At 59.6% G+C, this 114081-nt stretch carries 109 protein-coding genes and 6 pseudogenes (1 of these 115 running past the window's edge); 64 read left to right on the plus strand and 51 right to left on the minus strand.

What is annotated here, in order from left to right; genetic code table 11:
- The first annotated feature begins 228 nt into the window (after nt 1–228).
- Entirely contained in the window at nt 229–423 is a 195-nt protein-coding gene (locus WDM24_RS04965) for a hypothetical protein (protein WP_414645684.1), read from the plus strand.
- A gap of 69 nt (nt 424–492) precedes the next feature.
- Here WDM24_RS04965 and WDM24_RS04970 read toward each other — a convergent pair whose 3' ends face one another.
- Nucleotides 493–756, minus strand: a complete 264-nt coding sequence (locus tag WDM24_RS04970) for a hypothetical protein (RefSeq protein ID WP_414645810.1) — start codon at nt 754–756, stop codon at nt 493–495.
- 353 nt (nt 757–1109) lie between these two features.
- On the opposite strand from WDM24_RS04970, the gene WDM24_RS04975 reads away from it, so the two are divergent.
- Nucleotides 1110–1340, plus strand: a complete 231-nt coding sequence (locus WDM24_RS04975; protein ID WP_338695766.1) for a hypothetical protein — start codon at nt 1110–1112, stop codon at nt 1338–1340.
- Nucleotides 1337–2350, plus strand: a complete 1014-nt coding sequence (locus tag WDM24_RS04980) for a L,D-transpeptidase family protein (RefSeq protein WP_414645685.1) — start codon at nt 1337–1339, stop codon at nt 2348–2350. The genes WDM24_RS04975 and WDM24_RS04980 overlap by 4 nt, the downstream gene beginning before the upstream one ends.
- Nucleotides 2351–2679: 329 nt before the next feature.
- Here WDM24_RS04980 and WDM24_RS04985 read toward each other — a convergent pair whose 3' ends face one another.
- The 5 genes from WDM24_RS04985 to WDM24_RS05005 form a co-directional block, all read right to left on the minus strand.
- A complete protein-coding gene (locus tag WDM24_RS04985; protein WP_338695768.1) occupies nt 2680–3780 on the minus strand; it encodes a DNA topoisomerase IB in 1101 nt (366 codons plus the stop codon).
- A gap of 89 nt (nt 3781–3869) precedes the next feature.
- Nucleotides 3870–4817: a non-homologous end-joining DNA ligase gene (gene ligD / locus WDM24_RS04990; RefSeq protein WP_338830625.1), complete on the minus strand. Its 948-nt coding sequence runs from the start codon at nt 4815–4817 to the stop codon at nt 3870–3872.
- A complete protein-coding gene (locus WDM24_RS04995) occupies nt 4814–5146 on the minus strand; it encodes a hypothetical protein (protein WP_338830626.1) in 333 nt (110 codons plus the stop codon). The genes ligD (WDM24_RS04990) and WDM24_RS04995 overlap by 4 nt, the downstream gene beginning before the upstream one ends.
- A 1161-nt stretch (nt 5147–6307) precedes the next feature.
- Nucleotides 6308–6667: a PRC-barrel domain-containing protein gene (locus WDM24_RS05000; RefSeq protein WP_029083811.1), complete on the minus strand. Its 360-nt coding sequence runs from the start codon at nt 6665–6667 to the stop codon at nt 6308–6310.
- A gap of 361 nt (nt 6668–7028) precedes the next feature.
- Nucleotides 7029–7919: an SDR family oxidoreductase gene (locus tag WDM24_RS05005; RefSeq protein ID WP_338830627.1), complete on the minus strand. Its 891-nt coding sequence runs from the start codon at nt 7917–7919 to the stop codon at nt 7029–7031.
- A 385-nt stretch (nt 7920–8304) separates the two neighbouring features.
- Here WDM24_RS05005 and WDM24_RS05010 point away from each other — a divergent pair, with 385 nt between their 5' ends.
- The 7 genes and pseudogenes from WDM24_RS05010 (at nt 8305) to WDM24_RS05040 (ending at nt 12642) form a co-directional block, all read left to right on the plus strand.
- On the plus strand, nt 8305–9153 hold the full coding sequence (locus WDM24_RS05010; protein WP_338830628.1) for a hypothetical protein: 849 nt from the start codon (nt 8305–8307) through the stop codon (nt 9151–9153).
- A 34-nt stretch (nt 9154–9187) separates the two neighbouring features.
- Nucleotides 9188–9409: a hypothetical protein gene (locus WDM24_RS05015; RefSeq protein ID WP_338832584.1), complete on the plus strand. Its 222-nt coding sequence runs from the start codon at nt 9188–9190 to the stop codon at nt 9407–9409.
- 7 nt (nt 9410–9416) lie between these two features.
- The gene (locus WDM24_RS05020; RefSeq protein ID WP_414645811.1) at nt 9417–9857 is read left to right on the plus strand and encodes a hypothetical protein; all 441 of its coding nucleotides are present in this window, start codon (nt 9417–9419) and stop codon (nt 9855–9857) included.
- Nucleotides 9858–9963: 106 nt separating this feature from the next.
- Nucleotides 9964–10782 carry a mechanosensitive ion channel family protein gene (locus WDM24_RS05025; protein WP_338830630.1) on the plus strand — a complete coding sequence of 273 codons (819 nt, stop codon included), beginning with the start codon at nt 9964–9966 and terminating at the stop codon, nt 10780–10782.
- 55 nt (nt 10783–10837) lie between these two features.
- Nucleotides 10838–11338 (plus strand): hypothetical protein, encoded by a 501-nt coding sequence (locus WDM24_RS05030; protein ID WP_338695776.1) that lies wholly within the window; start codon nt 10838–10840, stop codon nt 11336–11338.
- Between the two features lie 2 nt (nt 11339–11340).
- Nucleotides 11341–12419, plus strand: a pseudogene (locus tag WDM24_RS05035) (YihY/virulence factor BrkB family protein).
- Nucleotides 12420–12429: 10 nt separating this feature from the next.
- A complete protein-coding gene (locus WDM24_RS05040; RefSeq protein ID WP_338830631.1) occupies nt 12430–12642 on the plus strand; it encodes a hypothetical protein in 213 nt (70 codons plus the stop codon).
- 138 nt (nt 12643–12780) lie between these two features.
- Here the strand turns inward: WDM24_RS05040 and WDM24_RS05045 are convergent.
- Together WDM24_RS05045 and WDM24_RS05050 are read right to left on the minus strand one after the other, a co-directional pair.
- Nucleotides 12781–13359 (minus strand): annotated as a pseudogene (locus WDM24_RS05045) (molybdopterin cofactor-binding domain-containing protein); the annotation flags it as partial.
- A 101-nt stretch (nt 13360–13460) separates the two neighbouring features.
- The gene (locus WDM24_RS05050; protein WP_338830632.1) at nt 13461–14135 is read right to left on the minus strand and encodes a Crp/Fnr family transcriptional regulator; all 675 of its coding nucleotides are present in this window, start codon (nt 14133–14135) and stop codon (nt 13461–13463) included.
- Between the two features lie 120 nt (nt 14136–14255).
- Between WDM24_RS05050 and WDM24_RS05055 the strand changes: the two genes are divergently transcribed.
- The gene (locus tag WDM24_RS05055; RefSeq protein ID WP_338695783.1) at nt 14256–14498 is read left to right on the plus strand and encodes a DUF6894 family protein; all 243 of its coding nucleotides are present in this window, start codon (nt 14256–14258) and stop codon (nt 14496–14498) included.
- A gap of 1399 nt (nt 14499–15897) precedes the next feature.
- On the plus strand, nt 15898–15990 hold the full coding sequence (locus tag WDM24_RS05060) for a hypothetical protein (protein WP_338695785.1): 93 nt from the start codon (nt 15898–15900) through the stop codon (nt 15988–15990).
- A 19-nt stretch (nt 15991–16009) separates the two neighbouring features.
- On the opposite strand, the gene WDM24_RS05065 is transcribed toward WDM24_RS05060, so the two are convergent.
- Together WDM24_RS05065 and WDM24_RS05070 are read right to left on the minus strand one after the other, a co-directional pair.
- A complete protein-coding gene (locus tag WDM24_RS05065; RefSeq protein WP_338695787.1) occupies nt 16010–17716 on the minus strand; it encodes an alpha-amylase family protein in 1707 nt (568 codons plus the stop codon).
- 331 nt (nt 17717–18047) lie between these two features.
- Entirely contained in the window at nt 18048–18218 is a 171-nt protein-coding gene (locus WDM24_RS05070) for a DUF3606 domain-containing protein (protein WP_338695789.1), read from the minus strand.
- A 494-nt stretch (nt 18219–18712) separates the two neighbouring features.
- Here WDM24_RS05070 and WDM24_RS05075 point away from each other — a divergent pair, with 494 nt between their 5' ends.
- Nucleotides 18713–19564, plus strand: coding sequence for an aminoglycoside phosphotransferase family protein (locus tag WDM24_RS05075; RefSeq protein WP_338830633.1), 852 nt, complete (start codon nt 18713–18715; stop codon nt 19562–19564).
- 246 nt (nt 19565–19810) lie between these two features.
- Nucleotides 19811–20656: a class I SAM-dependent methyltransferase gene (locus WDM24_RS05080; RefSeq protein WP_338695793.1), complete on the plus strand. Its 846-nt coding sequence runs from the start codon at nt 19811–19813 to the stop codon at nt 20654–20656.
- 597 nt (nt 20657–21253) lie between these two features.
- On the opposite strand, the gene WDM24_RS05085 is transcribed toward WDM24_RS05080, so the two are convergent.
- The 3 genes from WDM24_RS05085 to WDM24_RS05095 form a co-directional block, all read right to left on the minus strand.
- Entirely contained in the window at nt 21254–21466 is a 213-nt protein-coding gene (locus WDM24_RS05085) for a hypothetical protein (protein WP_165127726.1), read from the minus strand.
- Nucleotides 21467–21949: 483 nt separating this feature from the next.
- Entirely contained in the window at nt 21950–22234 is a 285-nt protein-coding gene (locus WDM24_RS05090) for a hypothetical protein (protein WP_338695796.1), read from the minus strand.
- A 421-nt stretch (nt 22235–22655) separates the two neighbouring features.
- Nucleotides 22656–22994, minus strand: a complete 339-nt coding sequence (locus WDM24_RS05095) for a DUF1236 domain-containing protein (RefSeq protein ID WP_338830634.1) — start codon at nt 22992–22994, stop codon at nt 22656–22658.
- 766 nt (nt 22995–23760) lie between these two features.
- Between WDM24_RS05095 and WDM24_RS44315 the strand changes: the two genes are divergently transcribed.
- A complete protein-coding gene (locus tag WDM24_RS44315; protein WP_414645812.1) occupies nt 23761–23907 on the plus strand; it encodes a hypothetical protein in 147 nt (48 codons plus the stop codon).
- A gap of 1418 nt (nt 23908–25325) precedes the next feature.
- Here the strand turns inward: WDM24_RS44315 and WDM24_RS05100 are convergent.
- The 3 genes and pseudogenes from WDM24_RS05100 to WDM24_RS05110 all read right to left on the minus strand — a co-directional run.
- On the minus strand, nt 25326–25541 hold the full coding sequence (locus WDM24_RS05100; protein ID WP_165127730.1) for a hypothetical protein: 216 nt from the start codon (nt 25539–25541) through the stop codon (nt 25326–25328).
- Between the two features lie 62 nt (nt 25542–25603).
- Nucleotides 25604–25813 (minus strand): hypothetical protein, encoded by a 210-nt coding sequence (locus WDM24_RS05105; protein WP_338832589.1) that lies wholly within the window; start codon nt 25811–25813, stop codon nt 25604–25606.
- A gap of 3 nt (nt 25814–25816) precedes the next feature.
- Nucleotides 25817–26239 (minus strand): annotated as a pseudogene (locus tag WDM24_RS05110) (hypothetical protein); the annotation flags it as partial.
- 1336 nt (nt 26240–27575) lie between these two features.
- On the opposite strand from WDM24_RS05110, the gene WDM24_RS05115 reads away from it, so the two are divergent.
- On the plus strand, nt 27576–28001 hold the full coding sequence (locus WDM24_RS05115) for a hypothetical protein (RefSeq protein WP_338830635.1): 426 nt from the start codon (nt 27576–27578) through the stop codon (nt 27999–28001).
- Nucleotides 28002–28062: 61 nt separating this feature from the next.
- On the opposite strand, the gene WDM24_RS05120 is transcribed toward WDM24_RS05115, so the two are convergent.
- Nucleotides 28063–28389, minus strand: a complete 327-nt coding sequence (locus WDM24_RS05120; RefSeq protein ID WP_338830636.1) for a hypothetical protein — start codon at nt 28387–28389, stop codon at nt 28063–28065.
- Nucleotides 28390–29753: 1364 nt separating this feature from the next.
- On the opposite strand from WDM24_RS05120, the gene WDM24_RS05125 reads away from it, so the two are divergent.
- Entirely contained in the window at nt 29754–30188 is a 435-nt protein-coding gene (locus WDM24_RS05125; RefSeq protein ID WP_166299023.1) for a hypothetical protein, read from the plus strand.
- A gap of 183 nt (nt 30189–30371) precedes the next feature.
- Here WDM24_RS05125 and WDM24_RS05130 read toward each other — a convergent pair whose 3' ends face one another.
- Nucleotides 30372–31352, minus strand: coding sequence for a helix-turn-helix transcriptional regulator (locus WDM24_RS05130; protein WP_166299022.1), 981 nt, complete (start codon nt 31350–31352; stop codon nt 30372–30374).
- A gap of 518 nt (nt 31353–31870) precedes the next feature.
- Nucleotides 31871–32587, minus strand: a complete 717-nt coding sequence (locus WDM24_RS05135) for a Crp/Fnr family transcriptional regulator (protein ID WP_166299021.1) — start codon at nt 32585–32587, stop codon at nt 31871–31873.
- 184 nt (nt 32588–32771) lie between these two features.
- Between WDM24_RS05135 and WDM24_RS05140 the strand changes: the two genes are divergently transcribed.
- From WDM24_RS05140 to WDM24_RS05170, 7 genes are all read left to right on the plus strand, one after another.
- A complete protein-coding gene (locus WDM24_RS05140; protein ID WP_338830637.1) occupies nt 32772–32906 on the plus strand; it encodes a DUF6894 family protein in 135 nt (44 codons plus the stop codon).
- Nucleotides 32907–33210: 304 nt separating this feature from the next.
- The gene (locus WDM24_RS05145) at nt 33211–33339 is read left to right on the plus strand and encodes a hypothetical protein (RefSeq protein WP_338830638.1); all 129 of its coding nucleotides are present in this window, start codon (nt 33211–33213) and stop codon (nt 33337–33339) included.
- A 232-nt stretch (nt 33340–33571) separates the two neighbouring features.
- Complete coding sequence (locus WDM24_RS05150; RefSeq protein WP_338830639.1) at nt 33572–33793, plus strand: hypothetical protein; 222 nt, start codon at nt 33572–33574, stop codon at nt 33791–33793.
- A gap of 494 nt (nt 33794–34287) precedes the next feature.
- Entirely contained in the window at nt 34288–34491 is a 204-nt protein-coding gene (locus tag WDM24_RS05155; protein WP_338695714.1) for a hypothetical protein, read from the plus strand.
- Nucleotides 34492–34758: 267 nt separating this feature from the next.
- Nucleotides 34759–35004, plus strand: coding sequence for a DUF6894 family protein (locus WDM24_RS05160; protein WP_165124165.1), 246 nt, complete (start codon nt 34759–34761; stop codon nt 35002–35004).
- A gap of 613 nt (nt 35005–35617) precedes the next feature.
- On the plus strand, nt 35618–35908 hold the full coding sequence (locus WDM24_RS05165; RefSeq protein ID WP_338695808.1) for a DUF2934 domain-containing protein: 291 nt from the start codon (nt 35618–35620) through the stop codon (nt 35906–35908).
- A gap of 226 nt (nt 35909–36134) precedes the next feature.
- On the plus strand, nt 36135–36299 hold the full coding sequence (locus WDM24_RS05170; protein ID WP_166299019.1) for a hypothetical protein: 165 nt from the start codon (nt 36135–36137) through the stop codon (nt 36297–36299).
- Between the two features lie 578 nt (nt 36300–36877).
- Here the strand turns inward: WDM24_RS05170 and WDM24_RS05175 are convergent.
- The 5 genes from WDM24_RS05175 to WDM24_RS05195 form a co-directional block, all read right to left on the minus strand.
- The gene (locus tag WDM24_RS05175) at nt 36878–37225 is read right to left on the minus strand and encodes a hypothetical protein (RefSeq protein WP_166299018.1); all 348 of its coding nucleotides are present in this window, start codon (nt 37223–37225) and stop codon (nt 36878–36880) included.
- Nucleotides 37226–37247: 22 nt separating this feature from the next.
- Nucleotides 37248–37436, minus strand: a complete 189-nt coding sequence (locus tag WDM24_RS05180) for a hypothetical protein (RefSeq protein ID WP_166299017.1) — start codon at nt 37434–37436, stop codon at nt 37248–37250.
- Nucleotides 37437–37721: 285 nt separating this feature from the next.
- Nucleotides 37722–38009, minus strand: a complete 288-nt coding sequence (locus WDM24_RS05185) for a hypothetical protein (protein WP_166299016.1) — start codon at nt 38007–38009, stop codon at nt 37722–37724.
- 15 nt (nt 38010–38024) lie between these two features.
- The gene (locus tag WDM24_RS05190) at nt 38025–38345 is read right to left on the minus strand and encodes a hypothetical protein (protein ID WP_338695812.1); all 321 of its coding nucleotides are present in this window, start codon (nt 38343–38345) and stop codon (nt 38025–38027) included.
- Between the two features lie 93 nt (nt 38346–38438).
- Nucleotides 38439–38666: a hypothetical protein gene (locus WDM24_RS05195; RefSeq protein WP_338695814.1), complete on the minus strand. Its 228-nt coding sequence runs from the start codon at nt 38664–38666 to the stop codon at nt 38439–38441.
- A 115-nt stretch (nt 38667–38781) separates the two neighbouring features.
- On the opposite strand from WDM24_RS05195, the gene WDM24_RS05200 reads away from it, so the two are divergent.
- A complete protein-coding gene (locus WDM24_RS05200) occupies nt 38782–38934 on the plus strand; it encodes a hypothetical protein (protein ID WP_338695816.1) in 153 nt (50 codons plus the stop codon).
- A gap of 1091 nt (nt 38935–40025) precedes the next feature.
- Nucleotides 40026–40946 (plus strand): hypothetical protein, encoded by a 921-nt coding sequence (locus WDM24_RS05205; protein ID WP_338830640.1) that lies wholly within the window; start codon nt 40026–40028, stop codon nt 40944–40946.
- Nucleotides 40947–41100: 154 nt separating this feature from the next.
- On the opposite strand, the gene WDM24_RS05210 is transcribed toward WDM24_RS05205, so the two are convergent.
- A protein-coding gene (locus WDM24_RS05210; protein ID WP_166081867.1) for an IS630 family transposase occupies nt 41101–42047 on the minus strand; the annotation gives its coding sequence in 2 pieces (ribosomal slippage) (nt 41101–41708 and nt 41708–42047; 948 coding nt in all).
- A gap of 832 nt (nt 42048–42879) precedes the next feature.
- Nucleotides 42880–43092: a hypothetical protein gene (locus WDM24_RS05215; protein WP_338830642.1), complete on the minus strand. Its 213-nt coding sequence runs from the start codon at nt 43090–43092 to the stop codon at nt 42880–42882.
- Between the two features lie 572 nt (nt 43093–43664).
- On the opposite strand from WDM24_RS05215, the gene WDM24_RS05220 reads away from it, so the two are divergent.
- The 3 genes and pseudogenes from WDM24_RS05220 to tenA all read left to right on the plus strand — a co-directional run bounded on the left by WDM24_RS05220 (nt 43665) and on the right by tenA (nt 46403).
- Nucleotides 43665–44180, plus strand: coding sequence for a hypothetical protein (locus tag WDM24_RS05220; protein WP_338830643.1), 516 nt, complete (start codon nt 43665–43667; stop codon nt 44178–44180).
- An 839-nt stretch (nt 44181–45019) separates the two neighbouring features.
- Nucleotides 45020–45319, plus strand: a pseudogene (locus WDM24_RS05225) (MFS transporter); the annotation flags it as partial.
- 409 nt (nt 45320–45728) lie between these two features.
- Complete coding sequence (tenA, locus tag WDM24_RS05230) at nt 45729–46403, plus strand: thiaminase II (protein WP_338695824.1); 675 nt, start codon at nt 45729–45731, stop codon at nt 46401–46403.
- 462 nt (nt 46404–46865) lie between these two features.
- On the opposite strand, the gene WDM24_RS05235 is transcribed toward tenA, so the two are convergent.
- From WDM24_RS05235 to WDM24_RS05255, 5 genes are all read right to left on the minus strand, one after another.
- Nucleotides 46866–47477, minus strand: coding sequence for a TetR/AcrR family transcriptional regulator (locus WDM24_RS05235; RefSeq protein WP_338695828.1), 612 nt, complete (start codon nt 47475–47477; stop codon nt 46866–46868).
- A gap of 43 nt (nt 47478–47520) precedes the next feature.
- Nucleotides 47521–49047, minus strand: coding sequence for a class I adenylate-forming enzyme family protein (locus WDM24_RS05240; protein ID WP_338695830.1), 1527 nt, complete (start codon nt 49045–49047; stop codon nt 47521–47523).
- Nucleotides 49044–49478 carry an OB-fold domain-containing protein gene (locus tag WDM24_RS05245; RefSeq protein WP_338695832.1) on the minus strand — a complete coding sequence of 145 codons (435 nt, stop codon included), beginning with the start codon at nt 49476–49478 and terminating at the stop codon, nt 49044–49046. Before WDM24_RS05245 ends, WDM24_RS05240 begins: the two co-directional genes overlap by 4 nt.
- Nucleotide 49479: 1 nt before the next feature.
- The gene (locus tag WDM24_RS05250) at nt 49480–50637 is read right to left on the minus strand and encodes a thiolase family protein (RefSeq protein WP_338830644.1); all 1158 of its coding nucleotides are present in this window, start codon (nt 50635–50637) and stop codon (nt 49480–49482) included.
- A gap of 223 nt (nt 50638–50860) precedes the next feature.
- Complete coding sequence (locus WDM24_RS05255) at nt 50861–51757, minus strand: dihydrodipicolinate synthase family protein (RefSeq protein WP_338830645.1); 897 nt, start codon at nt 51755–51757, stop codon at nt 50861–50863.
- A 140-nt stretch (nt 51758–51897) separates the two neighbouring features.
- On the opposite strand from WDM24_RS05255, the gene WDM24_RS05260 reads away from it, so the two are divergent.
- Both WDM24_RS05260 and WDM24_RS05265 read left to right on the plus strand, forming a co-directional pair.
- A complete protein-coding gene (locus WDM24_RS05260; RefSeq protein ID WP_338830646.1) occupies nt 51898–52338 on the plus strand; it encodes a carbon monoxide dehydrogenase subunit G in 441 nt (146 codons plus the stop codon).
- 331 nt (nt 52339–52669) lie between these two features.
- The gene (locus WDM24_RS05265) at nt 52670–53140 is read left to right on the plus strand and encodes a cupin domain-containing protein (RefSeq protein ID WP_338830647.1); all 471 of its coding nucleotides are present in this window, start codon (nt 52670–52672) and stop codon (nt 53138–53140) included.
- A gap of 67 nt (nt 53141–53207) precedes the next feature.
- Here WDM24_RS05265 and WDM24_RS05270 read toward each other — a convergent pair whose 3' ends face one another.
- The gene (locus WDM24_RS05270; RefSeq protein ID WP_338830648.1) at nt 53208–53984 is read right to left on the minus strand and encodes an aspartate dehydrogenase; all 777 of its coding nucleotides are present in this window, start codon (nt 53982–53984) and stop codon (nt 53208–53210) included.
- Nucleotides 53985–54148: 164 nt separating this feature from the next.
- Between WDM24_RS05270 and WDM24_RS05275 the strand changes: the two genes are divergently transcribed.
- Entirely contained in the window at nt 54149–55585 is a 1437-nt protein-coding gene (locus WDM24_RS05275) for an aldehyde dehydrogenase family protein (RefSeq protein WP_338830649.1), read from the plus strand.
- Between the two features lie 86 nt (nt 55586–55671).
- Here WDM24_RS05275 and WDM24_RS05280 read toward each other — a convergent pair whose 3' ends face one another.
- Together WDM24_RS05280 and WDM24_RS05285 are read right to left on the minus strand one after the other, a co-directional pair.
- Complete coding sequence (locus WDM24_RS05280; RefSeq protein WP_338830650.1) at nt 55672–56619, minus strand: alpha/beta hydrolase; 948 nt, start codon at nt 56617–56619, stop codon at nt 55672–55674.
- A 24-nt stretch (nt 56620–56643) separates the two neighbouring features.
- Nucleotides 56644–57597, minus strand: coding sequence for an amidohydrolase family protein (locus WDM24_RS05285; protein ID WP_338830651.1), 954 nt, complete (start codon nt 57595–57597; stop codon nt 56644–56646).
- A gap of 249 nt (nt 57598–57846) precedes the next feature.
- Between WDM24_RS05285 and WDM24_RS05290 the strand changes: the two genes are divergently transcribed.
- The 7 genes from WDM24_RS05290 to WDM24_RS05320 all read left to right on the plus strand — a co-directional run bounded on the left by WDM24_RS05290 (nt 57847) and on the right by WDM24_RS05320 (nt 65604).
- Nucleotides 57847–58704: a xanthine dehydrogenase family protein subunit M gene (locus tag WDM24_RS05290; protein ID WP_338830653.1), complete on the plus strand. Its 858-nt coding sequence runs from the start codon at nt 57847–57849 to the stop codon at nt 58702–58704.
- Between the two features lie 9 nt (nt 58705–58713).
- Nucleotides 58714–59187 carry a (2Fe-2S)-binding protein gene (locus WDM24_RS05295; RefSeq protein ID WP_338830654.1) on the plus strand — a complete coding sequence of 158 codons (474 nt, stop codon included), beginning with the start codon at nt 58714–58716 and terminating at the stop codon, nt 59185–59187.
- Nucleotides 59187–61478, plus strand: coding sequence for a xanthine dehydrogenase family protein molybdopterin-binding subunit (locus WDM24_RS05300; protein WP_338830655.1), 2292 nt, complete (start codon nt 59187–59189; stop codon nt 61476–61478). Before WDM24_RS05295 ends, WDM24_RS05300 begins: the two co-directional genes overlap by 1 nt.
- A 195-nt stretch (nt 61479–61673) precedes the next feature.
- Nucleotides 61674–62312 (plus strand): TetR/AcrR family transcriptional regulator, encoded by a 639-nt coding sequence (locus tag WDM24_RS05305; RefSeq protein WP_338830656.1) that lies wholly within the window; start codon nt 61674–61676, stop codon nt 62310–62312.
- Between the two features lie 530 nt (nt 62313–62842).
- Nucleotides 62843–63694, plus strand: a complete 852-nt coding sequence (locus WDM24_RS05310) for an ABC transporter ATP-binding protein (protein WP_338830657.1) — start codon at nt 62843–62845, stop codon at nt 63692–63694.
- 8 nt (nt 63695–63702) lie between these two features.
- Nucleotides 63703–64482, plus strand: coding sequence for an ABC transporter permease (locus tag WDM24_RS05315; RefSeq protein ID WP_338830658.1), 780 nt, complete (start codon nt 63703–63705; stop codon nt 64480–64482).
- 18 nt (nt 64483–64500) lie between these two features.
- Nucleotides 64501–65604, plus strand: coding sequence for an ABC transporter substrate-binding protein (locus WDM24_RS05320; protein WP_338830659.1), 1104 nt, complete (start codon nt 64501–64503; stop codon nt 65602–65604).
- Between the two features lie 6 nt (nt 65605–65610).
- On the opposite strand, the gene WDM24_RS05325 is transcribed toward WDM24_RS05320, so the two are convergent.
- Nucleotides 65611–65736 (minus strand): hypothetical protein, encoded by a 126-nt coding sequence (locus WDM24_RS05325; RefSeq protein WP_338830660.1) that lies wholly within the window; start codon nt 65734–65736, stop codon nt 65611–65613.
- Between the two features lie 929 nt (nt 65737–66665).
- Nucleotides 66666–67289 carry an Lrp/AsnC family transcriptional regulator gene (locus WDM24_RS05330; RefSeq protein WP_338830661.1) on the minus strand — a complete coding sequence of 208 codons (624 nt, stop codon included), beginning with the start codon at nt 67287–67289 and terminating at the stop codon, nt 66666–66668.
- 349 nt (nt 67290–67638) lie between these two features.
- On the opposite strand from WDM24_RS05330, the gene WDM24_RS05335 reads away from it, so the two are divergent.
- The 12 genes from WDM24_RS05335 to WDM24_RS05390 all read left to right on the plus strand — a co-directional run bounded on the left by WDM24_RS05335 (nt 67639) and on the right by WDM24_RS05390 (nt 78862).
- On the plus strand, nt 67639–68403 hold the full coding sequence (locus tag WDM24_RS05335; RefSeq protein WP_338830662.1) for an enoyl-CoA hydratase/isomerase family protein: 765 nt from the start codon (nt 67639–67641) through the stop codon (nt 68401–68403).
- Nucleotides 68404–69171, plus strand: a complete 768-nt coding sequence (locus WDM24_RS05340) for a creatininase family protein (protein WP_338830663.1) — start codon at nt 68404–68406, stop codon at nt 69169–69171. It begins immediately after the preceding gene.
- Between the two features lie 260 nt (nt 69172–69431).
- Complete coding sequence (locus WDM24_RS05345) at nt 69432–70586, plus strand: LLM class flavin-dependent oxidoreductase (protein ID WP_338830664.1); 1155 nt, start codon at nt 69432–69434, stop codon at nt 70584–70586.
- Nucleotides 70587–70598: 12 nt separating this feature from the next.
- Nucleotides 70599–71378 carry an enoyl-CoA hydratase/isomerase family protein gene (locus WDM24_RS05350; protein WP_338830665.1) on the plus strand — a complete coding sequence of 260 codons (780 nt, stop codon included), beginning with the start codon at nt 70599–70601 and terminating at the stop codon, nt 71376–71378.
- A 2-nt stretch (nt 71379–71380) separates the two neighbouring features.
- Nucleotides 71381–73249, plus strand: coding sequence for an AMP-dependent synthetase/ligase (locus WDM24_RS05355; protein WP_338830666.1), 1869 nt, complete (start codon nt 71381–71383; stop codon nt 73247–73249).
- A 26-nt stretch (nt 73250–73275) separates the two neighbouring features.
- Nucleotides 73276–73635, plus strand: a complete 360-nt coding sequence (locus tag WDM24_RS05360; protein WP_338830667.1) for a VOC family protein — start codon at nt 73276–73278, stop codon at nt 73633–73635.
- 58 nt (nt 73636–73693) lie between these two features.
- On the plus strand, nt 73694–74248 hold the full coding sequence (locus WDM24_RS05365; RefSeq protein WP_338830668.1) for a flavin reductase family protein: 555 nt from the start codon (nt 73694–73696) through the stop codon (nt 74246–74248).
- Nucleotides 74249–74308: 60 nt separating this feature from the next.
- On the plus strand, nt 74309–75538 hold the full coding sequence (locus WDM24_RS05370; RefSeq protein ID WP_338830669.1) for an ABC transporter substrate-binding protein: 1230 nt from the start codon (nt 74309–74311) through the stop codon (nt 75536–75538).
- On the plus strand, nt 75535–76407 hold the full coding sequence (locus WDM24_RS05375; RefSeq protein ID WP_338830670.1) for a branched-chain amino acid ABC transporter permease: 873 nt from the start codon (nt 75535–75537) through the stop codon (nt 76405–76407). Before WDM24_RS05370 ends, WDM24_RS05375 begins: the two co-directional genes overlap by 4 nt.
- Entirely contained in the window at nt 76391–77428 is a 1038-nt protein-coding gene (locus tag WDM24_RS05380) for a branched-chain amino acid ABC transporter permease (RefSeq protein ID WP_338830671.1), read from the plus strand. The genes WDM24_RS05375 and WDM24_RS05380 overlap by 17 nt, the downstream gene beginning before the upstream one ends.
- Nucleotides 77425–78150: an ABC transporter ATP-binding protein gene (locus tag WDM24_RS05385; protein WP_338830672.1), complete on the plus strand. Its 726-nt coding sequence runs from the start codon at nt 77425–77427 to the stop codon at nt 78148–78150. The genes WDM24_RS05380 and WDM24_RS05385 overlap by 4 nt, the downstream gene beginning before the upstream one ends.
- 7 nt (nt 78151–78157) lie before the next feature.
- On the plus strand, nt 78158–78862 hold the full coding sequence (locus WDM24_RS05390; protein WP_414645686.1) for an ABC transporter ATP-binding protein: 705 nt from the start codon (nt 78158–78160) through the stop codon (nt 78860–78862).
- On the opposite strand, the gene WDM24_RS05395 is transcribed toward WDM24_RS05390, so the two are convergent.
- Together WDM24_RS05395 and WDM24_RS05400 are read right to left on the minus strand one after the other, a co-directional pair.
- On the minus strand, nt 78859–79719 hold the full coding sequence (locus WDM24_RS05395) for a helix-turn-helix transcriptional regulator (protein WP_338830674.1): 861 nt from the start codon (nt 79717–79719) through the stop codon (nt 78859–78861). The two genes, WDM24_RS05390 and WDM24_RS05395, sit on opposite strands and share 4 nt — an antisense overlap.
- A 282-nt stretch (nt 79720–80001) precedes the next feature.
- Nucleotides 80002–80862, minus strand: coding sequence for a helix-turn-helix transcriptional regulator (locus WDM24_RS05400; RefSeq protein WP_338830675.1), 861 nt, complete (start codon nt 80860–80862; stop codon nt 80002–80004).
- A 106-nt stretch (nt 80863–80968) separates the two neighbouring features.
- Here WDM24_RS05400 and WDM24_RS05405 point away from each other — a divergent pair, with 106 nt between their 5' ends.
- Nucleotides 80969–82159: an MFS transporter gene (locus tag WDM24_RS05405; RefSeq protein WP_338830676.1), complete on the plus strand. Its 1191-nt coding sequence runs from the start codon at nt 80969–80971 to the stop codon at nt 82157–82159.
- 302 nt (nt 82160–82461) lie between these two features.
- On the opposite strand, the gene WDM24_RS05410 is transcribed toward WDM24_RS05405, so the two are convergent.
- Nucleotides 82462–85869, minus strand: a complete 3408-nt coding sequence (locus WDM24_RS05410) for a molybdopterin-dependent oxidoreductase (RefSeq protein ID WP_338830677.1) — start codon at nt 85867–85869, stop codon at nt 82462–82464.
- Nucleotides 85870–86128: 259 nt separating this feature from the next.
- Here WDM24_RS05410 and WDM24_RS05415 point away from each other — a divergent pair, with 259 nt between their 5' ends.
- Both WDM24_RS05415 and WDM24_RS05420 read left to right on the plus strand, forming a co-directional pair.
- Complete coding sequence (locus WDM24_RS05415; protein ID WP_338830678.1) at nt 86129–87220, plus strand: ABC transporter substrate-binding protein; 1092 nt, start codon at nt 86129–86131, stop codon at nt 87218–87220.
- 51 nt (nt 87221–87271) lie between these two features.
- Entirely contained in the window at nt 87272–87523 is a 252-nt protein-coding gene (locus tag WDM24_RS05420) for a hypothetical protein (RefSeq protein WP_338830679.1), read from the plus strand.
- 288 nt (nt 87524–87811) lie between these two features.
- Here the strand turns inward: WDM24_RS05420 and WDM24_RS05425 are convergent, their stop codons facing one another.
- Nucleotides 87812–89707: a reverse transcriptase domain-containing protein gene (locus WDM24_RS05425; RefSeq protein ID WP_338830680.1), complete on the minus strand. Its 1896-nt coding sequence runs from the start codon at nt 89705–89707 to the stop codon at nt 87812–87814.
- A gap of 1190 nt (nt 89708–90897) precedes the next feature.
- Between WDM24_RS05425 and WDM24_RS05430 the strand changes: the two genes are divergently transcribed.
- A complete protein-coding gene (locus WDM24_RS05430) occupies nt 90898–91260 on the plus strand; it encodes a hypothetical protein (RefSeq protein WP_338830681.1) in 363 nt (120 codons plus the stop codon).
- A 17-nt stretch (nt 91261–91277) separates the two neighbouring features.
- Here WDM24_RS05430 and WDM24_RS05435 read toward each other — a convergent pair whose 3' ends face one another.
- From WDM24_RS05435 to WDM24_RS05455, 5 genes and pseudogenes are all read right to left on the minus strand, one after another.
- Nucleotides 91278–91835: an MOSC domain-containing protein gene (locus tag WDM24_RS05435; protein ID WP_166299010.1), complete on the minus strand. Its 558-nt coding sequence runs from the start codon at nt 91833–91835 to the stop codon at nt 91278–91280.
- Nucleotides 91832–93514, minus strand: a complete 1683-nt coding sequence (locus tag WDM24_RS05440; protein ID WP_414645813.1) for a helix-hairpin-helix domain-containing protein — start codon at nt 93512–93514, stop codon at nt 91832–91834. Before WDM24_RS05440 ends, WDM24_RS05435 begins: the two co-directional genes overlap by 4 nt.
- Nucleotides 93515–93527: 13 nt before the next feature.
- Nucleotides 93528–94043 carry an inorganic diphosphatase gene (locus WDM24_RS05445; RefSeq protein WP_338830683.1) on the minus strand — a complete coding sequence of 172 codons (516 nt, stop codon included), beginning with the start codon at nt 94041–94043 and terminating at the stop codon, nt 93528–93530.
- Between the two features lies 1 nt (nt 94044).
- Nucleotides 94045–95187 (minus strand): YihY/virulence factor BrkB family protein, encoded by a 1143-nt coding sequence (locus WDM24_RS05450; protein WP_338832585.1) that lies wholly within the window; start codon nt 95185–95187, stop codon nt 94045–94047.
- A 544-nt stretch (nt 95188–95731) separates the two neighbouring features.
- Nucleotides 95732–97025: pseudogene (locus WDM24_RS05455) on the minus strand (DUF763 domain-containing protein).
- Between the two features lie 68 nt (nt 97026–97093).
- Here WDM24_RS05455 and WDM24_RS05460 point away from each other — a divergent pair.
- Nucleotides 97094–99613 carry an excinuclease ABC subunit UvrA gene (locus tag WDM24_RS05460; protein ID WP_338830684.1) on the plus strand — a complete coding sequence of 840 codons (2520 nt, stop codon included), beginning with the start codon at nt 97094–97096 and terminating at the stop codon, nt 99611–99613.
- Nucleotides 99614–99845: 232 nt separating this feature from the next.
- Nucleotides 99846–100538: an HAD family hydrolase gene (locus WDM24_RS05465; RefSeq protein WP_338830685.1), complete on the plus strand. Its 693-nt coding sequence runs from the start codon at nt 99846–99848 to the stop codon at nt 100536–100538.
- 105 nt (nt 100539–100643) lie between these two features.
- Here WDM24_RS05465 and WDM24_RS05470 read toward each other — a convergent pair whose 3' ends face one another.
- Nucleotides 100644–101147: a ferritin-like domain-containing protein gene (locus WDM24_RS05470; protein WP_338830686.1), complete on the minus strand. Its 504-nt coding sequence runs from the start codon at nt 101145–101147 to the stop codon at nt 100644–100646.
- Between the two features lie 255 nt (nt 101148–101402).
- Between WDM24_RS05470 and WDM24_RS05475 the strand changes: the two genes are divergently transcribed.
- The 3 genes from WDM24_RS05475 to WDM24_RS05485 all read left to right on the plus strand — a co-directional run bounded on the left by WDM24_RS05475 (nt 101403) and on the right by WDM24_RS05485 (nt 103955).
- Nucleotides 101403–101699 (plus strand): hypothetical protein, encoded by a 297-nt coding sequence (locus WDM24_RS05475; protein WP_338830688.1) that lies wholly within the window; start codon nt 101403–101405, stop codon nt 101697–101699.
- A gap of 10 nt (nt 101700–101709) precedes the next feature.
- Entirely contained in the window at nt 101710–102567 is an 858-nt protein-coding gene (locus tag WDM24_RS05480; RefSeq protein WP_338830689.1) for a glucose 1-dehydrogenase, read from the plus strand.
- 563 nt (nt 102568–103130) lie between these two features.
- Nucleotides 103131–103955 (plus strand): ribonuclease HII, encoded by an 825-nt coding sequence (locus WDM24_RS05485; protein ID WP_166299002.1) that lies wholly within the window; start codon nt 103131–103133, stop codon nt 103953–103955.
- 35 nt (nt 103956–103990) lie between these two features.
- Here the strand turns inward: WDM24_RS05485 and ligD (WDM24_RS05490) are convergent.
- Nucleotides 103991–104930: pseudogene (ligD, locus tag WDM24_RS05490) on the minus strand (non-homologous end-joining DNA ligase); the annotation flags it as partial.
- Nucleotides 104931–105760: 830 nt separating this feature from the next.
- Here ligD (WDM24_RS05490) and WDM24_RS05495 point away from each other — a divergent pair.
- Together WDM24_RS05495 and WDM24_RS05500 are read left to right on the plus strand one after the other, a co-directional pair.
- The gene (locus tag WDM24_RS05495) at nt 105761–106795 is read left to right on the plus strand and encodes an AI-2E family transporter (RefSeq protein WP_338830690.1); all 1035 of its coding nucleotides are present in this window, start codon (nt 105761–105763) and stop codon (nt 106793–106795) included.
- 13 nt (nt 106796–106808) lie between these two features.
- Nucleotides 106809–107126 carry a hypothetical protein gene (locus WDM24_RS05500; protein WP_414645687.1) on the plus strand — a complete coding sequence of 106 codons (318 nt, stop codon included), beginning with the start codon at nt 106809–106811 and terminating at the stop codon, nt 107124–107126.
- A 1045-nt stretch (nt 107127–108171) separates the two neighbouring features.
- Here the strand turns inward: WDM24_RS05500 and WDM24_RS05505 are convergent.
- Nucleotides 108172–108414: a hypothetical protein gene (locus WDM24_RS05505; RefSeq protein ID WP_338823001.1), complete on the minus strand. Its 243-nt coding sequence runs from the start codon at nt 108412–108414 to the stop codon at nt 108172–108174.
- 617 nt (nt 108415–109031) lie between these two features.
- Between WDM24_RS05505 and WDM24_RS05510 the strand changes: the two genes are divergently transcribed.
- A complete protein-coding gene (locus WDM24_RS05510; RefSeq protein ID WP_057848204.1) occupies nt 109032–109232 on the plus strand; it encodes a hypothetical protein in 201 nt (66 codons plus the stop codon).
- A 702-nt stretch (nt 109233–109934) separates the two neighbouring features.
- On the opposite strand, the gene WDM24_RS05515 is transcribed toward WDM24_RS05510, so the two are convergent.
- Nucleotides 109935–110330: a hypothetical protein gene (locus WDM24_RS05515; RefSeq protein ID WP_338823006.1), complete on the minus strand. Its 396-nt coding sequence runs from the start codon at nt 110328–110330 to the stop codon at nt 109935–109937.
- Entirely contained in the window at nt 110327–111049 is a 723-nt protein-coding gene (locus WDM24_RS05520) for a hypothetical protein (protein ID WP_338830691.1), read from the minus strand. Before WDM24_RS05520 ends, WDM24_RS05515 begins: the two co-directional genes overlap by 4 nt.
- A gap of 341 nt (nt 111050–111390) precedes the next feature.
- Here WDM24_RS05520 and WDM24_RS05525 point away from each other — a divergent pair, with 341 nt between their 5' ends.
- A complete protein-coding gene (locus tag WDM24_RS05525) occupies nt 111391–113013 on the plus strand; it encodes a tyrosine-type recombinase/integrase (RefSeq protein WP_338830692.1) in 1623 nt (540 codons plus the stop codon).
- A gap of 82 nt (nt 113014–113095) precedes the next feature.
- On the opposite strand, the gene WDM24_RS05530 is transcribed toward WDM24_RS05525, so the two are convergent.
- On the minus strand, nt 113096–114081 hold the 3' portion of the coding sequence (locus WDM24_RS05530) for a hypothetical protein (protein ID WP_338830693.1). 976 nt of this gene lie beyond the right edge of the window; the window shows 986 of its 1962 coding nt (coding positions 977–1962); the start codon falls outside the window, past its right edge; the stop codon is at nt 113096–113098.

The raw sequence follows: 114081 nt of genomic DNA on the forward strand, positions 1-114081 counted from the left end.
GCCGCCGCGAGGAACCCCTGTGAGGCCAACGCTTTGTTTCCCATTGACAGGAGCGAACATGAGTTAGGAAACACCCAAGGACGATCCCCGGCAGCGGTCCGACAAGGCCTCACACAAACAGACGGACAAGCCATGGGAGGGCAATCCGGAAAAGGAGCAACGTAACGAGTCCGATATCGACCTCGAAAAATGGCATCGGACCAATACCCATTAGGGAGCGCCCGGACGGTGCTGACTCCGCCATTTTCGGCGGCGCAAGCGGTGGAGCATTACGAGATCTTCCGCTGCGGAACCCGCCAGCTTGGCCGCATGGATGCGGTCAAGCTGATCGACCCGACGCTGGCTGACGAGAAGAAGACGGACGAAACATCTCAGCAAGATCGCCGTCACCGCGGTGAACGCCCAGGCGGCCTAGAAGCGTAGTGAGCCTCAAAGCCGCCCCGGTCGATTGTCGGGGCGGCCATGGCTTTTGGAGCAGCAACATCCCAGCCGTTAGCGCTTTGCAGGCGGCCCGCTCTTGTTGCCGGGCAAGCCTTTTACGTTCGAGGGATCCTGCTGCCGTACGTGCTCGTTCTGAGGATTCGACCCTACCGTGCTTCGGCCCGGCGCGGGCCCGTTCTTGTTTCCCGGCGAGCCGGATATGCCGGTGCCGGAATTTTGCGCGCTAGGTGCGTTGCTGACTCCGGCCGGATTGCTCGCTGTGCCCGGACGTCCCGGAGGTGTTGCGGCTGCTCCAGGACCATTCTGGTCTCCCACGTACCCGGACTCACCGGAATTACGCGTCTTCACGCCCTTGTCGGCCTCACTCTGCTGGTTCTGGGCGATGGCCCGTTCAGCCGTCATCGGACCGGCTGCCGCAATGCCCGCGACGAGCAACGCAATGGTACATGTTCTCATGAGCTTCCTCCTGAAGATTGCCCCATCTCTACAACTCTCTCGGGCGTGATCATTTCCTACAGATGAAGTAACCGTTCGCGTTAGTCACTCGGAAGCCGTGTTCGTCCTCCTCCAGTTGCGCAGCCCGAACGAATAGGACCGACCTTGCGTGTTGGAACGGAGTGCATCCAGATCTGTTGGATTCTTGCATCTTTTACGATCGGAGACCGAACATGAAATGGATTTTGGCATCGGCATGCGTAGCCGCGATTTCTTTTACTCTAGGCCCCCCTGCCGACGCCAAGGGATGCATCAAGGGTGCCATCGTCGGCGGGGTTGCCGGACACATGGCAGGAGGACACGGTAAGCTCGGCGCTGCAGCCGGCTGCGTCGTCGGTCATCACGAAGCGAATAGGGCGGACTCCAACAAGGCAAACGTCCAGGCGCCTGCGGATCAAAAGTGACCGGCTTTCGCCTTCGCCCGGCAGGCCGGCGCGCGGCTCTTGGAGGCATTTTCATTTGGTTCGCGCTGGCGACGAGTTCCGCGCTCGGTGCGGAAATCAAGGCTGCGGCGATCGACATCGCCCAACCATCGAAGAAGAACCTCTCCAACGAGAAGCCGACCCCGACGGGGGTCAGGCTACAGGTCTTGCTCGACCGAGCGCACTTCTCACCCGGCGAGATCGACGGCAGATTTGGAGAAAATGCGAAGAAGGCGCTACGTGCCTACGAGGAGGCGCAGCAATTGTCACCCTTGGACGACATCAATCCCGACGTTTGGGCAAAGCTGGCGGCTGACAGTCGTCCGGTGACGATGAACTACACAATTGCGGAGGAGGACGTCACAGGACCGTTCCTCAAGAAGTTCCCGGCGAAGATGGAAGACATGAAGAACACCCCGAAGCTGTCCTATACTAGTCCGCGCGAAGGTTTGGCTGAGAAGTTTCATATGAGCGAGGACCTGCTGTCCGCCTTGAACCCGGGTCGGCACTTCGACCGCGCCGGCGAAGCCATCGTCGTGATCGATGTCGCAGCCGAGAAGAGTTCGGAGAAGGCGGCGAAGGTGGAAGTCGACAAGAGCCGCCAAACGGTGAAGCTTTTCGACAAGTCGAATTCGCTGATCGGATTCTACCCCGCGACAATCGGTAGCGAAGAGAAGCCGTCTCCTTCCGGCACATTAAAGGTCACGGAAATCGATCGGAATCCGACATACCGATACAACCCGGAGTACCACTTCAAAGGCGTCCATTCGCACAAGCCGTTCACCATCAAGCCGGGCCCGAACAATCCGGTCGGCTCAATGTGGATCAATCTTTCCGCGGATGGCTACGGAATCCACGGTACGCCGTTTCCGGGAAAGGTCTCCAAGTCGGAGTCGCACGGCTGCGTCCGTCTCACGAACTGGGACGCCGAGCGGGTCGCGGAACGGCTTTCCAAAGGCACGCCGGTAGAATTCGTCAACCGTGTCCAGTGACGTTGCGGCGCCTTCGCTTCAGGGCGCGAGCCGAGTCGAGGGCCGCGTCTTAATTCGGCAATCGTATAAAGGCAAGATGGAAGCGATGGTGCGCGTGCTCGGCACCTAGGGCTGGCATTACGACTCTTGGCGAGGACCGTTTTATCCAAGGGGTCTACCGCTCCGACGCCGAAAATTGGGGCTCACTGAAGGGTGGACGAGGCGAAACGAGGCCTGGGCGAACGCGGGCCGGTCTGTTGGGACGACGGTACCACGAACGCCTTCAAAACACCCGTACGCTGGGTGGTACGCCAAGGCTAAGCGATGCGGCCGATCCGCGGCGGACGCGACTAGGCCTCGGACTTGAGGGCCCAAAGCCGTTTGTGGAGGAAGGCGAGAACCATGATCTCGTCCGAGGTCAGCTTCGCGTACTGTCGTTTGAACTTCTGCGCGATCTTGGCGTCGATCATCTTGATGAGGTCGCCGGACATATAGGCGGTCAGGATCTCTGGATGGACGTAGCTCTTGCGGCAGATGGCAGGTGTATTGCCGAGTTGCTTGGCCACCTTTTCGATGGCCGCGACGACGTTACGCTTGGCTTCGGCCTGGCTGTCGTACTTCTTGAACTCCGAGAGCGCGAGGGCCGCAAGCACCGTGCCGGCCCAGGTACGAAAGTCCTTGGCGCTGAAATCCTGTCCCGTGATATCTTTGATGTAGCCGTTGACCTCGCCGGAATCGACCGTTCGGGATGCCCCATCGTCATCGAGATACTTGAAGAGTTCGTGCCCTGGAATCTCCGCGCAGCGCTTCACGATGGCCGTGATTCGCCTGTCCTCGACCTGGAGCTTCCATTGTTTGCCGGACTTGCCGGTAAAGTCGAAGCGCAGCACGCCTCGGCCGATCGCCACGTGCTTACGCCGCATCGTGGTGAGCCCGTACGATTTGTTCTTCTCGGCGTATTCGGCGTTGCCGACGCGGATGAGCGTCTTTTCAAGCAAGCCGACGATCGTCGCAAGCACCTTCTCGCGGGGGAGACCGCCCAGCTTCATGTCCGAAGCGACGCGTGCACGCAAAGCCGGCAAGGCCGCCGCGAATTGCATGATATGCTCGTACTTGTTTTGCTCCCGAAGCTCTCGCCACTTCGGGTGATAGCGGTACTGCTTGCGCCCGCGCGCATCGAGGCCCGTCGCCTGGATGTGCCCGTTGGGAGACGGACAGATCCAGACGAACTCGTACGCCGGAGGGATGCCGATCGATTTGATACGGCGGACCACGGCGGCATCGGTGATGCGCTTGCCGTCTTTGTCGTGGTAGGTGAACGAGGTGCCTTTCCGTCTTCGCCGGTAGCCCGGCGTCGCGTCGCTCACGTATCGCAGGCCTTCTTCTGCGATGGCGGCGGCGACATCGGCCGTGCGGTCAACTAGCCCCTCGTCCTTACCTTCTCGCAGCATTGTTCGTCCTTGCCGTCAGCCGAGGACCCGAGGCCCCCAGTAGGAAAAGTCGAATCCATCGTTGGTTCCGACACTGCGAGGGAGGCGCGCTATCGCCGAGCCTTTGGCCGTTCGCGCACCACGTTCTTCGCCTTTTTGTCGGACCGCAGACCTAGATAGACGGGCTGGCGAAGCTCGCCGTTCTTCGTCCATTCCGCGAACTTCACTTCAGCGACCAGAGACGGCCGGACCCAGGTGGTGGCGTGCTCGTCTTTTACCTTGTCGGGGAAGGGCGACTTCGTAACCTTCAACCTAGTGAGCTTGCCGTGGAGCTCTTCGAGGGTCTGATGGCTGAAGCCGGTACCGACGTGCCCGATATACCGCCACGCGCGGTCTTCTCGCACCGCAAGTACGAGGGCGCCGAAGAACGGCCGGGTTCGTCGTGGCGCGGTGTAGCCCGCGATCACGACTTCCTGCCGCTGCGCAGTCTTCACCTTCAGCCAATCGGCGGTCCGGCCGCCGGATGCATACGGACTGTCGGCGCGCTTTGCCATGATACCTTCGAGGCGCTTGCGTTCAGCCTCTGCGAAGAACATCTTTCCGCTGCCTTTGCGGTGGTTGCTGAACGCAATCAGCTTATTGCGCGGAAGGATTGCCTTTAGCCGCTTCCTGCGTTCGAGCAGCGGCAACTTGCGTAAGTCCTCGCCATCCAAAAACATCAGATCGAACGCACAATACAGGAGCTTAGCTTCGTGACGTAATGCGTTCTGCAGAAGTTGGAATTGCGAAACGCCGTCCTCGCCGATAGCTACCAGCTCGCCGTCGATGACCGCGTCGCTCTTCACGTCTTCGAGCGCCTTCGCTACCTCGATGTATGAATGGCTGATGATCTTGCCGTTGCGGCTGTAGAGCGCTACCTTGCCGCCGCGGATCTCCGAGATCATGCGGAAGCCGTCGTACTTGTCCTCAAACACCCAATCTGGGTCGTCGAACGGGGCGTCGGTCAGCGTCGCCAGCATTGGCTGCAGGCGTTTCGGCAGTGTGGACCTGCGATTCATCTCCGCGCGGACTTGGGGGCAAGGACCGGCTTGACGGCCGGAGCGCGCTTCCATGAGGATGATGCAATCGGCTTTCGATCACTGGGAAGGCCGATCGCAGTTTTGAGGATCCGCCATGCGCGCGTTCGGACGGCAACGTACCCGTCCCAGAGCTTGGCGAACCAGGGAATCGTCAGAAGCTTAGGCTTCACGATCACGAAAAGCTGCTCGACGACCAGGAGACTGAACGCATAGCAGGCGACAATCATCGCCGCGCCGGCGATCCAGTGGCCTTTTCCGGCTACAGCTACCGCAGCGAGCTTCAGCGGCTCGACGGCGGCGATCGGCACCGCCAGCAGGAGCGTTTCGCGCCGCGGTCCATCGGTCCTCCAATGACTGATCGCGGACGGCCGGTTTTGCTGTGCAGATTATGTTTGGCGCAGCAGTTTCAGTACTTTTGATTTTGACTGTTGGCATCCTCGTCGCTCACGCGATCGATGCGTTCAGATCGTGACATCAGGCAGCGATCTGCACTTTCGCGCCCAATAGATAGCGCTGGCGTCATTGGGGAAAAGTAGCAATTTTTCACCGCGATTCACACACGTGATTTCCGGAACCTCAATCCGCCCCGATCATCCGAAACTTGGGCAGACTGTTTCATTTCGTATTTTTACAGGCCCAGCACGGCCGTTGAATTTCGCGGCAATCGGCGGTCGGCGACAGCATAGGAAGTAGGGCCCCAGCGTTGGTACCCAACGCTGAGGCTGCTTTCGTTGCACGCGGAGCTTGATCAACTGGGAGCAGGAACGAAGCGTATCCGGTGATGGTTGTAGTATATCCGGTGTTAGGTAACGCCGGGGATGACCACAGTGTAAACTTGGCCCTCGGCGTGTTCCCCCTCGCCGGGGCCGCTTCTTCGGGCAAGTCGGATGGAGAGCCGTCCATGCATGATGATTACGAAATCTTTTGCGATGCGGAGCTTTGGTTAGCCGCTGGGGTGAGCTGCGCCCCGGCGTTTCTAATCGCGGCGGTGATGATAGCATCGCTCATTCAGCCGCAATTCCCGGGCTGAATAACAAGCGCGGTCGGGTCTATAACCCCAGGGCAACCACGATGGCGGGTTCATGGTTGAGATCCCTGTTCGTCCGCAATGCCATCTGGCTGCGCTTGAAGGGGACGAGCTGGCGTGAGCATTCCTTGCACCGCATGTAGCGCTTAATCAGTTCATCTGAGCCGAAGTGGCGATTAACCGGAGGAGTGCCTGCTGCTCTGGTCCACCTTTGGCGTGAGCGGGAGGTCCGAAATCTCTATTCGGTTAAAGGCGCCGCCCGAAGCAAGATTGGCCTCATGCAAGACGAAAGCGCGTCCGTCTTCTTCGCTGCAAAGCGTCCAGCGATCTCCATTCGAGCTTTGGTAAAGTTCACGTTGACCGGGCATAATGATGCCACCAAAGGATTTGTTTTCGGCAGACGGCGCGCACGTCGTTTGAGCGCGCCGCTGAGTTAATTCGATCAGATCGGCACGCCGTAGTAGTCGTTCACCGAGCGACCGATCGCCGGATCACTCCAATTCCAGCCGGCCTCATCGCGATACTTGGGCGCGCCCTGGAGTTGGCTTTCGGTAATGCCGGTGACATAGCCGCCGAGGTTAGTGTCGTACTTCAACGATTGCCACGGGAGAGGATAGTGGTCATCCCCAATGCCAAGGAAGCCCCCAAAGCCGAGAACGGCGTATGAAACCTTGCCGCTCACCTTGTCGATCATCAGCCGTTCGATGCTGCCGATCTTGTTGCTGTCAGCTCCGTAAACGGCCGTACCTTCGACTTTGTCGCTTCCAATCAGATTACCAGTTTCTTTGCTATCCAACGCCATGGTGCTCCTCCAATACGATTAGTTTAGAAAACCAATCATGATGATCGTTGATGGTTCCTACGGCGGCGGAGTCGCAAAGAGCAAAGGCTTGCGCATTTGTCCCCGATGATCGTGTTGCGCCGACATACAGCCAAAGAAGTGGCCCCAGAGCGATGTGCACGCGCTCGGGCCGGTGGGGCAACCCAACCGCCAATCGGCGCGTTTCTATTTCCTGATTCCGCGAAACCCGAGCGCCCGACGTTTTCATAGCCACCGAGGCAAAACCGGCTCGTTTTCGTCACCGGGGACGTGTGCTGTCCCGTTGATCATTAAGTTGCTTCCGCTCAAAGTCTGCAGGTTACGGCAGCGGCTCATACGGCTGTTATGGCTGCCCAGCTCCTCCCGACGAGCCGTAAACCTGACCCGTTGCGAAGCTTGCATCCGCGGCCGCCAATTGGACGTAAATCGAGCCCAGTTCTGCCGGTTGGCCAGGCCTGCCAAGTGGGGTATGGCCGCCAAATTTCTCGAGCTTCTCCATAGACGCTCCGCCGGAGACTTGCAGTGGGGTCCAGATCGGGCCAGGCGCCACACCATTCACTCGAATTCCTTTCGGGCCGAGCTGTTTAGCCAACGACTTCACGTAGTTCATCGTCGCGGCCTTGGTTTGGGCGTAGTCATAAAGTTCAGGCGAGGGGTCGTAAGCTTGCTCCGAGGTCGTCCCGATAATGCATGCGCCGGGCTGGAGATGGGGTAGCGCCGCTTTGATGATCCAGAACGGCGCGTAGATATTGGTCTTCATAGTCGCGTCGAAATCGTCCGACGAGATGTCTACAATAGAATCGTGCGACTGCTGTCGGGCGGCGTTACTGACGACAATATCGAGACCACCCAGCCCATCGACGGCACGAGTGACTAGTTCCTGGCAGAATGCCTCGTTTCTGATGTCCCCAGGGATCGCGAGCCCGTGGCGTCCTGCTGCTTTGATCAGCGCGATCACGTCCCGCGCGTCCGCCTCCTCCGTAGGGAAGTAGTTGATCGCGACATCGGCACCTTCGCGTGCGAAGGCGATTGCCGCAGCCCGGCCCATGCCGGAATCGCCGCCGGTGATCAATGCCTTCCGGCCTACCAGCCGCGCGGATCCTTTATAGCTTGTTTCGCCATGGTCGGGACGGGGCTCCATCTCGCCCGCAAGTCCGGGCCACGGTTGCGACTGCTTCTTGAACGGCGGTTTCGGGTAGAGATCGGTCGGATCGGTCAAGATTTGCTGTTTCATTTGTCGTTTCCCTGGGCGGTCGCGGAGACACACGAGGCAACAGCGATACATCCGCCGGGCCCATGATGTACCGGGTAGGCACCGCTGATCTCCGTGCGAATAGGCAACATACGAAGATTGACTTCGTTGCAAGTTTGCGTGCATCGCGTGCGCCCCCACAGCCGATACGGTCGCTCAAACAGGCGCCATCGAAGTTTGAAGAAAGCTCAACAGAACCTCGCGGCCACTCACATCAGCGAATGCCCTAGCTTAGGAACTTTGCCTTCTCGGCCAGATTGTCAAGCTAGAGCGGAGGAAGCGTGCATGAACCAGTTGATCTATCTGGTGGGGCTAATTGTGGTTATTCTTGCGGTGCTATCGTTCTTTGGATTGCGGTAGGTGCATCATGGACACCGGGCGAAGTGCTGCTGACGTCCTCGACGATAAGGGCGGCTTGCGACTGCAATGGAGTCCGATTTTCGCGGGCGCGCTCACCGCTTCGGCCTTGTCGCTGATCTTGATCAGCTTCGGAGCAGCAGTTGGATTGGGTGTGAGTTCGAGCTCGCCCTCATGGCGTGATGCATCCGCCGCGCTCGCGCTGCTATCCGGGCTGTTTCTGATCCTTCAAGCCCTTGTGAGCTTTGGCGTCGGCGGCTACATCGCCGGCCGAACGCAACGTGTGATTGGCGCGATACCGGCCGACGTGGTCGATAGCAACGACGGACTTCACGGGCTGACCGCCTGGGCGCTAGCCGTTATCGTGGGCGGGACAATCATCGCGCTGGTCGGCTTGTCGACCGCTCGCCCGGTGGTCCAGAGCCGGCCTGCTGCGACGGCTGCGGAGCAGTTGCTGAGCGCTGAGCTCGATCACCTGTATCGGTCGGTGCGGCGTCCGGCCAATCTCGACATCGGTTATGAGCGGGCCGAGGCGGGCCGCATCCTGCTGACTAACTCCGGCCACAGCGGCGTTAGCAGCGAAGATCGCAGCTATCTTGTCCAGCAGGTCGCGGCCGCGACAGGTTTGCCTGCTGCCGAGGCCGAGAAGCGCGTCGACAGTGTCATCGGTGATGCCAAAACCGCCATTCAGCGATCGCGGCGTGGCTCGGTGATCCTCGCATTTTCGGCGGCGGCGGCGCTGTTGTTCGGCGCGGTCGCAGCCTGGGCCGCAGCCTGTGCCGGCGGCCGGCATCGCGACGGCGCGACGCTGCCAGAGTGGATGGGCGGCAGGCCAACGACCCCTGTGCCGGTGGTCTGATGCAAGGGCGAACGTGCTACGATGGGAGACGATGATGGCAACGATCTTGGTCATGGACCACACCGGTGACACAAGGCAATCTTTCGATCCCGAGGACAGCGAACAACTGGCCTGGGCGAATGCACGCTTCGCGGAGCTGACATCGGACGGCTACACCGCCGCAGTGCGAAGATCTTCCGGCGAAGCGGCGCTCGTCCGCGCGCTCGATCCAACCGCCCAGGAAACATTGTTCTATCCCAGGCTGGTGGGCGGCTGACGCCATGATGGCCCGTCTGCGCGCCGTGTCTCTGCCGTCCGCGCTTCAGCACGCCGCCGGCACGCTGCGTGCGACGCTGGTCGCGATCCGGGAGCGCTGGCAGGCTTATGAACGAAAGGAGGCGCGCGGGCTGGCGCTGCTGTCCGCATGGCTCTCGCCGGAGCAGCGATCGCAATTTGAAAAGCACAACCGCTTCGACGTCATCGGCTCGGAGTCCGGCAAGCGTTATCGGATTTGCTACGGCACGTCGACCAATGTCTATGAGATGGACGGCCGCGACCGCGTTGTCCTCGGCTGGTGCTTCCGGCCTGTCGGTTCGCTGGTGGCGGGCGACGTGATGCTTGCCCAGAAGATCGCATTGGAAACCGATGAGCGCGCGACGCTCATGGTGGCGCGGCCATTCCCGAGTTCCTCTCCGCCACGCGCGACGCTCCCTCCAGCCCGGTAAGCCCTCGGTCCGCTCGCCGTGCCCGCTATCGGGAACGCGACTTTCCCCTGGCGCGTTTGCCTTGCAGCCGGCGGCCATGTTGGCCGCCTTCGCCGTAGGGGGACCCATGGCGCTCAATTTTGAAACCCTCAAGGCGACGCTGGTCCTCTATGGACTCAATGCGATCTTTGCCGTTCTGCTGCTGGTTCTTGGATGGTACGCTTCAGCCATCGCTCAGCGATTTGTCCTGCGCGTGCTCACGGCCACGCACCGTGTCGACGCCCTGGTCACGGTGTTCCTCTCCAGCCTTGCGCGCTATGCGGTGCTCGCCGTGGTCGGCATCGCCGTGCTGCAGCTTTTCGGCATTCAGACGGCGAGCCTGGTTGCGGTGCTCGGCGCCACGTCGCTGGCCATCGGGCTGGCCTTGCAGGGAACGTTGTCCAACCTAGCCGCTGGCGTGATGCTTCTGTTGTTTAGGCCGTTTCGGATCAACGACGACGTCGAGGTTGCCGGCAAGGCCGGTAAGGTGCAAACCTTGTCGCTGTTCATGACCGAACTCATCACGTCCGACAACACCCAGATCCTGCTGCCCAATGGTTCGGTATGGGGTAGCGCCATCATCAATCACAGCACCTATCCCGGCACCGGTGATGTGAAGGTGTCCTTCCCGGTCCGCGCGGTCAGGCCGATCGGGCACATCGGCGAGCAGATTTTGAAGCATTTGCGCGAGGACTCGCGAATCGAGGCGCGACCCGCGCCCGAAGTGCACGTCTCGAAAGTGGTGGACATCTCCGATGCCGCGCATCCGATCGTCGAACTGACGGTCAGTGCAAAGGCGAAGCCTGCCGATGCGGAAGCGTTGAAGCATCGGCTCCTGGACCTCGTCACCGCAATGCTCAGCGACGCAGGCGCCACGCTGCCGGAGCGGTCACGCGTGGCGGGGTAGGGAACGGCGATCACCCTGCCGGGTTGTCCGATGCCGACTAGCAGTGGACACCGCCATGCGCGCCAACGCTCGACCGTCACTCAGCCTGATCGCCCGATCTTACCTCGCGGACTTACGACAATGGATCGAGCGTCTGGTGACCGGCTACGCGCTGGCATGCGGCTTCATGCTCGTCGGCGCGGTGTCGCTTCTGGTGGCAATCGGGATCGGGGGGGCCGCGGCCTTCCATGCTCTCGAGCTGCGTTACGGCATCTTGATCGCCTATGCCGCGACCGGGAGCGCCTTTCTCTTCCTCGGGTTGCTGGGGCTGGGGACGGGCCGCGGGCTGCTCGCGCGTCCAGCGCCGGCGGCCCCGCGGCCAGGCCGGCAAGCCGACATGCTCAAGCGAGCGGTCGCAGTGCCCGTGGCGGCGCGCCTGATCGCCACCTCCCGATCGGGAGCAGGGGTAAACGCCGATCCCACGACCCAGGTATTGGCCGCCGGGGCTGCCGTGATGCTTATCGGCTGGTTTGCCGTTTCGCGTTTCAAGCGTCCGCGCGACGTTATTCAGGACTAGCGATGGCTCCGCGCTCGAATTGGCCGAATGACCTGCTGCTCGCTGGCGCAGCCGCGCTGGCGACCTTGGCGATCTATCGCCACGTGTCACGATCGGAGACGCCGTGCGTCCCAGGGCGGCGTGCGGAGCCCGTGCTCGCCGAAGCGCAAGAGCGTGGACGGCTGGCTCACACGCCGCTTCAGATTCCGGCCGCCGGCTGGAAGGACATTCTGCTGCGTACCTCAGCAGATCGACGAGGACCGGCTGCTGGCGACCGCCGCCGGCGTCGTGTTCTACGGGCTGCTCGCGATCTTTCCGGCCATCACGGCGCTGGTCTCGAGTTACGGCCTGTTCGCCGATCCGTCCACGATCTCATCCAATCTGCAAAGCCTGGCGCTGATGCTGCCGGAAGGTTCATTTGCCATCGTCCAGGACCAGATCGCCCGCGTGCTCGCGAAGGGGTCTTCGACGCTCGGCCTTACCTTTGCCTTCGGTCTGCTGATCGCGATCTGGAGCGCCAACGCTGGAATGAAGGCGGTCTTCGATGCGCTCAACGTTGTCTATGAGGAGAAGGAAAAGCGCGGCTTCGTCAAACTCAACCTGATGTCCCTCTCTTTCACAATCGCAGCCCTCATTTCGGTCATGTTGATGGTAGGGGCCGTGGTGGTCGTGCCGCTTCTGCTCCAGCAGGTCGGACTGGGCACACGGGCCGAACTCATCATCCGGCTCGGGCGGTGGCCCGTCCTGGTCCTCCTGCTCCTCGTCGCGCTGGCGGTGCTCTATCGCTACGGCCCCAGCCGGAGCACGCCGCGCTGGCAATGGCTGAGCGTTGGTGCCGTTGCCGCGGCTGTGGCTGATCGGTTCGGCGCTGCTGTCTTGGTACCTTGCGAATTTCGGCGATTACAACGCGACCTACGGCTCGCTTGGCGCGGCCATTGGCCTGATGACCTGGATGTGGATGTCTGCCATCATCGTGCTGTGTGGAGCGGAACTGAACTCCGAGATCGAGCGTCAGACCACAATCGATTCGACCGTGGGCCGCGGGAAGCCGCTCGGGGTGCGCGGCGCAAGGATGGCGGATACGGTCGGCAAGGCTTCGTAAGGAGGAGACAATGGGATTGGCTCAATACGCTGTGATTGCAACCGGCGAGGAATGGGGCGTACTGCACGACGGCAATCTGAACAGCGGGTACGCAACCAAGGAAGCTGCATTCGAATCTGCGGCGGCGGCCGCGTCGCTCGCGATTAGGATGGGGCACGAAGTCCATATCAGCGTGCCCGGCCGCGAGGAAGGGGAGGCCGCCCCGACCAAGCGGTCAAACTGAGACCATCGAAGAAATCTTGTAGCGCCGGCTGGAGATGAAGCCAGCGTTCTGAGCGGACCGGATGGCGCCAGTACGGTTCCAGAAGCGCAAGCCGTTGCGATGCGATCCGCAACCGTGCCGACTTGATTGGAACGCAAGTCAGACGTCCAAGTCCTCCAACTTCGCGGGCAGCTTCCGCAGGCGCTGGCCGGTGGCATGGAAGATGGCATTACACACTGCCGCGTTGGTGCCGACGTTGCCCAGCTCGCCGATGCCCTTGACGCCAGCGGGATTGATATTGTCGTCCTGCTCCGACAGCATGACAACCTCCACGCTAGGCACGTCGGCGTTCACGGGCAGAAGATAGTCCGCCAGATTGTCGTTGACGTAGCGCGCGTAGCGCTCGTCGAGCTCGGTTGCTTCATGAAGCGCCGACGACATGCCCCAGATCAGGCCCCCCATCAGTTGGCTTCGGGCTGTCCGGGGGTTCATGATGCGGCCAGCTGCGAACGCTCCGAGCAGCCGCTGCACGCGTATCTCGTGGGTCCATCGGTTGATGCGCAGTTCGACGAATTCGGCGCCGAACGCGTAGGCAATCTTCTCCTTCATCTCGGGGCCGCCGACCATCCGCACTTGGCCCTTGTTCATGGCCCGGAACGCGTCCATCGGCGCGCCATCCGGCTTCCACTCGCCGTATTCCTCGATAACGCTAACGCCGAGAGCGTCGAATGCGCGCTCGAAGTCGATCGCCCGGTTGCCCTTGGCAGCCAGGGCTGACCCGAGACGTCATGGTGAAGAACCTGCAGAACGAGCGTTTCCGGCATCGCCAGAACCGCGTATTATGCAGTGCTTGTATCGTCCTCGAGGCTATCAAACCCACCAAGTTCAAGGACCTTTTCGAAGTCACGAAGCGTGACGACCCGGTTCCTTAAATCAAGGATGCCCTTCGTTCGAAACGCCTGAAGCACCCGGTTGACATGCACAACGCTCAACCCAAGCGCGTCGGCCAGCTTCGATTGGGTAATCGGAAAGTCAAACTGCTCGTTGGCAACCAATCCCATCGCGGCAAGCCGCCCCCGCAACTCCGCAAGTAAATAGGCCATGCGGCCAGATGCCGATCGCGTGCCCAAGTTGACGATCCACTGCCTGAACAGCGCCGAGTCGGTAAGCGTCTCGCGCCAAAGTGCTTGTGCCAAGGCTGGCCGAGTGCTGAGGGTCCGTTCGAGCAACTCATGTTTTATAAAACCAACCTTGGCTTCCGAGAGAGTCGTCAGATCATGATCCATCCGCTTTACTGGCAGGCCTTGGAGATCAGGCATGTCACCGGCGACGTGGAACGACAGGATTTGCCGCTTGCCAGTTTCGGAGACTTTGGACCGATAGACGAAGCCGCTCATGATTACGCAGCATTGGGTGCTGAGCTCCCCCTCGCGAACGATGGGCGAATCCTCCGTCAGCGATGCTTGAATCCTAATTGTTTGTGGAAGAGCGACATTGGTCGACGTAATGCCCATACCCTCAAAAGTGAGCCGGGGCCAAAAGTGAGCTGGGGCAAATTTGCACGTTGCGACTATTGGTCGCTATATCTCGTTGGATACAACAGGAACGACTCTTTGTGCGCGGAGTTTCGGCTCATGAGCAAATACTTCTTTCATATATCTAACGGCCACCCCTTCGACGATGCGGATGGCGAAGAACTCCCAGACGACAAATCCGCCTGGGACCAGGCCGTCATGACCGTTCGAGACATCGAGTCAAATCTTGACCTCGATAGATCCAACCGCTGGTCGATTTCGGTCAAGCGAGAAGACACGCCAATCGTCCAGATCAGTGTAACCGCCAAGCGTATTGGCCCGGCCCACCGAACGGGAAGGTAGGTAACGACTGAGCACAGTCAGAGCGGCATCACGCCGCCTGCTGTCGACAAGAGCTCTTCCATCTGCAAGGCGCGATCGGCCTCGTATGCTTTCCTGAGAAATCGATCACGCTCCTCACCTGGTGGCAGGCTAGCCGCTCTCGTCCTTGCTGCTTGTGCGAGCTGGATAAGCCGATAGCTCAGTGACGTCGTCTGCTTGAACCGGTTGCGCCTTTTCATCGTTGTTGCCTTCGTACGTTCGCGATAGGGCACCATCGCAAGACCGATCCGAAAATTCAGTAACTTGCGATATAAAGCGGCGGACCAAATTTTATTCTCTGATCAGAAACCAGTCGGGTTCTCGGAGTTGGAGGCGTGACTCCGACGACGAGGTGCCGGTGGGTGTTCCTCGCGAGGAACGGATACCGATATTCGCGCGTTCAGACCATGAAAGGATTCGATCATGACGAGAACATTTGACCCGGCGCCCGTGGACAAACACGCCGAGGACCCAAAGCAGGCCAAAGGCCGAGCCAAAGCGAAAGACGATGAACTCACAAGGAGACTGGAGGAAACATTCCCTGCGTCAGATCCGGTGAGTAGTACGCAGGCGTCAAAAGCGACGCCCGACGGCTAATTTGAAACAAAGGATGAGATTGGCATCGTTTGTGGCAGCGATGGCCGGCCAAAGGCGTCAATGTTCCCATGTCATATCGCGCACTAACGCGTTTGAGCCTTCCGCTCTTGGTTATTCTGAGTGGTTGCGAACAGCAGCAGATTGAGTGCGACTCGATCGAAACACGAAAAGCAGTGCTTCAAACCATTTCGGACAACCATCGGAATCCTTTAGTGGGTTATGCCGCTAAAGAATCGACAGCGAAGCCAACTCCCGAAAATTTGCAGCCGCAATACCTTCTCAGCGAGAGGATGGTAACGACCTCGAGGAGCAAAGATGGGAGAACCGTCCAGTGTAGCGGCGGAATTTCTGTTGCAGTCGGTGACACGAAGGCGTCAAAAGAGGTCGAGTTTACGGCACAGCAATCGGCCGACGGGAAAATATCCGTGTCAGTTGTTCCGTTTCAATTTTGAAATGGCCCGTTGCGCAATCAGACTCCAGCTGGGCAGACAAATACCGGCTCTGCTGCTTTCATCGCACTCGCGCTCGAGGCCATTCTGCTGACCTCTCGCGTTCGTATGCGGCAGAACGCGATCGACGGGATCGCCCGCCATCTGCGGGATCGCGAAGAGGCGAATGAGGGGACATGCGGTTCCCGCTGAGATGACGGCGGACGTCGGACAAGAGGACGTGCGTAGCCCCTGGACGCTTTGGCAGCGGCCCATGCGCATCAATTCCCGGACGCCCTTCCGCCGGTTTCCTTGCGACGTCCTGGATTGTCGGCGCTGGAATTACCGGCGCGCTCGTGGCCGAGCGGCTCACCCGGGAAGGCCGTCAGGTCGTTCTGATCGAGCGCGAAGATGCCAGTCACGGCAGCACGGCCGCCAGCAATCGATGAAGCCATACTCCGATCACGGCTAAGGTAGGACCGGACCGGCCGAGTTGCGCGCCGTGTTTTCGTCAATATCACTCCGCTTCAACAGATAATCCAGCCCGCCGACCCGGTACCAGCGGTACCCGTACGGCTCCAGAACGATGCGATGCTGGCCGCGTTTGTCGGCGTGGCTGTGGTCTTCCGCGAGAAGGTTGATCAGGTGCTCGCCGGCATCGCCCGGCAGCCCCGTCGCGAATGCGATCTCACACGGCTTTTCGTCAAGATTGTGCACGAACAGCACAGAATTGTTGCGCCAGTCATAGCGCATGATGAAGACGGCGGGATCGCGTGTCGCGATCACCGCAAAATCGCCCCAGCCGATCTCGGGCACTTCCTTGCGCATGCGGACGATGCGCTCGGTCCAGTTCAGCATGGAGTTCGGATCGCGCCGCTGTTTTGCGACGTTGACATGCTCGTAGCCGTAAGGCCCCTTGTCGATCACGGGGCTCACAGGCTTGCTGCTCTTGGTGAACCCGCCATGCGGCTCGGTCGACCATTGCATCGGCGTGCGCGCGCAGTTGCGTTCGGGCAGCGAGAGATCGTCGCCCATCGCGATTTCGTCGCCATAGCGGATGACAGGCGTTCCCGGCAGCGTGCACATCAGGCTGTAGGCGAGCTCGAGCCGCCGACGATCGCCTCCGAGCATCGGCGCGAGCCGGCGCCTTATGCCACGATTGTAGAGCTGCATATCCTTGTCGGGGCCAAATGATTTGAACACGATATCGCGTTGTGCCTTGGTCAGTCGTCCGAGGTCCAGCTCGTCATGATTGCGAAGGAACAGGCCCCATTGCGCCGTGGCTGGCCGCGGTTTTGTTGCTTTCAGTGCCTTGGCCAACGGACCTGAGTCGCTCGACGCCAGCGCATAGAACAGATGCTGGTTGACGTGAAAGTTGAACATCATATGCATGCGGTCGTCGTCCTTGCCGAAATACTCCATGTCCGTTTCCGGCAGCACATTGGCCTCGGCCAAGATGATGGCGTCACCCTCGCGCCATTGCAGGAATTCGCGGAACGCGCGCAGCATGTCGTATTGCTCGACCGGCTTCGTCACCTTGGCGCCCTTGGTCGCGATCACGAAGGGAACCGCGTCCATGCGAAAGCCGGAGACGCCGAGCTGAATCCAGAAGCCCATAATCTTCAGGATCTCCGCCTGGACATGCGGATTCGACGTGTTGAGATCGGGCTGGAAATCGTAGAAGCGGTGAAAGTACCAGGCGCCGGCGGCCCTGTCGCGTGTCCAGGTCGATTTCTGCACGCCGGGAAACACCATGCCCTTGTTGGCGTTGGCCGGTTTCTTGTCCGACCAGACATACCAGTCGCGATAAGGCGAATTCTTGTCGCGCCGCGCCTCCTTGAACCAATGATGCTGGTCGGAGGTGTGGTTGACGACGAGATCGATGATGACGCGCATGCCGCGCTGCTTGCAGCCATGGGTGAATTCGACGAAATCGCCGAGCGTGCCGTAGCGGGAATCGACACTGTAATAGTCGGCGATGTCGTAACCGTCGTCGCGGCCGGGCGAGGTCTGGAAGGGCATCAACCAGATTGTGGTGATGCCGAGGCCGTGCAGATAATCGAGCCGGCGCAACAACCCCTTGAAATCACCGACCCCGTCGCCGTTGGCATCCATGAAGGTGCCGACGGACAGGCAATAGATGATGGCGTTCTTGTACCAGAGATCGTCGATCATGCCACGGGCTCGATGTATCCGCCGGGCCGGCGGCTGCGTGATAAGTGCTTGAGGACGGGGAGGTTCCGTGTCGCTGGTGCTGCACGGAATTCGATACTGACAGAATAAGGATCTCCCGACGGGCTTAACAGCAACGATAAGCGGGACATCGAACGAACTTGGCAGCTTTTCCTGATCGGGCGCGTTGCGGAGGCCTTGGAGGGCGTGGCGTCCTGACGAGGTATCGGATCGGCCGGGCTCGGCCCGGTCATGATGACATGGGAATTCCAAAACTACGCCGCCGGGCTCGAAACACGATGTCCCGGCGCGATATGATCGGCTATTAGGCCGATCAGATTACCTTTGCTTCCTTTGTGATGGCGGAAATCGAGGAACCTGACTTTCGCGCGATTGAAGCAAACTGTTGATTGGAGACCTTCAAGCGCTTCCTCAATATTTTGACTTGGACCTTGTCTCGCAGATCCAGCGAACTGCGAAAATAGCTTTGCCTACGCTTGTTCATGGTGGCTCGCAAAGAAAGATTGCACGCGACGTTGCGGCATTGCCGTCGACATCGATTGGTCGACGATCGGGACCGGGTTGTTGCTCCCGCGTGAGCGCCGTCTCCATCTACGCAACGCCGAGCCTAGGACGACGTTCCGTCCCTCCGAAAGAGAAGATGGATTGCCGCTGTGCCCGTGGACCTTTGACGACGACAAAAACTCCAATCGCGCATGCTTGATAACGAGCGGAGTTGATTCGGCTATGATGCTGGAAGCCGTCGTGCCGCTGATGGGTCTGGGCGCTTACTCCTTACTGGTTATTGCCTTCTGGGGGCTTACGTCGCGCTAGGTCCAAAAGACGCCGGTCTCACAAATAGACGTTGGCGATGCCTAAGTGAATGTCCGCTAAGGGCCACAACCGGACTTGGCACCATTTAGCGGAGTGGACGAAGGTCTCTGGAGGTTGAAAGGCGATCATAGGGGCCGGCGGCCCCGCGACGGGAGGGGTTCCTTTTTGCTCGCCGCCAGTGTTTCCTCTGCACGGCGGAGAACGGGCATGCAGAGATTGCTGGGAGAGAAGATCGGCGAAGGCGTCTTCGCTGATGTCCACGCCTGGGCGCGTGGTCAGATCGTCAAGTTGTCCAAGCCAGGTATCCCGCAGTGGGTCGTCCAGCACGAGACGCAAATGACCCGCGCGGTCTTCGCCGCCGGCGGCCCAGCGCCGGAGGTGCTCGGCGAAGTCACCCTGGACGGCCGCTTTGGCATCGTGCTGCCGCGGTTCGATGGGCCGACCCTGACGCAGGCTACGCGCACCGGCGCCATCACGCGTGAACAAGCGGGCGCAATCCTTGCGACGCTCTGCCTTGCCGTTCACAAGACGCGACCGCCGCCGCACGCACTCTCGCTGCGCGAGGCGATGCACGCCAGATTGCGGTTCGGCGGCAGCGTGCTTCCGGAGCGCATCACCACCGGCGTCCTCGCGCTGATCGAGCACCTCGCGCCCGATGACGTGCTGTGCCATTCCGATCTTCACCCCGGCAACGTGATTATGACGGCGCAGGGTCCGAGACTGATCGACTGGCTTGGCGCGGCTCGTGCGCCCGCCGCCTACGAGATTGCACAGTGCCATGTCCTGCTTGCCGAGATTGGCCCGGAACACGCCGACGATCCGGAGCGGGCCACGGTCAATTCGGTTCTGCAGGCGGAGTATGCGCGGCTGGCCGGCATAGCCTCTGCGGCGCTGACGGCGGCGATGCAGCCCTATTTGCCGATCGTCCGCGTCTTCCTCCTGCTCGGCGGGGCCATGCCTGACATGCGGGAGCGGCTGATCCAGCGCGTCGAGGCGGCCCTGCGCTCGGAAGGCTGAATTGTTTTGGTCGCGCGCGAGCCGGAGTGGCCTGTCGAAGCGAGCCCTCAGTGTCTTCTTTGGGGCAAACTCGGAAGTCGGAGCGTGCAACCGTCACGTCGGCTTCACCCCCGATATCAGGCTTTCGATAGCCAGCGCGGCACTTCCGAAAAGGGCCAGAAACGGAACCGCGTCAAACGGCCACGCTCTGGCGCTCGTCCTCAATGGACGTCCCCGTAGTACGATGTTCCGATCTCTGGTTGAGCTTTGCTCCAAAGCGTCGGAGATTTCCGTGACAGATGCAACGAAGTTTCAGTACACAAGCTCTTCGGTTCCGAAAGCTTACGACACGTTCTTCGTGCCGAGGATATTCGAGCCGCGGGCAAAACTCTTGCTCACGAAGCCAATCTTCAAAAGGGCGAGGCCGTCCTTGACATCGCCACTGGCCCCGGGACCGTGGCACGGCTAGCCGCAGCACAGCTTGGGCCCAAGGGCCGCGTCGTTGCGGTCGATATCGCCCAGCCAATGTTGGACATTGCTAGATCCAAACCTCCGCTTGCAGACGCAGCCTCGATTGAATATGTGCAATCCGCGGCCACACCGTTGTCTGCCGCAACCGGCGCCTTCGATGCCGTCCTATGCCAACAGGGCTTGCAGTTCTTTCCTGACAAGCCGGGCGCACTCAGAGAGATGTATCGGGTATTGAAGCCCAATGGACGTGCGGCGATTGCCGTGTGGGCCGAGATCGAACGCAATTCGATATTTGTTGCGTACCATGCAGCCCTGCGCGCTACGGTGCCCTCCGAGCTCGCCGAATTGGCGACAGCACCGTTCAGTTTCCCAAGCGGCACGGTGCTAATGGCTGCAATTGAACACGCAGGTTTTCGCGAAGTCCGCCTATTGACGCCAACGCTGCCCATGGTGTTTGAGGCGGGATTGGACCAAGCAATACAATCCTTCGCTGCTACGCCTGTTGCGCCAAGTGTTGCCGCACTACCCCAGGATGTTCAGGAAGCCTTCGCCGCCCGCGTGAGGCACGAAATGACGCCGTTGCTGAGGGACGGCAAGGTCATCGGCGAGATGAATTCGAACATCGTTGTAGCGTATCGTTAGTCCGCATTTCCGAGGTTGAGCAGTTTCTCAGTTCATTGCGGCGCAACGACGGCTCCGCGTTCTGCGCGAATATGGTCGATCGCCAGTTCGCAGCGTGCCTGTCAGGCCGAGCCACTAGCGGGACCGCTATTGGTCGATCCATGATCCCTCGATCAAGGCAATCTGCGCGCAAATGCGTTGCGCTGAAAACGAAGCCCATCAACAGCTGCCGGCAGAATACAGGAAGCGAGGCTAGCGGCTTCTCGCCGCGGACGAGGAACTGATGTGCATATCGGCATGTTGCGCATACGAGAAGATGGAGGTTTCAGTGCGAGCCCGATTAGCATCGATATGCCTTGTGCTGTCTTGTGGATTAGCGACGGCGCAACCTGCCACAAAAGGGGACGTCAATGCGCCAACTGGGCGTTCAGCGCCCGAAGACAAAGGTCAATTGCAACCCCAAGGCTGGACTGGGCCAATCAACACCGGCTCAGGCGGCGCTCCGCCGGAAAGCCCCCAGGGACAAAGCCCGCCAGGAATGCAGCCGGCGCCGGACGGATCGACAAAAACGATGGTCGCGCCTCCTAAATAGAAGGGTTTGCTTTTCTGGTGCCCACGCTACTGTTGGCTGCTTGCACGCCGACGGAAGCTGTCGATCGCGCGGTTCGATAGCACAAGTCTCCGTCTTTCGCCCTTCAGCATCTGGGACTTGATGTTCCCGAGGAGAAATTCGGCGGTTTGCTGAGCATCGTCGATCTCGTCCAGACCGCCGAGAAAGTCCCAAGCGATCTGAAGCGAGCTTTCGATAAGCGGTGGAAGTGGTTCGGTCATCCGTTAGGAGCACCCGCCCACCTCGCACTGATCCTGAAAATTGATAGCGGAAGCTGCAAACGACCAAAGCCCGCCCGTGTCAACGCTCCGGACAGTGAAGGGCACGGCCGGTCCGCTCGCCGAGCTTCTTCGCTTTCTTTGCCATCACGGCCGGTCAGTTTCAATGAGGCCAAACGCAACTACATTTCGTGGGTTTCTTGGCAAGTGACTGCTCGAGGAACCAATCGGACGGCGCTCGCTTGAATGGAGTTGTTTATGTGTCCAGCCGCGATCGAACTGTCCAACGAGGCAGATTAGCCAGCCGGCCGCAGGCGGCCCGCCTGTGATCGTTCCGGGCGAACCGCCCATGCATTTAACTGTGATGAGAACAGAGGTGCGTCGGGCAATCGTGCTCATTCTTCACGATACAAACAAGCCACCGACAACGCCGCATCACGAGTGAACCCCAAAGGGGCTTTACAAGAGCTGATGCGCGCTTTGCGGTCAAGGCCGAGATCGCCGCGGATGCCGCCGCATCGCGATCGTCATGCGCGTGGCGGGCCTCACCGGCGTCAGCTTCTCGCCATTTGCCGCCGGCGCTATTTCGCCGGCGGCCTCGCCGTGCTCACCGGTGGCGCTGCGATCGCCGGCGCCACGCATCTCTACAACGCCGGCTTTAGCTCGGCCGATGCCAAATGCGAGGCAGCGCAGGTCGCCGAGCAGAACGCTCAATTGGAGGCGCGCCTCCAGGAAAGGGATCGCCAGCTCGTTTTCGCCAACGCCCTGCAACCGCGACGCCAAGCGAGCCGCGGAGGCCGAGAGACATCGCCGACATGAGCCGACCTTCCAGGCCGTGCAGAACGTCCGCGAGCAAGCAGCCGGCGTGCACAACGTGAGCCGCTGGCTCTATTGGATCGCCGTTCCATTAAGCGGCGGGGTTGGCTGGATAGTGACAAACCTCATCAACAGCCCATTTCAAGCGCTGACGTGGCTAATCAGCTGCACCTGCCGTTATGAGGCTTCGGTGGAGGTCGCGCTCGGTGTTTAGGTGGCTCCAATCGCGGCGAGTGCTATAAAGATTACATAAATCGCCGCGATGCTCAGCCCAACGATCCGGGCCTCTTTGCGTGAGTCCATCGTCCGTTACCTCAAATTTCCAGCTGCGTGTTTGGCGGGCCGTGCTGTGTCGGACGGCCCGCCATTAGTGGTGTCAGTCGACTTCCTGAACGACCGTGCGAGTGGCTGGATCGACCAGCATTACGCGCTCGCCTGAATAGATATAGCGATACTTCGTTACAGACGGTCCCCACTCGGTCGGAACTGCCTCCAGTTCAACATCACGCGGAACCGTTGTTCCCACCACGATCTTCTCTCGGGTTTCAATCGGACGGATCTTGTGCTCGGTGACATAGCCGCGAATCCGTGTGCGGTACTCTGGTTCGATCTGCACGGCCGCCGTGTGGCCGGCGCCTGTCGTTGTAACGGTGGTCTGAGCAAACGCGCCCGCCGATGACAGCAAGATCGCAGACGTGAGCAATAGCTTCTTCATTAAGATTCTCCTCGGCCGCTCGATGCGGCTCGTCGTGAACCGACATGAAGCTCTAAGGTTCCTTGCAACCAGCTACGCGTCGGGAATAAATGGCAATTCAGTTTGAGATAGTCGTCTTGTGATATTGACGGAGACCGTTTCCCAGAAGATCGGCCCCATTGGGCGGGTAAAATTTCATTAAGGAAAACCTTTAAACCCAGTACGCGGTAGGTTTTTCAGCATAGGACAGAGGACGGCCTCAGCGCTCGCGGCACTGAGGCCGTTCTTGTTTTCAACAGTTGGGCCCGCGGCGGCCCGCTTTCTTGCGGACATAGGAACTGCCGAGCACCTGGGCTCTTCACATTGTCGGGAAAAAATGGCAATCGATTCCAAGCGTGATATTAGCCATTAACTCACACACCGCAGGCATGTGGCCTCAACGGTGAGGAAACGGTGATATTCCAGACATATCGTGTCTACGTAATAGGTGAGGATGATCGAATTCAGTCGCGGATCGATCTCATTTGCGAGAGTGAAGATGAGGCTATGAATCGAGCGCGTCTCCTCTGCAAGGAGTTTGCTTAGAACTCTGGAAAGACACTTCTCTAGTTCGCAGATTTGAGCCTTGGCAATAGGCTCGGTCCTTTCTTCAAAGGGCATGGACTCTCTCACCGCCGGTTCGTCGCTGCCGAAGCGGAATTATCCTGGTCATCAGTAAGAAGGGCGCCGCATCTTGGCGAGCTTTTCCGACGAAACTCCCATTTCCGCGATTGAGTTGCCATCGCGCATGCGAAACGCGCTTATCAAGGCCGGTCTGATGACTGCGGGGGACGTAAGGAAGGCATCTGATACCAAGCTTCGGAGCCTTCCCAACATTGGCCCGACGTTCTTTTCCCAAATCCGCAAGATATTTAATCGCGCGCGAACACGTTGATCCATGGAGGGGCGCAGTCCGAATTGTCATCAGAGGTTGGATATGGGGTGGTCTCGAAGAGCGTCGATAACCGTCCCATGGTCGGATGGGCTCGGTTCTCAACCTTGATCCAATGTGGACACCGGCCGCCAAGATAGGGACGATCCGATCGCTTCGACACCAGGTCCTCAAAACCGAACTCGCAGGCCTTCCGGAAGAGGTCCGGGCCAATCTCCCCTTGCTTATAGTCTGATAGGAATATGCCCTCAGGCCGGCGCGTAAGAAGCCGTTGCAGGTTCGTCTTGCGCATCGACAACGGCAGGTCTCTCAGTCGTCGCCGTCCATGGCGAGGATGTCGAAGGCCAGCATCTCGCGGAGTAACCGTCCACTCCGCGCACGATCCATCAATCACGAACTGCTTCTGACGGTTCTGCAGCGCGGACTCGACAATCAGGGAGAAGCGCTTGGTCCCGGTCGTGGCCGCCTTTGGTAATCAGCCGCACGCGGTCTCGGTCGCGCTCGAGCCGCAAACGGTAGCCGTCAAATTTCAACTCGTGATAGCCAGAGGGAGCCAGCCGGGACGGTCTTTTTGATCGTCGAAGGCAAAAATCGAATTTGAGCATCACGGGGTAGACAGGTATCGGGTGCCGGTTTGGCCAAACGGAACGGCCCCAGCACCCTTGGGGGCCCCGGAGGCCGGTGCTGGGGCCGCATGGCCAGTCTCGCGTCAGTCGAGATTGGTCAGCTTGATCGCACACTGAATCCGAAGAAGAGACAATCGCGAACCAGAGTTCAGCGTTTCGATGCCGGGAAACAGTGGCAAAACTGCCACCACGCCAGGCGCAACGTCGCCCGCTTAAAATACACGCGGGCGACGTCGGCTCTAGCCCCAGGATGTAAAGTGCAAAATCCTGACGAGCATTAAGACTGGGCAGGCGCAAACGTTTCATACCCAAGAGGGGGTAGCCTGCCGGGTTCGTCCCGGACGAGGAACGAAACTATTTGGTTGATATGAAGGCTGATCCTGGCTGGCTTCGGCCGCCGTCTACATTGAGTAGACAGGACGGCATCAGCCGCAAAAACGAAGCGGCCCCCACCTGGGGGCCGCCAACCCGAGCGATAGGGGTTTTCTTCCAGCAGTCGGGGGGCGCCCTTGGCTGGAAGCTTCATATAGACGTCCCGTAGATCCGATCGTTCCTTATCGCCCCTGTTAATCCGGGAAAAAGTGGCACGTTTTTACGCCGGACATGCATCCGTGGTCTAAGGAGCCCACATCGGCGGGAGTCGATCGATTTTTGGCTGCCGGGCTAGATTTCATCCAGAATACATTTGCATTTTTCCGAAAGTTGCCGCGCGTGATGCGGCCCTTTCGGTTCAGCGTGAGCCTGCACGTTGGGGCCGTTTCTTCCGTCGGTCTTGTTGATCGCGCGCCACCAGCGCTAGGGATGTAGAAGCGAAAGCAGCCGTTGGCGGTTCTGCTCGCGGTCGAGCTGATTTTTGCGCATCACTTCAAGCTCGGCGTGAACCTTGGCCGTGTCTTCATTCAGCCGCTTCAAATTAATCAGGAGCGCCTCAAGCTCAGCGAGCCTTTTCTCACCTTCGACCACATCGAGCTCAATCTGTCTGAGCTCATCTATGATCGCGTCTTTGTACATCGTCGTGTTGCGGCCTATCGCGCTAACCTAAGAATATAAATGAGCGCGAACCCTGCCGGTTCCTAGCAACCAAAGACAGCACTCATGCGAACGGTCTTGCCTAACTGGGTCATCCGGGTGAAGGTGCCGCTCTCATGCAAGTGCCCCAGCCAACCATGCGCAATCGGCAGCTTCAGGCCGGCCGTGTGCTCAGTCGGGGTGGCCTTGTCCTCGCGCAAGAACGGGTCGTTCAGCTTCGCCCCTCTATCGCGCCGGCGCGTTAGCTCGGTCACTTCTCGTCTCCGATCGGACAGCAGCTCGGCGGCTGGCCGCTTGCCGGCCTTGCTGCATTTCACGCAGCGCAGGCGGCCGGCGAGATCGTGCGCCCTGGTTGTTGGAACGTGGCGCAGGGCGGCCAGATCTACGGCTCGCGGCGTCTTGCAGTGCGAGCATTTGATCTCGAGTCACGGATAGCCGGTATTGATGGCCCGGTCGATCGAGGGCCAGGGGGCGATCGGTCCGCCATCGGCCCGCATCTTTATCATTCCGGCTCTGGCAGAGCAGGTCGTCCGCCTCGCGGATCAGGGTCTTGCCGGCGGCGCGTTTCTCGGCCGATCGTGTTGCAAGGATCGTGGTCACGGCACGAGGGCGCCGCAGCTCCTTTGTAAGCGCCTTGCGGTCGCCGCCCGAGAGAGGCATGGGTGGTGTTTGGGAGCCATGAGCGGCATTTTCCCGCCGAATCGAGCGAGCGGGAAGCCGCTAGAGCTGGTGGGCAGTCCGAGGGCCCGTGGCAACATGTTGGTCAAGGTTTAGGAGTATCAGTCGACTCCAATCATGACGTCGGAAGCTTTGATGACCGCGATGACATTGCAGCCAGCCTCTGCGAGAGCGGCCGGCTTTGAGGCGATAGCGACCCATCCGTTTTGAGCGGATCAATGCCGTCGCGAGAAATGCAGCGGAGCTCGGTTCGTTGATCTTGAGCCAAGACCGATTTAAGGCCATTTCCGCAAAGCGGGCACTTGGTCAGGTCCATGGCGACCTCTCTTCTGCCCGCTCTAACTTTCGCATGGAACAAAGGTTCTTCTCCGGCGTTTTCGATTTTTCGGGAGAGGTTTAGTGGTGGAAAAAATTGTCGAGAGGGTCGTCCAAACCTACGAGATGATGTCGGGTCTAAGCGCCGCGGAAGTGGAATTGGCGCGGCAGCGCGTGATTGAATTCATTCGAGGCAGGACAGGCGACGAAAACACCCTTGCGGTCGAGGCGATCAAGTATCTACGCGGCCCAAAGCGCTCGCGGACCCGCAGGCCCCGATGATGTGCCCTCATGCGAGAACCCGATGCACCACATTGAGCATGGCTTCGAGTGCGAGTCCTGCCGGGAGCCCATCGTTTTGTTTAAGGTCGCGGGTAGTTCTACTATCCCGTCGCCGCTACCAACTGCAGTGGCGCAAGAACCAGCATTCTCCGTGCTAGCGCAATCCGTTCAATAAATTTTCGCTTTAGATCGAGCCCACCGTCGCCATACTTCGGCTTTTTGGTGTCGTGGCCCATCAGCGCGTCCTTGAGTTCGTTGGGCGTCTCCGCGCTGCGCAGGCGGTTTTTGAAGCCGTGGCTACGAACTGGAGCGTATGGCTTTCGGTCTCGCGCAGGCCATGATCGGAGAAGTACGCATTGACTGCCAACAGCGTGTGTCGCCCTTGTCGCGGTAATGTGGGAAGCCGTCCCGGAATTGCCGCTTCTTGAACTGGCCGGTCGACATCCTGGCGATCGTCGTTTCCTCGGTTGATCTCAAATTCGGGCGACCGGCCGGAAAGCATGATCTCGGGAGGGTCAACTTGGCCTCGGCCGTGGCGGGTCAAAGTAAGGAGGCCGGCTTCCGGTAGACCATCGTCCTGCGTCGGAAATCGCGAGCGCCGAAGATAGGTACGCTCAGAGCGAGTTGAACCACTCGATACGAGTTGGTACTCTTCGGCTCATGGGCATATTCGGTAAGCGAAGCGGAACTCTGGTTCCAATCCACCAAGACAACGCGCACACCAAGAATTGGCTTGTCCTGTTGGAGGCAGCCACCATCGTCGGCCAAGCACGTGACAAACTGCGGGTTGCCCTCACGACCCAGGACAAAAAGCTCGTGAGAAAGCGACGGCTCTTCCGTAAGCCGGAGCACTTTCTCGTTCTGGACGAATACGACCCGCGAATACACGCTCTCTACTTTTGCCCTCAGCTTTACAAGAACGAAGAGGGCGGTCTCGTCCCGCTGAGCGGCCCCGAAATCGGGCAGTTGATGGCGCAGGCGCTTCAGGGCGGTGCGATCGAAAAAGCGCCGTGGTACCAGCCGGCCGAAAGCCTTCCGAACGATCCGGTCATCAGGGCCGCTCCCGGAATGGAATTCGACAGCCTTGTCGTGGACGCGCCTAGCCCAAAAACCAGCAAGCCTGCCGCTCTCCGTGCAGTCACGGCCACTGACAAGGCGACCAGCTGATCTCGTCGGGCAAGCGCAAGCGGTCTGCTCCAAACACTCATGATGCGTTCGGTGACGACAATTAACCCAGGCGAATCGCCGCGCAAGCGGCGGCTACTATTCCGACCGCCATCAGGACGATCAAAACTTGGAAAATTGCTCGCCCGGCGATCAGGCGCGGGTCGCCGTCTGATTGCGCGGTAGCCTCAGATTTTCGGCGCAACGCCGGCTCGGTCAAATACGGGCGTTCTTTCGATATCGTCTGACCCGCCTCCCGAAGGCGTATTTTCGGCGGCGCGTCGCAACGTCTCGGTGCTGGCGTCCAGTCCATCAACGGTTTCGTTTGCCTGACTGCCAGAATCATGGGGGTGAGCAGGAACCTGCCCTGCGCCGGAACCAGTATCGGCATCTGTTGCGCTCGACTGAGGTGGCATCCGATTTTTTCGTGTCATAGGACATCTCCCTGATGAGTCAATTTTTTCCCTGGCTACAGGTTCCGTCGGTAGTTGAAGCCAAACCGCAGCAACGGGCGGCTGAAAGAACGCAGCTTTTTCGCCAAGGATTCACACATGATATTTGCGGAACCGCAGATCGTTTGGATGATCTTTGGGATAGGGCGACCTGATTTTCATTTCGTATTTTTTCAGCCCTAACGACCGCTAGTTTTGTCGGAGCAGCGGTTCGGCGATCCAGAATGTGGCCCGAGCTGACTCCTCGCTGGGGCCCTTTCTTTGGCAAGTGACAGCCGAGTGGTGACGGCCACCGCACCGAGGCGCTCGATACACTCCGTCTATGACCGGGCTCACAGGCTCGGTTTGCCTCTTCCGACCCGCATGGAAGAGCGACGACGAGCGAGAAATTTGCTCAACTCCAGTACAAGCTCGGAATGAACGGAGCGCGCGCAAACGAGGCGCCGACTGACGCGCGACCGGCTTGACCGACCTCTTGCGTCGGAAGCGCCACCGACGCGCTAGCTCTCGTGGGATTGCGAGCCGCTCCGGGGACCGCTGTAATCGCGCGCATGAAGGACTATCCTACCAAGATCACGTTCGGCGAAATGCGCGAAACCGGCGCAAGACGCATCATCGTATATTGCGAAGACTATCGGTGTTCTCACAACGTCCAGATGGACGCGGCGAGATGGCTGGACGAGATGCGGCTGTCCGACCTCGAGCCGCGGTTCATTTGCACGGCCTGCGGTAAGCGAGGCTCGATCATTCGTTCGGTTGATGCGCCGCCAAGGATGGGCACTGGCGGCTGACAGGATCGCAGGTTTTTTCGCCAAAAGTTGCTGCGGCGCATCTGCCATTTTCCGGCATTGATGAGCAGGGCACGGGTCGTAGCTCTGCCTCATTCTTTGGATGACATGGTCAGTAAGTCAGCGCGGGGGGCAGGCGCGCGGGCGACTGGGCCCGGAGTGAAGCGCTTGCACCGCCAGCCGCGATCGCGCTCCTCCGGGCTGCGCTTCGCGTTGCAAGCGCCGCTTTTCGCTACGGTTCTCCGTTGAATAGCGCAATATGCGGCGTAACGTAGTCAAGCGCCAGACTGGCCCCGCCGCCCAGCGAGGCGTTGCCCCGGCTCGGCCGCCCACGGCCCCCAGCCAGCCGGGCTGGGGCAGCCAGCTCCATCAACTACGGAGATTAGGACGTTGCCAAAACAGCCGCAAAACTGCGCGTAGCGCGCCCACAACATGAGCTTCCGTTTGCCTAACTACCTCCACCGCGACGGTCGCCAGCCATCTTGCGCGCGCCGTTAGCTGGTTGAGCGGCGGCTTTGATCTGGATCATTCCGTTCCGCATCCGGGATCACCGCTGCGTCGGCCACGAGTATCCCGGCGTCGTTCCGGGCATTTCGTTTGCGCGCGGTGCCGCGACCAGCCGCATGCCAAGCAGCGCGAGCGGCGAGATGTCGGTTCGATGCTCGATGGGCAAGCCTTGCGCCTGCACTGACCACGCAAACCAGCTTTCATCGGGCTCGACGCTCAACAGGTCAGCCATCGTCTCGGCTTCGGCTTTCTGGCGCGCTTCGTGCGTCGAGGCGGCCTTGTCATCCGCTTCGCTGGCGGTCGCGCGCGGCGATCGCCTGCTCAATGCCGTGGGTGGAAAGGTTCACCTCCTCAGCGCAGTTACCGCGCACGAGGCGTCCTATTCCTTCTCGCATATCGACGTGAGTGTGGCGCGGCAGCACAATCTTGCCGCCTTGCCTTAGCGCGGCCCAGACCTACTCGTCGTCGGCAAAGGCGGGACCGGCCAAGATCGCCAGCAAACACACCAAACGAAGGAGGCGCGCAGCTACCCGACTGTTGAAGACTGTAAGCATGGGTAGGGATGCTCGGGTTCAACAAGAAGGGCCTAAGAGAAATCATGATTGCGCGAGTTGGAAGTCGCAAGATCACTTCTGCTCCCGCATTGTTGCTGCGGCGCGCACGCCTGATGGCGTCTCGCCGAAGTACCGGCGGAACATGCGATTGAAGTGAGAAACATCACCAAAGCCGACCCCAAACGCAATATCGATGATCGCCAAGCGCCGATGGTGCGGGTCAGTCAACATCGCGAAGGCACGCTCAAGCCGGCGTCCTGAAAGGTGCTCGGTGAACGACTTTCCGGTCCCCTCGTCGAGCAGTTTTTGCACGTATCTCCGCGACATGCCGAGCACCCCGGCGACACTGTCCAGATCGAAATTGGGATCGTTGAAGCGTCGCGCGACCACCGCCAGGATCGCCTGCAGCCTGGCTGCTTTCACGCCGCGGTCCGTAACAATGTTTGCAGCTTCGTCGGTCGGCCCGAGCGTCGCGGCCACGAGATCAAGGAGATGTACGCCGATGGTGGAGGCCAGTTCTGATGACGGAGGTTCCTTGAGGGTTGCGAGCGATCGCAGGTAGCAGCCCAGGAGTCTAAGCGCCGGTCCGGGACGCACCGGCCGACCTGATAGATCTTCCGGCTGCGCAACCAGAGACTTAAGGGCGGCAGCCTGCACGGTCACGTATCTGACTCTGGCACCACGCGGCCCAAATACTCGCAGCGGCCTTCCCCGGTCAATCAAACAAGCGGATCCGGCATCATAGACATGTTCCTGGCCAGCATTTGCAAATTTGACCGGTCCGGTCTCGACGATGTTCAGTCCGAATTGGTCACGGCTATCCTTGAGGTGGTGTTTGTGACGGATGAACTCCACCGGCGTGGCGACAACGCCACAAACGCCGACCGCGCCAAGCGGCAAGTAGGTGACGTCGATACGCGGGCGGCCGCCGCTGTGATCTATCACGTCCAATGCGAGGTTCAGCCGCGCAAACTCCTCACGGAACGTGGAGAACCTCGCGCGCTCCGGCAGCATCTCGGTCGACCATCGCAAAAGGTGAGATGATGTTGGCATCTCGACCTCCCACTTCGGGGCCCCCGCAAGAAATCATATCGGACGCGTTTCGCTGCATGTGTGAAATGGATTACAAAGGAGAGGTAGCCTGCGCGACATGATCGAGCGCGACGCGTTGCTCGCTGCACGCGATGAGTTGGCGCGCACCGCGCGCAGATTGTGGCGGCCAACGAGACCGCAGCTTCCTTCACTTGCGAGAACAACCAGCCTTTAGGCGCAATCGTCGCAAATGGCGGTGTCGGCTTGTTGCGCGCATAAATCGATCAGCGGCTGGAAGCAGCATAGTCGGCATTTGGCCCAAAGCGGACACGGCCCTAGTCAGGGCTCATGTCCGCTATTTGACCCGAAACGGGCATTGGTGGCGCACCGGCAACTTCCTGCCGTTCATTCCTCCGGCACCCCCGCCATGCGCATGCCCTCATACACACGCTCGCGGCCGGCGAGATAAGCCATATAGTCGCTCGCCGCGCGGGCTCGGTAGCCCAGCGATTGCAGCGGACGGCCCCCAAACCCAAGAGCTACTTTGCGCCAACGTTGTCCTCCAAGGTGTCAAATCCGCCAAGTTCAAGGATCTTTTCGAAGTCGCGAAGTGTGACGACTTGCCGCTTCAAATCAAGGATGCCTTGTTTTCGAAACGCCTGGAGGACCCGATTGACATGCACAACGCTTAACCCAAGCGCATCCGCCAGCTTTGATTGGGTAATCGGAAAGTCAAACTGATCGTTGGCGACCAACCCTACCGCTGCAAGTCGCTGGCGCAATTCCGCTATCAAATAGGCCATGCGTCCCGCTGCCGATCGCGTGCCAAGGTTCACGATCCACTTCCGGAACAGTGCAGCGTCCAAAAGCGTCTCACGCCAGAGTGCTCGCGTTAACATCGGGCGCGTATGAATAGTTCGCTCAAGCGACCCGTGATTGATAAAACCAATCCTCGCTTCCGAGAGCGTCGTCAAATCATGATCCATCCGCTTTATTGGCAGGCCCTGAAGGTCTGGCATGTCACCTGCGACGTGGAACGACAGGATTTGGCGCTTGCCAGTTTCGGAGACTTTGGACCGATACGCGAAGCCGCTCATAATCACGCAGCATTGTGTGCTAAGATCCCCCTCGCGAACGATAGGTGAATCTTCCGGCAGGGTTTTCGTTGGCGCCACGATGGACAACAAAGCCGCGACGTCTTCGTCCGGCAACTCGGAGTGCAGCCGCAACTTGCGTACCATCATCTCGAGGGGCATCTGAGGCTCCTTGTCAACCTTTCGGGACGGGGAGCCGTGGGGCCCCAATCATAGGACTAGGAACGAGCGTTGATGACAATAATTATCCCCCGAGCTTCAGCGCAATAGTTCCAATCACGATCGTCTGAAATGCCGCGGTATTTTTCACATCCAGCATCGGAAGCGGAATCCCGACGAAATCGGTATGGACCTTCCCGACATTGACGCCGCTTGGAAGGAAGCCACCGTCACTGCCGGAAAATACCTCCAGGACCTAGATGGTACGCTTAAGCCCAGCCATGAATGGCGGATGGAAATAACTGACGAGGCGGAAATCTGATTTGGGTTCTCCGCCTGTTGGCCGAACGGCACCGCCAAGGAATCAAAGCATAGGCCTATGCGCACCGTCTGGGTTGTCGCGGTGCCTATGCACGGTACCAATCACATGCGGTCCATTCGCGTGGTTGCCGCTAGGGGCGCATCACGCGCGCCCGACATTCAAGTCTAAACTAGGCCCCAGCTTGTGGTCCCCTCGCTGGGGCCGTTTCTTTGAGCAAAACGGAATCGGATTGGAGGATCCTACAACGTTGGGAACGCCCTCGAGATCTGTCCGTTGATAATTCGACTTGTTGGAGGACCCGTCCATGCAAGACGATTACGAGATCTTTCACGATTCGGAGCTTTGGTTAGCTGCTTTAGTCAGCTGCGGGCCAGCGTTTCTGATCGCGGCCATGATGATCGCATCGCTTATTCAGCCGCAGTTCCCGGGCTGACAAGCTATGAACCAGCCCGCAAAGCTGCGAGTACCAGGCAAAGTGCTAAAGATAGCAGGAGCAACTGTTCTGCTGGCGCTGTTGCTCATGGGTTTTATTTTTAGCGCGATATAGCTGCGGGCGGATTGCCTTGACCGATGGATGGTGGATGGACCGATAGCGGCCCGCTAGGCTTCGTGGGATTGCCGTCGGCAGCGAAGCGGCTGTAGTCGGCCCCATGAGCGACTACCCCATGAAGATCACGTTCCGCGAAATGCGCGAAACGGGCGCCACGCGCATCATCGTCTTTTGCAAAGACTATCGGTGCTCTCATAACATCCAGATGGACGCGGCGAAATGGCCGGACGAGATGCGGCTGTCGGATCTCGAGCCGCGGTTCATTTGCACGGTCTGTGGCAAGCGAGGCTCTATCATTCGATCGGTAGACGCGCCTCCCAAGATGGGCACCGGTTAATGGGAGTCGCTAGCAATCGCGGCATGAGGCGATGGCGGGTCCGGGCTGGAAAAGCTATGCCTCGAACTGCATATTTGGCGGGATGACCGCGAGGGACCATTTCAAGGCTTATTTAAAGTGCCCGCGTTGTGGGCTTACCGGCGCCGCCAACTTGGCCGAACTTGATGAGCCGAGCCAGACAACCATGGTGGAGCAGCTTCCACGAGGCTTTAAAGTCGTGAATCAGCCTAGCAATCTCGCTAGCATCGATCTGTTCTGCGAACGGTGCGACGTGTCAGCAATCACCACAGACAATAGACCAAATGACTAGCCATCCCGAACGTCCGTGAGATCGATCTCATCCAACTCGCGACACCGCGGCGGGGAGACGTAGCCGTGAACGCAGCCAAGGGGCGTGCGTTAGCGTTTATCACCGCCCGGATCAGTGGCTTCTATCGGTGATGAGACCGCCCGGTTAGCACTCCCGCCTTCCTCGAACAGGAAAGGAGCGCCCCATGGTCATCAAGCGGCGGCGTTTCAAACAACACCAACCCCTTCAAGAACGTCTGTGTGAGGAAGGACAGCGCCTGCGGGCGATGGCCACCGAACTGCCCGTTGGCGCGGCCAAGGAGGCGGCGCTCGAAAAGGCCCGGCAGATGGAAACCGCCTCACATGTAGACGAATGGCTTTCCTCCGCCGGCTCGCAGAGTCCGAAGTGAAGCGGACGAACCAGCGGCGTCCCATCATCGTAGACGTTGCAAGTCCCGACATTAAGCCCCGGGGAGTGTTCGCTCTCGACCTTGCCGACGATGAAACCGCGAGAATGGTGGCTCGAAAAATCGCCGCTGCAACCGGGCGGCGCGTGACACTTCGGGATGCTGACAGGATAGCGATAGAGACGGTTCCAGCCCCCAAAAGGCATTAAGCCCCGCGTCAGGAACCTGTTCTGCCTGCCTGCTTTGACAAGTAACGCAGTGAGGCGAACCATGACGCGCTATTATTTTGATCTGCGCGACGGTGAGGAGTTGGCCCCCGATGAGGAGGGCCTGGAACTCAACAGCATGCAGGCGGCGCAAATGGAGGCTGCTAAGTCGGTGGCAGATATGGTCCGGGACGTCGTGTATCAGTCTCAGCGCGTACACAACCACCGCATGGCGATAGAGGTCCGAGACGACAAGGGCCCTGTGATGCAGCTCAAGTTTACCTTCGAGATCGAAAAGAAATTGCAGTAAGGCCTACGCTTGATGGCGTTGAATCGGTTTGCGTTGGAGTGCATTGCAGTCGCCAATCGCCGAACTGCTCTGATCGTATTTGTGGTCGTGCTCGCGATTGCGCTTATCGCTGCGACCATTACGACGCTCGAGAACGTTCCTACGCGCGCGTTCAGCAACGAGACGCCCCCGTACGATCGGGCTGGCTCGGCGCAGCCGCCGTCTGATCTGGCGCCAGGCGCACCGCGGGTGTCGTCCGGCAACGTCGTCGCCAAGGCTCTCACGCCCCGCCCAGCAGCTTCCGCGCCCATCCGTTTTCCGGATCGGATAGCGCAGGTCAGCCCTGATCGGGCTTTCTTAGAAGAACGGTAGGTTCGCAGCCGCCGCGGTGTCGCATCACGCCAATGTCCAACTCGCCTGCACCGAGCTACCGGGCTTACTGCGTGGGGACTGACGGTCACATTGTTGGTCGTGAGGACCTGACCTGCGCCAGCGATGCGGAAGCCATCGCCCTGGCACCAATTTTACAGACAAGCGCGCGGTGGAAGTCTGGGACGGGGACCGCCTCGTGACCAAACTCGCACGTGCGAAACCTTCTAAATGAACAATTTGCGTCCTTTTTCGTATACGGAGAATGCTCAGGGAAGAGAAAGACAGCCGTCGGGGACTGGAGCGCGAGCTCGAAAGGGCGAAACGGCTTGCCGCGGTCACAACGGATCGCACGACCTATGAGCGGATACGCGATTTTGCCGAGGACATCCGGCAAAGGCTCCAGCGGTTAGTATCCCGCCGAGGTAAACAAGACGAGATCCGTGCACGCGCGCGTCAGCTTTGGCAAGAGGCGGGCCGACCAGCGGGCCGCGACTTGGATTTCTGGCTGCAAGCCGAGCGCGAACTCGCGGACGATGAAGCGATCGACGGGTGAGGCCGTAGCGTTTTGGAACTAGCGCATAGGACCGAACCGCCGGCTCGTCTTCGTAGTCACCGCGCCGAACAAGATGGCGGCAACGATAAGGTTGCCGTCTTGAAGGTCGCGATGTTGGCGGAGGCATCGTTTCAGGCGGCGCAGGCGATGCTCACGGAACGGCGGTAAGGCTGCGACTCTCATCGTTCCGGCTCCATCGGTGAGGGCGAACTAAAGGGAGGATCGGATGAAGATCGAATCCTGGCATCGACGGCATGCCGTCCAGCTGGCGGCGCAACTGCCGGACAAGGCTGAGGACAGCCTCATAATCCTCCGGCTGGCAACGGAGCTTGTGACGGACTTCCTCGCCGTTGATGAGCAGGGTAGGAAGTCGGCCCCGTGGTCGCTCTGATTGGGTGCAACGACGACTGCGCCTGATCGCGGTCCCGGCCGCTGTCTCAAGAAAATACGCCGCCGGTGTCAAAAATACACGCCCGACGGCGTTTCCTTCCTGAACTGGGACGCTGAAATCCCCAGCACGGTCTCAATTGCAGCGCCTATGCCAGATCGGCTCAAGCTGGCGGCGCCTGACGGCAATTGGTTAAGACGAAGCCGGACTTGCTACATTGCCACTCGCTGCCGAGCGCATTGCTCGAGACAGAATGGGGAGCGGCCATTGCTAGCAAGATGACGACACAGGACAGTGAGACCGCGGTTGCCGCGAAACGTGCCTTGCGCATCCACACTGAATTCATCATGGCCGTCGCTCCCTTCTGGTGCTGAACGACAGGCTGCGCGCGGTTTGTTTCTCGCTCGCTTCGAGACAACCGAAATGGTGTTTCGTTCACGCGGAGGCGTTTGGAGACGCCATTCGGCACATCATCGAAAAGTACGCCGCCGGGCCCGAAATGGTTTGTCCCAGCGGCGTTCATTCCTAAAACCTGGGCCCTGAAAATTCCCCCGGCGCCTTAACCGGCGTCGGGCTTTTTGTCATTCGAGGCGGTATTTTCGGCCGTTCGTGTTTGGGTCGGTATTGTCGCTAGACGAGAACATCAAGACTGATCCGAAATAGTTGGCTTCGTCTCGATAGAGCCAAAAGCGCCCAGCTCCTTTGTCGATGATTTCTTGCTGAGGAGTGTTCGCCGGTCCGAGCAAGCGGTCGTCTTCATAGAGATTGGCATTCTTAAGCGGGCTATCGAAGTGTTTGAAGGGCACCAAATACGCGTGCCCCTGATAATGACGCATCATGCCGCGGATACGGTGGTGCTCGATCGGGGTCGGAGGAATGAGGTAAAGGAGAGCACTCGACGCCAATGCAAAAAACGTCGATCCGATCACGACCCGATTGCTTGCAGATATCTTACGCCCCAACTTTTTCGGGCTCTTTATTGCGGGGCTTGCCTTCTGGGCCAAGTCCCTTGACCCCATAAAGCCGGTAGGAGTCGGTCAAGCCTTGTTCGCGTCCGTCCCGATACCCGGCTTGGTAAGCCCAGCGCGCGGAAAGACCGGCCAGCGCAACCAGCACGAGGAAGACAAAAGCGGTCAGCATGGGGGCGGGCCGACGATGCTAAAGGTTGAATCTGCGATCCAATATAACCGGTTGGGGGAAAGTATCCATCCCTAGAAACGCCGCAGGAGGACGATTAGTGTCCAGCTTGAACACTTATCGGGCCTCCGCCAAAGCTACACGATGCATCGCCGGATGCGTCCTGTTCTTCACCTTAATCCAGTGTGTGCACCGGCCGCCTCGATAGGGCCGATCCGATCGCTTGGACACCAGCCCCTAAAAACCGAACTCGCAGGTCTTGCGGAAAAGTTCCGGGCCGATCTCCCCTTACTCATAGTCCGACAGGAAGATGCCCTCTGCCGGCGCGCAAGGAGCCGCTGCAGGGTTCGTCTTGCGCATCGACAGCGGCAGATCCCGGAGGTCGTCACCGTCCAACACCAGGATGTCGAAGGCGATCATCTCCACGGCCGCATTGTGCTTGCCGGAATGCAAGGCGTTGAAGTCTGAATAGCCGTCACACCACGGACGATGGCCTCTTCGTCGATCACGAACTGCTTCTGGCGGCCGAAGCCGGTGGCGATCGATGCGATCGCGATCCCGGCGTAACCCCACCATGGCATTTCTGAAGTCTCAAGCGAGCCGCAGCGTGAGCTGACGCCGACCGCCGGTATGTCGATCCACGAAGGCCTCGAGCGCAGCCGGGATCTCGATCTGCTGCAGGTCGCATCGGCGCTGGATCTCGTGTGCGATGTCCTCGGAGACGTCCTCGCTCCAGCGCTCGGCGGTGTTGAAGCCGATCACCCGGATCGGGCTCGCATACTCGCCGGCCAGCATGCCCCGGATCACGGTCTCGAGGTCGGTCGTCTTGAGGTTGGCCTCGCGCCAGGCTTTGCCGATCGGGCCACCAGGTAGACGATCTGATCCGTCGAGGGAACGATCGAGGGTGTCCAAGCGGACCTACGCATGACGCAACTCCACGCAACTAACCCCCTTCGCTGGGGTCGCTGGTTAGCTGTTCCGGAGCGAATTCGGAACTTTCAGTCGTCAATCTCGCTTAATGACCAGGAGATCGTAGATCGAGCCTGTAAGATTTTTGAGCGGTATCCGATATCCGTCTTCGCCTTCGTGGTGGACAGTGTCTTGAGCCACGCGCTGGAAAGCACCTAGGTCGTTCGAACCATTTCCGGCGGGTTGGATTGAGAATGTACGATCATCGACGATTGTAGCGCGGTGCAGCCGCGATCCCTTACGAAGCTTATCGAAGTAGTGCATTCGCATATCTCCCCAGAGACAATTCCAATACCAAAAGCGGCAATCCCTTATTTGGTTCCGTTCCAGCGGAGGAACCAACTTTGCCAGACCGACTTCTGATGAAAAGGAGAGATTCATGGTCAATACACCAGAACGACGCATTGTTGAGACAACTATGGAAGCTCGGCAGGCGGAGCCAGGACCAAGTGTGCTGAAATTGCTAATCGCCAGCCTTGGCCTAGCCGCGGTAACCTTGGTGGTTATCTGGATGTTCTTCTTCCGCGCCTGAGCGGACACGCTGGAGTAGCCTGCTCACGATCTCCAAGTTTCTGAAAATGGCACGCGGCCCCCCATGTCGTGCCAGTTAGGCGTCACGTGCACTGCGCCGGCCACGCCGCAGACCTTGCAGACCAAACGCCAACCGACGCGCGACCATGGCTGATCCTGCGGTAGGTCGCCCAGCCGTACATCCACCATCCGACCGCAACCTCCGTGGCATTAGATGTTACAGCTAACGTGGCCGTTAGCGAGCCATTCCGCGGGGCTACCAGGCGGGAACGAGCGGCCGGACCATTTGGTATATCGACGCTGGTGCATGCGCCAATAATCGCGCCGCTCGCGAGCGGAGTGAAGCCGCTAGGGATCGCGGCGAGTGGCTGCGAGCGAACAAGGAATTGGTCAAGGGGCGTGGAGCGGCCCTTTCGATTCCGACCGTTTTGATTTGGCGCGCGGCCCAAACTAATAAGTCCCGGCGCTCTGGGGAGGAACGCCGGGACTTTGGGGCACTAAATGAATGCGCAAACTTGGGGGCTGAAAAACGCATCCACTGTTGCCCAATTTTCCCGACTTGGAATCGTTCCTAATCAGCGGCCTGTTTTGAAATGGCGAGTGGCCTAGTTCGGCCGCGGCAAACCGCTTGGCGATTTCCGGCGGGACCTCGATCGGCCCTCAGGTAATCGGCATCCCCGCCGCCACCCGAGCAGTACGGGTTTTCTTCCAGCAGTCGGGGGCGCCCTTGGCTGGAAGCTTGGGAATGAACGTTCTGTCGGTCAGATCGTTCCTGCAGCACGAACTCGGGAAAAAGTGGCAATTCCTGTCAGCGATGTTAGATTTGGAATCTCGGGTGTCACGCCCCGATTTTTGTTGATGCATAGGAAAAACTTGGCCCCGGCGCTTCAACGCTCTGGGGTTCTTTATTTTCACGACACCTTCTGGGGTAGCCCCCGCTAGCGCGGTACCGATTGCCACTTTCTCACGTTGCTATGGGGCAACACCGGTCAGAAATCTAGGAATTGCCGCTTCGTGGTGAGGTTCAGAATTGCAATCGTCGCGAGGGGCAACGAGGATTGGTTGGAGCGGTCGACCGTCACAGGTGGTCAAATGAGCAATCGTCTTATTTCCATTGTCTGCGGGAGTGGTTTGATCGTCGCAACAAGCGGGACTGTTTTTGCGGCTGATATGGCCGTCAAAACTCTTCCGTCAGCGCCGCCGCCTGCTATGTGGGATTGGTCCGGGTTCTATATCGGTGTAGGCGGCAGCTATAACTGGACCCATTTCGACCAATCGCTGCAGGGCGTATCCGGCCTCATCAGTGTATTTGATGCGGGGGTGCTAACCGCCCAAGGGCAAGAGGGTGGTCCCTTTTTCGACTTCAATCGAAACAAATCCGGTTTCGCCCCCGATGTTCAGTTCGGCTATATGCAACCGTTTGCCGGGGGCGACTGGCTGGCTGGGCTCAAGTTCAATTACAAATACGCAAACATCGACTCGAAGCAGAACGTGATTATTCCGCAGAATGGGGCCGGCACCGTAGTAAGCGGACCGAACGCCGGAATCTCTGGACCTATCACTGGGTTCTTGGCGATCAGCCCAGCGGAAATCAATCTCAGGCATCAGCTTTCGCTTATCGGCACCATCGGCCGGGCATTCGGCAATGTTACGTTATACGCCGGCGGCGGTCCGGCCCTGTTCGGCGTGGAGTCCAATTTTATCAATGGGATTCCCTTTGCCACCCAGTCGTTGAGAGGAACGTTCGCCACCAGCCTGCCGATCACCGTATTTAATCAGAATTGGGTGTGGGGCGGCGCGGCGCAAATTGGTACTACCTATTCCTTTGCCGGCGGCTGGTTCTTAGATTTTGCCTACACTTATGCGCGTTCCGCGAACTTCACCATCTCCGACACGGTCACTGTATTCAACCAGAATGGGACGTTGTCGACCTCCGGTTCTGCTGTCTTGAACGCCCAAGAGCGAGTCACCAACCAGTCCGTGACGCTAACACTCAATTATCAATTCCATTGATCTGATTAACGGGACCAGCACGGTTTTAAAGTCGCCGCCGCGATCGACGGGACCGGACCAGTAGCGGAGGTGACGAGCGGGCTTTCGACGCCAAGGCATGCGCCCATGATCGCGCCGATTACGCAGGGAGAAAAGCCGCTAGAGCGTTTTCCGATCACGTTGCGTCGTAACCAGCCGCGACGAGATAATTTTGACATTCCTCGGGTGAGAAGCGTTTGAGAGCGTTGGCGATTGCTTGCCAGAGATCGGGCATGGTGCGCGCTGCGGCGGCCCGCAACAGCGCTTTCAGTTTGGAGAAGGCCATTTCAATCGGGTTGAAGTCTGGACTGTAGGGCGGAAGATAGAGCAGGCTAGCTCCGACCGCCTGGATGGCCTCTCGAACGCCATGGACCTTGTGAGCGGGCAAGTTGTCCATGATAACGGTATCGCCCGGCCGCAGCGATGGGGCGAGCAATTGCTCGACGTAGGCCAGGAAAGCGTCGCCATCCATTGGACCGTCCAGAACAAGCGGCGCGATCAGACCGTCGGAGCGCAATCCAGCGGTGAACGTCGTCGTCTTCCAATGTCCGTGTGGGATAGCTGCACGACATCGCTCGCCGCGTGGCGAGCGCCCGTAACGCCGCGCCATTTTGGTGTTGGCGCTGGTTTCGTCGATGAAGACGAGACGCTCAGGGTCAAGGTCGATTTGCCCTTCGAACCACTCCTCACGTGCGGCATTTATATCGCCGCGCCGTTGCTCGGCGGCGTGCGCTGTCTTTTTTTAAGTGTGATCTTTCTGCGCTGGAAAAAACGCCAGAGCGACGCGATGCCAGTCGATATTCCACGACGTTTCAACAGTTCTCGCAACTCGGCAAGCGTGATATCCGGCCTCGCTGTCACCGCCTCCAGAATCAATTGCGAATGCGCTTCGATGCGCTGCGATTTGCGGTCACCGCCCTGGCGTTTAGGAACGATGTCGCCAACTTTCTTGAGGCGACCGCGCCAGCGGATCGCACTGGCCGCGCTGACACCAAAGCGCTCAGCAGCCTGTCGACAGGACATGCCACCGTCAATCGCGGCTACCACCCTTTGGCGAAGATCAACCGAAAGCGCCCTGGCCATACATGCTGGCCTCCCTCGCCAGCATGCAGCTTGAATCTGACTCGCGCCGTTTTGGGAATCCCCACCCGATTCTTTCCGGTCGGAAAATGCTCTAGCAATCGCGATGGTAACCGGCTTGCTCAACAAGCGATTGGTCAAGTCGCAATCGCCCAAGTTTGGCCGAAATGGCCCGCATGCTGGCACAAGCCATTCAAGGGGCTATCCGTTGTGTGGTTGAGCCTTGGTGGTGTCGTCCGGCAACGTCGTCGCCAAGGCTCTCACGTCCCCTCTAGTGGGTGTTGATGACGTCGTAGGAGGATGCGCCGCGGGCCTTCAGCCGCTCTAGCGCGGTTGGTCCGGATTTTCTTGCCACGTCGTCGAGTGCTCAGAAATCCACTTGGTAGCGTCGTGCTCCGTAACAAAACCCTTGATGACTTCCGTTTCGCCATCGGGCCACAGAATATCGATCCTCCAGCCGGTACCGGGATTTTTGCAAGCCATGAAAGCTGGTCGCTGCTCGATCATTGGGCGATTATGCTTCGAGGGGACACAGCTACAAGCCAGTAATCCTGCCCCACTTCGCTTTTTGACCCGTGATCCTATTGGGGTCCTAAATCCTCGATCTCCCGCCGATCCTTTCTTTGCCGGGAGTCAAGAAATCCTGGGGGCGCTGACAACTGGGGACGCGGCTCGGGACTTGGCTTAGTGGCTGGTTCGTCTTGGACTTTAGCCGGATGGCTGCGGCCGATCACGAGGCCAATCAGGCCGGACACTACCAGCACGGCTCCTGCGATGATGAGCCAGTGCGGTAATTCCAGCCATCCCATCGCGGCCTGGATCATATCCGCCCACTTCATTTTCGGTTTCGGTCGCGACGCACCTTCTGAAATTCCTCAGGCCCCTTGATGAGCTTGCGCTTGCGGCTGGCTTGATCGTCTGGGCTGGCCGTAGGGTCGGTCACTTTGTCAATCGCTTTACTTGCCAGTTCACGGGCTCGCTGCTTTGGGTCTTCGCGGCCTTGCTGGTCTTCGCGCTCATCGGGCAGTGGCTTGGTCGGTACGGTCAATCCTAGCTCGACCAGCCGGCGGATGGCTTCGGAGCGCCCTGGCTTGTCGTCTTGGCCGGCGGCCCAGCCGTCGACGCTGGATCGAAGAAGAGCCGATAGGCGAATGGCAGTTACAGGATCTTGGCCTGTGGCCGGGCGTCCTGGCCTTTTCCGTACTACGTTTTTCTTTGACGATTTCATAAAAACGTACTACGCTTATTCTGCTTGAAAAACAAGCGGCCTGCCTCGGTGTTACGAGCACCACGACAGGCCTGGGCCCAAACTATGAGGTGATTCATTAGGTTGATTCTGAGAATAGCATAGCTATGCCCGGCGCTGCGGCGTCCGCTGGCGCGCTCTACTTCAAGGCCGACGTTTCTCCCGAACAAATCTTCCAGGCCATAGGGCGGCTCCGCAAAGAGGCACGGGACGAGATAGACAGGCTAGTCTCGACAAGACCGACGACTACGTCTGCCGCGAGCTCGAGGACGATGGCGAGGATCCCTCGGCTTCCAAGAGGCGTTTCCAGGCCAAGGCCAAGGCCGGGGGGCAGCGGCGACGATCGCGAGTTAGATCTCGGCACCTTCAACCGCATGACCGACCAGCGGCATTCTTCGCGGCAGCGGCTCGGCGCGGAGCAGGTCAAAGTGGATGCTGAGCTAGACCGCGCTGACCACGAGCCCAGCTTGGGGGCAACGGAAACCCATCCAACAGCACCCGCGCGGATAGTGATCGGCCACAAGGGGCCGGGCACCTCAGCCACTCAATACAGCGACACCTACGCGAACCAGGAACACTGGGCATTGTCCGGCCGTGACGACCGGGAGCACGAGGACGACAACGGGCTTGGCGACCTTGACGGCATGGCGGAGCAGATCGGGACGGCTTGGGGAGGGATGCTATGGAAAGAACCGAAAGAGCAGCCCTGGCGCAGACGTCATGCGGTTCAGCTCGCTTGCCAATTGCCCGAGTATCAAGAGGACGCACTGCTCGTGTTGCGCCTAGCCGAGCAGCTTGTGACTGGCTTCCTGTTTGAGGCCGAACAGGATGTAGACACGTGGCCGATAATGTCGGTAGTGCACCGTCTTGAGCCGCGAGATCGGGTGTGACGTAGAATCCGCAAAAGTACGCCGCCGGTCTCAGAAAAACGTGCCCGGCGGCGTTCATTCCTTAAACCTGGGCCCTGAATATTTCCCAAGCGCGAGCAAACGTCAGTGCAGTGCCCAAGTTGCTATTTTTTCCCGCCGGGTCACGCTCGTGTGACGTGTTCACAGTAAGTGGAAGAGGAGCCGGCGCCAGGGCCCGCGCGCCAGGCTCCTCCCCGAAACGCGACCGCGTTGCGTCCCCATCGGTCCCGTCCCGAAGGAAGCGTGCGCCAATCGGGTTGCTCATTTGCTAACGGGTTCGAGGCGGCCGGCTAGGAACCTTTCGTGTTTTTCTGCCTAGGAGGTTCGGGCCAACTTTTCGTTGGCGGAGGTGGAAAGATGTTGAAGCGCTCCTGGACCGCCGAAGAAATCGAAAAGTTACAAGCTATGGCGGGCAAATTACCCGCTGGCAAAATTGCCGAGCAATTGGGCCGCGGTCCGATGGCCCATCGCAATGAAGGCGCACCAGCTCCAGATATCTTTGCGAACCAGCGGCGACCGTCCCCCGCCGCGAGTACCCAAAGAAACGGCCCCAGCGAGGGGTACAAGCTGAGGCCGAGTTGGGCACGCTAGGTTCATCGTCGGGTACCGCTGGCCGGCCCGAACCTGCGATAACTGTAGCCGTCCCGCCCATGTTCCAAATAGAAACGGCCCCAGCACTTCTGGGGGCTGGGGGGCCAGTGCTGGGGCCGTCACTTGATCCGCCGATTTGTCTCTTGGAGGTCCGCAGCTTCGATACTGCATCCCTCTCTGATCTTCCCGCAATAGCCTGCGTGCAACAGTGACCTCGTTTCCCGCTGCGAGCATTGGCCGGGCTGGGAATACCGTTGTTGCTGACCTCTCATCTCGCCGCTGTGCTGACCGGACTGGTCGTGGTCGGTGTGGGGACGTTCTTTGCGCAGGCGGCTGCGACCGGATTTGTCGGGCGTGCCGCGCAGAAGAATCGCGGTGTGGCGAGCGGGACTTAACTGGCATGCTATTTTTTCGGCGGGCTGGTTGGCACTGCGGTGCTCGGCCAACTATTTGATCGCTTCGGATGGTCGGTTTGCGTGGGAGGCATTGTGCTGCCGCTCGCGTTGGCGGCGGTCATGATCCTCTATCTGTGGAACAGGAGGTCGGTGGTTCAAGCCCACCCAACTGTACCAGCTAAATCAACAACTTGCCATAATCTTCGCTCGAAGCCAAAACTACTAGCTACCACGTAGCTACCACGGCGACGGAAACGCGGTCTGCTTCTAAAAGCAATCGTTCGCAATGACTGGGTCACAGGTTCGAGTACTGCTTGCGACTTCACTCAACCTGATGAATTGCTCTCGAGTCGTTGCGCGATTCGCGCCGGTGATAAGGTGAAGAGCGCAAGTCAGTCCCGTCGACCGACGGCAAGCGAATTCCCTACGCGGTCGTACCAGCTGATCGCGGCGGCCCGTCAAGGCAGCGTCCACCCGGTTTGCAATGCGCTATCGGTAGCGAGCCAACGACGTTCATGGAAAAGCAAGCCAGGCGAAAAAGATCGTGAGTTTCTTCGAGCGTCTAAAGACAGAAGCATCCGCTGAGTGGCGGGCCTACACCGAGCATCCCTTCACGAACGGATTGGCAGACGGCTCGCTCCCCGAAGCGGCGTTTCGTCACTACCTCGCTCAGGACTACCTGTTCCTCATCGAGTTTGCTCGCGCCTACGCGCTCTCGGTCTATAAGTCGCCCAAACTTGCCGACATGCGTGAAGCAGCTGCCGGCCTCTCGGCTATCCTTGATGTCGAGATGAATCTGCATGTGAAGCTCTGCGCCGGTTGGGGTCTGTCCCCGGGCGACCTTGAACAAACCCCTCCGGCGGTCGAGATGCTGGCCTATACACGCTACGTGCTCGACGTAGGAATGCGCGGCGATTTGCTGGCACTCAAGGTGGCGCTTGCCCCCTGCGTGATCGGGTACGCGGAGATCGCAACGCGGCTCTCCTCGCGACCCAATGCGGACGCTGCGACGAACGCCTATCGCGTTTGGATCGCCGAGTACGCTGGCGCGCCGTACCAGGAGGTCGCGGCGAAAGCGCGGGCGCACATGGAGCATCTCGCCGATCTCTACGCCACACCGGCCCGCGAGGCAGAGCTGATTGCGATCTTCAAGGAAGCCACCCGACTCGAGGCAGACTTCTGGGAGATGGGCTGGCGCGCAGGGCAGCGTGTTGAATAGGCCCTATCTGCGCTCGATCAGTACCGGCCGCGGCCGGTCTTTTCGTTTGGCGCGGCTTTTCTTGATTGTGCTGGCATCGGCTGGCCTAGTTTGTGTTCCTGAATCACGGATAGCTTCGGGGCGACCCGCACTCGGATGCCGGATTGTGGGCCCGAAAGTACATGAACCTGCAACCAGATCGTTATGAGTGGTCAGGCTGACCTGAGCGTGCAATCCGGCGAGGCGTTCTCCGCGCCGCAAGGGGATTGTGCATGATCCAATCCGTCTGCACTCATCGTAGGCAGGGCGAACGGCCCTTTGAGCGGAAGTAGCCGCGGTAGCGCAGAGCTTGGCGAAGCAACTCCAGCGCAGCTAGTGATCGGCATGCAGGGAAACGCTCCGGCCCCACCAGATCCAACGACAAAAGCTCCGGCCGGAAGGCGTGGGCGTGTTCTGCGGTGCCCGCTAAATTCGGAATTGCCACTACGGCTTCACCAGGATCGCGTCGACCATCCTGTTTATCGCTTCGCGCGCATTCAACCGCGCCTTCGGACTGGACTTAACCAATTGGAGAATGACATGACCGTGCACCTCAACCAGCATCCGATCGACGGTCTCCTCGATCGATAGGTCGCCGCGGATTTCGCCGAGCTCCTTGCCTTCCGTAAGAAGCTTGATCCAGAACCGGCGCTGTTTATCGAAGCGTTTGCTTTGAACCGTTTGGACTTCAGGGTCGCGGGTGCTCATTGCGACATAGTTTATCCAGAAATTCCACCAGCGCTCCTTGGGCGACTGCAATGCGTAGGATAAAGCAATGCGGCGAAGCTGGGCGGCTGGCGAGCCCTTATATTGATCCCAGTCATCCGGCAATTCATAACCAGCTTCCAGCGCGGCGGCGATCAACGCTTCCTTGCTACGAAAATGATACGTGATGGTACCCAGGCTTACCTTGGCAGCATCGGCAACTTGCCGCATCGTAAGGTTCTCTATCCCTGAATCCGCGATGAGGTCATACACCACGCCTGCAATGTATTTCTGTTGCAATTTTCCACGGGTTTCGGGCTGTGGCACCCGTTTGAGGGAATTGACGGCCATTTGCGATGTTACGCTCGTTCCTCAGGTGGGCACACTTAGCCTGTCAGTGTCGTGTGCGGAATAGCGTCCGCAATTCATTCTTGGTTACCTTGCCGGTGCTGTTTCTCGGCAATTGACGCAAGAACACCACGTGCTTCGGCTTTTTATAGCTCGCAAGCTCAGAGGCACACCATCGAATCAACTCGTCCTCAGTGAGGATAACATCCGCCTCAGGCTCAATGAACGCAGCAACGGCTTCTCCGTAAACGTCATCGGGCACGCCTACGACAGCGGCGTCGGCAACCCCGTTATATCGGAGCAGCACGTGCTCGACCTCTTTGGAGTAGATGTTATACCCGCCCGACAGCACCATGTCTTTCTTGCGGTCGACAATGTAAAGAAATCCGTCCTCATCGAAACGGCCGATGTCGCCTGTCTTGAACCAGCCTTCCTGGAAGGCGTCTCGCATCGCCTGCGGTTGATTGAAGTAAGTCCTGAACAGCAAGTACTGTCCGGGCAAGCCGCATCTCACCCAAATCTCGCCTGCTTCGCCGCTGTTGACCGTCCGCCCGTCCGGATCAGCGAGGCGCATTTCGACACCGGGGGTTACGCGACCGACTGAAGCCCCATGGTCGAATTGTTCGTCCGGCTTGAGCATTGCCAGCGACCCTGCCTCTGTCATCGCGAAAAATGAAAATATCTCAAGCGTCGGCAACGCTGAAAGTAAACGCCGCTTGATCTCAGCTGGAAAAGCCTCGCCCGTTGCGACCAGCACGCGCAATGAACTGAACCGGGTCGGTTCGGCCTCGATGACTGGCAACATCATTCGTCCGACGGTCGGAACGATCGAAATCAAACTGATCTTTTCCGCCTCGATCAGTTGCATCGCTTCATTCACGTCAAAGCGAGGCATAATATACAGCGTCGCGCCCAGCACTGCCATATTGCCGACCCGTGCAAATGCCGTGCGATGCGCAAGTGGCGTCGTCACGACGATGCGATCATCGGGCGACAGCTTCCAGTACATGGCGTTCAGGAAGCCGTTTCCAACGATATAGTTTGCCTGCGTGGTGATGACGCCTTTTGGGTGTCCAGTCGTGCCGGACGTGTAGGAAATCATGCAATCATCATGCTCGGGAGGTAGTTCGATTGGTTCCGGCTGACATGCGAGCATCGACGCAATAGAAAGTTCAGCCGAGCCGCCGGAAGGCCCGATCACGAAGCGGCGGACGACGGCTCCGCCACAGATATTCTCGACCACCGCACGCTCGTCTTCACTGAAGAAAACCGCAGCCGGCGTCGCGTCCGCAAAGATGGTCGCAATCTCGTTGGCTGACAATCGCATGTTGATCGGCATTGCCAGCGCGCCACTCTTCACAATTGCGAAAAAGACTGTGACGAACTCGCAGCAGTTGGGCAGGCACATTGCCACCCGATCGCCGATGCCAACGCCCGACTTGCGCAATGCCGTCGCTATACGATCGCTGTCCTCGTGCAGTTGACGAAACGTCACGCGGGTTTCGCCGCAGACGAGTGCAGATTTGTCGGGAAAAGCCTGCGCTTGCGCAGCCAGATAGGATGTAAGCTTCACGGCCCGACCCTTACAGGAGCGAAGTCAGGATAGACGGTGTCGTCGTCTAGCCGGTCCCAGCGAACCTCGACCGGCATGCCGATGGAAACTTCGTCCTCTGAACAATCGACGAGATTGCACAGAAACCGCACTCCCTCCGCGAGGTCGACATAGGCGCAAAGGTAAGGCGCCCGCGCCTCATGACCGGGCCAGGGCGAGCGCGTTACCGTCCACGAGTAGATTGTGCCCTTTCCCGAGGTCTCGCGCCATTCGATCGTATGTCGACCGGTATAGAGACTAATCGGCCGCGGATAATGCTGGTACCTTTGCGTCTGTGTGCAGAACTGCAGCATAAGCTTGCCGCGCTTAGCCCCGCTCCAAAACTCTTTGGTATCGAGATAGGAGCCGATCTTGGGCAGTGGGCGTTGGGGCTTGTTGTTATGTCCGATCATATCATTGCTCCAGGATCATCACGCCGGACGTGCACCAGTTGCGCGCATAGGGAATGCCGCCGATACCGGTCACCATGGCATTCTGAGTTCTCTTGATTTGACGCGGACCGCCGTCACCAAACATTTGCCGAACGGCCTCAACTAGATTAAGCCCGCCGCCCGCGAGTCCCGGTTGACCGGCAGATATCTGACCGCCTCCGGTGTTGAGCGGCAAATCTCCCTTGAACGTCATGTCCCGACTGAGGACAAAATCCGCACCCGCACCCTGTGAGCAAAAGCCGATCTGCTCAAGCTGCAACATGATGGCGATGATGAAATCATCATATGGATGAAACGACTGGATGTCCGAGGCTTTGAGCCCGGCCTGCTTGAGCGCCCGTGGACCGGCCTCGAGAAATCCGGAATCCATGATTTCAGTCATCGGCTCGGTCACCTTGTAGTGTGTCCTTTCCGCATAGCTTGTCGGATAGACCGCCTTGAGACCTCGCCTCGTCGCCTCTGCCGCGGACATCACCAAAACGGCATTCGCACCATCGCAGACCATGACGCTGTCCAGTACACGCAGCGGGTCCGAGACCAATTTCGAATTCAGATAGTCGCGCTCGGTCATCGGCTTGCGCAACCGCGGGCAGGCATTGTCATTCAAGATTGAATGCTGGCGCTGAGTGACCGCCAGCTTTGCCAATGCGTCCCTGTTCAGGCCGTAAAGGTGGTCATAGCGGCGCATGATCATGCCGAAGGCACCGACTGGTCCGCGCAAGCCGGTTGGATATTGAAACTCGTGGCGCTGTGCCCCCTGCTCCGGGGTCGTGCCACTGGATTGCGCGTCGGCTGCAAGGACCAACGCAATCGAGCACATGCCGCCGCGGATCGCCATTGCAGCCCGCGCTACGCCGCCGATGCTCGATACGCCGCCCAATCCCATCAGTTCGAGCCAGCTCGGCGAGATGCCCAGTACGTCAGCCATGTACTGCGCCCAAAATGGATTAGCGCTCTCGCTCATAGTTTCTGAAACGGAAAGCCCATCGATTTCAGACTTATCGATGTTAGTCCGGGCCAGGATCCCGTCGAGTGCGTCTCCCGCAAGCTCATAGGATGTCCGCCCGGTACGTACATCTATCTTCGTTTCTGAGTACCCTACAATCGCAACGTCTCTCATGGTGCCCTCTATACGTCGATGGCTAATCGTACATATGTACGAATGATCGTACAATCGTACAAATAGGAGGCGGACCGGTAGAGCAGGGGGCTCCTACCGCGGCGTGCAGTAGGCTCGGTTGTTCACCTTGCCCTCCCGTCGCGGTAGACGAATACGAGAGGTCGTTTTCTGCGTTTGACGGGTGTCCAGCTCGGATGAGGGCGCCCTGGCCCAGACGAGCAACCTAGTCTAAAGCCGGTGTGCCGAGTTCACCAAACTCCTTGAGGATATCGGAAACTTCGGCGCCTGCAGCGTCAGACAGCGGAGACTGTGGCTCAGCGGGCAATCCAACGTCGTATCCTTGCAAGCTAAGGCCATGTTTGATGCAGGCTGCTAGGTTGAACTTTGCGAAGACTTCGTTGACGCGCCATAGACGGCGTTGAAGATCTGCCGCGTCTTCCCAGCGCCCGGCGACTGACAGATCATAAAGTTTGACGCTCGTGCGAGGTAAGATGCAGGCCGGGCCTGCCATCCATCCCAATCCCCCCAACATCATGACGGAGAGGGGGATGTGGGAAGAGGCGGCAAAGATGCCAAGTGCAGGGCATCGGTTCATGATCGATAGGAGGCGCCCCGTATTGTTGGAGGCGTCTTTCACATATTGAATTTGGGGATGGTTCGCGAGGCGCTCGATAAGGTCAATCGAGATGTCGGTCTTCTGGAACTGGGGGTTTGTGTAGATTAAAAGTGGCAAGGCGACCGAATCCGCAACGGCAAGAAAGTAGCTTTCGATTTGCCTCTCATCCAACGGGAAATATGACTCCAGTACCAGGAGGATGCAGTCCGCTCCCAATTCCTTACAGCGCTTGGCTTGCCGGATAGCCTCGCGGGTCGTGGTGGCGGCGACGCCAGCGATAACAGGTACCCGCCCTTGGGCTGCATCGGCGGTGTATCGCACGACTTCGGCACGAGCTTCGGCATCCAGGTAAGCATATTCGCCAGTCGAACCAAGAGCTGCGAGCCCATGCACGCCGGTCTTGATCAGATCATCGCAAATGGCCTGTAACACGGGACCATTGACAGTCCCGTCGCTTCGAAGCGGCGTCGGAAGATAGGGAAACACGCCTCGATACTTCGTCATGAACCGCGCTCCACGCCAAGTGCATCTGCTGCTAGGTACATTCATGTTGACTATTCAGTCAACTGAGAACATCATGCGGCGGAAAGAATTTGCACCCCTGTGCTCTGCGGAGGGGGTGCCGAACAGAGGAGATAGTTTGCATGGCCATGACCATGAACGGCGAAGTCCAACTTCCGGCGTCCCGCGAGGCGGTATGGGCGAAGTTGAACGATCCCAGAGTGCTCAAGGCGTGCATTCCGGGCTGCGAGGAGCTTGAACCGACGGATGACGGCGGTTTTCGTGCGGTCGCCAAAATGAAGGTCGGCCCGGTGTCGGCCCGCTTCAGGGGGCGCGTGACGCTCAGCGATCTCGACCCACCCAACGGCTATAAAATCTCCGGTGAAGGTGAGGGCGGGGTCGCCGGCTTCGCCAAAGGCGGTGCGATGGTGGCCTTGGTCGAAAAGGACGGTGGCACATTGCTTACTTATAACGTCGAAGCCCAAATTGGCGGTAAGCTTGCGCAGTTGGGGCAGCGCCTGATCCTTGGCTCTGCCAAAAAGCTGGCAGATCAGTTTTTCGGCAACTTTGCCAAAGAAACATAAATCTAAGACATTTGGTCAGCGATTCACGCACTCTACAAGCCCGACTTTCTCCGAGCCGATGCAGGGGATGGCTGGGATCGGCGCAGTGACTATCGGCTCAGGTGAGACTACCAGCGTGCATCCATGTTGACTAAACAGTCAACATAGATTAGAGGATGTAGACAAGGTCGTCGGCTGCGGTCGGCTTGTCCATCTGAGACGATATTCGATTACGTTGGACGGTGCCCGCCGACGCTAGACGAAACCATGATGTTTAAGACAGGAGAACTAGATGGCTACGGCAAGGCACGCTCGCTCGAAGGAGCTTCAATCAGCTTCGTTGGAACAGATCATGGATCGATATGTCGCGCGTTACGCCGACCGCCACGCGGATTGGGCGGCGTTCGAAGACGCCAAGATCGAGGGATTCAAGCGTGCGCAACATCGTTTCATCGGCGCCGGCGGCTCGGGCAAGCACAACGACACCTCTGCCATCCCGCCAGGAAATTTCACCCTGTCGATCATGTTTGTGCCTCCCGGCCAGGGCAATGCCGCTCACACGCATGAGGTCGAAGAGGTGTTTTTCGTCCTCCAAGGGCACCTCGATGTCTTCGTGCAGGACGACGACGGTCGCAAGATCAGCAAGCGCCTCGGTCCATGGGAATGCATTTCCTGCCCCGCCGGCGTGATCCACGGCTACGATAACAACAGTCTAGAGCCGGTCTATTTCCAGGTCATGCTCGGTCGCGCCAGGCCGGAAACGATGGGCTATGCCGATGACGAGCTTTACAAGCGCCGCGATGAGCATCTGAAGGCATCGTAGCAACCGGCTTCTCCCGAGCGTCCAGGCCTGTTTTGATGGGATGGCGCTAAACTAACGGGCCGGCGGATCACGCGAGGATCAGGCCGGCCCGCTTTTTTATAGTTTGAATCAAGCTGTACGGCGCCAGCGCGGACGTCTTCGGGTTCGACGGCAAAGTTGTCGAGCGAATGGAAGCCGAAATTTCACCGAATGCGCCGCGTGCGACGAACGTGTGGTTGTTGCCATCGGCGCCCGGGTCGACAAGCAGACGCACCCGCGTTTTCTCGAAGCCGAGCCCGGCTAAGGCTAGCGCCGCGACGACATTGGCATTTTGCGGGAACTGGAGCGCAGCCGTTCGCGCGTCGCATTCGAGAAATGCCGTAGCCCGCGTAACGGAGGCCAGATCGATCAATTGTTCGGCGCGGGTACCCTTCCAAGCCTTCGGAGCCTTGCGGCCGGAATATTCCACCGAATCGAGGCCGGCTTCGCGAGCGGCGCTGACCGCGTCGATACCACCAAGTGCGCCACCTGGTATCAGCAGGCGGCCGCCTCCACCGGCCGCGGCCGTTCGCAGCGTGTGCTCAAGTGCGGGATCTGCCAACGCGCCGACCGAGGCGACCAGAAGATCTGTCCCGTGCCGGAGGACGGCTTCACCGGTGTCGCGCAAACTCGTGTGGCCCGCGCATTCGACCACAAGATCGGGGCTGGTCGCCAGGAGAGCTCCGATGCTCTCGACGACGGGGATCGAACTCGTCTCAGGTCGTGGGAGCGAAAACGTAGCGGTCACCTCGATGGAAGGGTCCGCTTTCAGATGCTCGATGACAAAGCTTCCGATCGCCCCGTAACCAATCACTGCAACCCTCATTATGGCCTCATCCTAGACGATCGCGATATCCAAACGATGTTGACTATATAGTCAACATCGTGTCAAGCTCTCCGCTTGTGCACGCAAGGCGTGCCGACAACCGCGCGCGATCGAGGTCGCGCCTTGGCAAGCAGCATTTGGCTTTACTCAAGCGGGACGCAACAATGACCACGACTGATGGCGGCACCTCGGTTTTGACGGCGGCGAATTCGGCCTCCGAAATGGATCAGGTATTCCTTGTAAGGAACCCGTACACCGGCGGCGTGGCCTTCAACGTTCGACCTGGCGGTACGGCTCAGGTAGCAAGTAGTGTGCGTGCTACCAAAATGGCGTTCCAAACGTATCTCAGGACTGCCGCCCATCAACGCGCTGCATGGCTCACTGGGGCAGCCGCTGCCATGGAGAGCGCGGCCGCCGACCTCGTCGAGATGACCATCGCTCATATCGGCAAACCGCGTAAGGCAGCCGAAATGGAAGTCAAACGCAGCGTCGCGTTTGTCCGGGCCTGTGCGACGCATTTGCACAGTCTGAAGGGCGAGCTGGTGCCGGTTGACATGGTGCCCAACGGCGCGGGGTTGTTTGGTTTTACTCGCCGCATACCGTACGGCGTTGTGGTTGCGGTCACGCCGTTCAATGCGCCTTCGAACCTCCTGGTGCAAAAGCTCGCTCCAGCGCTGATTACTGGAAACGCTGTCATCATCAAGCCGTGCCTGGAAGGCACGGAGATCGCTCAAGCAATCGCCAAGGCCTTCATCGTCGGCGGTGTCCCGGAGGGGCTGCTGCAAGTCGTTCCCGGTGATCGCGAGGAAGCGCTTTGCTTGGCCGCTCACCCCGATGTCGATGTCGTCACCTTGACCGGAGGCACTGCCGCGGGCGATGCTCTGGCCAGAGCAGCGGGCGCGAAGCGATTTATCGGCGAGCTGGGTGGAAATTCACCCAACATCGTTCTTGCCGATGCCGATCTGGAAGATGCGGTGAAGCGCATCGTTCCGTCGTCGTTCGAGGCGAGTGGTCAGCAATGTATCTCGACGCAGCGCATCATTGTGGAAGCGTCAGTATTCGACGAGTTCCTTCGACGTTTCACTGATGCGGCAAAGCGCCTCAAAGTGGGCGATCCGACGCTGCCAGACACCGATCTCGGTCCTGTTGTCTCCTCACGCGCGGCCGCGAGGATTGTCGCGATGATCGATGACGCGCGCAGTCGCGGTTGCCGCGTAGAGACCTGCGGTGAAGTGGTCGATTGCATCATTCCGCCGACGATCGTGATCGATCCGCCCGTGGGCACTCGCTTGATCAGGGAAGAGGTGTTCGGACCTGTCGTTGTGGTGATGCGCGCCAGCGATATCGATGATGCGATCCGCATAGCGAATGATTGTGAGTTTGGTCTGCAAGGATCATGCTTCACCTCAAGCCTCGCAAATGCGTTGCGGATGTCGCAGGAAATCCACGTCGGCTCGCTCTGGATCAACGAAGCGAGCCGCTTCCGGCTGGACAATTATCCCTTTGGCGGCGTCGGCCGATCCGGTGTTGGACGTGAGGGGCTGCCATACGCGTTCGAAGAATACACGCAGCCGAAATTCACCGGCATTCGGCTACCCTGAGCGGCCGCGATCGGGCTCCTGCAAGGCAGAACCCAGGGATGACCAAGTGAAAGCCTTCAGAAAGCGATCCGCGACGCGATCTTGGTTTAGTCGAGTGGAACCGAGGTCGCGTCGCACGTCTCGGCGATAAAGTCGAGGCAGGCCTGGCCTAGATCCTCCTCGGCGGTGTCGAAGTGTGCGATGATCGACGTGTGATTATGGCCTTTCATCCAGACGAACGGCGGTGCATGGCCCTTCGCAGCCCCCAACCGATGGGCAAGCTCGAAGCAGTACACGTCGATCAAAGGATTTTCGAACTCGGAGCACGCGACGAAGGTTGGCAGACTAGAACTGTCGACGTGCGAAACGGGCGAGACATCGTCATAGGTTGAAACGTCGGGCCCGTAGTATTCGGCAACGCGCTTGGCATTCGGGTTGTCCGCTCTCGCATCCGCCCGTACGCGTCCACTCACGATCAGAACGCCTGCGAGGCCGTGCCCCGTCGCGGGCTGATGCCGTCTATCATAGGCATAGCTTCCGACGTGAGCGCCACCGGCGGAATGTCCCATCAGGAATATCCGATTAGGGTCGACACCTAGGTTCGCCGCGTTGTTTCGCATCCACTGCACGACAGCCGCGATGTCCCGGGTGGCTTCGGGATATCGTGCCTCAGGCGCCAGGCGATAGCCAGCGTTGATGCCGACGATCCCGTGGCGCGCAAAGTAATAGAGTACGTTGGCGTATATCTCCGTACTGCGATGTCGGCTGCCCTCGGTGAAGGCGCCGCCATGGACAAAGATTAGACCAGGCCTTGCCGTGGAAGTGTTGTCAGCCGGCTGGAATACCTCGAACGCTTGCGGTTCGTGTGTTCCATACCTCACCGTCTCAACTTGGATCCCGTCCTTCGGCGAAGACCTCAATACCCTGCTGAATTCCTCCACCATCAGCCTCACATGGCCTTTGGTGTCGCTTGCCCACTTGGGGCCAATCTCCGCCATCAGCACGCGGAGATGAGCAGGAATTTGGGGGCGCTTGGTCACAAGTCGGCTTGCCATAGAATGTCTTCGCTGGTGCGCAAGCTACAGCTTGAGCAGTCGTCTGGCGTTATCGCCGACCAATTTGCGCTTGTCGTCGATCGAAAGCTGAAGTTCTCGGATCCAATTCATTCCATCCTTGTTGGCGACGTAAGGGTAATCCACGGCGAACATGATGCGGTCGATGCCTAGCTCGAGCATGGTGCAGGTCAAGGCCGGCGTCGAGAAGAAGCCGCTACAGGTCACGTGGAAATGCTCACTGAACTGTCTACGGAAGCTTAAGCCTTCCTGACCAGGGCGGGCCAAGGCTTGGTCGATGCGCCAGAACAAGAACGGCAAGGTCTCGCCAAAGTGGCCAAGGATGATCTGTAGCTTTGGATACTTTTCAAGCGCACGGCTCAACACCAGCCGAATCGCAGCGGTTGCCGTTTCAACGGTAAATCCCCAGGCTGGTCGGATCACCGTGGGAAAGTCGCGCGCGTAGTCTTCGTAATAATACTTGGTGACCTCGGAATGTGGCACCGAAGGATGCAGATAGATCGGCACATCGAGCTTCTCAGCAACCTCGAAGATTGGCCAGAAGCGCTTGTCGTCGATGAACAGGCCGTTGGTTAGCCCATGGATCATTGCGCCCCTGAACTTGAGGTCTTTGACGCAGCGTTCGAGTTCCCGCGCCGCCTGTTCGGGCACCGGTGTCGGTAGCGCGGCAAACGCAGCAAATCGACCGGGATATCTAGCGCACGCTTCCGCAAGGCGATCATTGACTCGTTTCGTCAAGTCGACCGCGATTTCGCGCGGGAGCTTTTGGGCAGCCGGCGCTCCATGGGAGAGCACCTGCACGTCGATCCCTGCATCATCCATCGCGCGCAGCCTGGTGTCGCCGATCTCGATGAGCAGATCGGCGACATGAGATTTGTCCTCGCCGGCCGGAAAATGCCGCGCCATCTCCGGGTCCCAATAGTGTTCCTCGATGGCGATAACCGGTGTATCGTTGAACATGGCAATACCTCTTTTCGAACCTCTGACTGGCGTTGGCTCCGGTGAGGTCGATTCCACAGGCCGGGTCCGGTTGCTTTCGAAGCCTATTCTGTTGTTGACTAGATAGTCAACATAAGACATAGTTCGGTCAGCCGTGAAGCGCTGATCCGGCCATGGCTGGGCCGAGCGAATTACGAGCGCTTCCTTTCGGTCCTTATTGGATCGCAATGAAGTCCGTAAGTTGGCTCGTCGCGTATTGGTGGAGACAGAATGAAGCCGCCCGCTTTCGAATATGCCGCCCCCTCGACACTCGCCGAGGCTGTCAGCCTTCTCGCCTCGCGCAACGGAAACGCCAAGGTGATCTCCGGCGGTCAGAGCCTGATGCCCATGCTCGCATACCGTCTGGCCGCGCCAGAGCTCCTCGTGGATTTGAAGCACCTGAAAGATCTTGGTGCGATCCGCATCGGCGTGGACGGCGTCCGGCTGGGCGCTAAAGTGAGGTGGTGCGATATCGAAAATGACCATCGGCTCGCGGTTGGCCATCCACTGCTCGCCGAAGCCATCAAGCACGTTGCGCACTACCAGATCCGCAATCGCGGGACCGTGGGCGGATCGGTGGCGCATGCTGATCCATCGGCCGAGATGCCCGGCATCGCCCTGACTTGCGATGCGCGCATGACTATCGTCGGCCCCGCCGGCACGCGCGTCGAAGCGGCGGCCGACTTCTTCAGCGGTCCGTTGGAGACCAGCCTGGAGCCGGACGAAATTCTCACCGAGGTGCATTTGCCGGCGTGGCCGGCAGCGAGAAGGTGGGCGTTTCTCGAATTTGCACGTCGCAAGGGCGATTTCGCGATGGCTGGCGTTGCTCTTCACTACGATCTCGACAGCGGCGACCGCATCACCGATGCGCATATAGGTGCAATTGGGGTCGCCGACCAGCCAATCCGGTTGACCGAAGTCGAGGTGATGCTGAACGGCAATCAGGTGACCGACAGGTTGATTGCGATGGCTTCGGCAAAAGCACGGCAAACAGTCGATCCGCCGAGCGACATTCATGCGCCTGGCGCATATCGTGCAGCCCTTGTCGCGACACTGCTCAGCCGCGGTCTAAAGAAATCGGCCGTTTAGGAGTTCTAGATGAAGATCGAATTCAGCCTCAATGGCAAACCCGTAAGTGCCGACGTTGAACCTCGTACCACGCTCGCCGATTGCATCCGGGACGATCTTGGCCAAACCGGCACCCATTTGGCATGCGAGCATGGCGTCTGCGGCGCTTGTACGGTCCTGGTGAACGACGAGGCTGTCCGGTCCTGTCTTATGCTTGCAGTCCAGGTACAAGGCGAGCGAGTCGTTACGGTCGAGGGGCTTTCCGGAGATGAATTGACGCCATTGCAGACCGCGTTCCGCAAGCATCACGGATTGCAGTGTGGTTTCTGTACGCCGGGCTTCATTACCACGGCGCATGCGCTCTTGAGCCATGAGCCGCATGCCGACGAGGAACGGATACGAGAGGTTCTTTCAGGTAACCTCTGCCGATGCTCGGGATATGTTCCGATTATCGAAGCCGTGCTCGAAGCTCGCAGTTCTTACCAGGGTTTCGGGAGCAAGTGATGAAGGCCTCCAACTCGTATATTGGCCGCCCGATGGAGCGCGTCGAGGATTTGCGCCTGCTTCGCGGCAGGGGCACGTACGTCGCAGACGTGAACCGGCCGAACCAGCTTTATGCGGTGATCTTGCGGAGCTCGACGGCGCACGGCCTGCTCAAGTCGATCGACAGTAGCGGAGCGCTCGCGCTGCCGGGTGTACATCGCGTACTAACCGGCAAGGATCTAGGCGGCAAGGTTCCGCGGATTCCGCTGCGCTTGCAGCCGTTACCGCAGCTTGAGCCGTTTCACCAGCCGGTTATTGCCGACGGCAAAGTCCGCTATGTCGGTGAGCCCGTCGCGGTAGTAATTGCCGAAAGCGCGGCGATTGCTGAAGACGCGCTGGAGCATATCCTGTTGGATATCGAGCCGCTGCCAGCCGTAGCCAATCGCGAGCATGCCGAAACCAAGCGATCCGTATTGTTCGAAGATCACGGCTCCAACCTTGCGATCACTTGGGAGGCGTTTCGCGGTGATGCCGACGAGGCCTTCAAAAACGCGGACTACATCCGCCGGGAGACGTTCAAGGTCCAGCGTCACGCTGCAATGTTCATGGAGCCGCGTGGCTTCGTGGCTGAATGGGACGCGGCGGTTGGGAAATTGACGGTTTGGGGCGCAGCAAAGACTGCCTGGCATAACCGCCGCACGCTTGCCGCTCAGCTCGAACTGCCGATCGAGGCGGTGGATCTCATCGAGGTCGATGTCGGTGGCGGCTTTGGTTCGCGTGGCGAATTTTATCCGGAAGACTACCTCATCCCTGCGGCCGCACGCATCGTGGGCCGTTCGGTGAAATGGACCGAGGATCGCCGCGAGCACCTCATGAGCGCCAACCATGCGCGCGATATGGAGTGCGACGTCGAGTTCGCGGCTATGCGTGACGGTCGCTTCATAGGTCTGCGTGGGCAAATTTGGTCGGATATTGGCGCCTACGTCCGCACCAATGGATCGGTCGGTCCGCGCAATATCGCGCAATATATGTGTGGTCCATACCGCATGGAGCATGTTGATCTAAAGAGCTCGATGCTGACCACCAACAAGACGCCGTGCGGTACCTACCGCGGCCCAGGGCGCTACGAGACCGACTTCGTCCGCGAACGCATGATCGATCTAGCCGCCCAGGACTTGAAGATCGATCGGGTCGAACTGCGCCGTCGCAATCTGGTGGCCGACGCGCAAATGCCCTATCCGTTGCCTTCAATCACACCGTACGATAGTTCGACCGAGCTCGATAGCGGCGATTATCACACCGTTTTCGACCGCTGCTTGAAAGAATTCGACTGGGAAGAAAAGAAAAAGCTGAGTGGCAAGCTGATCGACGGTTACTACCACGGTATTGCAATCGGCAGCTTCATCGAAGGGGGCGCGGCGGGGCCGAAGGAAGAAGTGCGTCTGGTGCTGGAAACCGGCGGTGCGCTGTCGGTGTATATGGGATCATCCTCGGTGGGGCAGGGTCTGGAAACCATCATGGCCCAGATCGCAGCCGACGCGATGGAGATGCCATACCACAAGATAACGATCCTGCACGGATCGACCGCCTATGTGAAAGATGGCTACGGCGCATATCACTCTCGCTCGACCGTGATGGGCGGCTCGGCAATTCTGTTGGGCGCCGAAAAGCTGAAGGAGTTGATCAGAAAAACGGCAGCGGAGCGACTCGGCTGCAAACCGGAGGAAGTAATTGTCGATAGCGAACGAGCCGGCTTCGAAGGGAACCTGCTTTCGTTTGCGGATTTGTCGGAAACGCCCCTTGAGGTCGAAGCCGAGTTCCTCAACAAGAAATATACTTGGGCCTATGGCACGCAAGCCGCGCATGTCGCCGTCGATCCAGGCACCGGCTACGTCAAGGTGATGGAGGTTATGTCGGTCGAGGATGTTGGCCGCATGATAAATCCGCTGACGTTGCACGGTCAGGCAATTGGTTCGATGGTTCAGGGCCTCGGCGGCGCCTTCCTCGAGCATTTGGTGTATGACGACGAAGGACAGCTCCTGACCGGCTCCTTTGCCGACTATCTGCTGCCCACAGCCTCGGACTTTCCGAAATTGGATTCAGTGACGCTGGAGCTCAAGCCGTGCCCGAACAATCCGCTCGGTGCCAAGGGCGCCGGCGAGGGCGGGCTTATTCCAGTGGGAGGGCTTATGGCCAACGCCGTGGCGGACGCGCTGTCGCATCTCAATGTTCAGCCGATGCAGCTGCCGCTGTCGCCGCCGCGAATCTGGCAACTGGTCGAGGAAGCCGAGGCATCTCACGCTAAAACTTAGTCATTTTGCATTTGATTTTCGCACGCGGTTGCGCTCTGTTCGTGCACCAGAATTGGGGCGGCCGCAGCCTGAGCGTCGGCGAATGCAAAGCCGATTGGCGAAATGAAATGCTGCTGAGGTATCGCTCTCATAGATGAAGGGAGCCGCGTTTTGGCGCGTCGTAGTAGTGACCCGGCTCGCGTACGCGAGAAGATATTGAAGCTGGCGATCGAAGAATTCGCTCGCATTGGGTTCGAGGGCGCGCGGGTTGACCGCATCGCGGAGCGATGTGGTCTAAGCAAGAACATGCTGTACTACTACTTCAAATCCAAAGAGGGCCTGTTTGTTGCTGCCCTTGAACGGATGTACGAAGATTTTCGCAATCAACAGCGCGACCTTTCCGTCCGCGCGAGCGACCCTGTGCTCGCGCTGAAACAGCTAATCGAGCACACCTTCGTTGCGCTCGAGAGCAACCCGAATGCGATCCGCCTGTTGAACGAAGAGAACAAGCACCGCGGAAAATACATTCGCAAGTCGAAGCGGATTCGGGAGCTCTACAATCCGCTCGTTGAAACTCTCAGTTTCGTCCTGGATCGCGGTAGTCGAGACGGAATCTTTCGCTCCGGTTTGGACCCCGCAGTTGTGTATCTGACGCTCTCGTCGCTGTGCTATCATTATCTCTCCAACCAATACACGTTGGAAAATGCGCTCAATAAGGACTTGAGTTCGGCATCTTCACGAGAGCAATGGCTTAAGCACGTTACCGATCTTGTCCTGCAATATTGCGTGTTGGATCCCGGAGTAGCCTTGGATCGGAAATCGAACGTCAAAGCGCTCGCAGTGATTCCTGGCTAAGTATTTCATTCGCCCTGAACGAATGAGCATGAGCAGCTTCTTCTAGGGCATTTCTCGATCGTGCATTAAGCCGAGACCGCTGGAAAGTGTAGAGGTGGCAGGATCTTCGTAACTTCAACGAGGTCCACCTCGGTCCGAGGCCGTCAATCCGCTCGCCAGCATTTGCTATTGAGCGGGACCAGGGAGCTGTGACGCGCCAGTTCGGCCACAGTAGATCATCCATGCTGTCAGCATCGGACGTCGAAACTAGCCGAAACTCTGGAGCGCGATGGTCGACGGCGCTCCGCGTGCCTCTTGTGCCAAACCAGAATGCACGTGTGCCCATCGGTGGCGACGGCTCGACCAATATTTCGGCGCAGACACGCGGATCGGGCGATCCTGTTCCGATCGAGTTAGCTAAATTTCAGGCTGGACAACTTCAAAAATTCAGTTAACTATATAGTCAACAGAAATAGAACCGGCGCATGTGGCGCCTTGGCGTAGTTCTTGCTCCCTTCGAGAGCGACTGTCAGCCCTATGGGAAGGAAACCATGATTGCCTTGAAGGTTAAGCCGGTAGGTGGCGCATATGGCGCTCTGATTCCGAACGCAAGCGGATCGAAATCGCCAATGATCCATATCGCCGCTCTCGAGAAGCGGTTCAGGACACGTTCTGGCGAAACCGTAAAAGCGTTGACAAACGTTGATCTTGATATTCAGGAAAACGAATTCATTTCGGTGGTCGGTCCGAGCGGGTGCGGCAAGACGACACTGCTGCGCATCCTTGCGGGCCTGGAAGGCGCATCGTCAGGCGTCATTCAATGCGACCAAACCCGGATCGCTGGGCCACGCTCCGACGTTGGCGTGGTGTTCCAGCAGGCGACGCTCTTGCCATGGAATACCGTGCTGGCCAACGTGCTGTTGTCGGCACATCTCAAGAGCGACCGGTCGGAAGCGACGGTAAGGCGCGCTGAGCGCTTGCTTGCATTCATGGGACTGACCGAGTTCGCGCGGAAGTATCCCTTTGAACTGTCCGGCGGCATGCAACAACGTGTCTCGATCTGCCGGGCATTGATGCGTGAGCCGCGGATCTTGTTGATGGACGAGCCGTTCGGCGCGCTCGATGCGATGACGCGCGAGGCGATGAACATGGAATTGATGCGGGTTTGGTCGGAAGAGAAGAAGACCGTTATCTTCATCACTCACAGCATTCCGGAGGCGGTGTTGCTCGGCGACCGTGTCGTCGTCATGTCACCGCGACCAGGGCGGATATCCGAGATCATCGACGTTGATGTCGGTCGTCCTCGCACGCTGCAGACAATGGCAACACCACGCTTCGGAGAGATCTGCGATCACATCCGGAATATTTTCGGAGCGCAATCCCTGACGACAACATCCCTATGAGTAATCCAATGAACCCGTCGCGAGCCCATCTATTGCAGTCGATCGCCGTCGCGGTAGCGCTGATAGCCGTTTGGGAAGGAATTTGCCGAGGGTTTGAGGTTTCGCCCATCGTGCTTCCTACCCCGAGTTCGATCGTGGTCAGGCTGTATGCGTTAGTCACGAGCGGAATGATCTGGCCGCATCTGTGGGCAACGTTGGTCGAGGTGCTGAGCGGATTTGTGCTCGGATGCCTCGCCGGTTTGGTCATTGGTGCAATGATCTCGCTCATTCCGGTTTTCGAGCGACTGGTCTATCCCTATCTCGTCGCGCTGCAGACCTTGCCGAAGGTCGCCATTGCGCCGCTCTTTATCATTTGGTTCGGCTATGGCGTGACGTCGAAAATTGTAATTACGGCGCTCGTCTGCTTTTTTCCGGTGTTGGTCAGCGTGATCGCCGGCTTTCATTCCACTGATAAAGATCAACTCGACATGATGAAGGCGTTCGGCGCCACCAAACTGCAGACATTGATGCGCCTGAGAATTCCTTCGGCATTGGTGTTGATCTTTGCTGGTCTCGAGATCGCTGCTGTCCTTGCTGTAATCGGCGCCATCGTTGGCGAGTTTGTCGGCGCTCAAGTGGGACTCGGGTATCTCGTGGTAACGCTGAACTTCAGCATGGATGTTGCCGGCGTCTTTGCTGTGTTGATTGTGTTGTCGGCCATTGGCTTGGTGATGCACGGCCTGATGAGGTATGCCGCGCGCAGGTACATCTTCTGGATCAGGCGTAGCGATGCGCCCGTCATGACGTGAAGCAGTCGGGAGATAATGATGTCGACCATGTTGCGTAAGCGCCGATTGTTCACGGCGGCGGCCACAGTGCTGGTATTTTGTCTCGGCGGTATGCAAAGCGCGAGCGCGCTGGAGAAGGTGCGATTGCTGATCCCGGTTCGCAATATCGACGAAGCGTTCTCGCCATTCGTCGTCGCGAAAGAGAAAGGGTACTTCGCTTCCGAAGGCTACGACGTTACGTTGATTGCCGTTGGCGGCTCCAACGAAGCGGCAATCCAGGTGTCGGCGGGCAACGCGGAAGTCGGCGCCGCTTCCCCGGGCGAAGCTCTGCTTGGAGTTCAGTCCGGTAAGCTGGGCATCCGATACTTTTACGGGCTCTACTATTCGAATATCTGGTCGGTCGCCGTACTACCTGATAGCCCGATCAAAGCGCTCAGCGACCTGAAGGGCAAGAAGCTGGGTGTTCAATCGATGGGGAGCGCCGGGACGACGTTTGGCCGCGCGTTTGTGCAGGCCGCCGGCATGGATCCCAACAAGGATATTTCCTTTCTGCCGATAGGTGTGGGGGCGCAGGCCGTCACGTCGATCCGTCAGAAATTCGTCGACGGCGCCGTCTACTGGGATGCCGCGCTGGCCAAGTTCAGGTTCTCGGGTCTCGACCTTCGCGAGCTACCGGTCGCGGAAAATCTGCGCTTGCTGCCGGATGTCGGCTTGCTGGCACGTACACAGACGATCGAGAATAGCCCGAAGATGTTAACCGGAATTGGGCGGGCCATCGCAAAGGGCTACGACTACTCGATGGCGAATCCCGAAGCTGCGGTCCAGATCACCTGGAAAGCATATCCCGAGGCCGCCTCCAAGAACCCGGATGGCGCCGCAGCGCTCAAGGAAGGAGTGACCGTCAATCAGGCGCGGCTCAGCATTTGGAATACGCCCAAGATTGGTGACAAGCATGGGACGCTGGTCCCTGACGATTGGAAGCGGTTAATCGACTTCTTCGTCGACCAGAAGGTCTTACCGGCTCCCGTAGCTATCGATCATGTTCTTACCAATCGATTCATAGATGGCATCAACGACTACGATCGAGCGGCCGTCATCAACGATGCGAAGAAGGACGGCGCCTCGAAGCTCCAGGGCGGTTGAAGATCGTCACCCCCCGTCGAAGCGGATGGCGGCGGAGTTCTGCAGTCCCATACCGACGGCGAGGAGGGGCGGGCCCAGGGCGGCATCGGCGAAGTTGCGAACCGCTGACAGCTTCGCGGTGACAGCCGCCATCGTGCTTCGAAGTCACGAGTTCAATGCCGAGATAGACCTTGTAGCCAGTCGAAAGGTGGGCAAAGGCATTGAAGCCGATCTAGCCGATGGAGTCGGCATAACCGGCGATGAGGGACAAGAAGGATCGCCCGAAGTACTGCACGCTCAAAGTCAGTTGGCTGCCAAAAGGCCGATCCGACAGGCCACAGTGAGCGATTTGACGCCCCAAATCATCGGGGCGCCGGTCGTGAAGCGAACTGCTCTGCCCAAACGCGGCTCAGTGTCTCGTATTCCGAGACGTCCATGGGGTGATCGATCGGCGGATACCGAGCCAAGTTGCGCTGCAACGCTTCCAGCTGCTTGGCCAGCTCGAGCCTTAGTATTTCAAATACTCGCCGGCATTTTTGAGAAGTCATACAGTGTCTCCGGAGCAGCAGTCGCCAGTGGCTGCCGCTTGGACTATTCGTTGACGGGGCTGGCGAGGATCTTTCCAACCGTCACGCATCCCATTGTTAGATCGTGTTGACGAGACGGTCAACATAATCCACAACAAACCTTCCAATGACAAGAGCCCGGCATTCAGCCGGGCCAAGTCAGGGAGGAAACGCCGAGGCTGCACGCTGAGCACCGCCGCGCATGGCTTTGGCCGGCAATCCGCTCGTCATCTCAGCGTGCCCCTATTCGCATGCTGTATGCGGTATTTTCTACCGAAGTCCGGCTGCGACGCGCTGAAGTTGAGAATTTTGTGTTGGTTCCGTCGCGCTATTTTAGCCGGCAGGGCAGTAAATTGGATCGCCGGCCAGGATCAATTCCAGATTGCGGACTCGGAAGAAGAACGCCGAGTGGCTCAGCGAGATGAGACCCAAGGGCTGTGGAGTCGCCGACGATCACAGCATCCGAGCGGCAACGATTGCCTACCAGCTCTGATCGTTGTGAGCTTTCCAGCGCGTTCAGCTTGCGCCTACCGCCGGCTCATCCGCGTGCGACAACCCGAACGTCACGCCATGCTCTGACCTCGCAGGGAGGGCGGTGGCTTCGTACTTCGCTTTTGCGCCACCGTACCTGGCCATGGACTGGCAAGGTCTGATCTGCACGGGGCGCGTCGTGTCGATGGGAAGCACCGTCTTGTGCGAGATCTTCTTCAGAGCAAGATTGGACTTGATGCTGGAGACGCCTGAAATTCGCGATAGTTTATTTACGATGAGGTCTTCGAGGTCGTCGATATCCGAAGCCAAGACGCGAAGCAGATAGTCGCTATCTCCAGTCATGAGATAGCATTCCATCACTTGCTCCATGCGATCGATTGCACGGGTGAAGTTATCGAGCGAGTTCTGCACTTGCTTTTCGAGCCTCACCTGGATGAATGCGGTCACACCCAAACCCAACATGGATGCATGAAGGATGGTAATTCTGCGATCGATAACGCCAAGCCTTTCGAGGTTTTTGACCCGGGTGAGGCAGGGTGAAGGAGAGAGATTAACTCGAGCGGCGAGTTCGACGTTGGTCAGGCCCGCATTCTGCTGCAGCTCGTTCAGGATCTTGATATCGATTCTGTCCAGCGCCACCACGGTCATAGTGCAGTCCTCCGATGGGAAAACGATACGACTATCGAGGCCCCCGCCCCGCGCGTTGCTTCGCGCGGTGACATCTCGATGACAGCGATGCTAACGCTTCCCTCGGTTGCAGAATTTCGACAAAATGCCGACTTGTATCTAAGAACTGACAATCTGCTCCGCGCCGCACGTTGCTTATCAAACGTTGGAACTGTGGGTAGAATCGACCTCAGATAGAACAAGTGCATCTACGCCGGAACGGCAGAACCTGCGGATTACGGAAGCTGTGGCGAATATTTGTGTTGCCGTACTTCAAAATGACGAGCCAGTTCGGCAGACTGCGAAGGGAGATTCCGGCTAGCTTGCAAGCATGGCAAGCTCCGACATTCTGCTCATAGAGCGCGAAGCCGACGTGGCGGTGATGACGATGAATCGTCCGCCCGCAAACGCGCTGAATATTGATCTGATCTCCATCCTTCTCGACCAAATTCAATCCTTCGCACGAGATGAGATGCCGCCGGGTATCGTCCTGACGGGACGCGGAGATCGCTTCTTCAGCGCCGGCGGCGACATCAAGGAGGTCGCAACCGTCGAGGTGGCAACGCCGCGGTTGAGGATGTTTCACGCGCTGCTGTGTGAAATGGAAAAATACCCGAGCCCGCTCGTTTGTGCTGTTCGGGGTTACGCCGTGGGGGGAGCGTTCGAGTTTTTGCTACACGCGGATCACGTGGTGGCAAATCCCGAGTGCCAGGTCGGCTTTCCGGAGATCAATCATGGGCTGCTTCCCGCTGTAAAGGGCATGCGTCAAGCGGCGCGAATTCTTGGCCAGAAGGCTGCAAAGGAGCTGCTGTATTGGGGAGAGTTGATCAACGCGTCAAAGGCTCTGAGACTTGGAGCAGTCGATCAAGTCGTTGACACGGACGAGGTGATCGACAGAGCCCGATCGATTTGCCGTGATCTCCGAAGTAAGGACAGAAAGCTGTTCGCCGCGATCAAGCGTTCCTTGAATCTGACCGCTCAGATGAGTGATGGTGAACTCGACGACATGACGATAGCGGATCTGCCGGCGTATCTGGACGAGGAGATTTCTGCCGAAGCCAGAGCCCGCTTTCTGGCGAAAAACAAGAAGGTCTGAATGAGCGAGCCGGAATGGATGGGCGATCTGCGCCTGGAACTCATGACATTCGAGAATATCTCGACGGCTCTGACGAGCGGATTCGACACTGTCGTCGTTCCCTGCGGAGCGGTGGAGCAACATGGACCCCATCTGCCGCTTTGCATGGATGCAGACCATGCGGAAGCCCTTGCCATCTTGGTCTCCCGCCGCCTCGGTCGAACGCTCATTGCACCGACAATAAGGGTTGGCTGCTCTTCCCATCATCTCACGTTTCCCGGCACCATATCGATACGTCCCGAAACGCTCGAGGCGGTGTGCTCGGACTACTGTACCAGCTTGGTGCGGCACGGCTTTTCCAGGATCATCTTCTTCTCCGGCCATATCGGCAACTTCCCGGTCCTCCGGGACATGCTGCCGCGCCTTCGCGGGTGCGTTGAAGGGCGAGCACGGATCGATGCTTTCGTCGATTCCGAGGCGTGGCTGAACGAGTGGCGGGAAGCGGTCTCCAGTGCCGGCGGGGATGAAGCCGCGGTAGGAGGACACGCCGACATCGCCGAAACGTCACTGATGATGAAGATTCGTCCCGACAGCGTACGCATCGATCGCTTCGAACCGGGCCACATCGGTTTGCTCTCCCAGCATCAGCTTGAGCTGATGTGGAAGAACGGGATTTCCTCCGTTACACAGAACGGGATCCTCGGAGATCCTCGTGGTTCGAATGTTGCGATTGGCGAAAGCTGCCTTGAGCGCATAGCCAGCCTCCTGGTCGACGCGTTCCAGGCCTGACGTCAACGGCATTCTTCAATCCGGCTCGAGACATGCGCATCCGGGCGAACGGAGAAGTTCGTCTGAAGACTTGCGCACTGCTGACGGCCGGCTCAGCGTGCCACAACGCGAAATCGGTTCGTGCTGCTGCGATTGACCAGGTCGCCGTTCGGACCGCACAAAATTGCGAAAGTCGTGCTCCGGCGAGCTGTCTTCGGAGGAAAATTTCGCCCGATCTGTAACATTGTTTCGTCCATCAAGTACGCCGGAAGGACAGCAGAATGGCACTCAAATTTGGGTTCTGGTCGGAGCAGGAGACTCAGGTCGGGCAAAGCTATGCCCGGCGACTTCATGAACTTGTTGATGAGGTTCGCCTCGCCGAAAAGGTGGGTTTCGATTGCGTGGCGCTCTCGGAGCAGCATGTCGCACTCGGCGGCATCTCCAGCTCCGCACCCGAGGTCGTCTATGGGTACCTCGCAGCGGTGACATCGCGCGTGAAGCTGCGCTCTGCCGTCACCCTCATGCCCCAGCGCATCAATCATGCGCTACGCTCCGCAGAGCGTCTGGCGGTCACCGACATCCTCTCGCACGGTCGCATGGAGTTTTATGGCGGTCGCGCAAATACGACGATTGCCATGCGGGCATTCAATGTCGATCCGTCTGAAACTCTCGCGCAGATGGAAGAAGGTATCGCGCTTCTCCGCAAGTCCATGCGGGAAGACATTTTCACCTTCGAGGGCAAATTCTATCAGATCCCTCCGCGTCAACTTGTGCCGAAGCCGGTCCAGAAGCCGTACCCGGTGATCGGCATAGCGGCAACCAGCGAGCGCAGCCACAACTGGGCGGGCTCCGAAGGTTTGGCCGTGATGAGCCACTCGATCTACCAGGGCTGGGAAGTCCAGAAGAAGCTGCTCGACGCCTATCGCAAGGCTTGGAAGCGTGACGAGCAGGGCCCGCTCGAACGTCCTCGAATAGGCATTCCGCTCTTCCTCGGCATCGGACCCACGGATGAAAAGGCGAAGGACGATTACGCCGAACCGCTCATGCACTACGCGCGAATCTCGACGGACGCCTATCCCCGCCTGGCCAAGCTTGCAGACGATTATGCCTACATGAGCGAGAGCGTTCCATCCATGGAGCGGGCCGGACGGGATTGGGACTACCTCCTGAATCACTCCGCCACGACCGTATGCGGAAGTCCCGATACCGTCATTCGTCAGCTCGAGATGTACGAAGCGCTCGGTGTGGACGAGGTGCTCCTCCACCTGGATTCGGTGCCGCATCACAAGATCATGGAGGCGATCGACATGGTCGGGCGCTACGTGATCCCGCACTTCAACGACAATAACAACGTTGTCCGACCGACCGAGGAAATTCTCGACAAGATCCGGGCAATGCGGCCGCAGAACTCCGAGCCTTCGAGGAAGGCAGTTTAAAGGAACAGATCCATGTCAGAATCGAAGTACGAATATCTCCTCATCGAGAAACGCCCGAGTGGTGTAGCGGTCGTGACGATGAACCGTCCCGAGATCCTCAATGCGATCAATTGGGACATGCATGACGAGCTCGAGCAAGTGTTCGTCGATCTCGATCGGGACAAATCCGTCCGGGCGATCGTGTTGACCGGAGCCGGACGCGGCTTTTGCTCAGGTGGCGACCAAAAGACCCTCGACAAAAGCCCGATCCCGTCGCCGACCCGTGGCGGACGCCACCTCGTTCGCAATATGCTGGAGGTGGAGGCTCCAATTATCGCCGCGGTCAATGGCGTGGCCGTCGGGCTTGGCGCGACGCTCGCACTGATGTGCGATGTCATCTTTGCCCAGTCGACCGCCCGATTTGCGGATACTCATGTCACGGCCGGCGTCGTGGCGGGTGACGGTGGCGCGGTGATCTGGCCGCTTCTGATCGGTCCGGTTCGCGCCAAGCATTATCTCATGACGGGCGCCTTCGTGTCCGCGGAACAGGCTGTTTCGATGGGCATGATCAATGAAGCGGTTTCCGACCGGGACGTTCGCGAGGTCGCCATCGAATATGCGGAAATGCTGGCGAGCGGGCCGCGAGAAGCGATCATCTGGACGAAGTATTCGGTAAACAAGATCGTCAAAGAGTTCACCCATCTCCTGCTCGATACCTCCACCGCGCTGGAGACCCTTACGTTCGCCACGCCCGAGCGTCGCGAGGCGGTGGCGGCCTTTGCGGAGAAGCGCAGGCGTTTCGCGGAGCGGTGAACATGAACGTAGCGTCCATCACGTCGGGCGCGCAGTTGGCTTCGGTGACCCTTCCGCAGCTTCTGCAAGCCCGACGCATCGAGCGGCCAACCGCCGTCGCATACCGCCAGAAGCGTGCCGGTGAATGGATATCGGTGTCGTGGCAGGATTATGCGACAAAGGTATGCCGATTGGCGGGTGCTCTCCAGCGGGCGGGACTCGCGCGTGGCGACCGCGTCGCCATCATGGGCGACGTGTCCCAGGAATGGTTGCTCGCCGACATGGCGACCATGTGCGCCGGCGCCGTGACCGTGGGCGTGTATTTCACGTCATCAGTCGAGGAGGTGAACTACTATCTCGGTGATTCCGGAGCCCGCTTCGCTTTCGTGGGAGACGAGACGCAGTTGCGAACGCTGCTTGCGGCCAGCACGGCCGCAGCGCTCGAGAAAATTGTCGTGATGGATCCGTCGTGGAGCGGCGAACTCAGAGCGAGCAACGTTGTCTCGTTTGCCGAATTCTACGAGGCGATTTCGCTCGATTGCGACGCATTCCTTCGCGAGCAGATCGCCGTTACCAAGACGGGCGAACTGGCCAGCATTGGCTACACGTCGGGTACGACCGGGTATCCGAAAGGGGCGATGCTGACCCACCTGTCGTTGCTCGCCGGCGGACACGTGCAGACGACATTCCATCCGACAATTCGGACGGAAACTCAGCGGCTCGTGGTTCATTTGCCGATGTCCCACACGGTTGCACGAGCGCAGGCAACCACATTGCCGCTGCTGTCTGGAGCCGTTCCCCATTTCGGGGAAACGACCGCGGAATTCGCCCAGACGATCCGGGAAGCCAAGCCGACGTATTACATGGCTCCCCCTCGCTTCTACCAGAGATTCGCAACCCAGATCCTCAGCGTGGTCCACTCTGCCAGCGCCAAGCAAAGGAAAGACTACCAGCTGGCGATGCGGATCGCGCGCAAGGCGCTCGATGACCGCCAGGCAGGGCGGGCTCCGGACCAGTATCTCAGCGATCTGTTCGCCGCATGTCGCCGGCACATCTTCGGCCCGCTGTTGGCGGAGGTCGGTTTCGACGAATTGAAGATCGCCTACACATCTTCCGCTCCAATGCCGTCGGAAGTCATGACGCTTTGGCAGCTTTGGGGCCTAAATCTCAAGGAGTGTTACGGGCAGACCGAGATGGTGGGAGGAAATCTCGTCCAAATGGTGGACTGGCCGAAGGCCGGCAGCGTGGGCATTCCCGTTCAGGATCCGGCCTGGGAAACCGCCGTGCTGGAAGACGGCGAGATGATCGTTCGAGGACCGGGTTTGTTCACCGGCTATTGGAACAAGCCGGAGGAAACCAGATCCTCTCTGCGAGACGGGTGGCTGTACACGGGCGATATCGCCGAAGTCGCGCAGGACGGAAACTTCAAACTCGTCGATCGGAAGAAGGAAATCATCAACACGTCCGGCGGGAAGTCGGTCAGCCCGACCCAGATCGAGAATGAGATTCGCCAGAGCCCGTATATCTCCGAGGCGGCTGTCATTGGCGAGGGCAAGAAATACCTGACGGCCCTTATCGAAGTCGATGCCACCGCGACGATGGATTGGGCCAGGCCGCGGGATGCAGATATCAAGCAATACGCGGACCTCGCAAAATCAGAGATCGTCATCCGGATGATTGAAGCGGAGGTCGCAAAGGCGAACAATCGCCTCGCGCGCGCCGAGCAGATCAAGGCGTTCCGGATTCTTCCCGAAGAGCTCTCTCCGGAGAATGGCGTCATGACGCCGACGCGGAAGAAGCGCCGCAAGCAACTGATGGAGCGATATCAGGCGTTGATCGACACGCTCTATGACGAATCCGAGGAGAAATTGATCAAGGCGCAGGTTGGCTAGCCGGGGGCGGAAAGGATCGCTGCACAATGAAGGTAAAGCACGTCTATCTCACTGCCATTCAACCGGCGCGGCTTGCGGAGTTCTACGCGAATTCGGGCCTCACCGTCCGCTTCGCGGATGGTGAACGCTGGATCCAGTTCCGGACGGAAGGTGCGGCCTTCTGCGTCGCCGGACTTGAAGAGTCTGCCTCTACTCCATCTGCAAATGCGGTCGTGGTGTTTGAAGTCGAGCAGCTCGAGCCGGTGCTCGATCGTGCCGTTGCAGCGGGCGCGACGCTCATTGCTCCCGTTCGAGACATGGGCAGTCACGGGCGCGTGGCGCAGGTTCGTGATCCCGAGAACAACGTCATCCAGTTCTTCCAGGCAGCTGCCAAAGCGGATGGATAGCATGATGCGCACAGGGATTTTGCCGAAGCCTCGACGCCATTTCGCGGAGCCAGACGTGATGAACCAGGTGATGTCGGCCGACCCGACCATGGGGCTCGAGGGAGCTCGACTGATCGACGGCGCGTCCTTCAAGACAGCGCTCAGAAACGTCAGCGGGAGCGTATCGATCGTGACATCAGGCCGCGCGCCGGAACGCCACGGCCTGACGGTTACGGCCGCATCATCGCTGTCAGTCGACCCATCGACCGTCCTGGTCTGCGTGAACAAGTCGGCCGGCGCTCACGACACGATCGTCCGGACCGGATGCTTCGGTTGGAACCTGTTGACTGCGGGCCACGTGGACCTCGCAGAACGGTTCGCAGGGCTTGATGGAAGCAAGGGGGAGATCCGCTTCAGCGACGGCAGGTGGGCGGAATTGGTATCCGGTTCGCCGATCCTTATCGGTTCGCTGTGCAGCTTCGATTGCCAGGTCATCGGCATGCATCCGGTGGGAACCCACACGGTGTTCTTCGGTGCGGTCCTGGGCGAGGTCCATCAGGACAATCACGACGGGCTCATTTACCGGCACGGCAGGTTCGCGATTCCGCAAGTGCTTCCCGAAGCAGGTCGCTGAGCCTGCTTCGGGAGAAGCGATCATTGCACACCACTACTTGGCAGCGAGGGAGGAAAGCAGATGGCGAATATCTTCGGCAAGGATCCGACGCGACGCATCGTTCTTGGGGCCGGGCTTGGTCTCGCCGCGGGCTTGATGCCGTGGCAAGCGGGCGCCTCGTTCCGCACGGTCAAGGTCGGTTCGATCATGCCCAGCAGCGGTGTGCTGGCCTTTCCGGGGCAGGCGTGCGTGCGCGGAATCAACCTCGGCGCCAAATTCGCCAAGGAGCGGTTCGGCGTCGATATGGAAATCGTTCACGCGGACACGCAGAGCAAGCCGGAAAACGGCCGCATCGCCGCGGATAACCTGATCAGGCAGGGCTGCACTGTCCTGATTGGAGCCTGGGATTCGGGCGCGACGATTTCCGCCCTCCAGGCAGCCGAAGCTGCCAAGGTTCCGATGGTGGTGCACATTGCGAGCGCCACCCAGGTCACGTCGCAAGGATTCACCCAGGTCTTCCGTTTCTATCCGACGTCGCTGACGATCGTTCGGCAGTCGTTGCTCGAATTAAAATCGATCCTCTCAAGCGTCGACAATCCTCCGAAGACCGCGGCCGTGCTGCACCTCAACAATACGATGGGGCAATCCACAGCCGCGAGCATCGATCAGGCCTGGAAAGAGGTCGATGTGCCGCTGAAGATCGCCGAATACATTCCCTACGACGAAAAGGCGCGGGATCTCTCCGTGGAAGTCGCGAAGGCAAAAGCGTCCGGAGCGGACGCGTTGGTGTCCGTGACGCGGGTCAACGACGCCATCATGATCACCCGCGAATGCATCAAACAGGGCTGGAACCCCAAGCTGATCTTCTCGCCGAACTCAAACGGCGTTCAAGACAAGGCGTACTACAACGCGCTCGGCAAATATGGGGACGGCGCCATCCTTTCGACTGTCTGGTACAACCCGAAGGCTCCGGATACCGCCGCAATCATCAAGGGCTTCGAGGCCAGTTATCCAAATGAGTGGCTGGACGCAAATTCCGGATGTGCCTTCGAGGCGGTCCAGATCGTTGCCGACGCTGTCGTCCGGGCGAATTCGTCGGTCTCCTCGGAAATCCATGCCGCCCTCAAGAAGACCGATCTGGATCCGATCCTGATGTACAGCGGCAGGATCAAGTTCGACGAGAACGTACAGAACATCAATAGTGCCGTTACCATGCTGCAGGGGCAAGGCGGAACGCCGAAGGTCATTTCGCCACGCACGATCGCCGATGCAACTCTGCAATATCCGCTCAAGCCGTTCGAGGCCCGATGATGGCGCTGCTCTGGGCAAACGTTGTCATAAGCGGAACTCTGATCGGCCTGGTCTACGGACTGATCGCACTCGGCCTCACCATCATCTTCGGGGTGATCAGGGTCGTGAACTTTGCCCACGGCGCGATGGTGGTGTTCGGCCTATATGTCGGGTACTGCACCGGACTTTGGTGGGGCATGCCGACGATCCTGGCTGCACTATTGGCCGCCATTCTGATGTTCGCTCTCGGCTATTGCCTCGAAAGCGTCGTGGTGAAGCGGTTCGTCACCCGGCCGCATCATGTGCAGTTCATCCTGTTCATCGGCATCTCGCTCCTGTTCACGGGGATCCAACTTCTCTGGTTCGGACCGGATCCGCGGCCATCCGTGTCGCAATTGTCGTTTGAAACGATATCCGTAGGAGGCATTCGGATCGACTTGGCGCGATTGCAGGCTGCCTGTGCCACGACTGTTCTGATCTTGGCTCTGGCCGCATTTCTCAAATACTCCTTGTTCGGTCGGTACATTCGCGCGGCGGCCGACAATCGACTTGGTGGCTTGATCGTCGGAATCCCAATCCCCAAAATATATGCGATCACATTTGGGATCGGCACTGCGTGCGCGGGCTTCGCGGGCGCGATGATCTCGCCGCTGTTCGACGCACAGCCGTATCTCGCGATCGATTTTACGCTGCTGGCGTTCGTGACCGTCATCGTCGGAGGCCTTGGAAGCTTCGTCGGGGCTCTGATCGGTGGCTTGACGATCGGCGTGACCGAGGCCGTCGCCGCACTCATGTTCGCACCTTCCATGAAGACCGCCTTGTCGTACGCGTTGCTGATCGTGGTGCTCATTCTGCGGCCAAGAGGGTTCTTCGGTGCAAAAGAAGTCTGAGTCTCGCCCCGACGTCACCGCCGCGGCGGGCGGTGTAGCCGTGTTCGCAGTACTCGCGCTGCTTGGCGCGGCGAGCAATTCATACCTGGTGTCGCTGCTGACCATCGTGTTCCTTTTCGCTTTCATCGGGCAATCCTGGAGCCTGATGCTCGGTCTGGGCGGGCAGCTATCGATAGGCCACGCCCTGTTCGTCGGAATCGGCGCGTATTCCGTTGCGGTGCTAGATATCAAGTATGGTCTCAGCCCCTGGCTGGGACTGCTCGTGGGAGCGATGATCGCCGGCGCGGTGGGGGCTGCGTTGGCCTGGTTGAGCTTTCGCTTCGAGGTTCGCGGAATATATTTCGGCCTGTTGACGATCGCCGCCGCTGAGTTTGCCCGAGTGATGTTCGGCGGCTGGGATTTCGTGGGCGGAATGCAGGGCCTGTTCTTTCCGGCGCAGTCCGGCGAGATTTCCCTGCTGATGCTACGCGGGGGCGCTCGCTTCTATTATTTTGTTGCGCTCTCCGCCGTTGTGGCCGGTGTAAGCGTAACGGCGCTGATCAGGAAGTCCTTCCTAGGGTATGTATGGCGCGCCATGCGCGATGACGAAGATGCGTCCAGGGCGCTTGGAGTGAAGACCTTCATTCATAAGGTCCTGGTCGTGTCGATCTCCGGCGCCTGGGCTGCGGTCGGAGGCGGTCTGTTGGCCCTGGTCCAGGGATCGATTTTCCCCGACTCGATCATGGGAATGGGGATCTCAGTCGACGTCTTGATTGGGCCGATCGTAGGTGGATTAGGCACCGCATTCGGCCCGCCGGTCGGAGCGCTCATCATAATCCCTCTGGACCATCTGATGAGCTCCTTCAGCGACACCATTGGTCTCCCTGGATTGAATAACGTTGCCTACGGCCTTGTTCTCATCCTTGTCGTCTGGCTACTGCCGGATGGCGTGTGGCCGGCCGTGGTCGGCCGCTTCGGATCACGGAAGGAAGTGCGGTCGATTCGCACCCGGATTGTCCAGGCCCAGGAGGTCAGGCAATGACGGCGCTGCTCGAACTTAACAGCGTTTCGAAACGCTTCGGCGGCTTGCTCGCGGTCGACGACGTAAGCTTCAGCTTGAAAGATCGTTCCATCACGGCGCTCGTCGGCCCTAATGGAGCCGGCAAGACGACCTGCTTCAACATGATAGCCGGGGCCTTCCGACCGACTGCTGGCACGATCCGCTTTGAAGGACGAACGATTTCCGGACAATGCGCCGAAGCGATTTGCCGTTTGGGTATCGGGCGGACGTTTCAGATCGTCCGACCGATGCGCGATATGACGGTGTTGGAAAACGCAATGGTCGGCGCGTTTAGCTGGACCAGAAAGGTCTCGGAAGCAAGAGAAGCCGCCTTCGAGACGCTGGATACGGTTGGGCTCGCATCGAAGGCCAATGCGTCTATCAGTCAACTGACGCTTCCCGATCGAAAGATGCTTGAAACGGCAAAGGCGCTCTCGACGCGTCCGCGCCTGCTGCTGCTTGACGAGGTGATGGCCGGGCTCCGCCCGACTGAGGCGACGGCCGTCGTTCGGGTCCTTCGTCGCTTGGTAGAGCGCGGACTGACGATCCTGCTCGTCGAACATGTCATGCGCATCGTGATGGAGGCGGCGGAGAACGTCGTCGTTCTGCATCACGGCGCGAAGATAGCGGAAGGAAGTCCCGAGTATATCGTGAGGCATCCCGAGGTTCTGGCCGGGTACCTTGGGGGCGGCTTCCATGGCTAGAGAACCCGTGTTGACCGTCGAAGGCCTGAACGTGAGCTATGCGGGATCGACCGCCCTGAACGGTGTGTCGCTCGCCGTGCAGGCGGAAGAATTGATCTGCGTCATAGGAGCCAACGGCGCGGGAAAGACGTCCTTGATCCGCACCATCGCGGGCATCGTCTGCCCGACAAGCGGGCGGATTGTTTGGCGGGGCAGGGATATCACGGGTATGCCCCCCTGGGAAATTTGTGAGCTTGGCATTGCCCAGGTCGCCGAAGGCAGGGAGGTCTTCCCGAATCTCTCTGTGGAGGACAATCTACTGATTGGAGGATCGTTGAAGCGAGCGCGGGGCCGCCGAAGCGCCAATTTGCGGCGGGTCTATGAAATGTTTCCCCGCCTTGATGAACGGCGACGGCAGTCGGCAGGAACGCTCTCGGGAGGAGAGCAACAGATGGTTGCCATCGGCAGGGCGATGATGTCGGAACCAGAGATGATCATGTTCGATGAACCGTCGATCGGACTGTCACCCGTGCTGACGGCCGTGATGTTCGACGTCGTCAAGAAGCTGCACGATGACAAGATCACGGTCTTCCTCGTCGAGCAGAACGTGGCAAGCTCCCTCTCGATCGGAAATCGCGGCTATGTTCTTGAGAATGGAAGCGTCGTTCTCGAGGGAACAGGAAAAGACCTGCTTTCCAATGAGAATGTAAGGCGCGCCTATCTGGGGCTTTAGTCGAAGGGTTGAAGTCCGGTCATTTGAGCGCGCTCCGCGAGAAAGCGCCGCGGACTCTTTCCCAAGGTCTTTTTGAACATCGTAATGAAGGCGCTCGGAGATTCGTAGCCGAGGTCGAGCGAGACTGTTTGGACAGACGCTCCTGCAGACAGGCGCTGCAGGGCAACCAATATGTGGAGCCGCTGTCGCCAGCGACCGAACGTCATTCCGGTTTCCTTCACGATCAGGCGCGCCAGTGTGCGCTCGCTCATCGCGTAACGAGCGGCCCATTCGTCGAGCGTGCTCCGGTCTCCGGGCTCGTGCAACAGCGAGGCTGCGAGCTGCTGTAGCCGGCCGTCCTGGGAGATCGGAAGGTACATCTGCTCCGTCGACATCTGCACCAGCTCATCGAGAAGGACGCGGCCGAGCCGGCTGGTTGGTCCTTCGATCGGATAGAGGGGCGGAAATGCCGCGAGACGATGGATCAGCTCTCGAACGAGTGGCGATATCGTGAACGTGCAGCAAAAATCGGGAAGCTTGCTTGCGGACGGCTCGATGAAAACGACAAAAATCTTCCCGAAATCGGACACGCAATTGCTGTGCAGCACCCCGCCGGGTATCCAGACGGCCCCCTGGGGAGGCACGATCCAGAGTCCGCCCGGCGAACGGCACATGACGGATCCACGCGAGGCGACGACCAACTGACCCTTCTTGTGCGAGTGCAACGGCAGCTCATCGTCGTTCTGCCTGGTCTCGATGCAAATGGAGACGACGGGCCGATCGAAGTAATCGGGATCGACGGGAGTATAATTGATCCGAAGATCAGGAAGTTTCAGCCTCGGCAGGCCATCGAAATCGTCGGCAGCGGATGTCTGCATCACGTTCGCTCGCTTGGGTCCCGAGATTCAACCTTCCACATCGTGAGCGGCCGGTCGTTAGCTCGGCCCGCAAGGACATTCCGATGGAAGCATAGCTTCCCGGCGGGGCCGCGGCCAGCTGAAATGCGCTCCCTGTTGCCTGTACTTCCGTCGACAGACGGATCTGCCGGCAATGAATGCTGGAATTCGCCAAACTCTATAGTCCACACGGTCAAATCGACTCGTCGCTTTCCTCACAACCCATGGACGATCTGTCCTCAGGAGACACCGTCACATCGAAATTCAACGAGCAGACCTCACCAGTTGCAGTTCCAGAGACCTCTTTTGTTTTTCGGGAGACGGGTGCCGGGTTGAGCTGTGGGGCTCCAGCCGATCTTGAAAGTACTTCCCCGGCGATTTTCCGAGAACCTTCTTAAACATGGTGATGAAAGCAGTCGTTGAATCATAGCCGAGTGTAGACGCCACTCGTTGCACCGAGGAGCCTCCAGACAATTCTCGCAATGCCACCAAGATATGGAGCTGCTGCCGCCAACGTCCGAATGTGAGGCCCGTTTCCCGGTCGATCAAACGCGAAAGCGATCGCTCGCTCATGGCCAATCGGGCAGCCCATCCGGAGAGCGTAGTTCGATCGGACGGGCTATTGGTTAGGGTGTCTGCGATCAATCGAAGCTTTGGGTGCCGAGAGATTGGTAGCGACAGGTTTTCCACCGGACGGTCGATCAGCTCATCAAGGAGCACCCTTGCGAGACGACCGCAATGACTGTCGGCACAATAGTCACCTGGCATGACCGCGAGTTGCAAGATCATCTCACGTATCATTGGACTGATGGACAACGTACAGCATCGGTCGGGCAATTGCGCCGCAGCCGGTTCTACGAAAAGAAAACAAATCTGCGCATTCGTGGTTGCCCGGTTGCTATGAAGCATACCGCCTGGAATCCAGACCCCGGACGTCGGTGGGACCATCCAACGTGCGCCAGGCACGTCGCATACGACGCCGCCGCGAAGCGCCAGAACGAGTTGTCCTTTGCGATGGCGATGGACGGGCGTCTCGATTTCATTTTCCGAGATGTCAATCCTCGCCGCTATCGCGGGCAGGGTACTATCGTCCGGATCGAATGCCGGAAACTGCAGTTTAGACATCGTGTATCCAGTTGTCTCGATTTAGCGATGATTTGGCAAGATCACTTAGTCTCGCCAGCTGATGAAAGGCGTAGAGAGCGGGCACTGATATGGAGGCCTCGCCAACATGCGCAAGCTCATCAAACGAGTGATCAGCTCAACGGTCTTGATCAGGAGCATCTTGTTCATCGCGGCAACGCTTCGTGCGCCGATAACCGTGGTCGGTCCTATGACCGACATCATTAGTGGCACGCTCCACCTTGGGACCGCTGAGGCTGGCCTCCTGACGACCCTTCCACTACTGGCGTTCGCCGTCGTTTCGCCGTTTGCGGGATGGCTGGGCAGGTATGGACTGGAGAAAGCGTTGTTTGGCGCGATGATACTCATACTGGCGGGAATAGCCGTGCGTTCGGCCGGCTCAGCATCGTCTCTATACCTGGGGACATGCATCATTGGTTGTGGCATCGCAGTTGGTAACGTACTGCTCCCGAGCCTGACGAAGAGAGAGTTTCCGGATGAGATAGCTTCGCTAACAGCGATGTATGCAGTGACGATGAGTGTCGCTGCTGCCTGCGCCTCGTTCATCGCGGTCCCGCTCGAACGAGCATCAGCTGTCGGTTGGCCATTGGCACTTGGTGCGACTGCTGCATTGCCGATGTGTGCCGCTACCTGGGTCTGGAAGTTCGATAGTTGGACCGGGGCAACAGTAGAAAGGGTATACGCCGATCAAAAGCATCGCGTATGGTCTTCCGTCCTCGCTTGGCAGGTGACACTGTTCCTGGGCTTGAATTCCTTCGTCTACTACGTGACGCTCAGCTGGCTTCCATCCATCTTGACCGCAGGCGGCTATTCGGCTGAACAAGCTGGTTCTCTACACGGCCTGATGCAGATCGCCGGTGCGATCCCCGCACTCGCGCTGATCCCGTTTATCAACCGAACGCATCATCACTGCAAGATCGCTGTTGCGGCATCAGTTCTCTCGGCGGCTGGTCTTGTCGGGTTGACACTCCAACCCGGCCTCGCAGCGCTTTGGACACTATTGCTCGGAAGCGGGACAGGCACTGCTATGGTGCTTGGATTGGCATTCCTCGGCCTGCGGGCGTCGTGCTCGCGCGTCGCTGCCGTCTTGTCCGGCATGGCCCAAAGCGTCGGATACACTGTAGCAGCAGCTGGACCACCCTTGATTGGTGCCCTGCGCGTGCTGGTGGGAAGCTGGACCATTCCGCTACTTGCCTGTGCCGCACTCTGCGTCCTCATGGGCCTCCTGGGAGTGCTTGCTGGCCGCCCTATCACGATCGCCACGGTTATCGAAGGATAGTTAGTCAGGAAAGCCGACCGCAGTTCGAAGCAGGCAACCTGGTCGTCTTGGCAATACCGTTCGATGGCGCGCGGTGTTGCGGAAAGCGCGGATGCGTTGATCGCGATCGTCCACGTCAGCAGGGGCGCGCTGAACGAATCGTCGCGGAAGCCGAACTGCGATATTCCGCCGCTCGACTTCTGTCGAGTCGATCGCCCGGAACACGGCTGTCGCTATCGATTCAGCATTGCGATCCGTGCCGGGGCAAAAGCGCGAGCGTAGCCGATATGCCTGCGGCGCGTCGCTTCAGGTGAATATATCCCCTAAAGATCGAGAACGAGATCGCTGCATGGAACCGCTCTGCACGTGAACACCGTGTCAGAATCTTCCGGTACCGCACCGGAGAGCTGCCTTGTGCTTCCGGCCAGTACTCGCACTGCACAGCTCTCGCACTGCCCGACGCGACAGCCGCTCGGCGCGCGTATGCCCAACCGCTCCGCGCATTCGAGCAGTGTGCCGTCTTTAGGACCCCATTGGAAAGAAATGCCAGATCGTTTGAACGAGACTGAGCAAGGGCGCACGCCTTCATCGAGCGTGTTTGTCGGCGAGATAAATACTTCTCTATAAATATCGAACTTCGGTACACCGAAGGAAACCAGGCCCATTGTTATCGATGTCACCATTTGATCGGAGCCGCACAGATAGAAGCGAGGGCGCTTCGCGACCAGTGAGGCGTCGATTTGAGCGGCGTCGAGGCGGCCGTGGACATCGAAGTCGTGTCCTAGCGCGTCTGAGGCGCGTGGCCGGCTGTAAAAGATTCTGACTGTTAGTCGCGGCAGCCGTTTTGCAAGAGCTCGAAGTTTGTGTTTGAACGCGTGCTCCAAGCCATTTCTGTTGCCGTACAACAAAGTAACGGGAGGCATTCGATCGCCATCAAGCGAATTCAGGAGACTCATAAACGGAGTAATGCCGATGCCGGTGGCGATCAAGATCAGCGGAACGGATGATGCCGTCGGCATCGTAAAGGCGCCGCTCGGAGCTTCGACGTCGACCATATCTCCCACCTTGAGAGTCTCACGTATGAGAGACGAGAGAGAGGTTGAGGCGTCGCCGGCTGACGCGCGACCTACGCAAATCTTGTATTCCGAGTGATTTTCAGTGCCAGCCGCTCCAGTCAATGAATAGGCGCGCGTTAGAAGTTTGCCGGTGCCGGGATGCGTCACTCTGATGCGAACGTGCTGGCCGGGTTGGTAGTCGGGCAGCGCGTCGCCTTCCTTTGGTGACAGCGAAATGGCGAGGGCTGAGTCTGATTCCAGGTGCAGATGCGACACGGTGAAGCGCCTAAATCCTTGCCATAAGCGATTCCCGGAATTACCGACACACCGGATATTGCACGCGACCGCACGATGGTTGACAGAGCCGCTGACCGGATCGCGTGTCTCGGCAGACACAAGGCTGTTAAAATTGGAACTGGCCGCCCCTGTCAGCGCGTACGACTGCTTGCCGAGCGGTTCACAGGCCTCCCACCAACCGAAGTCGGCGGCCAGTACGTCGGATGCGAGAGTATTGTCGATCTCAGCCACGAACCGTGTGGACCCGTGACGGCTTGTGACTTCGACAGTGTGCCCGTCACTGATGTTCTTCAGGCGCGCGGCACTCCCATGCAATCGGATTGTCGGTCGGCTGGCACGCCGCCTCAGGGAGGCGATCCCGCGGTGCTGACTATGGCAGAAGACGCCGTTCTTCATGCTAATCAGCGTAAACGGGTAAAGTAAGCGATCGACGTCCTCTTCCGCATGGATCGGTACAGGAGATTGACGATGTCGGAGCAGCAGTTCAGAGTAGAACTCAACCCGTCTCGTTTCAGTCTGGAAGCCAGCCACGCGATCCTCGGCATCCAGATGGGTATATTTGCGTGCGGCATGTTCGATCGGACGAACAATTTTGCCGTCATTCGCTCGCAGGTCCTGGACGGTGATCCCGAGAGGAGCCAGCATGTAGTTCCAACCAGCGTCGATGTCGCCGTGGAAGAACTGGTTACCCATACCCAGGCGTTTGGCGAGCGCAAATACGATTTCCAGATCGGAGCGTGCTTCTCCCCGCGGCGTTAGCACGGCCGGACGCAATTGAATCAGATTCTGGGCGGCTTCACTAATGCCGAAACCGACCCGTAGGCCTTCCCGCTCCCATGGAGTGCTTGCCGGCAGCAGGACGTCGGCATAACGAGCCACAGGGGTCTCTACGATGTCGCTGTGGACATAAAAGTCTACGATTTCCAGCCCTCGGCGAATCTCCTCGGTGTTTCCCTGCGTGAGGAGATGATTGGACCCGAAACCCACGAGCGCACGGATCGGATAGGGATCGCCAGTCATGATGGCGCGGTAGACGTCGAGCGGCTTCACGCGTCCTTCGACCGCAGGTCCGATCGGACGGATGTCGCGTCCAAGGGTCTTGCGCGATTGCGCCTCGGCGAGGAGGGAAGCGGAGTCGACCCTTTCCACGGGCTGCTTGCCGAAGATGCGGTTCCCGCCGATCTCATCGAAGCAGCCGCGAAGAGCGTAGAGCGTGGCGACCGCACGCTCAATCTGAGTCGCGTTGCTGCTTTGACCAATGCCTGTCCAAGCGTGGTAGGCAATTTTTCTGCGGCTCGCCATGAGCGATGCAGCGGCTTTCAGCTTTTCGCGTGGAACTCCGGTTACCTGCTCGACCCGATCGGGCGTCCAAGCGGCGCAGGCTCTCCGGAAGTGATCAAAAGCTGGCCTGCACGCGATCGCCTCGCCACGATGACCCGGGACTTCATACAGCCCGGTCAGAGCCAATCGGTGGGCAGTATCGATGTCGAGCAGGCGGGTCGTATCATAGATGCAAGGTTCATCGGTCCGAATGTCCCACGCAACGAATTGCTGCGCTGTCCCGTCACCCTGGCAATACAGGAGATCCCGCGCCCTTAGAAACAGCCCGTCGGACTCACGCACAAGAATCGGCGCGTTGGTCCACTGCCTGAGAAAGTCTAGGTCGACTCCTCCTTCCTGGATCAAGAGGTTGGACATGCCAAGCGCCAAGGCGGCATCGGTGCCTGGTCGAACTTGGAGCCAAACGTCGGCGTCGATGGCAAGGGGAGTCGCTCGCGGATCGACGACGATCATGGCCGCACCATTCGCTCGGCCACGCGCAATCGCGTCCGCTTGAGCCAGCCAGGTGCTGGAAGGATTATGTCCCCAGAGGATAATTAGCTCTGCATGTGCATAGTCGGCAGTTGGCATACCGACCCCGAAGGTGAACCGATGCGCGACGTACCTATGCCAATTGCAAACGTCAGTGGAACTCGCGATGTTCGGGCTTCCAAACAAGCGGATGAATCGATCAATCCATTCGATGCTGTCAGCGATCCCGGTTCCGCTTTTCGTCGTTACAGCAAAAGCGACTCCTTCGGCCCCGTAGCGTTCTCGGATATCGAGTAACTTTCCAGCACACAGATCGAGAGCCTCGTCCCAGGAAATGCGTACCCACCCTGGATCAGGATCCGTCTTTGGCCGCGTGCGGCGCATCGGATAAAGGATTCGATTGTTTGCGGCCACAATCTCCGGGCCAGCCCGTCCTTTTGGACAGACGGCGTGCCCGGTGGGATGACTGGGATCATTTCGCACGGCGACCAGCCGACCGTTCTCGACGACATTGATCGTTCCGCATTGCGAGCCGCACAGCGTGCAGAAACTTTGAATTTCGACCATTGCCGACTTCCGCAAGTGTAACGCGCTCTTGGAGTGCTCTTTGCCGTCAAGCCGATTTTTCTTGAGTTGCAAAAGAGTTGCGACGGTACGAGCCGGTCGAGCGCAAGCAGGCATGTTCACCGACGAATTACGGTAATCCTACGCAATGTTGACTAATCGGTCAACACGTGTATGAATCCGCTGGTCACATTCAGATAAAGTTTCCCAACTGCTGGAAATTGGTATCGGCCTTGGCCACATCTTCGTCAGGAGGGCGGGCGTGAGCAATCTGCGACTGTTTCTTTTTGCCTGGATAGTTTCCTTTGGTGCGCACTGTGGCCAACCCGCGCTCGCGGCCGACACGGTCCAGGCTTTGATCGGCGTGCGAAGTATGGATGAATCGCAGGCGCCTTTTATCGTCGCGAAGTATCTGGGCTATTTCAGCCGGGAGGGGCTCGATGTAGATCTGCTCACCGTCGGCGGGTCGAACGAAATCGCAATTCAAGTTGCCTCTGGTAACGCAAATCTTGGCGCTGCCAGTCCTGCGCAGGCCGTGATCGGCATGCAAGAGAATTCAGTGGCGCCGTTGGATGTTCGCTACTTCTACAATTATTGTTATCGCAATATCTGGTCTCTGTCCGTGCCGGCGGACAGTGACATAAGATCGGCTGCAGAGCTTCGAGGAAAGAAAATTGGTATCCCATCGTTGGGAAGCGGTGGCGTCACGTACGGCAAAGCTTATGTGCGTTCAGCGGGGTTGGATCCAGAAAAGGACGTTACGTTTATTCCCATCGGAGTCGGCTCCCAGGCCGTGAGCGCCGTGCGGCAAAAGATCGTCGATGCGATCGCGTTTTGGGATGTGGCTAACGTCCGGTTCGGACTCAGCGGCCTCGCGCTCCGCAATCTCGATATCAGTGAGAAATTGGAGACACTGCCAGATCTATCGCTTTTGGCAAAGAATGACGTCATTAGAAACAATCCGCAAATGCTGATCGGATTTGCGCGAGCGGTATCAAAGGCGATCGATTTTACCAACGCCAACCCGGTTGCAGCAGTCTTGATCACCTGGAAAGTTTATCCGGAGAGCCGTCCCAGGGAACTGGATGCCGAGAAGGCCCTCGCTCAAGGGCTGAAGATCCTCGAGGTACGAAGTCCTGGGTGGACAAGTGCTAAAACCAGCGGACAGAACGGACTCTTCGTTGAAGAAGATTGGAACAACTTGAGCAGTTTTCTGCTGGCAGGGGGGCAGATAGCCCGCCCGGTGCCGACTTCGCGAATGTACACCAATGACCTGATCGGCGAAATCAATAACTACGATCGTAACGCCATCATTAAACAAGCGAAAGAGTTTGACCTCGGATCAGTTCGTTAACTCGCCGATCGTTGCGCTAAGCATGATGGCGAGGGTTCCGGCGCTAGACGCATGAACGCGAGCGAGCGCGTCTGGACCCTTGATGTCCTGGCCTTCACAGCTGCCGAAACGAGTTTTGACGTAACCGAGGCGCAACTCAGGCGACTCGATAGACTTGGCGTCGCCCAGCGCGACGATCCTGTCGCGTTTGATTTTCCCAACCTTCATCTTCGCAAGTCACTCGTCGGCCAATTGCTCGAAAGACCGGGCAGCGCCCTGTGCCTGTCGAACCGTTTCTCGGTGCTCGGGTCTTTGCCGTCCTGAGCAGGTCCTTGGCCTTGTCCCGCTCGCGCCGCGCGTCGGCGAGCGAGAGCTTGTCATCCTTGCCGTTGCCGTAAGGGCCGATGGAGTAGGTTATCTGGGGCTGTGGAAGCGGTAATGCATCCGCGAAATCGGCTTAGGACAACGGCGAAGCGTTCCATTAGACAGAGGAGGTAGGGCGCTATTTTCGTTGTGTTGGGCGTGTCCGCTGGTCGCGGACGGGGCTCTTATGAACCGAGCCGCGTGGCGTCTCGGTAGGGTAGGCGTGGAACACCTCCGCGGAGGATGTTCCTACGCCTCCCCCCAAACCGTGCGGGCACCTTTGCGATGCACACGGCTTTCCATGTGCGAGTGCTCTCGACCGGAAACGGTCGCCCGGCACGACGGGCACAAGACGATGGTCTTGCGCCGCCAGCCAGATCGTTTCCAGACTATCAGCGACCCACTTCGCAGGTCTCGAACACGGCGGAGGTGATGCATCTCGAACGGCCCTGTCGTGCCGCTGCATGCTTCGCATCGGCGAGCATTCAACCGGTCGATTAGGTCATTCGAGTTTCTGACCCACCACGCACCCCTTGTGACATCGTCAATTACTGGACTTATCCAGAAGGTTCGCGTGAGGTGCTTCAGTCTCCACAGTTTGATTGTGCGAAGCTTGCCCCGGACTACAGAACTAACCTCGTAGTCCGTGCCTTTCCACAGACGGGCCATGATCCGCGCCCTCGTCGTTCGATGTCGCAACGCCAGCGTCTTGATGAGGCTGCGGAACACAACAAGCTCCAACGCTCCCAAGGCGCGTTTGTTGTCATCGGCAAACGAGTAATAGTTCGCAAAACCACGGAACTCTGAGTTGTAGGCGAGCACGGTCGCAGAGTCGCTGGTGACCAGGAACTGCTCACGAGCACGGCCGGTCTTCCTGGCGAGGTCGCCATAGCCGTTCCGTTTGCAGAACTCGGTTATCCGCTTTCGCGGCACACGTAGGCTAATATTACCGGTAGTCGGCCGGCGCGTGATACGCCATGTCCGTGCTGCCGGTCCCTTGCGGTTGGACCTTCGCCCACCCCCGTAGGACGTGTACGCTGCGATACGGTAACCGAGGAAGGTCACTCCCTTTGAAGCGGCCTGAATCCCACTCTTCTCGGGCGAGATCGCGAGCTTCAGCGTCTCCGTCAAGAATCGTTCGACAGAGGCCATGGCTTCACGAGCCTCCGCCTTGCTGCCGATAATGCCGATCAGGAAGTCGTCGGCGTATCGACAGTAGCGGAGCCTTTTGAAGTTGGGGTCCATTGGATCGACGGAAGGCACTTTCCGTCTCTCCTTGTTGATGGCTTTGATCTCTGCCATTGCGGCATTGATCTCGGCCAGCTCCGCGCCATCGGTGCGCAGCCGCTCAATCTTCCGGCGGAGACCAAGGACGCGCCTTTGCAGCGCCGCGTACGGCGGGAATGCGCGTCGGTCGCGACCTTTATCGAATCCCGCCTTCATTTTCTGCATGTGCTGGTCCAGCTCGTGCAGATAGATGTTGGCGAGCAAGGGCGATACTACTCCGCCCTGCGGCGTGCCGCTGTACGTGCGTCCAAGGACCCAATCTTCCATGTAGCCTGCTTTCAGCATTCCTTCGATCAGACCGATGAATCTATCATCATCGATCCGCTTCTTGAGAAGCGTGAGCAGAACGTCATGGTCGATGTTGTCAAAGAACCCACGCACGTCCACTTCGATCAGCCACTTGCAACCCGTCCAAGTCTTCTTGATGAGGTTTAGAGCGGTGTGACAGGACCTCCTCGGGCGGAACCCATGCGACTCATCGAGGAACACAGGTTCATAGATCGCTTCGAGGATGATCCTGACCGCCTCCTGAACGAGCCGGTCTTCCACCGTGGGAATTCCCAGCGGTCGTGTCTTGCCGTTGCCCTTCGGGATGTGAACCCGGCGGACTGGCCGGAAACGATAAGTGCCATCTGCTACGCGCCTGGCAATGTCGGCGAGCTTCGTCAGCGACATGCCGTCGAAGGTCTTGCCGTCAACACCTGGCGTCAGTGCTCCCTTGTTGAGGGAGACCTTTTCGTAGGCCCGCTCGAAGAGATACGGAGATCTCATCAAGCGGTGAAGGCCATTTATGCGCTTACCCGACCGCGACAAAGTCGGCAGTGATTCAATTCTCCTCTGGATGATGACGGCCTGCATCAGCAGAACCTTTCCGTCGAAGAATCTTCTCTACGCATACTGCAAATGCCGTTATTGGCGGCATCGTCCTTCCCCCGATCGGAGGCGCTTTCAATCCGGTCACCCGGCCTTATACGCATGATCATCCGCCTTGCGGCGGCTGTCCCGGCCATTACGCTGGGCATTTGGGTACTACGACGGCTCCGTCGCCATACAGGTTCGCGAACGAACCTGCTGCAGGCGATCCCGTAGTTACGTGTGTGGGGAGTTGCGGTGTGTTTAGGTGTCCCATTCGCTTCCTTGACCCTCCGATGGAGGTCGTCCCACGCGGACTGGTGGCAGATCGCACTGGCCGGTGCGATTTGCCCCGCGTGGCGTAGCGTGTCAGCCGCGTTCGCTACCGCCAACCCTTTAGCAACTGGAAACTTGGATTCAGGCAATACAGCTTTCACCATGCACACCTTACTCTGTGCTCTCCACCGGGCTGCGGCGCCCGATTTCGAGACGTTTCCCGACATGCTCTGGTCCCGTTCCTCTTTCGAGGTCTCAGTCGTTTCCGACACCGGTAAGTCGGGCAAGTAAGAGCCAAACCAGTAGGCTCCATTCTTTCGAACACTCCCTTCTTCTTCACGCCACAACGGCGCACGTCGTTCGGCTTCGATCCCTCGCGCAAAGGGAACATAATAATGAGTTGCTCGCCGGAGGCACTCGCCCGCGGGCCCCGCCGTCATTGCATGCCGGCGTCGCTATCGCTGTCCCGCGATCGGGTGCCTTGTTAACCGGTCTCGCGACTGCAGTCGCCTCGGTGCCCGCGGGCATTGCATGCCCGCGTCGCTATCACTGCCCTCTCGTCGGCTGCCTTTTCTGATTTTGTCACTCGCCGCTTGATTTCGCTTCTTCCGAGTTGCCCAGCACGCTCACGCTTGAAACCTCAGGGGCTCCGCCCCTCGCGCGCGCCAGGGTAAAGCTCCGGCTGGCGCCGGCGCCGACCCGAGCGGTCTCCCCGGTCTTCCGCGCTTTCTCACCCTGACGACTTGGGACGACATAGGCGCACGCTTGTGCAGACCCGCTCTTCGAGCGGCCCCGTTCGGGCGGGCGATCCCCCTCCACTCGGGTCGCCCTGGCACTTGCTACCCCCGGTCTCGCCGACGGGCAGGGGTGCAGGCGAGGAGTGCGCCCTGCACCCAAAGAAGCCAAAAAGGAGATCGATCATGTCGGCCGGGTCAGTTGGAATACCAAGCGGAACCGAGGTTCGCATTCCGCTCAGCAAGCTCAAGAAATCGCGGAAGAATGCTCGCAAGACGCCGCACAGCGAGGCGGCGATCGAGGCGTTGAAGCGAGTGATCGCATTTTTGGGAAAAAGTGACTTCGACCCCACGAACCTGATCAGCAATTCGTTTGAGATCGAATGGCCGCCCAGGAGCGGACGCCGCCAGGCATTTCCAGAGGTAGACCGCGCCGAATGGTTTGCTATCAACGCCGCAAAGGAGAAAATTCTGCCCGCGCAAGCCACTTTTCTGGAGCGCATGTTTGCCAACAAGCAGAGTTCCACTCGTGACCTCGAAACCGGCTGAACCGCACCGGTGGTGCGTCAGAGCGGCGGTAGCAGCAAGCGGGGTGCCGCAGGTAGATCGATCTGGATGACGTCACCAGCCGAGACATCGCCGCTTTCGATCACTATTCCCATGACTCCGGCTCTGAAGAGCGGCCCAGGGTCGTCACTCACAAGCCGTCCCTTCAAGCCGGAGCGAAAGCGATCTATCAGCACGCAAGGAGTTCTCAAGCCGGTGAGACGAATGCGGGCCGATGCTCCGATCTGCAGTTCGGAGTTCAAAGCCAGGCTTTCGAGATCGAGACCGGCGGTGGTGATGTTCTCGCCGAGCCCGCCGGGTCGGATGTCGTAGCCGGCGGCGCGCAGGGCGACGAGCGTTTCGTTCGGCATGAGATGCACCTGACGCAGGTTGGGTGATCGCGGATTTCGCCGCGCCAAATATCGATGCTTTACGAACGGGCCGTAGTGCGCGTCCCCCTCGACGCCATGGCTGGCGACGAGCGTCACTGATGGCCGCGGCACCTTGCTGAACCGATGCTTGCGGTCGATCGAAACGGCGACGACTTCGCCGCGAGGCGCCCCGCCGTCCGGCGTCATGCGGCGTGCGCCGCGAAATGGCGCTTCCGCTTCAGGTGCCGCATGAATTCGCCGAGCGGCATTGCGTTCAGGACGCGGTCTGCAGGGACGCCGCCTTTGCGGGCCATCTTCACGCCCCAATGCATGTGGTCAAGCTCCGCAATGGAATGGGCGTCGGGGTTGATGCTCAACATGCAACCGAGATCGAGCGCGGCCTGATGCCAGCGCCAATCCAGGTCTAGACGCCACGGATGCGCGTTAATCTCGACGGCAACATCGTGCCGGGCGCAGGCCCGAAGCACCGTCTCGACGTCGATTTCGTAGCCAGGGCGGCGCTGCAGTTGGCGGCCCGTCATGTGGCCGATGATGGTAGTGTAAGGGTTCGCAACCGCCCGCAGGAGGCGCTCTGTCTGCGCCTTTCGGTCGAGCTTGAAGCGGCCGTGGATGCTGGCGACGACGAAGTCGAACCGTTCCAAGACGTCCTCCGGATAGTCGAGCGAGCCGTCGGCGAGAATGTCGGACTCGATCCCCTTCAATATTCGGAAGTCCCGGCCGTAGCGCTTGTTGAGCCGGTCGGCCTCTTTGTGCTGAAGGTCGATCTCCTCGACGGATAGACCGCCTGCGTAGTGCGCCGATTTGGAGTGGTCGGCGACCCCGAAATACTGAAACCCTCGGTCCAGCGTCGCCTTCGCCATCGTCTCAAGCGTCTCGGTGCCGTCCGAGGCGTCGGTGTGGCAATGGAGGATGCCCTTCAGGTCGGCGTCGGCGATGATTTCCGGCAGCTCGTTCTTCAACGCCCGTTCGATCTCGCCTCGGCCCTCCCGGAGTTCCGGTTCGATATAGGGCAGACCGAGCGCGCGGTAGATATCCTTCTCCTCGGCGGCGACCGCGCCGAGGCCTTTGTGCAGCCCTTCCGGATCTAGCCGCAAACCCTTGGCGGCCGCAATAGCTCGCAGGCCTTCCAGATGCGCGGCGGATCCGGTCGCAAAGAGCAGCGCGGCACCGAAGCGCTTGCGCTCGACGATTCGGACCTTGAGGCCTTCTGTGGTCGCGTCCTCGTCGCTTTCTTCGGAGACAGACCTCTCGGCTACGATCGACATATCCCCGACGAGCTCGCAGCCTCGGCGAAAGTCACCGGCGATGGTGATGCGCTTGAGTTTCGGATGCGCGGCCTTCAGAGATGCGGCTCCGTTCTGCAGCAATGCCGCTGCGCGATGGATATGCAGCCTGCCGGCGCCGCTTCTCGCGATCGCGAGGTTCTGCAGGATCTTCGTTTGCAACGCCGCCCCGAGGCCTTTGGCCTTCCTGATGCGATCGTCCTTGGCTGCGGCTTCGAGTTCGGCGATCGAGGAGATGCCGAGGTCGTTGTGGAGGCGTAGCGCCTTCTCCGGCTTCAGTCCCGGTACGGAAAGTAGTTCAAGCACGCCGTCCGGCACCTCCTTGCGGAGTTTTTCCAGGCTCGGATGGGTGCCCGTTCGATGCAGCTTGGCGACGATGTCGGCGATGGCGTCCCCGATCCCCGGGACATCTGTCAGCCTGTCCTCGGCGACGATCCTATCCAGCGGCTCGACGAGCGCGGCGACGCTGTCCGCGGCCCGCGCATAGGCCTTCGCGCGGTAGGGATTGCCACCGCGCAACGCGGTGCGCCGCGCGTACTCCCTGAGAAGCTTTGCGACCTGCTGCGCGCCCGTCTTGGCCACCGGCATGCTTCCTCTACTTCTCCAGCCGGCGGATGGTCTTAATGGCATGCTTTGGGCCCCGCCAGCCCAGGAACCTGAGTGCCTTGTTCTCGAGCGCATTGGTCGCGCGGAAGAACTCCTCGAGCTCTTCGCGCGCACGCGATGGCAAATCGCGAACGTCCTTGAGGTCGGTCTCCAGCGGTGACCGATCTGGGACCGCGAACACGCGGTCGTTCCGCTCGGTCTTGCCTCCGGATTTCTGTTCGACTTCGAGGACGCCGACGGGCCGGCAGATGAGTACAACCCCCGGATAAGTCTTGGCCTCGTGAACGATCAGCACGTCGAGCGGGTCGCCGTCCGGCGCCTTTGTGGAAGGAATGAAGCCCCAGTCGTACGGATAGCTCAGGCCCGCCATCAGCGGCTTTGCGAGCATGAAGACCCCGAGCTTCGTATCGAGATCGAGCTTGCACGTGCTTCCGCGCGGCGTCTCCACGACGGCATGGATGTACTCGCCATCGGCCCAGGTCGGCAAATTCAGAAGATCGGCCATGTCATGCCCCCGGTGCCGCGCCGATCGTATCGGCCATCCGAGCGCCTCTCGCCCCGAGCGGCTTCGGCGATCCGGTCGTCGTGTCCCGCGCGGTCTGATGCTCCATCTCGGCGTCGATCTCCGCTCCCAAGAGCACGACGATGGCCGAGATCCAAAGCCAGGTCATGAAGCCAATCACGGCGCCGAGCGAACCGTAGGTCTCGTTGAACTTCCCAAAGTTCGCGGCGTAGAACGAGAACAGGCCGGAGACGGCCAGCCACAGCAGGGCGGCGATGGCGCTGCCCCAGGTAACCCATCGCCACCGCGCGGTCTCGCGGTCGGGTCCGTAACGGTAGATCACGGCGAGCGCGAAGGCGAGCAGGAGGTACATCGCCGGCCACCGGCCGATGCGCAGCAGCAAGTCGCCGGCGTCGGAAAGCCCGACGTATTGCAGCGCGACCGGCACGACGACGATCGAGCCGAGGGCGGCTAGGATGAACGCGACGCCGCCGATCGTGAAGCCGAGCGAGATGGCATTGAGTTTGAAGAATCCACGACTATCTTCCTCGCCGTGTACGATATTGAGCGTGTCGAAAAGGGATTTCATCGCGGCATTGGCGCTCCAGAGCGATGTCGCAAGTCCGATGAGGAACGTCACGCCCAAGGTCTGCGACCCTTTCGAAGTTACCCGGGTGAGCTGCTCCCGCGCGATGTCGATGGCGCCGCTGGGCAGAAACCCTGCGGCCTGATCGAGATGCTTCGCGATTGTCGCGGGGTCGGAGAAAAGGCCGTACAGAGCGACGAGGGCCGCGATCGCCGGAAAGATGGCGAGGATGCTGTAATAGGTCATGCCGGCCGCGAGTGCGAGCACCCGGTGCTTCGAAATGTTGTCGTAAACCCGCAGCAGAATGTCCTTCCAACCGCGCAGCGGAATCTCCGACGGCGTCGTCGCCCCGCGGCCTCGATCGGCGACGCTGTCCGCTGCCGCGGACACACGGTCGTCCGGCTCGGCTCGTTCGAACGGAACGGCCTGACTGTGCTTGGATGGCGGGAATAGATAGTCGATTGCGACGGCAACGGCCAGCAGCGCTGCCAAGGAAAAAATAGGCCATCCGGCATCCGACGACCGGACGGGCGGCTTCGGTGTTCTGGATCTATCGATCATCGATCTGAAAGGATGATTCCGGTTTCCAAAACAAGCCGCGGCAGGGTAGATCGTTCCTTCGGTGTCCTCGCAGGAACGAACCCGATTGTCGATGCCGACCGCAAAGGCGGTGCCGGCATTCATGCGCAGGGGGCGGCCGATGTCGATCGCCGATTTCAAGAATGAGGTTTCCGCCTTTCTGCCGGAGAAGTTCTTTGGCGGGCGATTGGAAGGGTAGGCCGTCTTCGAGCGCTCCTCGTTGCGCATCTGGATGTGGACGAAGTACCCGTCGACTTGGTTTCGTAAGCCACCCGATCGGGACGGCACTTCTCGTCGGCGTCACTAGAGCAGGCTCTACGAAATCGGGGAAGATCGCTTTGACGTCGAGCTCGGACTTCCGACGCGCGAACGTCACGCAACAACTCCACGCAACATACCTTGGGCTTACCGCTTCGGCATGGGACGTCTATCCTCAGCTGAAGGCCGAAAAAGGAGCTGTCTCAATGCATCATGGACAAAGTAAAGCAGATGGCCGCACGCAACGTTCTGGACATCATCGCGCTGCCTAGCCGGTCCGATTCTTGGCGCGTTCCGCCGGGTCGTTCTCCCAACCGAATACCGAGCGTCCACCCAGCTCGGGCGATATTGCGCGCTCGCCTGCGATGAATGAACTTAGCGACGGTCCTTCGACAAATCCTTCGAGCCGCCGCGCCTGGGTGTCCAGGTGCTTCAGCGCCTGCATCTCCTCGTCGCGCCCGAGCTTCGCCTTATGGACCGCCGACTTCATCACGCGGATGGTTTCGTCGTACACCTTGATCGGGACAGGGAAGGGATGACGGTCCTTGCCGCCATGCGCCAGCGAGAAGCGAGCCGGATCCTGGAAGCGATAGGGTGCGCCGTGCACGACTTCGGCGACCATGGCGAGCGACTGAACCGTGCGCGCGCCGACCCCCGGCGTCAGAAGCAGTTCGGAGAAGTCCGCGGGACCTCGTTCCGCGGCAGCCGCGAGCGTGCCGTGTAGACGCCGGACGAAGACGTCGCCAGGGCGGACGTCGTGGTGCGCTGGCATGACGAGGTGAGGAAGCGTCGCCTGCAGTGGCTCTTCGCCCGACAAGGACCGAAGTTCGGAAACAATGCCGTCCGGACCGCAGTCTGCAAGTAGTTGCAATTGGGCCGAGCGCGACATCGCGGCGCGCTTGTCAGTGAGATTGACGATCTCGCCCTGAAAGGGGCCGTCGATCGCGCTGTGCGGCTGCTCGACGAAGCTCGTCAGGTCCTCGGAATGCCAATGATAGCGGCGAGCGCACTTTGCTGCCGCCGTTCATGCCCTGCTGCACGACCGTCCATTTGCCGTCGTCGGTCACGATGAACCCATGTAGGTACAGGTCAAAGCCGTCCTGGACTGCAGCGCTGTCCACCTTTGCCACTAGCCGGCTGGCGCGGGTCAGGCGATCGCCGTCGAAACCGGTCCTTTCGCTGAGGCGGCGCAATTCATCCGGCGTTTTCCGTGAATGATGACCGCGGCCGCCGCAGACGTGGATGCCGAGCTCGCCGGACAGGGGGCCCAGCCCGCGCTTGAGCGCGCCGATCACGCTCGTCGTGATGCCGGAAGAGTGCCAGTCCATGCCCATAATGGCCCCGAAGGACTGGAACCAAAACGGGTGGGACAGGCGACGCAAGAACTCGTCGCGGCCGTAATGGAGCACTATCGCCTGCGCGATAACCGCGCCCAGCGAGGACATGCGCGTCGCCAACCACGGCGGCACGCGGCCACCATGAAGCGGAAGGATTGCCGTGCCGGAGCGGTTTCGAATCGAAACCCTAATTGTTGCCAGTATAGCAGGCCAAGCCCGCTCCATCCGTCGGCTAAACGGTTCCCTATCGCACGACTTGGGAACCGAGCCACCCGGCTGGGCTTCTAACCCGGATGGATGCGAAAGCCAGAAAGAGGAGAGAACCACCGTCCGCTTCGCGTGACGGCTTCGTCCAGGTCAGAGGAGCACGGGAGCACAATCTCAAGAATGTCTCGCTCGACATTCCCCGCAACGAACTCGTGGTTTTCACCGGGGTCTCCGGATCTGGCAAGTCGTCGCTGGCGTTCGGAACGTTGTACGCGGAGGCGCAGCGGCGTTATCTCGAATCCGTATCGCCCTACGCGCGCCGGCTATTCCATCAGATGCAGGTTCCCGATGTCGACGTCGTCGAAGGACTGCCGCCGGCCGTCGCGCTGCAGCAGCAACGGGGATCGCCCACGACCAGGTCCTCGGTGGGAAGTGTCACCACGTTGTCGAATCTGCTGCGGATGCTCTACTCGCGCGCCGGCGACTATCCGCGCGGCCAGCCGTTGCTTTATGCGGAATCCTTCTCGCCCAACACGCCGGAAGGCGCCTGCCCCAATTGTCACGGCATCGGGCGGGTCTATCGGGTCGACGAACTTAGCCTGGTGCCCGACGATACGTTGACCATCCGGGACCGGGCGGTCGCGGCCTGGCCGACGGCCTGGCAGGGTCAGAACCTGAGGGACATCCTGGTGACGCTGGGATACGACGTGGACAAGCCGTGGCGGGAGCTGCCGAAGAAGGATCGCGACTGGATCCTCTTCACGGAGGAGCAGCCGACCGTGCCGGTCTATGCCGGATACACTCCCGCCGAAACGCGCCGGGCCCTGAAGAGAAAGGAAGAGCCGAGCTACATGGGCACCTTCACGGGAGCCCGGAAGTACGTTCTCCAAACTTATGCCACCACGCCGAGCGCGATGATGAAGCGGCGCGTGGCGCAGTTCCTGTCGAGCGCCGACTGCCCGGTCTGCAAGGGCAAACGGCTCAAGCCGGAAGCGCTCACCGTCAAATTCGCAGGCTTGGACATCGCCGAGACGTCGCGCCTGCCGCTGAAGAAGCTGGACGCGCTCGTCAAGCCGTACATCGACCGAGCCGAGCAGGACGAGGCTCATCCCGAGAAGGCGCTCGTCGTGCAAAGGATCGCCGAGGATCTCGCGGGACGTCTCGAGGTCCTGCTGGATCTCGGCCTGGGGTACCTCACGCTCGAGCGAAGCACTCCGACGTTGTCTCCGGGCGAACTACAGCGGCTTCGGCTCGCGACGCAGGTCCGATCCAACCTGTTCGGCGTCGTCTACGTTTTGGACGAGCCATCTGCCGGCCTGCACCCGGCGGACACTGAGGCGTTGATGCGAGCGCTGAATCGTCTGAAGGCCACGGGCAACTCGCTGTTCGTCGTCGAACACGAACTCGACGTGGTGCGCAGGGCAGACTGGATCGTCGATGTCGGACCCGCCGCGGGAGCGCAGGGCGGCGAGATACTCTACAGCGGTCGGCTCGCCGGTCTGGCCGAAGTGGAGGCATCGCAGACTCGACGCTTCCTGTTCGGCGACATCGCGGAGCCGACGCGAAAGGTTCGGGAGCCGACCGGCTGGCTGAAGCTGCGGGGCGTGACGCGGAACAACCTCGACGGCCTGGATACCGATCTTCCTCTCGGCGTCCTTACCTGCGTGACCGGCGTCTCGGGATCGGGGAAGTCCTCTCTCGTGAGCCAGTTTCTCGTCGAGGCGGTCGCGGAGCGGCTGGGTCATCGTCGGGAGGCGGATCCGGACGAAGGCGAACTGGAGGAGACGGTGCGGACAATGGGCGGCGAGATCGCCGCAGGCCTGGATCGGGTCAAGCGGCTCGTCGTCGTCGACCAGAAACCGATCGGACGGACGCCGCGGTCCAATCTGGCAACCTACACCGGGCTGCTCGATCACGTACGCAAGCTGTTCGCCGCGACGAAGCAGGCGCGCGCAAGGCGATACGACGCTGGGCGGTTCTCGTTCAACGTCGCCAAGGGCCGCTGCGAGACCTGCGAGGGCGAGGGCTACGTTTGCGTTGAGCTTCTTTTTCTTCCCAGCGTCTATACGCCATGCCCGACCTGCAAGGGAGCGCGCTACAATGCGAAGACGCTCGAGATCAAGATCCGCGACAAGTCGATCGCGGACGTGCTGGCGATGACTGTCGATGCGGCCTTCGAGTTCTTTGAAGGCGATGACGCGCTTTCCCGGTCGCTGGGCGTGCTGCGTGAGGTCGGGCTGGGCTACATCCGGCTCGGGCAGTCGGCGACCGAGCTCTCCGGAGGCGAGGCGCAGCGCGTCAAGCTCGCCACCGAGCTGCAGCGAGCGCAGCGCGGCGGGACGCTCTACGTTCTTGACGAACCGACGACCGGCCTCCACCCGTCCGACGTCCGGAAGCTGGACAGGCAGCTTCAAGGGCTTGTCGACGCCGGCAACACCATCGTCCTGGTCGAGCACGACATGTCGGTCGCTGCGAACAGCGATTGGATCGTCGATGTGGGCCCTGCAGCAGGCGATGAAGGTGGCCGCATCGTGGCGTCGGGGCCGCCGAAGCAGGTCGCACTATCCGGAAGTCCGACAGCGACGTATCTGGCGAAGGCACTCTAACTGCAAGTCGAACTCCGTGCCAGCGACAACGTGGCGTGGCCTTGGGAGCGGATCGTAGGCGACATCAGGCGATGATGGCGACGCGAAAAGTCATTGCAGGTTGTTCGCGTCCCGTTTGCGGGCACCTCCCTGGTGACCGAAACGATTGATCTGGAACACGCTCGCGTGCCACCATGGAACCCGCCGCCGTCGCAGGCTTTAGCTCATTGGGCACCACGACCGAGGCCATCCGATGTTTCAAGGATTCATATTCGATGTGGAGGGAACGCTCGTCGACAGCGTGCCGCAGAACCTCCGCAGCCTACAGGACGCGCTCGATAGGTCGGGATATCGCGTCCCGATTCAGACGCTTCAGCTCTATTCGGGGCTCGACGGCGACCAGACGCTGCAGCTAGCGGTTCCCGAAGCATCTCCGGATGAGCGCCGAGCGATCTTGAAGGACCAGGGCTCGATCTATGAACGTAACTATCTGCCGAGCGTGAAGCCGTTCGAAAGCGTCCGCGATGTATTCAGGATCCTGACCGAGCAGGGCAGCCGCGTCGCGCTTGCTACCGACTGCAAAGGTATCGCTTTCAAGCGCTACATGGCGCTCGTGAACGCCGACGACTTCATCGCCGCGACCGCTTGCGGCGACGACGTGGAGTACGGAAAGCCCGACCCGCGCCTGGTCGGGATGGCCTTGCGTAAGCTCGGCATTCAGGGCCCGCAGGCAGTCATGGTCGGAGATACGCCGTACGACGCCGGAGCCGGGCTTGAGGCCGGTACGAAAGTCGCCGCCGTTCTGACCGGGGGATTCGCCGAGAAGGTGCTCAACCAAGCCGGCTGCTTCGCCGTGGCGCGCGATCTGAAAGCGCTCCTGCCGAGCCTGCTTTTCGGAGAGAGCGGCCCGAAATTGCGCCAATCGGATTGGCTGCGCAGCGCCTAGAAATCCCGGTCCTCGCCGTTGATACGTCCCAGGACGCGCGCGAATTCCCTCGCGTAGGTTTTGCCGGCCGCCCACGCGGGCGACCGGCGTCCGTGCCCGCACTCATCATGCGGCGCGCTGGTTCACGCTCTTGATGGCCATGTCATTGAGCTTCTTGTCCGTCGCCTTTTCCTCGTCCAGATTTTCCTGGAGGACGGATGCGCAGTCGTCGCGGCCAAGCTTCTTGGCCCATGCGATCAGCGAGCCGTAGCGTGTGATCTCGTAGTGCTCGACGGCCTGGGCGGCCGCGATAAGGGCCGCATCGAGGACCGTCTTGTCGTCGACGTCGCCCGCCACGTCGCTCGCTTCCTCGAGGATGCCGTCGATGGCGGGGCAGTTCACGCCCTTGGCTTCGACGCCGTGCATCTTGAACACCTTTTCCAGCCGGGTGATCTGGTTCTTGGTCTCCGCGAGATGGGTCTCGAAGCCGTTCTTCAAGGATTGGTCGCTCGCCTTCTCGATCATGTCCGGCAGGTTCTTCGCGATCTGCTGTTCGGCGTAGTAGATGTCCCGCAGGGTGTGCACGAAGAGGTCGTTCAGCGTCTTGATGTCTTTGGTGAAAAAACCCATGGATGTCTCCCATCATTGAATGGCCGCACGGCAAACCACGGGGAATGGGAAGTGTTCCTAATCGGGCGCTCCGTGTCCGCGGCGAGCGGTTCTCTTGGTCATTCTCGGTCGGTTCCGCTTTTGCCAAATTCCGGAAGAAGCGAACCAGTGCTTGCCCCGGTCGTTGTTGGGGGCGTCGCGAAGTCGCGCTCCCGCTATAGGAACCGTCGCGGCTCTGAACGGGTTGTCGGCGGCCGCATGCTGAAAGGAGCCGTCATGGAAAGTACCCTCATCGTCGAATTCGCCAGCCGACGGGCCGCGGAGCTCGCGGTCGAGCACGTGGTGCAGGAATGCGGCGTGCCGAGAAGCGATGTGTTCGTGCAGCCGACCGGGGCCGACAATACCGCCGGCAAACGTCCGGCCGGCGCCGATGTGAAGTCCTCGCCGGAGCCCGGGGAGGGCGGCAAGCTCGAAGGTACGATCGAGGTGTCGGTCGACTTCCATGATGAAGACACGAAGCAGGTGACCGAGGCGCTCAAATCCGCCGGCGCCAAGACCGTGCGGATGAGGTGAGACGCGGCCCATGCCCGACTATCCCAAGCCGCCATATCCCAATCAGCGCCAGCCGATGCCGGGCTCGACCGCGAAGATGGATCCGCGTCCGGACCACGGCGAGACCAGCTACAAGGGTTCTGGGCGTCTTCAAGGCAAGCGCGCCATCGTCACCGGTGGCGATAGCGGCATCGGTCGGGCGGTCGCCATCGCTTTCGCTCGCGAGGGCGCGGACATCCTGATCGCCTATCTCGATGAGACGGAAGACGCCAGGGAAGTCGCCGACCTCGTTGAGAAGGAGGGACGCAACGCCGTCCTGGTGGACGGCGACCTTCGCTCGGCCGACCATTGCCGTGCGGTCGTCGACCGCGCCGTCAGGGAGCTCGGCGGCGTAGACATCCTCGTCAACAACGCCGCGCACCAGGCGACCTTCGCCGACATCGGCGACATCAGCGATGAGGAATGGCGCATGACGTTCGAGGTGAACATCCACGCGATGTTCTTTCTCGCAAAGGCGGCCGTTCCGCATATGAAGCCCGGCGGCGCCATCATCAATACGGCTTCGGTGAACTCCGACATGCCGAACCCACTCCTCCTGGCCTACGCGACGACGAAAGGGGCCATCCAGAACTTCACCGGCGGACTGGCGCAGATGCTGGCGGAGAGGGGCATCCGCGTAAACGCGGTCGCTCCCGGCCCGATCTGGACGCCGCTCATTCCTTCGACGATGCCTGAGGAAGCCGTGAAGAACTTCGGCAAGCAGGTGCCGCTCAAACGGGCCGGCCAGCCGGCGGAGCTCGCCACAGCGTACGTGATGCTGGCCGATCCTTTGTCGAGCTATACCTCGGGCACCACTGTCGCGGTGACCGGAGGCAAGCCCTTCATCTAGGAATGGCGGGGATCAGGCATCCAGTGACGCCGGACGAGCGCTACTTCGTCGTGAAGGAAAGCTTTGGCGCCTCAGCGATCCCGGTATCGAAGCGGGGGCGTCTTCTCCGAACCCTCATGGAAGCGCGCCATGCTGTGAAGGACGCCAAGAGCGCCGGGACCGCAATGCAGAGCTGGAAGGTCACCGACGGGTCGACGAAGCGAAGCGCGCCCTCGGCGAGGGTGGCCCCGTTTGGTGGGACGACGGCGCGCCCGACTTCAACCGCCACGCCGTGAAGAACACGCCACACGCCGGTTGGTACTCGAAGCAGCGATCGGATTGATCCGCGGCGCGCTAAGCCCCCGGGATTCGTCTGCGTAGCGGCGCCATTGTCGGAAATAGAGAGCCCCGCATCGTCATAGGAGCATTTCGACGATCATCGGCGCGCCGCACGGCAACGATGGGTGTTCGAGAACGCGGCCAAAAGCCAGAGGGCGCGCTGCGACGGAGGCGCACAGCGAAATTCAGATATTCGCCACAAATGTTGCCCACATCCCAGCCAAGCCAAGGACAAGGGCCGCTGCATGATCCGACATTCACTCGATGTACTGCGTCAACGCTATGTCGTTGAAAAAAGACCCCTTGAGGCGAACGTCGAGCAGGTCTTGCGCGCCGACAGCCGCGCTGGAGCGCGCGCTATCCTGGCCTTGATCGACAAGCGGCGTTTCGAGAACCGATCGGAGGGACAACGCCTTCGCAAAATGCTTCGCTTCGAGACGTCCCTCTGGGAGAGCGGTCACCATGCCGTCGCTGGGGTAGACGAGGCCGGAATGAGCCCGCTCGCCGGGCCGGTCTCGGCTGCCGCCGTGATCTTGAAGCCCGGCACGCGGATAATCGGTATCGACGATTCGAAGAAGCTCGACGCTGCGGCCCGTGAGCAACTTGCGAAGGAGATCAAGGAGAAGGCTGCAAGTTGGAACGTGGCATTCGTCGAAGTCGAGGAGATTGATTCGATCAACATCTATTGGGCAGGTTTGCAGGCGATGCAGCGGGCGGTCCAAGGGCTGGGTTCGACGCCGCAGCATTTGCTGATCGACGCGAAGCGGTTGAAGGAGATAGCCATCCCCCAGCAGGCGATCATCAGAGGCGACGCCAAATCTGCCAGCATCGCAGCCGCTTCCATCCTTGCGAAAGTCGAGCGCGATGCGGTGATGCGGATACTCGACGCGCGTCATCCCGGCTATGGCTTCGCCGAGCACAAGGGCTACCCTGTGCAGGCGCACTATGAGGCGCTTGCCAGGCTTGGCGCATGCGCAGTCCATCGACGGTCGTTCGGGCCCGTACGTCAGGCTCTCGGCTTGCCGCCCCTTCCGCCGTGGCCCTCGGCTCCCGAGCGCGCTGCCGGCTGAATCGTGGTCCGGACGGGTCGTCCAGCAGCCTGGTTTCGCGACCGTGTCCTTTCCCGGACGATGTCCTCCGCCTTCTTATCGGTCCGAAGTCCGAGATAGACGGGTTGGCGCAATTCCCCCTTGCTGGTCCATTCCGCGAACTTCACTTCGGCTACCAGCGACGGCCTGATCCAAGTCGTGGCCGCCTCGTCCTTCACCTTGTCCCGAAAGGGCGATTTCGCCGCTATCAGCCTCACCATTTTCGCATGTAGTTCTCTGAGCGTCTCATGGCTGAAGCCGGTACCGACATGACCGATGTAACGCCAGGCGCCAGCTTCCCTCACGGCTAGAACCAGCGCACCGAAGTGCGGTCTTGTCCGCTTCGGCGCGGTAAAGCCCGCGATCACGACCTCCTGCCGCTGCGCGGTCTTGATCTTCAGCCAATCGGATGTTCGGCCTCCCGACGCATAGGGGCTGTCGGAACGCTTCGCCATGATGCCTTCGAGGCCTTTGCGCTCGGCCTCAGCGAAGAACTTCTTGCCGGTTGCTTTGCGATGTCGACTGAAGGCAATCAGCCTGTGCCGTGGCAGGATAGCCTGGAGGCGCTTCTTGCGTTCGAGCAGAGGCAAGTTTCGCAGATCCTCTCCGTTCGCGAACATGAGATCGAAGGCGCAGTACAGGAGCTTCGCCTCATGACGCAATGCGTTCTGGAGCAGCTGGAAGTGCGACACGCCGTCCTTTCCGATGGCGACGAGCTCCCCATCGATCACGGCGTCGCCCTTGACGCCTTCGAGGGCCTCGGCGACCTCGGTGTAGGAGCGGCTGATGATCTTTCCGTTGCGGCTGTAGAGCGCGACGCTCCCGCGCCGGCCCCGCGACCATCCGGAAGCCGTCGTACTTATCCTCGAAGACCCAGTCCGGATCGTCGAAGGCGCCATCCGTGAGGGTGGCGAGCATCGGCTGCAAGCGCTTGGGCAGTGTGGACTTGCGGCTCATCTCCGGGCAGAGCGCGGATCGAAGAGCGGAGCGGCGGGTGGGCCAGCGCGCTTCGGTCGCGAGGACGAAGCGGACGGCTTTGGATCGTGGCAAAGCCCGATCCAAGACGCCAGAATGTTCAATACGCGCGTCCGGACGGAGACGAATCCTTTCCAGAGCTTCGCGAACCAAGGGATCATCAAGAGTTTCGGCTTCACGACGACGAAAAGCCGCTCCACGACCAGAAGGCTGAAAGCGTAGCAGGCGACGATCATCGCCCGTCCCCGTTATCCAATGCCCCTTGCCGGCCACCGCCACGGCAACGAGCTTCAGTGGCTCAACGGTCGCGGTCGGGAGCGCCAGGAGAAACAGCGATGGGTAGGGACCCAGTCCTTCGATCGTGCGTCGTAAGCTCATCTGCTGAACGCTCCTTCTCCAGGGGATGTTCCGAAGCTGGAACATCCTCCATCTGCAGCCGTTTAAGCGTGAGGCGTCCGAAGGGTACTGCTGATATGCACGTGAACAAGGAAGACCGCAGCGAGAATACCCTGGAGTCCTTGCGCTTGGAGGCCGAGGTCAAGGCTTGGCGGAAAAGGCGGGCGCTGCAACCACTTTCCACGAGTGGCAACGTAGCCGTTGTCCGGATCCGCCGGCGCGGGCGGTCGGCGTCATGGTCCGGTCCGTCGGTGGACCGTCCGCTCGTCGCCGCGCAGCGTTAGCGTCCGACCCGAGCGCCGCAGATGACAGCATCGGTAAAAGCAGGTGCGAAAAGACCGAACTCGCACAAGCCGCGCGTCGTTGTCCCTCCCGCGGGCGAGCAGAAGCCGCTTCCGCTGGGACCGAGCGCCCGCATGAACGCCAGGGTCGTGTTCGCGCTCATTCTGGTAGTCTTGGCATTGTGGACGGCCTGGAGCTTCCTGCCGCCGCTGATTTGGGCCACCATCCTGGCCGTCGCGCTGTGGCCCCTGTATCTGACGTTCGCTGGGCGATTTATGTCGGGTCCATCCGCGGCGGCGGCGTTCGTCTTTACGGTTCTCGTCGCACTGATCCTGATCACCCCGATTTCGCTCGCCATCTATACTATTGCCCAGCAGAGCGACCTCCTGATCGATTGGATGAAGAGAGCCCGCGAAGGCGGAATCGAGGTACCGGACTGGGTCGCGCGCCTGCCCTTCGCCGCCGAAAGCACGCAGCAGTGGTGGCGCGCCAACCTATCGGACCCGAAGGCTGCGACGGCCTGGCTGAAGTCGCTCAACGCCGACAACGTGTCCGATCTTTTCACGACGTTCGGCGGTCAGCTGATCCACCGCCTCTTTATGCTGTTCTTTTCGCTGCTGGCCTTGTTCGCCCTGCTGAGCCATGGCCGAGCGGTTGCCAGCCGTGTCCTCGAGACTTGCGACCGTCTTTTCGGTGAAGCGGGAGAAGGCCTCGTCGAGAAGATGGTGGACGCGACGCGTGCGACCGTGAACGGAACGGTGCTGGTGGCCGTCGGCGAGGGGCTGGCGATCGGCGCCGCCTATTTCGTGGCCGGGGTGCCGAGCGCGCTGACGTTCCTGATATTTACGATTGCGTTCGCGATGATCCCGTTCGGCGCGTGGCTGGCGTTTACGGTGGCGGCGATCGTGACGATATCGGGAGGCGGCAGCGGCATCGCGGCCGCGGGCGTGTTTCTCTGGGGCTCGATCATCATGCTTGCGGGCGATCATTTCGTCTGGCCGACCTTGGTCAGCGGTTCTTCGAGGCTTCCGTTTCTGCTCGCCTTCGTCGGAATCTTCGGCGGTCTGGCCGGCTTCGGCCTGATCGGTTTGTTCGTCGGACCGGTCATCATGGCGGCGCTTTTGGCAATGTGGCGGGAGTGGATATTCCGCCCTACGCCGCAAGCCTGAGGACGTGAGAGGGATGGCCAGTAAGCCGAAGACATACGTGGCCTTGCCCGGGTTCTACGACCAGGCGATCGCCGCGCCATCGATGAAAGCGGCCTTGGAAGCGTGGGGAGCCGACAGCAATCTCTTCCATCAGGGCGTCGCCAAGGAGACCTACGATCCGGAGATCGTCGCGGCGACCATGGCTCAATCCGGCGTCATTCTGAAGCGCCCTGTCGGCTCCAACGCGGCGTTCGGTGACTTCCGCCCTTCCTACCGATCTGGGTCGTCGCGAGAGAGCGGAAGCTGCGCGCTTCGATCGGTCAAATGTCCGTGGCGGGGTCGCCGCCGGTGACTTTCGAGACCGGGAATAAGAGCGTTCACGGTGATGTTGTGCTCGCCGAGTTCGATCGCGGCCGACTTCATCAGACCAAGAATGCCCCATCTCGCGGCGTCTTCAGAGGAGCAGGCGCTCGGACCATCTGATGCCCAGCATCGAAATCGTCTGGACAGGGCAGCCGGCCGTGCGCTGAGCTTCTTATAGTATCCGCCTATGCGAAAACAGAACGCCATATTGATACCAGCAAAAATACCAGCAAAATGGACAGCTGAAGTGAATTTTTACGTGTGTTTTCAGCTGCGTCCTGAAAATTTTTCGAAAATCCGGAATCGAACCAGGAGCTTAAGTGATTGTTATTATTACAAATTTTCACGTGGTGCCCCTGGCCGACAACCGCCTAATACTATAACTATCTGAATCCGCATAAATTTTTATAGTCGAATGTTGCCAATACCAACAGAAATACCAACAAGCAGACGGGCCGTATCAGCTGGCAAAAAAGAGCAGGCTCCCCCGGCAGCAGGGCTGGCACCATGCCGTTCCGGTCTTCAATGTCGCGACCGGAATCGAACCTGGCGATGAATCGAAATGCCGGTGGCTGGGACGACTTCGGGGCGGCTCTATTGCCTGGGCGCGAGACCGACACCAAATGCGCTGATCGTGCGGCGCTGATCCGCGATGCTGGACTTCCAATGACGATGGCCTGCCAATGTCCAACAACACACAGAACGCGGGGCTGCGGGCACGGACTGCGATACTGCCTCGGCGGCGACCATTGGGCGCACGGCTTCCACTCGACCGCGTCGCCCACTGCTCAACGAGGAGGGCGCGTTCGACGGCGATGTAGTGGAAGCCCAACTCGCCCACTACACTGAGAAAGTAGCGCTGGTGGCGCGATGAGGTGGTGCGGCGCCGCCTTGGCAGAGGCCGACAAGATCCTCGGCATCTATAACTGTGCTGCCTATTGGGCCGGACGCGTGCGTTTGATGCAGCGTTGCACTGATCGCCTCGACAGCCTGCGCGACGGTGCGCCTGCCGTCCCGCTGCGCAGATCGGCGGTCTAGCTTGCTCTCGCTTCGACCCTCGGCAGCGAAGCGTGATATTCATCCACGCTGTCGAGATCGATCATGGTCTTACCTCCCATCTTGTACGCTCTGATCCTCTCGTGGGCGATCAGCTCATAAGCCTTAGTCTTTCCGAATTTGCCATAGCGGCAACCATCCTTGAACTCGACGAGCCGGCGCCGCTTGTTGTTATCATTGTCAATCATGGTTTCTGCGTGTGCTTCGATGATTTCCGCCACAATCGGATCAAGTCCCGCTGAGCGAGATCGGCATAGGAATTTCCATGGCGCGACCTTGGTGTCGGCGCGGGCTTACCAGGAAGGCATTGCTTTTGTGGTAGCTGATGAGGTTCATGCTGACTTGTTTTGACGCCAGCTGCGCGCAGCCCAATTGCCCGGATGCGTCGATCTATGTCGCCTACGGTGCCAAACAAAAGGCTCTCTGATGCCGCGACTAACTCCTGCGCGCTATAGCGTACAAATCGGACAGACCGGATGCGCTGTTGGCAAGTTCGTAACACGCCGTCCCCGTGCTCACTTGGCCCCGTGTGCAAAGAAAAGACGAAAGTCGGCGTGAAGGCGCGCGAGCGCCCGGCCCGGGGCCTTTTGAAACGTCTGGACGCCGCGCTCGTCGCGGATGAATTCTGCAGCACTGGTGGTTATACCCGCCGCTAGCAGCGCATTAATGCGTGATTGAACCTCGGGCAGGGGCCGAATCTCTCCGGCATCAAATCGCCGGCAAACCTGACATCATGAGCGAGTTCACGCATCGGACCAGCCTATAGGGTCAACCGATGGAGAGTTGCGCCTCAATGCGGCTGTGCTAGTACGCCCGCTCTCGAATCGAGGAGCTAAAAGTGGCGAAGAAGGCAAAGAAGACGGCTACGAAGAAGAAACCTGTGCGTCGCGAATACACAAAGGCTGACGTAAAGGAGCTGCGCGCTCATTCGAAAGCCAAGACTCCGGTTGCAAAAATTGCGAAGCTCACAAAGCGCTCCGAAGGCTCACTCCGCCAAAAGGCGCTCAAGCTTGGAATCCGGCTTGGTCACCAGCGCTAGAAGGCGGCATCATGATGCTCTTCAATAGAGTGTTGCCGCATTGACGGCTCCCTCGATCGCAAGGCTTAGATAGGTGTCCGACTTCTCGTCCCATCGCTCAGCGTAGGCAAACGGACCGGGAAGCGTACCGCCCACGGCAGCCTGCACGGCCTTGACCAGAACCTCCTGATTCTCTAGCCGCGGCAGGTAGACATAGCGATTGAGGTACTCGCGGAGGTCCTTAAGTGCAGGCGGGCAGAGGCTAAACCCCGGCCCAGACCGCGGAATGGTGCCCGAAGAACCTGCACCGTGGCTGCAGCTGACTATGTCGGCACGGCGGCTCTTCCTGGGTTGCGCCGCCTGAAGCCGATGCGGTAAAACAAACGCGGATTTCGAGATCAGCGATGGTACTCGTAATTCACGCTGACGCCGAAAGCGACGTGGCACGCTCAGCTCAGGGTCTCCGCTCAAGCCGAAGTTCACCAAAACCAAGCCCAAGTGGAGAAACCGAAGATGAAAGCACCCGTCAGCAAACCGCGCAATCACATCCGTAGCACGATGCGTTCGACGGTTCGAAAAGGTTTAGCAGCACTTACGGCACTGGGGACCCGAAAGGGTTGAGCGTTGTCACGCCAGCTTCTTGCTACGTGAAGTACCTGTTACCAAGCTGATACCCCACCAGTTTTAGGCCCCGGTCACCCGGGGCCTTTTGCTTTGTGGTCGTCAGTCTGCCTTGGGCCACTCGAAGTCGAGCTTGTTGGCCCATGACTCCAGGATGAGGTCGGAGAAGCCGCCGCCCTTCTTGAACCACATGGTCGGGCGACTGCGGACGCTGGTCAGCTCCACCTTGTAGTAGATGCTGTTCAGGTCGCGCGTGAAAAACTGGTTCAGGTTCTCGGCGTTTGCGCGGGTGTAGCAGGAGGCAAGATCCTTCAGTTTGTGTCTGAATACGGCGAGGAGTTCCTCGACGTCCTGGAGAATGATGACCGCGACATTGCGCTCTTGTACTGACATGTCGGCGATGAAGTACAGAGCCTCGTCGCCGTAGCCATCTGGCGCAACCGACGCCAGCTTGCGGTGGATCGTCTCCAGATCCCTGATGGCGTTATAGTCCTTCACGACAGCGGTGTGGCCGGTAAATGAACCGAAGGTATGGTCCCGGGTCTCGATCGCGTCCTTGCCTCGCCCTTTGAGCCGGCGGGTCCGTAGTAGTCCGACTCGTCCTCGGTCGACTCGTTGCGGATGATTTCGGTCAGGGTGAGCTGATCGCCGTGCTGATGCTTCATCCTGCGAAGCAGCTCATGGACTTGGGGGAGGCTGGTCCTAAACTTCCGATAGGCCCGCGTCGCCTCCAGGGCGACCGGCTTCAGCTTCTCCAAGATGGCCAACTTCGGAGCCACCAGCGGCAGGTTCGCGAGAAGGTAGTCCTCCTCGAACTTCCTCTTCTCCTCGAACTTCCATACCCTGTCGGCCTCGGCCAAGACGTCGGCGTCGGCGCAGCAGTTGCCGATGAAGGCGCAGCACTGGAGGTCGGGAAACCAGACGAGAGTGCCGGTCAGAAAGCGGTTTGGTGCACACATCGGGCAGGGGCAGAGGTCGCCGTCCGGCCGCCTGGTCCCATTGACCGTGATGAGCTGCCGGAGCTTCCTGAACTTGGCATCCTTCGGGATGCTGTTTCGATACAGGGACTCGATCAGCTCCGGTTGGCCAGTCTCCGTGATCTGCGCCACCGTCTCCTCGATCCAGATACCTGACGGACGGTCCTTGAAGGTCCGCCAGGGTAACACTTTGACTTCAGAACCTTTCGTACCACGCGACTTACGACTGTCTTTGGTCATGAACGCCCCTATGAGAACGAACCCAGAAGACTCCTTTTGTTCTTTGTGTTGAGCCTGCCGGGTTCCAGGAACTCCCGATTCGCATGCCTACAATTAGTACGGTCGCAAGGCGTGTAGCTCAATATGCTGCGCTATCTACCCCCGGTAGTCCCAGCTATCCACAGGGTCAGGTCGCGTGCAGGGCCCCTGTTCGATGGCGGCCATAAGCTCGGCTCCTGTGGAACAGGTCGGTGTTCGAGCCCACCCAACTGTACCACAACAGTTGAATTGCCCCGCATCTCCAGCATCTTACTGATAGACCGAACGTATTTGCGCCGCCTAAAATACAAAAGGCGCTACAAATGGCATTGCGGATGGTCGCGTTAGGACGTGCGAGAGATGGACGGTGGTTTGCCCGCAAGGGCGTTCCTGTGGATGTGCGCGAGGAGTACGCGCGGCTCTACGGCGTTAGTCGGGAAGCGCAACTAAAGCTACCCGCGGACACACCGCGCCATGAAGCAAAGGTGCGCCTGGGTGAGTGGGAAGCTGAGGTTGAGACCCGCATCGCTACATTGCGAGCGCAGCGAAACGGTGAGGGACAGCCGCTCACAAAGCTCAATGCAATAGCGCTCGCTGGGCGTTGGTATCAGTGGTTCATTGCCCAATACGAAAACGATCCAGGGCCGGCGAAGCGTTGGCGGGAGATGAGCGACCATATCGTATGGAACGTGATCTACCCTGAAGCGCCCGAGGCTTATCACGAGGACCCTGAGGCCGATCCTACTTGGGAATGGGCCAAGGAGCCGGAAGTTCGCGAAGCAGTACGACCGCAGATTGCTGAGCTGGCGCGCGTGGCCACCTTCCTTGCCAGCGAGGGCAGGGCCCTCAACGCCAGTGCCTATGCGCTATTTGTCGATGCGGTTAGCGACAATCTTTTGCCGGCCATAGCGCTGCTCGAAAGACGCGCCAACGGCGACTATTCCCCTGACGACACCCCGGACAGCTTCCCAACATTCACCGATGGGCCCGTGCGCGGCTCAGGTATCAGCTGTTGGGATTTGTTCGAAGCATTCGTGAAGGCCGTCAAGCCCGCAGAGAACACTGTGGGGCGTTGGCGTGCTGTGTTTCTTGGGATGCAACGGCATTTCGCAGATGTCGGTGCCGATGGGATCAGCGAAGAAGCCGCACGCGCTTGGGTACGAGGATTAGTTACCGAGGAGCGTTCCGCAATAACCGTGCGCGAGGTTTGGCTTTCGTCCTCTCGGCGGGTGTTCAGCTGGGGCGCGGAGCACAAGCACATTAAGAGAAACCCGTTCGCCGAAGTCAAAATTGACGTTCCCCGGAAGGCGAGAAGCCGTGAGACGAAGGCGTTTACTGAGCAGGAAGCGCGCACGATCCTCCGCGCTGCAAGTGCCATCAAGAACCCTCGAACGCCTTGGGAGCGAGCGAAACGCTGGGTACCGTGGCTCTGTGCGTACTCAGGGGCGCGCGCAGGCGAGGTTACTCAGCTTCGCGGCGAGGACATCGAGAAGCGGGGCAGCTTTCATTTCATGAAGCTCATGCCAGACGCGGGCACGATCAAGACCAGGAAGATGCGTGTTGTGCCAATCCATGAGCACCTGATCGCCCAAGGGTTCCTTGAGATGGTCCGCTCGGTTGGGAAGGGCGCGCTATTTTATGACGACAAGACAACGCATCGTGCAAGCAGCGATCCGATGAACCCTAGTCGGAGCCGGGCGGGCAATGTGCGTGGAGATTTGGCGGAATGGGTGCGAGAGCAAGGCGTGACCGACCCCGAACTGAGCCCAACGCACGCATGGAGGCACACGTTCAAGCAGATTGCCGAACGCGTTGGGATCACGGAGAAGGTGCATGACGCTATCACGGGCCACGCTCCCGCTAGCGAAGGCAGGAAATATGGACAGCCAACCGCCGAAGACATGGCCGAGGCACTCAAGAAATTCCCGCGATACAGGCTGAATTGAAAGTCCAACCCGCGTCGAGATGGGAAAAGCCGCACATGGGCTCCCAAAGATACCCGTGTACGGCTTATGTCTCCCGTGTGCACTATGCTGCTTTCACGAGTTCGCTCTTTCCACCTCTGCCTTTGCCGCTAACCGCGTAGGTCACGCCAATCGCCTTTAAGGCCAGGGCGGTCGGATGGTTCTCGTTACGAAGGTTCTTCTGCAGCTCCTTCTTGGCGTTCGGCGTCAGGCCCAACTCTCGTGAAATCACCTGCAGCGAAATCCGTCCCGGAGCCCGGTTCTCCATGAAGGTCAACAGGCGGCCATGAGGCGTCCCAGCGCCACGCCTCCGCGCCTTAGGGCCGGCATCAGGATCAAAGGGCCAATCAGCAACGTTGATCCCCGGCATCTCCCTACGAATGGAAGAAAGGATATCATTTCCGCGGTCACCTGAAGGCAGCACAATGAAGATATCCGCTGCAGGGCATCCACCGCGCTCGTCAGTGACGCGACGAATGCAGATACGGTTGATGGCTTGAATGACGGACGCTGCTAGCTGCCGGCGTACCATGTGTTCACGCAGGTTCAACTGACCTTTCCAGGTAGGATTATCGAGCCAGTCGTCGCCTTGCACCCCTTGAAGCGCGAAGAACACGTTGGTGGGCCATGTCGTCGCGTCCCGGAAGGGGAGGCCGAAGACAACAGCCACGTCGCAGTCGGCATAGTCGTTGCTTCCGTCCACCGCGCCCCAATGGGCCTTGGTGCTCTTGACGAACGGTAGCTCGGAGGCGTCCGGCAACTCATGCTCAACAGCCTTGTGGACGCAGAAGAACACCTTGCGTTCAGGGCCAAGGCGTTGCGTCAGGTCCTGGATAAGGCGCGGAAAGCGTGTCTTTGCGCGCTCCACCATCGTTCCTTTGCCTATCCCGGAGTGCGTCCATGCGATGTGCAGGGTCACACTGCTGTAGTCGCGCACCCCGGAAGGCGTCGGAATAATGATCGCCCTGTCCTCCATCAGCTTGTAGATAAAATCCTCGCGTGCCGTAGCGTCGAGCACCACGGGGCCAGGAGCATCGAGAGGGACCACCA

The sequence above is a fragment of the Bradyrhizobium sp. 27S5 genome (assembly GCF_037217225.1).
In the GTDB taxonomy this organism is placed as follows: domain Bacteria; phylum Pseudomonadota; class Alphaproteobacteria; order Rhizobiales; family Xanthobacteraceae; genus Bradyrhizobium; species Bradyrhizobium septentrionale.

Coding starts and splice junctions, on each gene's coding strand:
- WDM24_RS05065 (WP_338695787.1), bottom strand. CDS start 17,716: ATGATCGACGATCTCTGGTACAAGAACGCCATCATCTATTGCCTGTCC.
- WDM24_RS05245 (WP_338695832.1), bottom strand. CDS start 49,478: ATGATCGGACATAACAACAAGCCCCAACGCCCACTGCCCAAGATCGGC.
- WDM24_RS05365 (WP_338830668.1), top strand. CDS start 73,694: ATGAACCAGGTGATGTCGGCCGACCCGACCATGGGGCTCGAGGGAGCT.
- WDM24_RS05525 (WP_338830692.1), top strand. CDS start 111,391: ATGGCATTGCGGATGGTCGCGTTAGGACGTGCGAGAGATGGACGGTGG.
- WDM24_RS05520 (WP_338830691.1), bottom strand. CDS start 111,049: ATGACCAAAGACAGTCGTAAGTCGCGTGGTACGAAAGGTTCTGAAGTC.
- WDM24_RS05220 (WP_338830643.1), top strand. CDS start 43,665: ATGACCGACCAGCGGCATTCTTCGCGGCAGCGGCTCGGCGCGGAGCAG.
- WDM24_RS05420 (WP_338830679.1), top strand. CDS start 87,272: ATGAACGCGAGCGAGCGCGTCTGGACCCTTGATGTCCTGGCCTTCACA.
- WDM24_RS05290 (WP_338830653.1), top strand. CDS start 57,847: ATGAAGCCGCCCGCTTTCGAATATGCCGCCCCCTCGACACTCGCCGAG.
- WDM24_RS05295 (WP_338830654.1), top strand. CDS start 58,714: ATGAAGATCGAATTCAGCCTCAATGGCAAACCCGTAAGTGCCGACGTT.
- WDM24_RS05495 (WP_338830690.1), top strand. CDS start 105,761: ATGAACGCCAGGGTCGTGTTCGCGCTCATTCTGGTAGTCTTGGCATTG.
- WDM24_RS05085 (WP_165127726.1), bottom strand. CDS start 21,466: ATGACCGAACCACTTCCACCGCTTATCGAAAGCTCGCTTCAGATCGCT.
- WDM24_RS05055 (WP_338695783.1), top strand. CDS start 14,256: ATGAGCAAATACTTCTTTCATATATCTAACGGCCACCCCTTCGACGAT.
- WDM24_RS05430 (WP_338830681.1), top strand. CDS start 90,898: ATGTCGGCCGGGTCAGTTGGAATACCAAGCGGAACCGAGGTTCGCATT.
- WDM24_RS05000 (WP_029083811.1), bottom strand. CDS start 6,667: ATGGCGTTGGATAGCAAAGAAACTGGTAATCTGATTGGAAGCGACAAA.
- WDM24_RS05360 (WP_338830667.1), top strand. CDS start 73,276: ATGAAGGTAAAGCACGTCTATCTCACTGCCATTCAACCGGCGCGGCTT.
- WDM24_RS05260 (WP_338830646.1), top strand. CDS start 51,898: ATGGCCATGACCATGAACGGCGAAGTCCAACTTCCGGCGTCCCGCGAG.
- WDM24_RS05460 (WP_338830684.1), top strand. CDS start 97,094: ATGGATGCGAAAGCCAGAAAGAGGAGAGAACCACCGTCCGCTTCGCGT.
- WDM24_RS05135 (WP_166299021.1), bottom strand. CDS start 32,587: ATGCCCCTCGAGATGATGGTACGCAAGTTGCGGCTGCACTCCGAGTTG.
- WDM24_RS05120 (WP_338830636.1), bottom strand. CDS start 28,389: ATGCCGATACTGGTTCCGGCGCAGGGCAGGTTCCTGCTCACCCCCATG.
- WDM24_RS05325 (WP_338830660.1), bottom strand. CDS start 65,736: ATGGCGGCTGTCACCGCGAAGCTGTCAGCGGTTCGCAACTTCGCCGAT.
- WDM24_RS05010 (WP_338830628.1), top strand. CDS start 8,305: ATGGACACCGGGCGAAGTGCTGCTGACGTCCTCGACGATAAGGGCGGC.
- WDM24_RS05180 (WP_166299017.1), bottom strand. CDS start 37,436: ATGCTGACCGCTTTTGTCTTCCTCGTGCTGGTTGCGCTGGCCGGTCTT.
- WDM24_RS05155 (WP_338695714.1), top strand. CDS start 34,288: ATGGTCATCAAGCGGCGGCGTTTCAAACAACACCAACCCCTTCAAGAA.
- WDM24_RS05425 (WP_338830680.1), bottom strand. CDS start 89,707: ATGCAGGCCGTCATCATCCAGAGGAGAATTGAATCACTGCCGACTTTG.
- WDM24_RS05485 (WP_166299002.1), top strand. CDS start 103,131: ATGATCCGACATTCACTCGATGTACTGCGTCAACGCTATGTCGTTGAA.
- WDM24_RS05150 (WP_338830639.1), top strand. CDS start 33,572: ATGAAGATCACGTTCCGCGAAATGCGCGAAACGGGCGCCACGCGCATC.
- WDM24_RS05040 (WP_338830631.1), top strand. CDS start 12,430: ATGGGATTGGCTCAATACGCTGTGATTGCAACCGGCGAGGAATGGGGC.
- WDM24_RS05410 (WP_338830677.1), bottom strand. CDS start 85,869: ATGGTCGAAATTCAAAGTTTCTGCACGCTGTGCGGCTCGCAATGCGGA.
- WDM24_RS05185 (WP_166299016.1), bottom strand. CDS start 38,009: ATGGTGGGGTTACGCCGGGATCGCGATCGCATCGATCGCCACCGGCTT.
- WDM24_RS05300 (WP_338830655.1), top strand. CDS start 59,187: ATGAAGGCCTCCAACTCGTATATTGGCCGCCCGATGGAGCGCGTCGAG.
- WDM24_RS05500 (WP_414645687.1), top strand. CDS start 106,809: ATGGCCAGTAAGCCGAAGACATACGTGGCCTTGCCCGGGTTCTACGAC.
- WDM24_RS05385 (WP_338830672.1), top strand. CDS start 77,425: ATGACGGCGCTGCTCGAACTTAACAGCGTTTCGAAACGCTTCGGCGGC.
- WDM24_RS05160 (WP_165124165.1), top strand. CDS start 34,759: ATGACGCGCTATTATTTTGATCTGCGCGACGGTGAGGAGTTGGCCCCC.
- WDM24_RS05445 (WP_338830683.1), bottom strand. CDS start 94,043: ATGGCCGATCTTCTGAATTTGCCGACCTGGGCCGATGGCGAGTACATC.
- WDM24_RS04985 (WP_338695768.1), bottom strand. CDS start 3,780: ATGCTGCGAGAAGGTAAGGACGAGGGGCTAGTTGACCGCACGGCCGAT.
- WDM24_RS05340 (WP_338830663.1), top strand. CDS start 68,404: ATGAGCGAGCCGGAATGGATGGGCGATCTGCGCCTGGAACTCATGACA.
- WDM24_RS05375 (WP_338830670.1), top strand. CDS start 75,535: ATGATGGCGCTGCTCTGGGCAAACGTTGTCATAAGCGGAACTCTGATC.
- WDM24_RS05255 (WP_338830645.1), bottom strand. CDS start 51,757: ATGACGAAGTATCGAGGCGTGTTTCCCTATCTTCCGACGCCGCTTCGA.
- WDM24_RS05335 (WP_338830662.1), top strand. CDS start 67,639: ATGGCAAGCTCCGACATTCTGCTCATAGAGCGCGAAGCCGACGTGGCG.
- WDM24_RS05320 (WP_338830659.1), top strand. CDS start 64,501: ATGTCGACCATGTTGCGTAAGCGCCGATTGTTCACGGCGGCGGCCACA.
- WDM24_RS05345 (WP_338830664.1), top strand. CDS start 69,432: ATGGCACTCAAATTTGGGTTCTGGTCGGAGCAGGAGACTCAGGTCGGG.
- WDM24_RS05005 (WP_338830627.1), bottom strand. CDS start 7,919: ATGAAACAGCAAATCTTGACCGATCCGACCGATCTCTACCCGAAACCG.
- WDM24_RS05235 (WP_338695828.1), bottom strand. CDS start 47,477: ATGGCCGTCAATTCCCTCAAACGGGTGCCACAGCCCGAAACCCGTGGA.
- WDM24_RS05400 (WP_338830675.1), bottom strand. CDS start 80,862: ATGTCTAAACTGCAGTTTCCGGCATTCGATCCGGACGATAGTACCCTG.
- WDM24_RS05470 (WP_338830686.1), bottom strand. CDS start 101,147: ATGGGTTTTTTCACCAAAGACATCAAGACGCTGAACGACCTCTTCGTG.
- WDM24_RS05350 (WP_338830665.1), top strand. CDS start 70,599: ATGTCAGAATCGAAGTACGAATATCTCCTCATCGAGAAACGCCCGAGT.
- WDM24_RS05100 (WP_165127730.1), bottom strand. CDS start 25,541: ATGTACAAAGACGCGATCATAGATGAGCTCAGACAGATTGAGCTCGAT.
- WDM24_RS05435 (WP_166299010.1), bottom strand. CDS start 91,835: ATGACGCCGGACGGCGGGGCGCCTCGCGGCGAAGTCGTCGCCGTTTCG.
- WDM24_RS05250 (WP_338830644.1), bottom strand. CDS start 50,637: ATGAGAGACGTTGCGATTGTAGGGTACTCAGAAACGAAGATAGATGTA.
- WDM24_RS05205 (WP_338830640.1), top strand. CDS start 40,026: ATGAGCAATCGTCTTATTTCCATTGTCTGCGGGAGTGGTTTGATCGTC.
- WDM24_RS05145 (WP_338830638.1), top strand. CDS start 33,211: ATGCAAGACGATTACGAGATCTTTCACGATTCGGAGCTTTGGTTAGCT.
- WDM24_RS04975 (WP_338695766.1), top strand. CDS start 1,110: ATGAAATGGATTTTGGCATCGGCATGCGTAGCCGCGATTTCTTTTACT.
- WDM24_RS05370 (WP_338830669.1), top strand. CDS start 74,309: ATGGCGAATATCTTCGGCAAGGATCCGACGCGACGCATCGTTCTTGGG.
- WDM24_RS05275 (WP_338830649.1), top strand. CDS start 54,149: ATGACCACGACTGATGGCGGCACCTCGGTTTTGACGGCGGCGAATTCG.
- WDM24_RS05015 (WP_338832584.1), top strand. CDS start 9,188: ATGGCAACGATCTTGGTCATGGACCACACCGGTGACACAAGGCAATCT.
- WDM24_RS05395 (WP_338830674.1), bottom strand. CDS start 79,719: ATGCAGACATCCGCTGCCGACGATTTCGATGGCCTGCCGAGGCTGAAA.
- WDM24_RS05165 (WP_338695808.1), top strand. CDS start 35,618: ATGCTCAGGGAAGAGAAAGACAGCCGTCGGGGACTGGAGCGCGAGCTC.
- WDM24_RS05450 (WP_338832585.1), bottom strand. CDS start 95,187: ATGATCGATAGATCCAGAACACCGAAGCCGCCCGTCCGGTCGTCGGAT.
- WDM24_RS05270 (WP_338830648.1), bottom strand. CDS start 53,984: ATGAGGGTTGCAGTGATTGGTTACGGGGCGATCGGAAGCTTTGTCATC.
- WDM24_RS44315 (WP_414645812.1), top strand. CDS start 23,761: ATGCGAAACGCGCTTATCAAGGCCGGTCTGATGACTGCGGGGGACGTA.
- WDM24_RS05030 (WP_338695776.1), top strand. CDS start 10,838: ATGCGCGCCAACGCTCGACCGTCACTCAGCCTGATCGCCCGATCTTAC.
- WDM24_RS05310 (WP_338830657.1), top strand. CDS start 62,843: ATGATTGCCTTGAAGGTTAAGCCGGTAGGTGGCGCATATGGCGCTCTG.
- WDM24_RS05050 (WP_338830632.1), bottom strand. CDS start 14,135: ATGGGCATTACGTCGACCAATGTCGCTCTTCCACAAACAATTAGGATT.
- WDM24_RS05330 (WP_338830661.1), bottom strand. CDS start 67,289: ATGACCGTGGTGGCGCTGGACAGAATCGATATCAAGATCCTGAACGAG.
- WDM24_RS05265 (WP_338830647.1), top strand. CDS start 52,670: ATGGATCGATATGTCGCGCGTTACGCCGACCGCCACGCGGATTGGGCG.
- WDM24_RS05480 (WP_338830689.1), top strand. CDS start 101,710: ATGCCCGACTATCCCAAGCCGCCATATCCCAATCAGCGCCAGCCGATG.
- WDM24_RS05475 (WP_338830688.1), top strand. CDS start 101,403: ATGGAAAGTACCCTCATCGTCGAATTCGCCAGCCGACGGGCCGCGGAG.
- WDM24_RS05200 (WP_338695816.1), top strand. CDS start 38,782: ATGGTCAATACACCAGAACGACGCATTGTTGAGACAACTATGGAAGCT.
- ligD (WP_338830625.1), bottom strand. CDS start 4,817: ATGAATCGCAGGTCCACACTGCCGAAACGCCTGCAGCCAATGCTGGCG.
- WDM24_RS05465 (WP_338830685.1), top strand. CDS start 99,846: ATGTTTCAAGGATTCATATTCGATGTGGAGGGAACGCTCGTCGACAGC.
- WDM24_RS05355 (WP_338830666.1), top strand. CDS start 71,381: ATGAACGTAGCGTCCATCACGTCGGGCGCGCAGTTGGCTTCGGTGACC.
- WDM24_RS05095 (WP_338830634.1), bottom strand. CDS start 22,994: ATGAAGAAGCTATTGCTCACGTCTGCGATCTTGCTGTCATCGGCGGGC.
- WDM24_RS05285 (WP_338830651.1), bottom strand. CDS start 57,597: ATGTTCAACGATACACCGGTTATCGCCATCGAGGAACACTATTGGGAC.
- WDM24_RS05280 (WP_338830650.1), bottom strand. CDS start 56,619: ATGGCAAGCCGACTTGTGACCAAGCGCCCCCAAATTCCTGCTCATCTC.
- WDM24_RS05405 (WP_338830676.1), top strand. CDS start 80,969: ATGCGCAAGCTCATCAAACGAGTGATCAGCTCAACGGTCTTGATCAGG.
- WDM24_RS05070 (WP_338695789.1), bottom strand. CDS start 18,218: ATGAACAAGCGTAGGCAAAGCTATTTTCGCAGTTCGCTGGATCTGCGA.
- WDM24_RS05025 (WP_338830630.1), top strand. CDS start 9,964: ATGGCGCTCAATTTTGAAACCCTCAAGGCGACGCTGGTCCTCTATGGA.
- WDM24_RS05315 (WP_338830658.1), top strand. CDS start 63,703: ATGAACCCGTCGCGAGCCCATCTATTGCAGTCGATCGCCGTCGCGGTA.
- WDM24_RS05170 (WP_166299019.1), top strand. CDS start 36,135: ATGAAGATCGAATCCTGGCATCGACGGCATGCCGTCCAGCTGGCGGCG.
- WDM24_RS05195 (WP_338695814.1), bottom strand. CDS start 38,666: ATGCACTACTTCGATAAGCTTCGTAAGGGATCGCGGCTGCACCGCGCT.
- WDM24_RS05130 (WP_166299022.1), bottom strand. CDS start 31,352: ATGCCAACATCATCTCACCTTTTGCGATGGTCGACCGAGATGCTGCCG.
- WDM24_RS05140 (WP_338830637.1), top strand. CDS start 32,772: ATGGACCTTCCCGACATTGACGCCGCTTGGAAGGAAGCCACCGTCACT.
- WDM24_RS05020 (WP_414645811.1), top strand. CDS start 9,417: ATGGCCCGTCTGCGCGCCGTGTCTCTGCCGTCCGCGCTTCAGCACGCC.